Origin of the sequence: Pseudomonas sp. B20 (assembly GCF_020515755.1) — a bacterium.
In the GTDB taxonomy this organism is placed as follows: Bacteria; Pseudomonadota; Gammaproteobacteria; order Pseudomonadales; family Pseudomonadaceae; genus Aquipseudomonas; species Aquipseudomonas syringae.
The window spans coordinates 1-114,718 of the sequence record NZ_JAHPJG010000010.1 but is presented as its reverse complement, the minus strand read 5'-3'; the positions used below and the strand labels follow the sequence as shown (position 1 = coordinate 114,718).

The following is a 114,718-nucleotide window of genomic DNA, read 5'->3' as shown; positions in this document are numbered from 1 at the left end:
GAGCGTCACGAACTGCATTCCCACGCGCAGCGCTCAGCGTTATACGCAAGTTCTAGAATGCCCGGAATAAAGGACTTACAGGCTTCTGCCCGAAGGGCGTGGAAGTGAGCCGGGTGACGCTTCGCTTGTTCGCGAAGACGGTGTTTCAGTCGATGTATTCTCGGCGAATATGCAGCTCCCTTCGCGAACAAGTTCGCTCCCACGGCCTTCGGCCAGAATCAAAAGCAGACTTGTGTATAACGATGAGTACGGACGATGAGGAACGAGAGGTGCCTCGGTCAAACATAACCAGGCAGTTAAAGCACCGCTCATTGAGAGTCAGGTGACTGCCCCCGAACCTGATCGAGCCCAGGCCGCTCGGCTGCCGCCTCACCCAGCAACCGCTCGATCTGCGCATGCTCCCAGCCGCTGAGCAAACTCACCGGATCAGTGCGCAGCCAGCTTTCGAACGAGCCTTCCCGACCCAGCGGACAGCGACATGCCCGACAGCGAGTCGGGCTGCCCTCAGTGACTTCCAGCGTCAGCAGCCAGCCGTCAATCTCGACCTGCTGCAGCCCGGAACCGGAGGGTGTGCCAAGAAGCATCAGCGACCGTGTACCCATCGCAGCATCCCGCAGTTGCTGATACACCTCACGAGTCGTCAAAGCTTTCACAGGCATCACCCAATTCCATTTTGCTGAGTAAAGCACGATTCCGAATCGTGCCGGTTAAAGCAGACATGCGGAGCAGATACATCAAAAAGTCGACGGCGCACCAAACAGGCTTTCGATCTCGGGCCGGGTCTGGTTGATCGCGCCCAACTGCCGGATCAGCTCGGCCTGCCTGCTGCCGCGTACGCCAGCAGTGGTCATCAGCGCATCGCGCACATAGGTATAGACACCGCTGACACCGAACGGCGTGATGTAACGAACATGCTCGCTGATGCCTTGGGTGATCGTCTTGAACTGCTCGCTGGCGTAATAGGTCCGGCGCGTCCAGGCTGATTCGAACACCAACTCCATCATGACGATATTCAGGCGCGACGCTTCGACCTCATGATTAACATCCGGCGCAGGCGGTGCAGGCTTGGCGTTGTCGTAAGGTTGTGCGAGGTGCAGGCGCAGTTTCAGCACAGCATCGGAACCCGCCATGTCGCGAGCGAGCTGCTCAATGGCTTTTCGGGCTGCAGGCAGGTCAGCGCTGGCGAGATGAAAGTGCAGATGCATCTTGTCCAGTGTGGCGGTTTCGTTGGGGATCGGATCAGGCAGGCGATCCACCAGCGTGCTGGAGCCATCCGGTACGTCGTAGGCGATGGTTTCCTCGAACATGTTCTGCTCGTCGGAGAACAGCAGGGCGCTGGCATCCTTGAATTGTTTCTGCGCTTCGGCGGACAGAAAGCCGATCTCTACGCCACCATCCAGCACGTAGCCCGGCAAGGCCTTAACGCCTTCGATGATCGGCCAAAGGTGGCCGTCCTTTTCCCGCGTCAGGTGATGCTGGACATACCAGCCCAGGCCTTCAAGCCTGGCGCACAGCGGGCCATGAACGTCGCGCCAGTAGGTCGCGAACAGCTCATGGGGAACGCCCGTCTTGCGCAGCACGGTGGTGTAGGAGTTGATGACGATGTTTTCATCGCGAGCGGCGTGGTTGCCGGAAAAGTGGCTGGCGGAAAAGGCTGAGTTGGGCATGGAGGCTCTCTGTCATGAAGATATTCCTCTCAGGCGCCTCGCCGCCGAGGTAAGTTCAAGGAAACTTACCGGCGGACACCTCCTTGTGCTGCGATGCAGGGCGAGACGAACAGGTAACCCCGGTAGGCGCCGGCCAGAGTCCGTACCGACACGACCGACCACATCAGCGCCAGCAGCGCAACGAGCCACGTGCCAAAGACATCGAAGAAGCCCAGATGCAGGGTAGCGCCGAGTTTGAGCGTCGCCACTGCATACACGCCAAGCGGGAAGGTGAACGCCCACCAGCCCAGGTTGAAGCCGATGCCCTGTTTCACGTAGCGCGCCGTAATCAGCACGGCCAGCGCCATCCACCACAGACCCAGCCCCCAGAACAGCATACCGACCACCACACCGATGCCTGCTGCCACTGTGCCGATGGATGCGAGGCCGTGGGCGGCGAAGATGGCCGGGGCGTCGCTGCCCATCACCAGCATGCCCAGGGCGCCCGTACCGATGGGGCCGAGTGCCAGCCAGCTGGACGCGGCCATGCTTTCGTGGGGCAGTTTGTGCAACGCCAGGCGCAACAGCAGAATCACCAGAATGCTCAACGCCACGGGCACCGAGTAGGCCCAGAGTACGTAGCTGGTGATCAGCACGGTGAACTGCGAATCAGCGGCCGCAAGATGTGTCGTCAGCGATCCCCCACAGGCCGCTGCAACTTCGGCGGCCACCACCGGTAACAGCCAGACCGCGGTCATCTTCTCGATGCTGTGCTCCTGACGGGTGAACATCATGAAAGGGATCAGCACCCCACACGCCAGGGCCATCGCCACGTCCAGCCACCACAAGGCTTCAGCAACCGGGACAATGGCACTGCCCCAGCGCGCCGGCCCGAACACCAGCAGGCCGTTGATGATGGTCGCCAGGCCCATGGGAATGGTGCCGAAGAACATCGACACGGTGGAGTGCCCGAAGATCTGACGTGCCTCATCGAAAAACAGCAACCAGCGGCTGGCGTACATCACGCTGAACAGCGTGAACAGGACGATGTTCAGGAACCACAACGCTTCGCCCAGCGCGCGCAGCGGGGCAGGGCTACCCGGCAGTTGAGCCAGCGCCAGCGACAGAATGCCGGTGCCCATGGTCACGGCGAACCAGTTGGGGGTGAATTGCCGGATCGCCTCCAGCGGGCTGGTCAGTGCTGCGAAGGGGGCGTTGCCCTTGATGAGGATTGCGAGCCTGCTCATGACAGTCTCCTGCGGGTGATTTCGGGACGTGCCATCAGTCTACGGATCGACAGTCAATCTTCTAAACGGGTAATCTCTCTCATCGTTACCTGTTTTTCAGGTAGGTGCCCGGCGAGAGAACACGGCCTTGAGAATCAACCTGCGGCAATTACAGATTTTTTGCGCGATCACCCGCTGTGGCAGCACCACCAGCGCAGGTAGCGCTCTGGCACTGTCCCAGTCAGCCACCAGCGCGGCATTGAACGAGCTGGAAAGCGCACTGGGTACGCGTTTGTTCGACCGGGTGGGCAAGCGTCTGCTGCTCAATGACAGCGGGCAGGCACTGCTGCCGCGAGCCATGAAAATGCTGGAAAATGCCCAGCAGATCGAGAACAGCTTTCTGTTGCCCGACGCGGCGTTGAATGCTCGCCTGCGCATCGGCAGTAGCAGCACCATCGGCAATTACGTTGTGCCACAGATCGTCGGGGCACTGCGCGGCTCGACGCCTCAGCTGCGAATCGATGTGGACATCGGCAACAGTGCACTGATCGCGCGCAAGGTCGCGCAGTTTGAAATCGACATGGGTCTGATCGAGGCACCCTGTCATCTGCCTGAGCTGATCGCCGAGCCATGGCTGGTCGATGAAATGCTCATCGTCGCCGGCAGCGCTCATCCGCTGGCCGGGCAGGAACACGTGTCGCTGGGCGAACTGCAGAGCGCCGGGTGGCTGCTGCGTGAGCAGGGTTCGGGGACGCGCGAAGAGGTCGAACACTTGCTGCTCAGGCATTTGCATGACCTGCAGGACATGCGTCAGGTAGGCAGCTCGGAAGCGATCATGCGCACCCTCGCGCAAGGCATTGGCATCAGCTGCCTGTCCGGTCGTGTGGTCGCCGACCTGCTGGCCAGCGGGCAGTTGCGCACGCTCGCCAGCCCGCTGCCGCCGCTCAATCGCCGGTTCTTCATGATCAGGCACCGCGACAAGTTCATCTCGCCGAGCCTGGAGCGTTTCAGGGAAGCCTGCCGTCAGGCCGCCGATCAGGCTGACACGTTGCGCCACGGCTTGAGCCACAGCGCCAGCCCGACCAGCAGTAGCGCGCCATAAACACAGCTCAGGCCCAGTTGCAGCCAGGTGTCGTGCAGCGGATGCAGCAACAGGGCGGCGATAGCCATCAGCAGGCTGGCCAGCAACCAGTGGCTGCGCCACGGCAAGACATTCAGCAAAGACTGGCGGCGCATCAGCAGCACGCCGGTGACCAGCGCGCCGCCCAGCGCGGCAAGGGCAATGCCGGTCAGGCCGAAGGCGAAGGGCAGTGCGCCGAGCAGCAGCGCATTGCACAGACTGCCGACTAGCTCGCAATTGAGCGGCAGACGCGTGTCACCGGCGGCGTAGGCATAGCGCGCCAGCAAGGCATTCCAGGCGCCGAACATCAGCGGCACGGCAAACCAGGCCAGCAGTTCCGGCAGCGGCCCGCCCTGGGTCTGATTGGGCAGCAACAGGGTTACCAGCGCCCCGGCCGCGCCGATCAGCCCGGCCACCGCCGGCAGGGTCAGCAAGGTCGCGCTGCCCAGCCCGCGTTTCAGCAGCGACAGGCGCTGATCGCCGGCACTGCCGCTCATCAGGCCGAGCAGTACCTGATTCAGGCTCATCAACGCAATCAGCGGCAGGTTGATCAGTTTGCGCGCCAGGTTGACCCAGGTCACCGCGCCTTCGCCGAGCAGCGAAGCCACCATACGCTCCAGCAGGGCAAGCCCCTGGCTGGCCAGGTTGCTGCTCAGCAGCGGGCCGATACGCTGCAACAGCTCGCGCATTGCGCCAGCTTCCGATTGCCACTGCCAGGGCCGCCAGCCCGAGCGATACAGGGCTGGCAACAACACACCCGGCATCAGCACGCTACCCAGCACGCACGCGCTGGCCAGCCCGGTCGACGTCGAGGCATGGCTGAACGTGGCGAGGTAGATGACTGGCGGCAGGTTGAACAGCAGCGAGCCGAGCCCGGCCAGCACGAAGCGCGAGCGAGCCTGTAGCGGTACGCAAAACAGCGCATGCAGCATGAACCCCGGCGCGCACCAGGCCAGCCAGCGCAGGCCGCTGGCAGCCTGCGCGTAGCCGTCGGCGTCCAGCCCCGGGCCGATCAAGCGCACCAGCCCCCCGGCGCTCAACAGCAGAATGACACTCACGGCCAGCCCGGTCAGCAACAGACGCGGTGCCATGCCTCCCAGCCAGCGCTGTTGCCGTTCAGCGGTACGCTGCTGATAAAGGGGCAGGGCAGCAGCGCTGAGCAAGCCCGCGGCCAGTGACATGCGCAGCGCCTCGGGGAGGAACATCGAAACCAGAAACGCGTCGCTCTGGCTTCCGGCACCCCAGGCCGCCACCAATAGCCATTCGCGGGCAAATCCGGCAGCCAGACCGGTGAGGGTGGCCAGTGTCAGCCAAAGTGTCGATCCCAGCATCGCCTGCGCTTCTGATCAGTGAAACAAGGTGAACAGGCCTTTGCCGCCCACCTTGTACTTGAGGCCGCGAGCGCGCTCGCCCTTGATCTCCGCGTTCGGGCCACTGACGATGGCGTAGGGCGGAACCGGTTTGGAGACCACGCTGTTACCGCCCACCACGGCACCTTCGCCGATGTCGGCGCCGAACGAGAGCAGCGCGCGGCTGCAGATCCAGGCGTAGTCGCCGATGAACACCGGCCCGCCTACCGCCCAGAATTCAGGCTCGTTGAGATCGTGTCCGCCGGCGATGATTAGCACATGTGAAGCGATGGTGACGTGATCGCCGATCACCAGGCCGCCGCGTGCGTCCAGCTGGCAGTGCCAGCCCACCGTACTGTCATCGCCGATGCGCAGGCTATCGACGCCCAGCACCTCGGTATTGCGCCAGACCGTCGAGCCCTTGCCGATCTTCGCGCCGCCGATGCGCAACCACAGCAGGCGCAGGGTGTGGCTGGGGATCTTGCAGATGAGGATGTTGTAAGCCTGCTCCCAGGTCCGCAACATGCGGTCGCGCAGGGTCGGCCAGTTGATCCCGTACAGCGGAATAAGTGCGCCCTTGGTTTCGCTGGCCAGCAGCTTGTAGAAGCGTCGCGCCAGCGGGTGTTCGATTCTTGGCTCGATATTGAGGTAGCAGATGAACGACAGGGTGCGTTCCTTGATCCGCGTTTCAAAGCACACTTCGTTGTCCAGCATCCACTGGTAGGCGGCATCCAGCTCGTCGAGCGGCACCGCCATCTTGCGCGCGTAATCGGGCAGTGCCTCTCTGAGATTATGAGAATGCAGCATGCGGTGTTTCATGAGGAGGCTCCCGGCCCGGGTGAGGCGTCAAGGTGTCTGGATGTGTTGTCGGGCATGGCGCGCAGGCGTCGGGTTTCGTGCAGGCTGATGCCGAGCAAGAGCCAGAACACTGCAACCAGCACACTGGTGAAGCTGAAGTAATGGTCGAACAGACCGCTGAACAACGCAGCCAGCACACCGCTGGTGCAGCCCAGCGCAATACCGTTGTCGCGAGTCAGCACGACCCGGCCGCTTCCGGGGCGCACTTCCTTCCACCAACTGAGGGTGATGGCGATGAACAGCAGCATGCCGGGTATGCCGATCTTGTAGATGAAGTTCAGCCACAGGTTGGAAATGCCGAACTCTGTGTAGCCCAAGACCGGCGGGTCGGTCTTGAAACCGATGCCGAACGGGAAGGTGGCCACTGCGTCGGGGAAATGGCTGTATTCCAGAAAGCGAATCGCGGTACTGGCATCGTCGTCGCTGAACAGCCCCATCAGTCGGTCTTGCAGAGGCGGGTAGAACATCAGCAGAAGAATGCCGGCCACCATGCCACCCATCAGCAGCCGTCCCAAGTGCGGAATGCGTCGCCGGGCCATCAGCAGCATTACTGCGATCAGGCTCAACAGCGCACCGCGTGAGCCGGTCAGCAACAGGCCGACCGTACCCAGTGCCGCCACCGCCAGGCCCAGCTTGCGAGCCGTGCCGCTGCGCGTCATGCCGAAGCAGAAGGCCAGCGGCAGCAGCATCGCCAGCGCACCCCCGGCCACGTTGGGGTGCATCCACGGCGAGCCCATGCGGCTGGCGAACGAAAGCAGGCTCTCGCTCAACACGTCGGCACCGCTGTAGCCCAGGCTGCCGAGAATCGGAATGATTGCAGTGGCCGAGCCTTTGGTGACGTAGACCCCGATCGACAGCACCAGCAGCAACAGCGTCCCGCCGAGCAGCGCGATGACTGCGTTTTCCAGCGTCTTGAGGTCGGTCAGCAGACGTGGCACCAGAAACAGGATCGACAGGTTGAATAACCAGCGGACCCAGTTGATCGGGCCGTTGCCCTCGGCGACGACGGTCAATTGGCCGACCAGAAACGGAAACGCACTGAACAGCATCAATGCCACCAGCAGCCGTTCGGGGCGCAGCATGTGGGGCACACGGTGGCGCTCCTGAAAGACTGCATGCAGCAGATAGCTGGCCCAGGTCAGCATGATCAGCGCTTCGGACACCGTGGTGCGAATGCCGATCTGAACCGTCGAGTAGGGCAGGAAGGTTCCGATCAGGCAGAACAGCAGCAGCCCGCGTACCGGCCGGCGGATGATCGTGGCAACCGCCACGATACCGATCGCTGCCGCCACCACGAAGGGCGCCGGCAGCATCCAGATCATCACGCCGAACAGCAGGCTGAACAGCAGCCCCAAGGGTAAGGCCATTGGCATCAGCGCAATTCCTCCAGCGCCGCGTGCACGCGTTCGCAAAAGGCTTTCAACTGGTAGCGCTGCGTCCAGGCTGTGGCGATCGCCGGATCCTCTTCGGCGGCCTGCGACAGGGTGCCCATCAACCTGATCAGATTACCGCTGTCGACCGGCGAAAAGCGCGGGCTGTGGGGCGGGGCGACTTCGTCCAGCGAGGACCCCGAGGCCACTGCAACCGGTGTGCCGGTGTTCAGTGCTTCAATCACCGGCAGCCCGAAACCTTCGCTTTTGGAGGGTTGCCAGAGCCGTTCGGCATGTTTGTAGACGGCGTGCAGTTCGGCGTCGCTCAGGCCGCTGAGCACATGCAGACCCGGTAACTGGCGCTGGGCCTCGGTCAGCGGATCATCGCCACCGACCAGTACCAGCTCCGGGGTATCGACGAATTGCATGCGCGCGGTCTGCCAGGCGTCCACAAACCATTTGATGTTCTTGCGCGGTTCGCGCGTGCCCACGCACAGCCAGTAACGCAGCGGCAGGCGCAGTTGCGCGATGTCGGCCGGCTCACCCTTGAAGTCTTCCACCAGCAGCGGTATGACGCGCAGCTTGGCCTTGATCCTGGGGAACAGGCGCGCCGCTTCGTTTGCAGTGAACTGCGAGGGCACCCAGATCTGATCGGCGACCTTCAGCGACCAGGCAATCGACAGGTAGTCGGTCATCCGGTAGAGCCTGGCTTTCAGTTGCGAACCGTGACTGTTGTGCTGCGTGAGCTGAAACAGATCGTGCAGTTGCAGTACGTAGCGCACACCGGCTGGTTTGCGCCCCAGCGGCAGGCCCATGTTGATATTGGCCACGTAGATCTGAATGCCAGCATCGCGCAGGGCTGCAGGCAGATACTGGCCTTCGAAGCGCAGGCGATCCGGCAGCCGATGCACTGAATTCAATGGGGCGGCCCAGCGCGGGGCATGCATCAGGCGGCGTACCGGATGATCGTAGGGGGCCACGCCGAACAGCTGCAATTGCACGTCCGGATGTTCACGGAATGCCCGTTCCAGTGCCAGGTTCTGGCGTCCGATGCCGCTGGTGGGGTAACCGGCTGCGGCGCGGTAATCGAGTCCTATACGCATGAGCGCAATCCTTGCTTGGAGAACGAAAAGCGGGTGTAGATCACTTCCAGCTGAGCGGCGGAAACGGACCAGTCATGCCGGGCGCGAACATAGACGCGGCCGGCTTCGCCAATCTGCTCGAGCTGCAGTGGTTGGTCGGTGTATTCGGCGATCAGGGTCGCCAGCCCGGAGGCATCCTCGCTGCCCAGGTAATGTTCGCCATTGCGCACCGCCAGCCCGGAAACGCCCTGTGCGGTGGTCACCACCGGCAGGCCGGCGGCCATGGCTTCCAGGGTCTTGAGCTTGGAGCCGCCACCCTGGCGCAGGGGCGCGAAGAACATCGAGGCAGTGGCCTGCAAGGCACGCAGGTCAGGCACAAAACCCAGCCATTCAATGCGCGGGTCAGGCCAACGCTCGCGCCAGGCCGAAGGCATACCGAAGCCGCCGATGGCAAAACGCACATGGGGTGCCAGGGCCCAGACCTTTGGCATGATCTCGTCCAGCGCCCATTCGATGGCGTCGACATTGGGGCCGTATTCATAGTTGCCGATGAACAGCAGGCGATGGCTGTGACGGTCCGCATGGACGCTGGCGTAATAATCGCAGTCGACACTGTTGACCACATAGGACGTAGCCCTGCCGCTCAGACGCGAAAGCGCCTTGGCATCGTCCTCGGTGACCGCGATCAACTCGCCGGTCTGGCGAAACACGCGGGTTTCCCAGCGCCGGTAGCGCCAGCGGTCATAGACCGCAAAGGCATTGGCCCAGCGCGGCAGACGGTCGTAGCTGGCGGCACCCAGGTCCGATTCGACATTGTGCTCGGTCAGCACAAAGGGTTTGCCGGAGCGCTTGAGCGCACGTTCGAAGGGCTGAAAGGCATAAGTGTGCTGCAACTGAATAATGTCCCAGTCCTCCTCCAGCAACTGTTCGAAGGTCTTTTCCAGTTGCGGCGCGTAGCCGTTCACGCTGGCCAGCATCGGTGGCGGTGCAAAAGCCACGGCCAGCACGGTACGCAGGCTGAGCAGCGGGCGGCGATCGATCACGATCAGGCGTTCCAGCCACGGCTCCAGTGCTGCGCGCGCGTCGTCGTCCAGCGGGTTCTTGGACTGCACCAGCAGCGTGATGCGATGACCGCGCGCTGCCAGGTTGCGCAGCAAATGGTATTCCCGGGTCTTGCCGCCACTGGTGGTGGGCCAGGGCAGGTAGGGGAGCGTCCACAGGATTCGCATGGCTCAGGGCTTCCATTCCAGAATTTGCAGAGTCGGCTTCAGCAGCAGGGTGACGCCCTGGCTGCCGGACAGCGGGGTGCGGCTACCGGTCAATGGGTCGTGAACCACCGCATCGGTGATAGCCGGAAAAGTCAGCGACGTGCCCGCGGCACTCCAGAACATCAGCAGATGCGTGCCGTCTGCACGCGTCCACGGAACGGCATACAGGTCGTCTGGCACACTGCTCACGGCGGGTGGCTCGGCGGGTAGCAGGCGCGGGCCGGTGATTTTCAAGAAGTTCTGCAGCGCGGTGTAGGCCGGTTTGGGACTGGCTTGCAGGTCAAGCAGCCCGTAACCCTGATCGCGGGCCGAGGCGCGCTCGTCCAGATCGCTGAGGTTGAACAGGAAGATGCGCTGGAAATCCATGGCGCTCATCAGCGCCAGACGTCGCAGGGTGTAGTCAGCCTGGCCGGAGGTGCCAATCAGGTGCTGCATTTCCACCGGGCCTGCATAGCTCGACCAGCCCCATTCAGTGGCCCACACCTGCTTGACGCCATTGCTGTGCAACAACTGGTTCATGGCATTGGCGCGCACCAGAAAATCGCGATCCGGTGTGGAATCGCCTTCCGGGTACTCGGAGTAGGGGTGATAGGCCGCGACGATATTCTGCTGGCCCAGGCCGTTATCGAGCAGGGTCTGCAGCATGTAGCCGGAGGTGCTGTGCATCTGACTGTAGTAAGCCATGCCCGCAGTGACGATCGTCTTGTCCGGCAGGGCGGCGCGTATTGCGTTGGCAGTGGTGGTCAGCAAACGGCCATAGCCAGCCGGATCTTCTTTGGGCAGCCAGACGATGTTCGGCTCGTTCCAGACCTGCCAGTTATTGACCTGCGGATAGCGCTGGGCCAGGGCGGTCATGCGTGCGGCGAACACGTTGAAATCCGTCGGGGGATATTGATCGCGGCTCTTTGCATCGGCCGGCGCGCTGCTGGCGAAAGGCGCTGACCCGACCAGGTACGCCAGGGTGTTGTAATTATGCGCCTTGATCGCGACCATGGCGGCGTCCAGCTCGGTCAGGGCGTAACGATCCTTTTGCGGCTCGATCACTGGCCAGTGAATGGTCAGTCGCACCCAGTTCAGGCCCAGTTCGTCCAGACGGCTCATCTGCTGTTGATAGATGTCCGGGGCAAAATACTGAAACTGTACGTTGACGCCCAGAAAGTCCGCCCAGACCACTTCGCGGGGAGCCTTGAGGACCGTTGCCGCCTGCGCGGTGCAGCTCAGCGCTGCGCCGAGCAGTACGCCGGTGACAAGTTGCCCGAATCTGGGTGGACGCTGCATGTCACTTCTCCTGGCAAGCCTGACGAAATACATCGTGAAAATGTTCTGCGGTATGGCTCCAGACCCGGGCCTTGCCCATCAGCGCGGCATTCTCGGCCCATTGTCTGACCAGCTCTGGTGTAGCGCAGGCGCGGGCCAGTGCTTGCGCCAGCTCGTCGACGTCGCCTTGCGGGTAGATCATGCCGTTGCCGTGCGAGACTTCTTCAGCAAACGAGCGTGCATCCGAGGTGATCACGCCTCGGCCACAGGCCACCGCCCACGACAGCGCGCCGCTGGTGCCGCGCAGCTTGCCGAGAATCTTCAGTTTGCTCGATTCGCGATAGGGCAGAACCATGACGTGGTGGGCCTGTATCACCTGCGGAATCTGTTCGGCAGGCAGGTCCAGCTGCCAGTCGATCAGATCGACAAGGCCCAGTTGGCGGATGCGCAGTCGCAGTTGTTCCAGATAACTGCCGGACGGGCCAAAGGCCATTTCCGGCTCGCTGCCACCGGCCAGGGTCAGGCGCACGGTCGAGCGCAGCGCAGGCTGGGCAGTGAATACGCTGGACAGCGCATCGAGCAGGTCCTCGATACCCTTGCCGCGATAAATGAAACCGAAATACAGCAGGCGCAGCGGATTCAATGGCGGCAACGGCGCGGGGGCGATGTCGAGGTTGCCGTGATTGATGACCGCCATCTGCGCGGCTGTCAGACCCATGCGCTGGCGCAGGCTCTGACTGCCCGCCTGGGTCAGGGTCACCAGGCGGGTCATGTGTCGCGCCAGTTGCCGTTCTTCGCGCAGGCACAGCGGATCGGCCAGTACCGTGGCGATTTCCGGCAGCGGCGAGCGCATGCCGCTGACCATCGACAGCGGCCAGGGCAGTTTTTCGCGCCGCCAGACCAGCCGCTCGGGATCGTGCACGGTCGCGGTCAACGGCAGCTTGGGGAAACGCCGACGCAGTGCGCGCAGGGCTTGAAACTCCGCCAGTCGCCCGCCGCCCAGTTCGGCGTGGACCAGATCAATGCCGCTCCAGTCGGTTTCGGCCACTCGCTGCTCTGCAGCGCGCGGATCGTTGCCGACGCCCTGCAGCGGTGTACTGACCTGCAGACCCAGGCCTTCAAGCGCATGCCGCAGATGTCCTGCGTAATCGGCGATGCCGTTCTGCTCGGGTGGCAGCGGCGCAAGCAGAGCTATCCGCATCAGCCTCGGCTCCCGATCCGCTTGAGGAAATTCAGGACCTTTTCAGGCACTTCGAAACGCCGACGATTGATGATGATGCCGTCGACTTTCTTGAACGCGGTGTTGAGGTTGTTCAGCGTGTCTTCCAGCATCGGTACGGTGGTGTCCTGGGCGCGAACCACCAGCACGATCAGGTCAGCCTTGCGCAGCAGCACGAAGGCGTCCTGATTCGCTGAAAGCGCCGAGGCATTGATCAGCACAATTTCGCCCGGAATGGCCGGACCGCGGCCCTCGGTGCGTACCCGATGGCCCTGTTCGGCCAGCAATGCGCTCAGCCGCGCGATCACGAACGACACGCCGGCGCCGTATTTGACCGAGGTGAAACCGATGGTCAAGCCGCGCTCGTCTACCTGGTCCAGCGGCAGAATGCCGTAGACCCGATGCAGATTGGAGGTGAATGCCGCACTGCGTTCCTGAGCACGTTCCAGATCGGGGAGACTGGTCCAGACCGGAACACCAAAACTGCTCTCGATCTTGTCGCCGTCATGAATGCGCTGGTCCAGCAGGTAGAAGAAGTACAGCGCCACGGCACCGACCACAATACTCAGTGGGAATGCCAGAAACAGCATCAGCAGGCTTTTCGGGAATACCCGGCTGGGGTTGAAGGTCGCGTCCTCGACGGTCGCGATATTGCTGATCTGGCTGTTGTCGAGCTCACGGTCGATACGCGATTTTTCCAGGCTGTCCTTGTACAGCGCGTAGCTTTTCTCTGCCGCATCGAGCTCGTTTTGCAGGCGCGACAGTTCCGGTTCCAGATTCAATGCCTGTTGGCGGTCGCTTTCCAGCTGCGCGATCTGCGCATTTTGCTGAAGAAGCTGGGTTTGCAGGCGTGCGTAGCTGGTCTGCTGATCGGCGTAGACGTTCTGCATGCGGTTGTAGATAGGGTTGGGCGTGATGCTTTCGGAACGCTGTACGGTGGCGTCCTGTTCCTTGAGCAGCTTTTTGAGGTTATTGATTTCTTCGTTGATGGCCCGAATCGGCGGCGCCTCTTCCTTGAACGAGCGAAGCATTTCCTGGCGTTCCACTTCCTTGCCGTTGATGCGGTTCTGCAAGTCCTGGCGATTGGGGTTGAGGGCCAGTTCGCGGCCTGCCGAGACGGTCTTGGGCTGCGCTGCCAGTTGTTTTTTCAGCAGGTCCAGACCTGCCTTGGTCGAGGCAATCGAGCGGGTGGTGTTGTTGCGCTCGGTGCGCAGATCGTTTAGCCCCTGCGAGGTGTCGGCCAGACGCTGGGAAATACTGACCGCGCTCAACTGGTTCAGGTAGTTCTGGATCTGCTTCTTGTACTCGATGATGTTCGCGCCAGTGGCCTTCACTTCCCCTTCGTAGAACGCATACAAGCTGACCCGGCCCAGCGTTTTGGTGCGCTGCGTCTGATACTCGGTGATCCAGGTCTTGAGCACGGTCTGCGCGATTTCCGGGTCGTTCCAGGTAAATCTCAGTTCCATCACCGACGAGCCGGGCTCATGGCTGACCTTGAAGTTTTTCTCCAGATCCTCGGCCAGACGTTCGGCCTGGGAGCGATGTTCTACCAGCCCGATGAATTGCAGAACGTTGCGCACGCCGTTGACCAGCGCTCCGACGACAGTCTTGATGCCGTTCTTCACCGAGGCCAGAACGCCGGTTTCAGGCGGCACCATGGACAACTCGGCGAGGTATTTCTCGGACACGGCACGCATGATCGGCCGCCCACTCAGCATGCGCTCCTCGTCAAGCAGCGGATCGCGCAGGCCGCTCGGTATCACGATGGCCTGACGATCCGACAACTCGATCGGCACCGTGCTGCTGTCGCGCCCCGGCTTGACCAGCAGCAGGGCGGTGGACTCATAGCGGTTGGGGAGCAGAAACGCGCCCAGAAGAATGATGACGAACGTCGCCAGCACGGTAATCCTGACTTCGCGCTGGAAGATGAACAGCAGGCGCAGCAAGTCGCGGAATGAGCGGATGTTGATCATGTCTGTTTCCCTGACAATTAATTGTTGTTGCGCAGCTCGTAATTCATGCCCAGGCCGATCGACTTCGCGAAGGGGATCAACTGGTTGAAATACAGGGACACGCCGTCAACCTTGTTGCCGACCGATGATTTGGGAACGAACACGATATCGCCGCGTTTCAACAGGACCGGTGCGCTAGGGCCACCGGCGCCGCCGGCCCAGAGAAACTTGCTGTAATCGAAGAAGTAAGTCTTGTAGAGGCCGTTTTCTTCCTGACGCAGCAGCGCGACCTGACCGGCATCGGCGTCGAGCGCCACGCCGCCCGCGCCGACAATCGCCTGGTCAAGGTTGGTGGCGACGTTGACCGGCAAAGTGACCGAGTTGCGCACCGCGCCGCCGACGAACACCGTGTTGCCCGGTGACTGGGAAATGTTGATGGTCAGCGCGGTCTCGCGGTAGACGTTCTGCAGCTTGCTTTCCAGCAGGTCGTTCAGTTGCTGGAGGGTCAGGCCTGCGGCCTTGACGGTGCCGATATAAGGATAGGAAAAGGTGCCGTCGTTGAGCACCTGAAACAGGGTCAGTTCATAGATGGAGTTGGCGGTAAACGCCGAAATCGACGGCGCCTCTCCGCTGTTGCGCACGATGCGCAGCGTATCGCCTGGGCGGATTCGCTCCGGCGGCAGTGGCTTGCCTGCCAGCGCGCGGCCCGCAGCCTGGCCGGCCTCTATTTGCGCACGGTCATCGGGCAGGCCCACCCTGGAAGGGGTATTGCACGCACTCAACAGCAATAAGCTGGCAATCAGCATCATGCTTTTCATTGGTCCTGAACTCCTGTCATGCACAAATACGGCTCCCTTGCGGGTAATAAATTCATGTTGGCGGGTCATGCCTGTTCCGGGTGCTGTCAATTGCGTGCCGTGTGGATCAAGCGGCGCGTGTTGCTGCGCCGATCAGCTATTAACGGCCTTGTCGGGTACACGTCCATAAATGTCGGTAAAACGCACAATGTCGTCTTCGCCCAGGTACTCGCCGCTCTGCACTTCGATCATCACCAGATCGATGACGCCAGGGTTGACCAGACGATGCGTGTGGCCCGGCTTGATGAAGGTCGACTCGTTGGTATCGAGCATGAACTCACGCTCGCCATTGGTGACACGGGCCATGCCGCTGACCACGATCCAGTGTTCGCTGCGGTGATGGTGCATCTGCAGCGACAGGGACGCCTGCGGACGAACCACGATGCGCTTGATCTTGAAACGCTTGCCCTCTTCGAGAACGGTGTAGGTACCCCATGGGCGTGTGACTGTGCGGTGCAGGCGGTAGGCATCATGGCCCTGGCGCTTGAGCTCCTGAGCGATGATCTTGACGTCCTGACTGCGGCGACCGTCGGCGATCAGCAAGGCGTCGGGGGTGTCGATGATGATCAGATTGTCCAGGCCGATAGCGCCCACCAGACGCTTGGGTGAGTCGATGTAGCAGTTGCTGACGTCGTGCAGCACGGTTTCGCCATTGCAGTAGTTGCCTTGAGCATCGCCGGGAGACAGTTCACGCACCGCCTGCCACGAGCCGATATCACTCCAGCCAAGCTGGCAGGGCACGACGGCGACTTTTTCGGAGCGTTCCATCAGCGCGTAGTCGATGGAAATGTCCGGTGTCAGGGCAAACGACTCACTGTCCAGCTCGACTTGCAGCTCACGGTTGCCTTCCTTGCGCGGGCTCGATTCCAGGCAGGCGCTGACCGCGCTCAGGACGTCCGGCGCATGCGTGCGCAGCTCGCGCAGCACGGCATCGGCGCGCATGCAGAACATGCCGGCATTCCAGAAATGCTCACCGCTGTCCAGATAGCCCTGTGCAGTGATCGCGTCGGGTTTTTCGACAAAACGGGCGACCTGACAGGCGTCGGCATTGAGTGCCGGGCCTTTCTCGATGTAGCCGAAACCGGTTTCCGGTGCGGTCGGCAGAATGCCGAACGTCACCAGCCAGCCCTCTGCAGCCAGCCTCTGTGCGGCGCTCACCGCTCTGGAGAATTCCGCCACGTCGGTGATCAGGTGATCGGCAGGCAACACCAGCAGTTGCGCCTCGTCGCCATACAGCTGGCTGACATGCAGGGCTGCAGCGGCGACGGCAGCTGCCGTATTGCGGCCGAAGGGTTCGAGGATGAAATCCAGGCGTGCATTGCCTTTGTTCAACTGGCGGTAGTCGTCCACCGTACGGAAGTAAACTTCCCTGTTGGTCACCGTCAGCAGACGCTCGACGCCGGGCAGACCGACCGCACGCAGAAAGGTCTTCTGCAGCAGGCTCTGGCCATCGGGCAGGCGCATGAACGGCTTGGGCATGGCTTCACGCGAAACCGGCCACAGGCGAGTGCCGGAGCCGCCGGCAATAATGCAGGGAATGAGAGTGCTCATCAGTAAGCCTCACGGGTGAATAGCACTGCAGGCACAGTGCGCATAAGGATGTAGAGGTCGAACCAGACGGACCAGTTTTCTATGTACTCAAGGTCGAACTCGACGCGTTTTTCGATTTTTTCAACAGTGTCGGTTTCGCCCCGATAGCCGTTGATCTGCGCCAGTCCGGTAATGCCTGGTTTGACGCGATGCCGCGAGGTGTATTCCTTCACCGCCTGCTCGAACAGAATCCCGGCAGCCTTGGTCGCCGTGGCATGCGGGCGCGGCCCGACCATCGACATGCTGCCCGCCACCACGTTGAACAGCTGGGGCAGTTCATCCAGGCTGGTCTTGCGAATGAAGCGTCCGACCCGGGTGATTCTGGCGTCGCCGCGGGTGGTTTGCCGCTCGGCGGTCGCATCGGCCTGGTGCTGATGCATGGAGCGGAACTTGAACACTTCGATCAGGCGATTGTTGTAACCGTAACGCTTCTGACGGAAAAACACCGGGCCTGGGGAATCGAGCTTGATCGCCAGCGCGACCAGCAGCATCAAGGGTGACAGCGCCAGCAATGCCAGCGATGACAGCACGATGTCTTCAGCACGTTTGATGAACGGTGACCAGCCACTGAGCGGCAGATCCGAGGCATTGAACATCGGCAGTCGGGCGACTTCGGTGATGCGGTTGTGGGTGTGCCGGAAGGCAATCATGTCCGGCACCAGCAGCACGTTGACCGGTAGCCTGCGCAGTTCGCGGATGATGTAGTCCATGCGGTTTTCTGCCGTCCACGGCAGGGCGACCAGCACTTGAGTGACTTTCTCTTCGCGGATCAGTCGTTCCAGATCGTTGGTGTTGCCCAGCAACGGCAGGTTGGCCACGGTCTTGGGCATGCGGCCGATACGGTCGTCGATAAAACCGGTCACGCCCGAACGAATGTCCTGATGTTCAAGCAGGTATTCGGCCAGGCGCTGGCCATTCTCCGTGGCGCCCAGAATCACCGCGTGCTGCAGGAAGACGCCCTTGCGCATCTGATGCTTGAACAGCGTCAGCAGCAGCAGGCGAATGATGCCGAACAGCGCAAGGCTGGTCAGGTACCAGATCAGCAGTTCTTCGGGTGGCAGGTAGCCGAACAGGCCCATTGCCTGCTGCATGAACAGCAGCAGTCCGAACGCGGCGGTCCAGGCCAGCGCCATCGCGCCCATGCGCAGATCGTTGCTGAACAGTGCTTCGGAATAGACGCCCATGGCCTGAAATACCAGCACCCCGACAAAACCGAAAAACAGCAGCATGGTCAGGTAACTCTGCTGTGTTTCCGCGCCGCCATCCTTGATCAGCAGCATGATCACCAGGCCCGGCAGTATGCAGGCGATGCCGTGAGCCAGGCGGATGCCGAAAAGAAAGTATTCGACCAGGCTGGTGCGGGTCAGCGAAAGACTGTCGACGGGCTGCAACCTCATAGAAATCCCTTACTCCCTGTATGCGCCTGAATTCTGCTGATTCAGGACGTCTTTCTATTGTCTGCCTGCAACACCCGAAAGGTGTTTCTACGTGGACTGAGTCCAAGCGTAGCCAGTTACGCATCGTGCTGATGAGGGATCCAGATCGTCTTTTGTGAATATCACTTTATATATGTCGTCCCTGACCGGATTTTATTTAAGCCTTTTCAATCATTTGTGAAGGAAATTTCCCTCAGTTGAGGGTAATGCTGTCAGTAAAGCTCATGAAACGAATAGCGACAGTACAAAAGTGCTTCATTCATGACGCAGGCGTTGATCCGGACCGCCCGTTAAGTGGCTCTCGCCAGTGCCTGCGGGGCAAAACGAGCGGTTGCCAGGGTGAAAAAAATTTCCGCATCGGATGGGCTTTTTCCGACCGTCCGGGGTCACAGTCATGCGTCGTGCGAAATGTAAGCGGGCGCCGATAACAGAAAAGAGCGTCGCTCGCAGGTTTCAATTCGTAGGGTTCGGCAGAGGAGGTGTCATGACACAACGCAGGGCAATGCTCATTCTTCACGGTAAACAGGCGCTCAATGAAGACGTGCGTGACGCAGTGGCAGACAAGCGCAAGCAGGGCTGGGAACTGGACGTGCGACTCACCTGGGAGGCGGGCGATGCCCAGCGCCTGGTCAGCGAAGCCCTGGCGGCCGGGCATCGGCACATTGTCGCAGGTGGTGGCGACGGCACCTTGCGCGATATCGCCGAAGCCCTGGCACTGGCCGAAACCAAGGCCAGCCTGACTATTCTGCCGTTGGGGACTGCGAACGATTTCGCCCGTGCGGCCGGCGTGCCTCTCGAGGTCTCCAAAGCCCTGCAACTGATGGACGTGGCGCCACGTGCGGTCGATCTGGGTGAGGTCGGCGGCAAGCTGTTCCTCAATATGGCGACCGGCGGGTTTGGCAGCCAGGTCACGGCGAACACGTCCGAGGACCTGAAGAAGGTGCTGGGTGGTGCTGCCTATCTGTTTACCGGCCTGACCCGGTTCAGCGAGCTGCATGCGGCGCATGGCGAGCTCAACGGGCCGGACTTTCATTGGCGCGGTGACCTGCTTGCACTGGGTATCGGCAATGGTCGGCAGGCGGGCGGTGGACACGAGCTGTGCCCGACCGCGATGGCCGATGATGGTCTTCTCGACATCAGCATCCTGCCAGCGCCTCAGGAAGTGGTCGGCACGCTGAGGAGCCTTCTGGAGGGCGGGCTGGGTATCGACAATATGTTCATTCGCGCGCGTTTGCCTTGGGTAGAGCTCAAGTCCGCCCAAGGCCTGGATATCAATCTGGACGGTGAGCCGCTGTCGGGCGAGGACCTGCGTTTCGAGGCCCGGCCGGGCGCGCTTCAGGTGCACCTGCCAGCGGACTCGCCGTTACTGGGCGGCGCACCGCAGCTCAGTCGTCCAGACTGATAATCCGTTCGCGAACGCAAAACAGCACCAACCCGGCCACGTCGAATATCTGCAGGCGTTTCATGACCTGGGCGCGGTGAGTCTCGATGGTCTTGACACTCAGCCCCAGGCCATCGGCGATCTCGCGTGTGGACTTGCCGCGCACGATCAGGCGCAGGATTTCAAGTTGCCGAGCGGTCAGTCGAAAGCGCTCTTTCGCCGCATGGGCCCGGTCCGAGGGTGTACCGCGCAGTGCGCACTCGATGACCATCTGAGCAATGGCCGGGCTCAGATAGCGCTCGTTGCCACGTAGCGCCTCCAATGCCTGTTCGAGTTCCGCAGCCGTCGTGTCCTTGAGCAGATAACCCTGCGCGCCGATGTCGAGCGCACGCATGATCATGTCCGGATCATTCTGCGCCGACAGGATCAACACCTTGCAGTGCGGTTGCACCTTCAGCAGGTGCTTGAGTGCATCCAGGCCGTCGATGCTTTTCATGCAGATGTCGAGCAGGATGATGTCGGGCTTGAGGCGCTGCGCGAGACTCGCCAGTTGCGAGCCGTCAGCCGTTTCGCCCAGGATGGTGTATCCAGGCATGTCTGCAACCAGCGCTCGCACGCCGGCTCTGATAAGGGAGTGGTCGTCGACCAATAACAGATTGCAGGTCATTGTGATTTCTTGTGCAAATGAGACCGCTCAAACGTGTGTGCAGCCTCGGGTCATACTTGAATAGGATGTTAGCTGCAATAAAGACAATGAACGGAAAATGCTGACGTGACAACGCTGCCTCAATGACATCGCGATGTGACTCTCAACGGCCGGATGTGATCGAGTGTTATTGGCGGGTTGCATCTTTCGGCGAAGCCGATTGCGCGGAGACGCTGGCCAGTTTTTCCAGCAGTTCAAGCTGTTCGTGGTCGTCCATCGTCAGCTCGCCGGTATGCGGATCGAGAAGCTCGACTTGCCAGTACATCAGTGTCAGGCAGTTCTTGACGGCGAGCAGGGCTTCCTGAGAAAGCTCGTTGGCCTGGCCGCCGGTTTTCAACAGCTGGCACAGCTGACGGGAAAAATCGGCAATGCACGGCACTGGAACGGCTTCTGCCTCTTGCGCGAGCTTGCGCAGGGTGGTCAACAGGCAGCCGGTAGCGTCCTCATCGTTGGGGATCAGCTCCAGATGCGAAAGACATTCTTCCGACTTGTGCAGAAGTGCCTGAGACAGGCTCAGGAACTGGTCGTGCTTGTGCTGCCAATCGTTGTGGCTCAGCATCCTTTGTCTCCACTGATCATGGATAGCGAACTTCCGCCCGCGGCGAATGGCTGACAGTTAATGTCGATTTCAAACAAAAGTATGTAGGGCGTTTCTGAATGTTGCCAGCGCCACTCGATTGCAAGGATTGGGACGCGGACACAAATCAAACGCCATTCATGTAGTGAGAATGCCGTCACAATAGTGGCAATTAGATGTCGATCATATCAGGTTATCCCTGATTGACTTTTTGCGGATATTGGATCTGATTTTGGTCGCAGAGAGGCACCGAGGCATTTTCGGTGCTGGTTTGGAGCTGCATTTGCATGTCTTGAAAGCGACATCAGTAAAGCATGATGGTAAAATGACATCAATGCTTGAGAGTGGCCGTTCATCGCCATTAAGGTCCGGCTGATTTCAGCCGATACAGGCTCAACAGAATCAATGTGACCATCGCTTCAGGAGCTAATAATGGCAGGCATTCTCGACACAGTAGATCAGCGCACACAACTGGTGGGCGAGAATCGCCTGGAAATCCTCATGTTTCGCCTTGCCGGTCGGCAGTTGTTTGCGATCAACGTGTTCAAGGTCCAGGAAGTATTGCAGCTACCCAAGCTGACCCTCATGCCGCAACGCCACTCGTTTGTGTGCGGCGTGGTCAACCTGCGCGGCCAGACCCTTCCGGTGATCGACCTCTCCCAGGCCATCGGCATGCGTCCGCTGGTCCCGGGCCCAGGCAGCACGATCATCGTCACCGAATACAACCGATCGGTTCAGGCCTTTCTGGTTGGCGGTGTCGACCGCATCGTCAACATGAACTGGGACGCCATCATGCCGCCGCCGGTCAGCGCCGGTCGTCAGCATTACCTGACCGCGATCAGCAAGGTCGATGATCAACTCGTAGAGATCATCGACGTTGAAAAAGTACTCGCCGAGATCGTCCCTTACAACGCCAAGGTGTCCCGCGAAAAGCTCGAAGACCCGGTGCTGGAAAACGCCCGTGGCCGCGAAGTGTTGCTGGTCGACGACTCCAAGGTTGCGCTGGCGCAGTTGCGCGACACGCTGTCTCAGTTGGGCCTCAAGCTGCACGTCGCCAGCGATGGTCTCAAGGCGCTGAACATGCTCAAGGCCTGGGCGGATGCAGGCGAGAACGTGCATGAGAAGCTGCTTATGGTGTTCACCGATGCGGAAATGCCGGAAATGGACGGCTACCGCCTGACCACCGAGATTCGTAACGATGCACGCCTGCGCGGTCTGTACATCGTCCTGCATACCTCGTTGTCCGGCAGCTTCAACGAATCGATGGTCAAGAAGGTCGGCTGTGACAACTTCCTTTCCAAGTTCCAGCCCGACAAGCTGGTCGAGGTCGTGCGCGAACGTCTTTTGATGATTGTCTGACGCCGCGCGCGATTCTTCATCGCGAGTGCCGCCGGCTCCGGCATCGGATAAGCTTTGCTGTCTGCAGCAAAGCTTATCCAGCCCTCAAAGGAATCGGCGCCCATGTTACGTCTCAGCTCGCTCTATCGTTTCCCGCTCAAATCCTGCAAGGCCGAGTCGATGCAGCGCGCATCGTTCGATGCGTTGGGGTTGGCGGGTGATCGACGCTGGATGCTGGTCGACGCCAGCAATGGCCGGTTCTTCACTCAGCGTGCGCTGCCGCACATGTCCCAACTGTCGGTATTGTGGAACGCCAGTGGCGGCGTGACGCTTTCGGCACCTGGCTTCGAACCCCTGGACGTAGCGGTTCCGCTGAATATCGACCTGAATCTGCGTGGCGTCACCGTCTGGCGTGACTCGCTGCAAGTGCCGGATGCGGGCGATGAGGCCGCCGAATGGGTCAGCCGGTTTATCGGCAAGCCCACGCGTATGGTCTATCTGCCGGCAGAGCGTGCACGCTGGATCCCTGGCGGCTATCAGACGGTCAACGACCGGGTGAGCTTTGCCGATGGTTTTCCATTGCTGCTGATCGGCCAGGGATCGCTCGATGACCTGTCAGCGCGCATGGGCAGGCCGATGGAAATGCTGCGCTTCAGACCCAATCTGGTGATCGAAGGGGCCGAGGCCTTTGCCGAGGATGGCTGGAAACGCATCCGCATCGGCGACATCGAGTTCCAGCTGCTCACGCCTTGCGCACGCTGCATCCTGACCACTGTCGACCCGGCAACCGGTGAGCGCAGTGCAGATCGCGAACCGTTCGCCACGCTCAAGACTTATCGGGAAGTGGAAGGCAACGTGCTGTTCGGTCAGAACGTGGCCAACGAGGGGTTGGGCGAGCTTGAAGTGGGCATGTCCGTCGAAGTGCTGGAGTAGGGGCGGGGACTGCCGTTGTCCGGCAGGAGTGCTGAGCGCAGCACTCCTGCCGACCGGTCACTGGTCGTCGAAGAACCGCTCGTGCCAGTCGACCAGAGGCTGAGGCGAGTTGAGCTTCTGGCCGTAGATCACCGAGTACGACAATACGTTTTGCACGTACTGACGGGTTTCATCGAACGGAATGCTCTCTACCCAGACATCGAAGGCCAGATGGTTGGCACCTTTAAGCCATTGGCGCACACGGCCCGGGCCGGCGTTGTAGGCCGCTGAGGCGAGCACCCGATTACCGTTGAACTGCGCATGCACCGAGCTCAGGTAGGCGGCACCCAGCTGGATATTGGTGTCCGGGTCCAGCACCTGCTGAGGCGAGGCCAGCGGGATGCTGTACTTGCGCGCGGTCTCCTTGGCAGTGGCAGGCATCAGTTGCATCAGCCCGCTGGCACCGACGCCCGAGCGAGCATCGTCCATGAAGGCGCTTTCCTGACGCGTGATGGCGAACACCCAGCTCGAATGCAGGCCACGCACCTTGGCTTCGCGTACCAGCGTGTCGCGGTGCGCCATCGGGAAGCGAATATCCAGATCGTCCCAGTATTGCGCCTGGCTGATGGTACGGATTGCCGGGAAATACCATTGCATGTCGTAGGCCAGCTTGGCCTGGGCAACCATCTCGTCACGATTGAACAGGCGGCTCACGTGATACCACTCGCGTCGACCGTTGACGATCTCGCCGCGATCGTGAAACTCCAGTGCGCGACGCACGCCCGGCGTGTTGCGTACCTTGTTGATCAGCGCCTGGCTCAGCACCAGGGGCTTGTTGTTGAGCTGGTACGGGCTCTGGGTGCGGTCGGCAGCCAGAAAGCCGTAGAAGTCACGCTCCTTGGCGACATCCTTGTACAGTGCGGCAATCAGCGGGCTGTTGGGTTGCGCCAGTTCCAGAGAGCGGGCTTCCCAGTAACGCCAGCGATTGGTCGCTGCCAGATCCTTGGGCAGTCGACGCGCGAGCTCATAGGCATCTTCCCAGCGACCCAGACGCAGCAGCAGGCGCAGGCGCCACTCGGTCACGGTGTCGTCACGCAATTCGGGGTCGTATTTGGTCATGACCTCCAGCGCGCGGTCGTCATAACGACGTGCCAGGGTCAGGCCGATTTCCTTGGCAATCTCGACCTGCTCTTCGCGGGAGAAATGCATGGTCGCGGCATAGCCATCGAGCATCGACAGGGCTTTCTGCGGGTCCTGCTTGGCGAGCCGGCGCAGGCCGAGACCGACCACGTCGGACATCGCTTCGTCTACCGGGGCAAATTGCGCCGGGTTGTTGACCATCTCCGGTTTCTGCGCGACAGCCAGCAGCAGGCGTCCTTGCGGTGCCAGCGAGTTGAGGCTGTCCACCAGCGTGCTGGCCAGGCTGTAATTGCGCGTCTGCGCCGCCAGCTTGGCGCGCTGCCAGCGCTTCTGTTCGGTCAACTGGCCGGCCGCCGCCCATTGGGCAAAGAAACCGTCACAGGCCGCGGGTAATGTCTTGCCGGTCATCCAGAGCTTTTCGGCACTGGCGAAACCTTCGGCGCGCTTGTTGCTGTTCAACTGATACTGCCCGTACAGGCAGTCCAGTTCGACGAACTTCATCTTCGGGTCGTAATACTTGACGAAGGTTTGCCAGTCGCCACGCTCGGCCAGCCAGCGCAACCAGCGCAGCTTCATCCAATTGGCTTGCGGCAGGTCGCCGTGCTCGGCAAGAAACTTCTCGATTTCGGGATTGCTTGCCGTTTTCAGGCGCGCCGTCAGTTCGTCGTATTCGAGGTAAGGCTCCAGCGGATAGTCGGCCAGGGCCGTGGCGTACATCTGGTAGGGGCCGGAATCGCCCTTGGCCAGTGCGCGCTTTGCTTCGTCGTAATACTTGCGTTGTTGGTTGAGGTCTACCGCATGAGCAGTCTGGACGGCGGTGGCGGAGAGGAGCAGGCACGATAAAAAGCTGAACAAACGACTGCGCATGAGACTTCCGAGCAGATGAGTCGGTGAAAAGTATTGCTAGCTTAGCCTTTTGCCAGCTCTTGGTGAAAGCATTGCCGACGAGCTTGTCTCATATGGAAATAATTGGCGGTCATAAAGTCTTGTCGAGGCGCGGGGCGGTGCCACGAATGCCGACATCTGCCTGCTATCTCAGGTAGAATGCGCGCCCGGTTTTTGGAGAAGCTCATGACCCTGCTCAAATTCAGCGATGTGTCCCTTGCTTTCGGCGCCATGCCGTTATTGGACAAGGTGTCCTGGCAGATCGCCCGTGGCGAGCGGGTGTGCATCATCGGCCGTAACGGCACAGGCAAATCCAGCATGTTGAAGCTGGTAAGAGGCGTTCAGAAGCCTGATGAAGGAGCCGTCTGGCGCGCGCCAGGGCTCAAGATCGGCGAATTGCCCCAGGAATTGCCGGTAGCCGACGGACGGACGGTGTTCGACGTGGTTGCCGAAGGTCTGGATGGCGTCGGTGCCTTGCTGGCCGAGTACCACCACTTGGCGCAGAACTGCGTCACCGAGGAAGACCTGAACAAGCTGATGCATGTTCAGCAGGACCTTGAAGCCCGTGATGGGTGGCGCCTGCAGCAGTTGGTCGACAGCACGCTCAGCCGCTTGCAGCTGCCTGCCGACAAGACCCTGGCCGAATTGTCCGGTGGCTGGCGTCGCCGTGTTCTGCTGGCCCAGGCGCTGGTGTCCGAGCCGGACCTGCTGTTGCTCGACGAGCCGACCAACCACCTGGATATCGGCGCCATCGCCTGGCTTGAAGAAGCCCTCAAGGATTTCCAGGGTGCAGTGCTGTTTATCACGCACGACCGGGCATTCCTGCAAAACCTTGCGACCCGCATCCTTGAGCTGGACCGCGGCGGCCTGATCGACTGGGATGGCGACTACGCCAGTTTCCTGGTCCACAAGGAAGCCGCGCTGGCTGCCGAAGAGACCGCCAACGCACTGTTCGATAAGCGTCTGGCTCAGGAAGAAGTCTGGATCCGCCAGGGCATCAAGGCGCGTCGTACCCGTAACGAAGGTCGCGTGCGTGCGCTCAAGGAGCTGCGTGTAGAGCGCAGCGAGCGCCGTGAGCGTACCGGCAAGGCCAACATTCAGCTCGACACTGCCGAGAAATCCGGCAAGCAGGTCATGGTGCTCGATAACGTCAGCTTCGCCCACCCGGGCGGGCCGACCCTGATCAAGGATTTCTCCATGGTCCTGCAGCGCGAGGACCGTATCGGTCTGCTCGGCGCCAACGGTACCGGCAAGACCACGCTGCTCAAGCTGATGCTCGACAACCTGCAGCCGACCGGCGGCAAGGTTGAAGTCGGCACTCGTCTGGATGTGGCCTATTTCGATCAGTTGCGTCACCAGCTCGATCTGGAAAAGACCGTAATCGACAACGTTGCCGAGGGACGTGATTTCATCGACATCGACGGCCAGAGCCGTCATGTGTTGAGCTATCTCGGCGACTTCCTGTTCAGCCCGCAGCGTGCCCGCACGCCGGTCAAGGCGCTGTCCGGTGGCGAGCGTGCCCGTCTGTTGCTGGCCAAGCTGTTCAGCAAGCCAGCCAACCTGCTGGTGCTCGACGAACCGACCAACGACCTGGACGTCGAAACTCTGGAGCTGCTCGAAGAGGTTCTGCTGACCTTCAAGGGCACCGTGCTGATGGTCAGTCACGACCGGGCATTCCTCGACAACGTCGTCACCAGCACCCTGGTGTTCGAAGGCGAGGGCAAGGTTCGCGAATACGTGGGGGGTTATCAGGACTGGCTGCGTCAGGGCGGTTCGCCGCGTCTGCTGGGCGTCGCCGACACCAAGTCGGGCAAGGCCGAGCTGGCCAGCGCTGTGGTGCAGGCCGCACCGGTCGCCGCTCAGGACATGCCGGTGGCTAAGAAGAAGCTCAGCTACAAGCTTCAGCGCGAACTGGAGGCGTTGCCTGCGCAGATCGATGAAGTCGAAGGCAAGATGGCCGCGCTGAACGCGGAAATGGCCGAGCCGGGCTTCTACCAGCGCTCGGCGGAGCAGACTGCAGCCGTGCTGGCGCAGCTGGAAAACCTGCAGGCCGAGCTGGACAAGCTGCTGGAGCGTTGGGCCGAACTGGACGAGTGATAGTCCGGCGCGTTCCTGACATGCAGAAAAGCCCGGGTTGACCGGGCTTTTCGCTGTAGCGGGTCAGCTTACTCGGGTTTCTTGAGGCTCACCGCCAGCACATCGCACGGTGCGCCGTGCAGAACGTCGTTGGCTGTCGAGCCGAGCAGCAGGGCCAGGCCGTGACGGCCATGGCTGCCGACAACGATCAGATCGCACGCTTCGCTCTTGGCCAGCTTGTGGATTTCCTGGCGTGGCTGGCCGAACACCATGTGGCTTTTGCTGTTCTCCAGTTCCGGATACTTGTCCTCCAGCTTTGCTAGCTTCTGCCTGGCCTGATCGATCTGTTGCTGTTGCAACTGTGAAAGGTCCATCGGCACGTCGCCGCCGAACGCCATGGCGATCGGTTCGACGATGTGCACGACCGACAGTTTTGCCCCGCTGGCCTTGGCCAGCCCGCTGGCGCGACGTATGACCGGGTCACACTCATCGGTGAGGTCGATGGCAACCAGAATGTGTTTGTATGGCATGAGGGTGTCCTCCGGGAGAATTGCAATGATGGGAGTATGGCTCTTTCGTTCGCATCTGGGCAGACCCATGTGCAAGTCATTGTTTTCTAGAATGTTGTAAAGAGCCTGAAATCGGCTGGGGGCAAGAAATATGACGGTCTGGATAGTCCTGTCAATCATTGGTGTGATGTTGAGTCCACTGGTGTGGTTACGTCCCTCGCGCCAGCAGAGCGGCAGGATGGCGTTGCGCATGCAGGCGCGGCGCCTGGGCATGGGCATGCAACTGACCCCGCAGGAATGGCCGCACTGGCTGAGCAAGGAGCCGCCCAGCCCTTGCGCGCAGTACCATCGCCCGCGTCTGGGCTCGCATGCAGATGCCTGGATGTACTGGCAAAGCGAGCCGGGCGTGTGGCGCAACCGCTGGCGCGAGCCTTGTGAAGACGCGAAGCTGCTGCCTCATCTGGAAACGCTGCCCGTGGATGCCTACAAGGTCGAGGCTGACGGGCAGCTGATTGCGGTGTACTGGGCGGAGCGGGGCGAGGCAGAAGTGTTACAGCGTATTGATGCGCTGCTCAAGGCGCTGGCCTGACCCTGAATCGCAGGCATTAAAAAGCCCGATAACAACATCGGGCCGGGGTTGGCCAGGCAGGCCGATAATTCGTCGCGTGCCGACAGGCTTTCGCCGCCATGTCGGCTTTCGCTGTTGCGCACCCGCAAATCAGCTGCATTGCGAGCCTCTTGTGGCGCAGTGCTGCGACTCTAGACCTTTTGCTCCTTTTTGTCGCGATTTCTGCAAATATTTTTTGCGCGTGCCCTCGTGCGGTGCGTTCCTGGCTGATTGTTCGCGGCGCCTATCGAATGTCACGTGTCGCGGCTATCGTCATGCAGAAGCACGCCAGGCCTTGCGTGGCGGCGTATTACGGCGTGCGCGATGCAGTAGCTGCAGGCCATTCGAATGGCCACTATCATTACTGCGAATGATGGAGGATCGCAGGTCTTCGTGGGCATTATGAAGCCTGCGCGTGCTCCTGTTAAAACGTGGATTTTCAGGCGTTTTGTCGAATTGACAATCGTGTGGTTATGCCTGATGGTGTGCGTACCCAAATCAAACGGGCGTATGAAATGAGCGTTTGGTCGTCAGAGGGCTCTGACAGAATCCCGACTACCACGTCGCGGCGGTAAGCGTGTGATTTGGCGTGTTCATCGACGGCGACGTCGTAGCCCCATCGGACATTGAGGTCCGGCGGGTATTGTTCAGCTTCCATATTGTGGAGATCAGTTGATGATTTACGAAGGTAAAGCCATCACGGTTAAGGCTCTTGAAAGTGGCATCGTCGAATTGAATTTCGACCTCAAGGGTGAGTCCGTCAACAAGTTCAACCGTCTCACTCTCAATGAGTTCCGTCAGGCAGTCGATGCGGTCAAGGCCGACGCATCGATCAAGGGCGTGATCGTCACCAGTGGCAAAGATTCATTCATTGTCGGCGCCGATATCACCGAGTTCGTCGACAACTTCAAGTTGCCGGAAGCTGAGCTGGTCGCCGGCAATCTGGAAGCGAACAGAATTTTCAGTGATTTCGAAGACCTGAACGTGCCGACTGTCGTGGCAATCAACGGTATCGCGTTGGGCGGCGGTCTGGAAATGTGCCTGGCCGCAGACTATCGAGTCATGGCCAGCAGCGCTCGCGTCGGTCTGCCCGAGGTCAAGCTGGGCCTGTACCCGGGTTTCGGCGGCACCGTGCGTCTGCCACGCATCATTGGTGCCGACAACGCAATCGAGTGGATTGCCTCGGGTAAGGAAAACGCTGCGGAAGACGCTCTCAAGGTCGGTGCCGTGGACGCAGTGGTAGCGCCCGACAAGCTGCAGGCCGCCGCCCTTGATTTGATCCAGCGCGCCATTTCCGGCGAGTTCGATTACAAGGCCAAGCGTCAGCCGAAGCTGGACAAGCTCAAGCTCAATGCCATCGAACAGATGATGGCATTCGAAACCGCCAAGGGCTTCGTCGCAGGTCAGGCCGGCCCGAACTATCCGGCCCCGGTCGAAGCCATCAAGACCATCCAGAAAGCCGCCAACTTCGGTCGTGACAAGGCGCTGGAGATCGAAGCCGCCGGTTTCGTGAAAATGGCCAAGACTGCTGCCGCGCAGAGTCTGATCGGCCTGTTCCTGAACGATCAGGAACTGAAAAAGAAAGCCAAGGGCTACGACAAGATTGCCAAGGACGTGAAGCAGGCGGCCGTGCTGGGCGCCGGGATCATGGGCGGCGGCATCGCCTATCAGTCGGCAGTCAAAGGCACGCCGATCCTGATGAAGGATATCCGCGAAGAAGCCATTCAACTGGGTCTGAACGAAGCGTCCAAACTGCTTGGCGGTCGCCTGGAGAAAGGTCGTCTGACCGCAGCGAAGATGGCCGAAGCGCTTAACGCCATTCGTCCTACGCTGTCCTACGGCGATTTCGGCAATGTCGATCTGGTCGTCGAAGCAGTCGTCGAGAACCCCAAGGTCAAGCAGGCGGTACTGGCCGAAGTCGAAGCCAACGTGGGTGAAAACACCATTCTGGCGTCCAACACCTCGACCATCTCGATCAGCCTGCTGGCCCAGGCCCTCAAGCGCCCGGAAAATTTCGTCGGCATGCACTTCTTCAACCCGGTGCACATGATGCCGCTGGTGGAAGTGATCCGTGGCGAGAAATCCAGTGAAGAAGCGGTCGCCACGACCGTTGCCTACGCCAAGAAAATGGGCAAGAACCCGATCGTGGTCAACGACTGCCCGGGCTTTCTGGTCAACCGCGTGCTGTTCCCGTATTTCGGTGGTTTCGCCAGACTGGTCAGTGCGGGCGTGGATTTTGTGCGCATCGACAAGGTCATGGAGAAATTCGGCTGGCCGATGGGCCCTGCCTACCTGATGGACGTGGTCGGTATCGACACCGGCCACCACGGTCGTGACGTCATGGCCGAAGGTTTCCCTGATCGCATGAAAGATGATCGTCGCTCTGCGATCGATGCTCTGTACGACGCCAAGCGCCTCGGGCAGAAGAACGGCAAGGGTTTCTACGCGTACGAGACCGACAAGAAGGGCAAGCCCAAGAAGGTCAATGACCCGGCAGTGCTGGATGTGCTCAAGCCGATTGTCTACGAGCAGCGCGAAGTCAGCGATGAAGACATCGTTAACTGGATGATGATCCCGCTGTGCCTGGAAACGGTCCGCTGCCTGGAAGACGGCATTGTCGAAACCGCTGCCGAGGCTGACATGGGCCTGATCTACGGTATCGGTTTCCCTCCGTTCCGTGGCGGCGCGCTGCGCTACATCGATTCCATCGGTGTTGCCGAATTCGTTGCCCTGGCTGACCAATACGCCGAACTGGGTGCCCTGTATCAACCGACCGCGAAGCTGCGTGAGATGGCCGCCAATGGCCAGAGCTTCTTCGGTCAAGCGTCTTCCGAGGAATGAACCAATGAGCCTTAATCCAAGAGACGTCGTGATTGTCGACTTCGGTCGCACCCCGATGGGCCGCTCCAAGGGCGGCATGCACCGCAACACCCGCGCCGAAGATATGTCCGCGCACCTGATCAGCAAATTGCTCGAGCGCAACAACAAGGTCGACCCGGCTGAAGTCGAGGACGTGATCTGGGGTTGCGTCAACCAGACCCTGGAGCAGGGCTGGAACATCGCGCGCATGGCGTCATTGCTGACCCAGATCCCGCACACCTCGGCCGCCCAGACGGTAAGCCGTCTTTGTGGTTCGTCCATGAGCGCGCTGCACACGGCTGCTCAGGCAATCATGACCAACAACGGTGATGTGTTCGTCATCGGCGGCGTCGAGCACATGGGCCATGTCAGCATGATGCATGGTGTTGACCCGAACCCGCACATGTCCCTGCACGCTGCCAAGGCCTCCGGCATGATGGGCCTGACCGCCGAAATGCTCGGAAAAATGCACGGCATCACCCGCGAGCAGCAGGACGCGTTCGGTCTGCGTTCCCACCAGTTGGCGCACAAGGCGACGCTGGAAGGCAAGTTCAAGGACGAAATCATCCCGATGCAGGGCTATGACGAGAACGGTTTCCTCAAGGTCTTCGACTACGATGAAACCATCCGTCCGGACACCACCCTGGAAAGTCTGGCGGCACTCAAGCCTGCGTTCAATCCAAAAGGTGGCACCGTGACTGCCGGTACGTCCTCGCAGATCACTGACGGTGCGTCGTGCATGATCGTCATGTCGGCCCAGCGTGCCCAGGACCTCGGCATCCAGCCGCTGGCGGTGATCCGTTCGATGGCGGTGGCCGGCGTCGACCCCGCAATCATGGGCTATGGTCCGGTTCCAGCCACCCAGAAAGCGCTCAAGCGCGCCGGCCTGAGTATTGCCGATATCGACTTCTTCGAGCTCAACGAAGCCTTCGCTGCACAGGCCTTGCCGGTGTTGAAAGATTTGAAAGTGCTCGACAAGATGAACGAGAAGGTTAACCTGCACGGCGGCGCCATCGCTCTTGGGCATCCTTTCGGGTGTTCCGGTGCACGCATCTCCGGCACTTTGCTCAATGTCATGAAGCAAAATGGCGGCACCTTCGGTGTGTCGACCATGTGTATTGGTCTGGGTCAGGGCATCGCGACCGTTTTCGAACGCGTCTGATTCCCGAGTGTGATGCGAGCCGGGGCTTGGTGCCCCGGCTTTTGTTTTTTGAAAAAATGGTTTCAGGCAAATTTTTTGGACGTGTTACAAGGGGACCGCAACATGCAACTGCAACCAGGGCTCTATCGCCATTACAAGGGGCCGCACTACCGGGTTTTCAGCGTTGCAAAACATTCCGAAACCGAAGAGGAAGTCGTGTTTTATCAGGCTTTGTACGGCGATTTCGGCATGTGGGTACGTCCCTTGAGCATGTTTCTGGAGTCGGTCGAGGTTGACGGCGAGCACGTCCCGCGCTTTGCTCTGGTTGAGGCTGAACCCAGCCTGTTTTCCCGAACGTGAGAGGCGATTGCACAACAGGCTGTGCTTGACCTCACCTTGTAGCCACTATATATAGCGTGGCCTTTACAAGCTCCTCACTGTCTTTCATCTAGTATTCAGGAATTTTCTGATCCATGGGCAAATCGCTGGTCATCGTGGAATCCCCGGCTAAGGCCAAGACCATCAACAAGTATTTGGGCAACCAGTACGTGGTGAAGTCGAGTATCGGCCATATCCGAGACCTGCCCACCAGCGGTTCGGCGAGTGCCGCCAAAGATCCTGCCGCCAAGCGTGGCAAGGCTGCTGCGGGCGAAGGCCCGGTACTGACGCCGAAAGAAAAGGCGCAACGCCAGCTGGTCTCGCGCATGGGAGTCGATCCGGAACACGGCTGGAAAGCCAAGTACGAGATCCTCCCCGGCAAGGAAAAGGTCATTGAAGAGCTGCGCAAGCTCGCCAAGGATGCCGACATCATCTATCTCGCGACGGACTTGGACCGCGAAGGGGAAGCCATTGCCTGGCACCTGCGCGAAGCCATCGGTGGGGATGACAGCCGTTACAAGCGCGTGGTGTTCAACGAAATCACCAAGAAAGCCATTCAGGAAGCGTTTTCCAAGCCAGGCGAACTGGATATTGCCCGGGTCAACGCACAGCAGGCGCGTCGCTTCCTCGACCGCGTCGTCGGCTACATGGTCTCGCCACTGCTCTGGCAGAAGGTCGCCCGCGGCTTGTCCGCCGGACGTGTGCAGTCGGTCGCAGTAAAACTGGTGGTCGAACGCGAACGTGAAATCCGTGCGTTCAACCCTGAGGAATACTGGGAGATCCATGCCGATCTGGGCACCGCCAAGGGCGCCAATGTGCGTTTCGAAGTGGCGCGTGAAAACGGCGAAGCGTTCAAGCCGCTGAATGAAACCCAGGCCATGGCCGCCCTTGAAAAGCTCAAGGCGTCCAGCTACAGCATCGTCAAGCGTGAAGACAAGCCGACCAGCAGCAAGCCATCGGCGCCGTTCATCACCTCGACCCTGCAGCAGGCGGCGAGCAATCGTCTGGGCTTCGGCGTGAAGAAGACCATGATGATGGCTCAGCGCTTGTACGAAGCGGGCTACATCACTTACATGCGTACCGACTCGACCAACCTGTCGGCTGATGCCGTCAGCATGGCGCGTGACTACATCGAAACCGAATTCGGCAAGAAGTACCTGCCGGAGTCGCCTAACGTCTACAGCAGCAAGGAAGGCGCGCAAGAAGCGCACGAAGCGATTCGTCCTTCCGACGTCAACACTCATCCGAGCAAACTGACCGGGATGGAGCGTGACGCCGAGCGGCTTTACGAGTTGATCTGGCGTCAGTTCGTGGCCTGCCAGATGCTGCCTGCGCAATACCTGTCGACCACCGTCACGGTCGCCGCGAGCGATTTCGAGCTGCGTGCCAAGGGCCGCATCCTGAAATTCGACGGTTATACCCGCGCGCTGCCGCAGATGGCCAAGCCGGGCGATGACGATGTTCTGCCGGACATGGCGCAGGGCGAGACCCTGAAACTGAACAAGATCGACCCGAGCCAGCACTTCACCAAGCCGCCTGCGCGTTACTCGGAAGCGAGCCTGGTCAAGGAGATGGAAAAACGTGGCATCGGCCGTCCGTCGACTTATGCAGCGATCATTTCGACCATCCAGGACCGTGGCTACGTGGCGTTGCATAACCGCCGCTTCTACTCGGAAAAGATGGGCGACATCGTCACCGGACGTCTGTCCGAAAGCTTTTCCAATCTGATGGACTATGGCTTTACCGCGGGGATGGAAGAGAACCTCGACGACGTGGCCCAGGGTGAGCGCGACTGGAAAAACGTGCTGGACGAGTTCTACGGCGATTTCCGCAAAAAGCTCGACGTGGCCGAGGCTGCCGATGGCGGCATGCGCGCCAACCAGCCGGTGATGACCGATATCCCGTGCAAGGTGTGCGGTCGTCCAATGCAGATCCGTACCGCCTCGACGGGCGTTTTCCTGGGTTGCTCCGGTTACAGCCTGCCACCCAAGGAACGCTGCAAGGCGACCGTCAATCTGACTCCTGGCGACGAAATTGCCGACGATGATGAGGGTGAGTCCGAGTCGCGGGTTCTGCGCGGCAAGCATCGCTGCCCGATCTGCAGCACGGCGATGGACGCCTACCTGCTGGACGAGAAGCACAAGCTGCATATCTGCGGCAATAACCCTGATTGCACGGGTTACGAGATCGAGGAAGGCACTTACCGCATCAAAGGCTATGAAGGTCCGAGCCTGGAATGTGACAAGTGTGGCAGCGAGATGCAGCTCAAGACCGGCCGTTTCGGCAAGTTCTTCGGCTGCACCAATCCGGATTGCAAGAACACCCGCAAACTGCTGAAAAGCGGTGACGCGGCGCCGCCGAAGATGGACCCGGTAAAAATGCCGGAGCTCAAGTGCGACAAGGTTGACGATACCTACATCCTGCGTGATGGGGCTTCGGGCCTGTTCCTGGCCGCCAGCCAGTTCCCGAAGAATCGCGAAACCCGCGCACCGCTGGTCATCGAAATCGCTCCGCACAAGGACGAAATCGATCCCAAGTATCACTTCCTTTGCGAAGCGCCGAAGAAGGATCCGGACGGTCGTCCAGCAGTGATCCGCTACAGCCGCAAGACCAAAGAGCAATATGTCCAGACCGAAGTAGAAGGCAAGCCTACCGGCTGGCGTGCGTTCTACGACGGCAGCGCATGGAAGGTTGAAGACAAGCGTTGATCGCAAGCGCCTGGCTCACGTGAGCCGGGCGCTGTTTTCGATAGGCGTTCGCCTGTTTCGCCGTACTGTCCAGGCGCCGCAGGCTATGCTGTTCTCTATCCCATCGTTATGGAGAGTGTCGCCATGGCTCATGAGCTCTATACCCGTACCAACCAGAAAATCTATTTCGCAGGGCTCTCGCTCGAAGCGTTGGGCAGGGCGGAGAAGGGGCAGGCGGTGAACTCTCCTGCGTTGTTGCAGGCAGAGCGCGAGTCAGCACTGTTTCATCTGTATGGTGCGCTGTTGGGCCTGTGTCACGAGATCGCCGGCTATTACCGTCTGCCGCAAGCCGGTGCGCGCCGTGCGGAAGAATTGTTGACGCAGGAAGTGCTGAACGCCATCGCCATTCCCGAAATGGCCGAGCTGGTAGAACTCGCCCAGAGTCGCCAGACGTGGCTTGCGCAATTACTGGCGGCCTATAACGCGTTGTATGAGCCACCGCGTGCGCCGAAAAAGCTCAAGGGTGATGTTACGCAGCCGATGATACAGGCAGTGAACCTGGACGCCGAGCTGGAGTCTGAACTCTCACGTGAAGAGCTCGAAAATTGGCGTCAACAACTCAAAGGGTTGGCCATCCGTTTTCGTGAAGGCCTGAGCGAGTGCTGAAAACCAATGAAGTAAGGGCTGGCAGGCTGTTACAATGCCGGCTTATCGCGGAGTAACTGTACCAATGCCTACCTCTTTCCTGGAAATTGTCGAACTACCTGACGGACGTATCGAGCTGCGTCGTGCCGATGACGAGGGTTCTTTGGTAACGCTTGATTTTTCTGCGGATGCCAAAGCGTTCATGCAAGGTCAGCATGTCGAAGTCGCCAAAGCCATGTTGAGTGTGGGTGTGCAGATGGCTGGCCGCCTGGCTGAAGGCGAAGTCGAAAAGGATGATGTGCCTCACGTTCTTCACTGATCGAGGGCTGGGTCTCAGCCCAGCCGGATGTTCAGGCTTTGCGCTTCCCCGATTTTTGCTGCACTGATCAATTGCTGACGCGCTATGGCGCCCAGCGGGTTGATCCAGCTCACCACCGTATGGCTACGGCCCAGTCGAAGTGCTTCGCGAGTCAGCTCCAGTACGCTTTGCGTGCCGCGTGGCTGCAGAAGAAGAATCCGCTCCCTGTTCAGCCCGGCATCGCGTAGCCATGTCTGCGTCAGGCTGGATGGCGGTGCGATCAGTGTCAGCCAGCGCGCATCCAGTTCCTCGCTCAGTTCCCGAAGGATGGGCGCCAGAAGGTTGAGGCAGTTCCCAGCGGCACCTCGCAATGACAGTTCACTGAAGGGCTCTGGTTCACCGCCCCATGGCGTTTCGACTGCATCTGTGAGCAGCGGGGCGATGGGCTGAGCCAGAAACGCCTCGAACAGCGGCAATTGCGATTGCGGTGCTTGATGGAACTGCATAACGTCTCCTTAGCGGCGAATGACGCCGACGCTCAAACCTTCGATCACCAGTTCCTGATCCTTGAGATCGACCTCGATGGGTGCGAAATCAGGGTTTTCCGCCAGCAGCCAGACCTTGCTGCCTTCACGCTTGAAACGCTTGACGGTCACTTCATCGCCTATCCGGGCAACCACGATCTGGCCGTTGCGGGCCTCGCGCGTGGTGTGCACGGCAAGCAGATCGCCATCCAGAATACCGACGTCCTTCATGCTCATGCCATGAACGCGCAACAGGTAATTGGCGCTGGGGTGGAAGAAGGACGGGTTGATGTTGCAGGACTCTTCGATGTGTTGCTGAGCCAGGATCGGTGCACCTGCTGCAACGCGGCCGATGACTGGCAGGCTGCTGTCATCCGGCCGCGCTTCGAAGCCGGGGATGCGAATGCCGCGTGAAGCACCTGGAGTCATTTCGATGGCGCCTTTACGCGCCAGGGCTTTCAAGTGCTCTTCCGCCGCGTTGGGCGATTTGAAGCCCAGCTCCTGAGCGATTTCCGCACGTGTCGGCGGGAACCCGTTGTCTTCCAGGCAGCGTTTGATGAAACCCAGGATTTCAGCCTGGCGTGGCGTCAGTTTGATCATGAGGGGCGCTCTGGCTTTTTATACAGTGACTGGGATTATATACAGTGAAGGCGCGTTGGCAATCATCCATTTCATTTTCGCTGCCGAGCGGTGGCCAACCCACGCAGCACCTCCCGTCAAAAACCTCGGCAATACCTGAGGTTTGTCATTTAACATCCATCATCGTGACTGTTCGGCCACAAAATGAACGGGCCGACTTGACAACCGAGGCGTTTGATACGTATGTTTCAAACGTTCGTTTGTTAGGCAGAGAGCCATGGCCCAGTCGGAAACCGTTGAACGCATTCTTGATGCTGCAGAGCAGTTGTTTGCAGAGAAAGGCTTTGCCGAAACGTCCTTGCGTCTTATCACCAGCAAGGCGTCGGTCAATCTGGCTGCAGTGAATTATCACTTCGGCTCGAAGAAGGCGTTGATTCAGGCCGTGTTCTCGCGTTTTCTGGGACCGTTCTGCATCAGTCTCGATCGCGAACTGGAACGCCGCCAGGCAAAACCCGAACACAAGCCAAGCCTTGAGGAACTGCTGGAGATTCTCGTCGAGCAGGCGCTTGTGGTGCAGCCGCGCAGCGGTAACGACCTGTCGATCTTCATGCGCCTGCTGGGGCTTGCCTTCAGTCAGAGCCAGGGCCACCTGCGCCGCTACCTCGAAGACATGTACGGCAAGGTGTTCCGTCGCTACATGACGCTGGTCAACGAAGCCGCGCCGCGCATTCCGCCCATCGAGCTGTTCTGGCGCGTGCACTTCATGCTCGGCGCTGCGGCGTTCAGCATGTCCGGCATCAAGGCGTTGCGCGCCATTGCCGAGACCGATTTCGGCGTCAATACTTCCATCGAGCAGGTCATGCGCCTGATGGTGCCGTTCCTGGCCGCCGGCATGCGCGCCGACACCGGGGTCAGCGACCCTGCGATGATCGCCGCCCAGCTAAGGCCGCGGACCAAGAGCAGCACCAGCACACCTGCGGTCGCCAAGGCCTGAAGCCTCTTCCCTGGATCACGCTGTACCGGCGTGTCGGATTGCGTCGGGCTTCAGGATCAAGCACCATGCCCGGATTGTGAACGAGCACTGGTGTGTAAGGGTTTTTCTATGAGTTCTGGCCTGCAAGGCTCCCTGATGGTCGATGTCGCCGGCACCTGGCTGACCAGCGAAGACCGTCAGTTTTTGCGTCAGCCCGAAGTGGGCGGTTTGATCATCTTTGCCCGAAACATCGAGCATCCCCGTCAGGTTCGTGAGTTGAGCGCCGCGATTCGTGCCGTGCGCCCGGACCTGCTGCTGGCCGTCGATCAGGAGGGCGGCAGGGTGCAGCGCCTGCGTGAGGGCTTCGTGCGCCTGCCGCCGATGCGCGCCATCGCCGACAAGCCTGACGCCGAGCTTCTGGCTGAACACTGTGGCTGGCTGATGGCGACCGAAGTGCTGGCGGTCGGACTGGACCTGAGCTTCGCTCCGGTGCTGGACCTCGACTATCAGCGCAGCGCTGTGGTCGGCACGCGTTCGTTCGAAGGCGATCCGCAGCGTGCGGCGTTGCTGGCGGGGGCGTTCATTCGTGGGATGAACGCTGCAGGCATGGCTGCCACCGGCAAGCATTTCCCAGGCCATGGCTGGGCTGAAGCCGATTCTCATGTGGCTATCCCGAATGACGAGCGTAGCCTGGAAGAGATTCGCGCCAGTGATCTGGTGCCGTTTGCTCGTCTGAGTCAGCAGCTGGCTGCAGTGATGCCGGCGCATGTCATCTACCCGAAGGTCGATTCGCAGCCTGCCGGTTTTTCAAGGCGCTGGCTGCAGGACATTCTGCGCGACGAACTGCAATTTGACGGTGTTATTTTCAGCGACGACCTGTCTATGGCCGGCGCTCATGTCGTCGGTGATGCAGCCAGCCGTATCGAGGCGGCGCTGACAGCCGGATGCGACATGGGCCTGGTGTGCAACGACCGGGCGGCCGCAGAGCTTGCGCTGGGCGCTGCGCAGCGTCTGAAGGTCAAGCCTTCGCCACGTATCGTGCGTATGCGCGGTCAGGCGTCGGCCAGCACCGACTACCGGCAACACCCGCGCTGGCAGGCCGCGCTCCAGGCTCTGCGCGCTGCTCAACTGATCGATTAAGGATTTGCGATGACTGTTTACGCGATTATTGGCGGTACTGGCCTGACCCAGCTCGAGGGCCTGAATATTCGGCAATCCCTGCCGATGAACACCCCTTATGGCGCACCGTCCGGCGAAATCCAGATCGGCGACTATGCCGGTCGTGAAGTGATGTTTCTGGCGCGCCACGGCCACCCGCACCGCTTGCCGCCGCATCAGGTTAACTACCGGGCCAATATCTGGGCGCTCAAGCAGGCGGGTGCCGAAGCGATTCTTGCGGTCAACGCAGTCGGTGGCATTCATCCGGCCATGGGCACCGGGCATTTCTGTGTGCCGCATGATCTGGTCGACTACACCAGCGGTCGTCAGCACACGTTTTTTGCCGATGACCTGGAAGCGGTCACGCACATCGACTTCAGCTATCCGTACAGCGAAGCGCTGCGTGCCCGGCTGATTGCGGCATTGGCGGCCGAGGGATGCGCGTTCTCCGATCGGGGCGTCTATGCCTGCACCCAGGGACCGCGTCTGGAGACTGTTGCCGAAATCATTCGCCTGGAACGTGATGGTTGCGACATCGTCGGCATGACTGGCATGCCAGAAGCCGCGCTGGCGCGTGAACTGGAGCTTGAATACGCCTGCCTGGCGCTGGTGGTCAATCCGGCAGCGGGCAAATCGACGACCGTCATTACCATGGCGGAAATCGAACAGGCCCTGCACGACGGGATGGGCAAGGTGAAAGCCACGCTTGCCCGGGTCCTGTCAGCGTCCTGAGTTACAGCATGCGCTTTAGGGTATTGTCCTTGCGCACCAGGTGATGCCAGAGCGCAGCGATCACATGCAGGCCGATGACATAGTAGAAGATCGAGCCCAGCAACTTGTGCACGTCTTCGAACGTTTCGGCCAGGTGGTCCGAGGTGGCCAGCGGCCAGGGAATCTGCAGGTCGGTGAGGGGGATGGGCAGTGCGCCTTTTTCAACCATCACCGTCAGCAGGCCCAGTAAAGGCTGGGCAAACAGGAACGCATACAGCGCGTAATGGGTCAGGGTTGCGACGATGCGCAACGCCCCTTCAAGCGGCGGTGTAATGCCGGGTGGACTATGACGTCGACGCTCGGCGGCACGGAAGAACGCCATGATCAGAATCACAATGCCGACCCAGTAGTGGCTCTGCACGACCAGCAAGCGGTATTCCGAGCCCTTGCTGAACTGAGTGCGGCTCAGAATCAGGGTGTAGGCCAGCACGATCAGAATGGCCATGACCCAGTGCAGCCATCTGGCCCGGGCGGTGTAGCGTTGAGAAGTCGATGTATCCACGGTTGGATTCCTTGTCTCTTTTTTTGCAGGGCTGGTAGACAGCTTAGGCTGTCGATCGGGCGCCTGCGTTTCATGTTGGCCTGATTTTTTTCACGTGCCTCTCCGGCCACTAAATATGGCAAATACACAGCACGTGAAATACGCGACGGAACCTGTGCCCACGGGTGGCTTCATATGCCGTGAATATTCACCCGGGAGCAAGTCTTGACCAGTGCCAATCCGCCTGTCGGCCCAGCGACACCAGTGTCCGCCAGTGTTTCATTGAATGTACTGACCATGAACATGCACATGGGCTTTGGCATTTTCAATCGCCGCTTCATTCTGCCGGAGTTGCGTGAAGCTGTGCGCACGGTATCGGCTGATATCGTGTTTCTTCAGGAAGTGCACGGGGAGCATCAGAGCCACGCGCGCAGAGTCAAGGACTGGCCGACGATTTCGCAGTACGAGTTTCTGGCCGACAGCATGTGGAGTGATTTTGCCTACGGCCGCAACGCGGTGTACCCGGATGGCGATCATGGCAATGCGTTGCTGTCCAAGTACCCGATCATCCAGCATGAAAACCTCGATATTTCCATTCATGGCACCGAGCAGCGCGGCTTGTTGCACTGCATTCTCGAGGTGCCACACGCGGGCCGGGTGCATGCGGTCTGTGTGCACCTGGGGCTGCGTGAAAGCCATCGGCGTCAGCAGCTCAAACTGCTTAACGAGCTGATGGCACGTATTCCCGAGGGCGAGCCTGTCATCGTTGCCGGTGACTTCAATGACTGGCGCCAGCGCGCCGATGCATCGCTGCAGGGCAGTGGGCTGCACGAGGTTTTCGTCGAGCGCTTCGGCGCACCGGCCAAAAGCTTTCCGGCCCGTTGGCCCTTGCTCTGCCTGGACCGGATCTATGTTCGCAATGCAACGTCGCACCGGCCGAAAGTGTTGTCTAGCCGACCGTGGTCCCACCTTTCCGATCATGCACCGTTGGCGGTGGAGTTGACCTTATGAGCAATGCGACAGGGCAGTGGCGTGACGGCAACTCGGTAGAGTTGCTGATCAATGGCGAGGATTTCTACGCCCGGGTATTCGAGTGCATACGTGCCGCGCGCAAAGAGGTGCTGATCGAAACCTTCATCATTTTTGAAGACCGGATCGGCGAGAGTCTGCAACAGGCGTTGCTCGAAGCCGCCGCGAATGGCGCTAAGGTGGTCGTCACAGTGGATGACTATGGCACTTCGGACCTGAGTTCGACGTTTGTCAAAACCATGATCGACGCCGGTATCCAGATCCAGCTGTTCGATCCGCGCCCGCGGTTCATGGGCATGCGCACCAACCTGTTTCGCCGTCTGCACCGCAAGGTGGTGGTGATCGACGGCGAACTGGGCTTCATCGGCGGCATCAACTACAGCGTCGATCATATGACCGACACCGGGGTGACGGCCAAACAGGACTACGCCGTTCTGGTCCGCGGACCGATTGTTGGCGATATTCACCACAGCGCGTTGAATATGCTCAGCAAGGTCGTTCGTGAAAAGTTGCCGCCCGTTGCACTCAAGCTGGACCGCGCCGGTGACGCCAGCATGCTGCTCGCCGAGCGTGACAATGACGAGCACAGCACCGATATCGAAGAGCAGTACCTGGAGGCGATTCGTGCTGCGAAGCAACGCATCACCCTGGCCAATGCGTATTTTTACCCCAGCTACCGCTTTCTGCGTGAACTGCGCAATGCCTCACGGCGGGGCGTCAAGGTCACCCTGATTCTGCAAGGTCAGCCTGACATGCCGTTCGTGCGGGTCTGCTCGCGACTGACCTACACCTACCTGCTGCGCGATGGCGTGGCGATTCACGAATACAAGCAACGTGCATTGCACGGCAAGGTCGCGCTGATCGACCAGGACTGGTCCACCGTGGGCTCCAGCAATCTCGACCCGCTGAGCCTCGCGCTGAACCTGGAAGCCAACCTGTTCATTCGTGATCGCGCGCTCAATGAGCATCTGCAGAACCATCTGATGGAGCTTGCCGCTGCGCACAGCAAGCAGATGAGCCCCAAGGGGGCGGCGCGTGGCCAGTGGTGGCGTGCGCCGATGATCGTATTGAGTTTCTTTTTCCTGCGCCGTTTCCCGGCCATTGCCGGTTTGTTCCCGGTTCACGGAGTGCGCCTCAAGCCCCTGCGTGCCGGTGATGTAGTGCCCGAAGCGAAAGTGATCGAACAGCAGCAGAACAACCATCCGATGGACCAGGAGAAAACCCTATGACCCAAGCCACGCAGGCAGCGCCGCACAGTGCGCAGGGAACCAAGTGGAAGTGGGCAAAGCGGGCGTTCAATCTGTTTTTCTTCATCGCCGTCCCGGTTCTGCTGTTTATGCTGGTCAAGAAGCTTGACTGGCAAGAGGTGAAACAGGCGTTGGCGTCCTACAAGGCCAGCACCTTGGCCATCGCGGCGGCGGTGGCTTTTGCCAGCTACGCGACCTACTGTGGCTTTGACGTGTTGGCGCGTTATTACACCCGGCACACGTTGTCGATCAAGCAGATCGTGCCGGTGACGTTTGTCTGCTATGCGTTCAACCTCAACCTCAGTTCCTGGGTCGGCGGCATCGCCTTGCGTTACCGCCTGTATTCGCGACTCGGGCTGGACGTTTCGACCATCACGCGGATTCTCAGCCTGAGCCTGATTACCAACTGGCTGGGCTACATGCTGCTGGCCGGTTTTGTGTTTTCGATGCGCTTTCTGGAGTTGCCCAAAGAGTGGTCGATCGGCACCACGACCCTGCAACTGATCGGCTTCGGACTGTTGGCGGTGTGTTTTGCCTATCTGTTGGCCTGCCGGTTTTCGAAGAAACGCTCATGGACCATCCGTGATCAGGAATTCAATCTGCCGTCGATGAAGCAGGCCCTGATGCAGGCCAGTCTGGGCGCGCTGAACTGGTCGTTGATGGCCGCGGTGATTTACACCCTGCTGCCGGACAAGGCGTTTTATCCGGCGATTCTCGGTGTGTTGCTGATCAGCAGCATCGCCGGAGTGATCACTCACATTCCAGCAGGCCTCGGCGTGCTCGAGACCGTGTTCATCACCTTGCTGGCGCACCAGTTCTCCAAGGGCAGCCTGCTCGCAGCGTTGATCGGCTACCGCGCGATCTACTTCCTGCTGCCGTTGCTGCTGGCACTGGTGGTGTATCTGGTCCTGGAAAAACGCGCGAAGAAGATGGGCGAGAAGAACCAGCAGCGCATGGGCGAGGAAGCCAAATCCTGAGGGCTCAGCCCTCAGTCATCAAAGCCGACCTGCTCGTGTATTTCGTCGACCTTGAGTTCCAGACGATACGCCACGGCAATGAACAGCGCCTGGCACAGGCATAGCGTGGCGCTCAGCGAGCGGAAGGCGAACGAGCTGCCCTCGTTGACCAGCAACACCGAGTTGGCGCGCTTGGCCAGCGGCGACAGGTTGCTGTCGGTGATAATCAGCGTCTTGGCCTGATGGTGCTGGGCGATGCGCAAGCAGTGCTGGGTCTCCTTGCCATAGGGCGTGAAGCTGATGGCAATCACCAGGTCATTGGCGCGCACACTGCGCATTTGCTCGCGATAGCTGCCCCCCAGGCCGGAGATCAGATGAATGCGCTTGTTGGTGTGTTGCAGGTTGTAGACCAGATAATCAGCCACCGCGAACGAGCGGCGCACGCCCACCACATAGATGTTGTCGGCGTTGACCACCAGGTCCACGGCTTTTTCGAATTCATCGTCATCCAGCTCGACACTCAGGCGTTCCAGGCCGGAGAGGGTGGCGCTGACGCATTCGCGTGCCAGATCGCCTGCATTGGCCTTCTGTGACTTGTTGGCGATCAGGCTGCGGATACGCTGCTGGTAATTCTGCACCGGCGTGGTCTTGTGCGTATAAGCCTCGCGAAACAACGCCTGCATCTCGCTGAAACCGCTGAACCCGAAACGCTGGGAAAATCGCACGATGGCCGAAGGGTGGACTTCGCACTCGCGGGCGATGTCACTGATCCGGTCAACCATGATCCGGTCGCTCTGCTGGCTCATATAGCTGGCAATCCGTTTGAGCTGGCGCGGCAGTCCTTCATATTCATCAGTGATCAGCCGCAACAAGCCTTCGGCACTGTTCGGTGGCATGTCGACGCTCGTCCCGGGCAGAGTGGGCTGATCGGCGCTGGTCATATTCAAATCCTTTCTGCTTGTTCTTTTTCAGGGCAACGGCGTGCACAGCACGATCGTTGTGGGCCTGACGGTGGAGGCTGCCTTGGGGCAGGAACGACGACTATATCCTACCCGCCTGCGCAGTGTGCCAGCACTTGAGTGGCTGTATGGAAAAAATATTCCACTAAAAATAATTATAGAAAAAATATTGATTGATGTGTCTTGACGTTTTACGCTGCATTCACAAAGCAGCGTGTACACATGATGCAAGCGCTGCAGGCTGATAAAAATAACAGGAGCCACCATGGGCCAGACACGCTTTGCCACTGGGCGTCAGTTGGATCTGATTTGCCTCGGACGCCTGGGCGTCGACCTTTATGCGCAACAAGTGGGGGCGCGACTCGAAGACGTTTCCAGTTTCGCCAAGTACCTGGGCGGCTCGTCGGCCAATATTGCCTTCGGCACGGCCAGGCTCGGGCTCAGGTCAGCCATGCTCAGCAGGGTCGGCGATGATCACATGGGCCGCTTTCTGGTCGAGTCCCTGGCTCGCGAAGGCTGTGATGTCAGCGCCATCAAGCGCGACCCCGAGCGCCTGACGGCGATGGTGCTGCTAGGGCTGAAGGATCGCGAAACCTTCCCCCTGGTGTTCTACCGTGAGAACTGCGCTGACATGGCCCTGCGCGCCGAGGACATCGACGAGCAGCAGATTGCCTCGAGCAAGGCGCTGCTGATCACCGGCACGCATTTCTCCACTGATCAGGTGTTCAAGGCCAGCAGCCAGGCGCTCGACTATGCCGAGAAGCATGACGTCAAACGCGTGCTGGATATCGACTACCGCCCGGTGCTCTGGGGGCTGGCAGGCAAGGCCGATGGCGAGACCCGGTTCGTTGCCGATCAGAAGGTCAGCCAGCATGTGCAGCGCATCCTGCCGCGTTTCGACCTGATCGTCGGCACTGAAGAAGAATTTCAGATTGCCGGCGGTTCGACCGATTTGCTCGCGGCCCTGCGCAAGGTGCGTGAACTGACGGCCGCAACGCTGGTGGTCAAGCTCGGCCCGCAAGGCTGCACGGTGATTCACGGGGCCATTCCTGCGCGGCTGGAAGAGGGCGCCATCTACCCCGGCGTGCAGGTCGAAGTGCTCAACGTGCTCGGTGCGGGCGATGCGTTCATGTCCGGTTTTCTCAGCGGCTGGCTCAAGGAGGCCAGCGACGAACGCTGCTGCCAGCTGGCCAATGCCTGTGGCGGGCTGGTGGTGTCGCGGCACGCCTGTGCGCCCGCCATGCCGACCCCGGCCGAACTCGATTACCTGTTCAACAGCCCTGAACCCATTACTCGCCCTGATCAGGATGTCGCTCTGCAACGGCTGCATCAGGTCAGCGTGCCGCGCAAGCAGTGGCGGCAGTTGTTCATCTTTGCCTTCGATCATCGCGGCCAGTTGGTCGAACTGGCGCAACAGGCCGGGCGTGATCTTCGCAGCATCAGCCAGCTCAAGCAGCTGTTCGTGCAGGCGGTCGAGCGGGTCGAAGCCGACCTGCGCAAGCGCGGCATCGAAGCCGATGTCGGACTGCTTGCCGACCAGCGCTTCGGTCAGGATTCACTCAACGCCGCGACCGGTCGCGGCTGGTGGGTGGCGCGTCCGGTGGAAGTGCAGGGTTCAAGGCCGCTGGCCTTCGAGCACGGTCGCTCCATCGGCAGCAATCTGCTCGCCTGGCCGCAAGAGCAGATCATCAAGTGCCTGGTGCAATATCACCCCGATGACGAGCCGATGTTGCGCCTGGAGCAGGAAGCGCAGATCAAGGCGCTCTACGACGCTTCGAAAGTCAGCGGCCATGAGTTGCTGCTGGAAATCATCCCGCCCAAGGATCATCCGTCGCCTCATCCGGACGTGATGCTTCGCTCGCTGAAGCGTTTGTACAATCTGGGCATCTACCCGGCGTGGTGGAAGATCGAGGCGCAGAGCGCGCAGGTCTGGCAGCAACTGGACGAACTGATCCGACAACGCGATCCGTATTGCCGCGGCGTGGTGCTGCTCGGGCTCAATGCGCCTGTCGAAGAGCTCGCCGCCGGCTTTGCTGAAGCACGCCACAGCCGCGTCTGCCAGGGCTTTGCCGTCGGCCGGACAATATTCCGTGAGCCAAGCCGGGCCTGGATGGCCGGCGAAATAGACGATGCGACGCTGATCAGTCGGGTGCAGAGCACCTTCAACTGGTTGATCGAATCCTGGCGCGAAAGCCGCGCCTGATCGGTTCCGGGTTTCGACGTCACGACAACAACGTCGCGATAACAACAAAAAAGGTGCAGCCATGCCCGTTTCGACTTCCACACCCAGGATCCGCATCGGCATCAATCCGATCTCCTGGAGCAACGATGATTTGCCGGCCCTTGGCGGAGAAACCCCTCTGAGCACGGCGCTGAGCGAAGGCAAAGCCATTGGCTACGAGGGCTTCGAGCTCAACGGCAAGTTTCCGAAAGATGCCAAGGGCGTCGGTGATGTATTGCGGCCCCATGATCTGGCGCTGGTGTCCGGCTGGTACTCCAGCCGCCTGGCGCGGCGTTCTGTGGCCGAGGAGATCGAAGCCATCACTGCGCATGTGCAACTGCTCGCCGAAAATGGCGCTTCGGTGCTGGTGTATGGCGAGGTGGCCGACTCGATTCAGGGGCAGCGTATTCCGCTGGTCGAACGACCACGTTTTCACACCGATGCCGCCTGGCATGAGTACGCAGAAAAATTGACCGAGCTGGCGCGTTTTACCCTGTCTCGAGGCGTGCGCCTGGCGTATCACCACCACATGGGCGCCTACGTCGAGTCGCCGCAGGATATAGACCGGCTGATGGCGCTGACCGGTGAAGAAGTCGGGCTGCTGTTCGATTCCGGGCATTGCTACATGGGCGGTGGCGACCCTCTTCAGGTGTTGAGCAAGCACATCCAGCGTATCTGTCATGTGCATTTCAAGGATGTGCGCAAGCCGGTGGTGCAACTGGCGCGCAACAATCTGTGGAGCTTTCCGGACTGCATCATCAACGGCACTTTCACGGTGCCGGGCGATGGCGACATCGACTTCTCGGCGCTGCTCAAGGTGTTACTGCAGGCCGATTACAGCGGCTGGCTGGTGGTCGAGGCCGAACAGGACCCCGCCGTAGCGCCGAGCTATGTGTACGCCCAAAAGGGCTATGACACGTTGCGCCAGCTGCTGGCCGATGCACGATAAGGAGGAATGAATCATGAATCTGCTGACCAAGAGTAAATCCACTGGCCGCGACGTCGTAGCGCTGGCCCCCGGTTCACTGGAATACGTGAGCTTCGCCGCCTACCGCCTGGAGTCCGGAGAAAGCCTGCCGCTGAGCGCAGGAGAAAACGAGCTGTGCGTGGTCCTGCTGACCGGGCACGCCAGCGTCAGTGGTGAAGCGCCGGGGCAGGGCGTTTTCAACTGGGAAAACATCGGCGACCGGCAAACGGTGTTCGAAGAGAAATCGCCATTCGCGGTCTACCTGCCGCCGCATAGCCAGGCGCAGTTTGTCGCACGCGGCGCGGTACAGCTTGCCGTATGCACGGCGCCGGGCGATGCCGGCAAACATTTTCCGGCACGCCTGATCATGCCGGGCAGCATGAAGCGCAGCGTACGCGGCAAGGGCGCCAATACCCGTTATGTGTGCGACATATTGCCGGACAGCGAAGCGGCGCATTCGCTGCTGGTGGTCGAGGTGCGTACACCTTCCGGGCATTCCTCCAGTTACCCGCCGCACAAGCACGACCGGGACAACCTGCCGCACGAGAGCTTCCTCGAAGAAACCTACTATCACCAGGTCAACCCGCCGCAGGGTTTCGTTTTTCAGCGGGTGTACACCGACGATCGCAGCATCGATCAGGCCATGGCCGTGGAAAACAATGACCTGGTGACCGTGCCCAAGGGCTACCACCCGGTCTCCGTGCCCTATGGCTACGAATCCTGGTACCTGAACGTAATGGCCGGCCCGACGCGCGCCTGGCAGTTCCACAACGATCCGCAGCACAGCTGGCTGCTGGATCTCTGATTTCCCATTTTTGTTCTGGAGGCATGAGATGAACGAGTCACCGGTGATCGGCCACTACATCAACGGACACCTGAGCAATGGCGAAGGTGAACGTTACAGCGAGGTCTTCAACCCGGCAATCGGCACGGTTCAGGCGCGCGTTGCGCTGGCCAGCGTCAAGACTGTGGATGAAGCGGTTGCGGCGGCCATGTCGGCGTTTCCGGCCTGGTCCGAGCAGTCCTCGTTGCGCCGTGCGCGGGTGATGTTCAAGTTCAAGGAGCTGCTGGACCAGCACCACGATGAACTGGCGCAGATCATTTGCCGCGAGCACGGCAAGGTGTTGTCCGACGCACGCGGCGAGGTGGTGCGCGGTATCGAGATCGTCGAATTTGCCTGCGGTGCCCCCAGCCTGCTGAAAAGCGATTTCAGCGACAACATCGGCGGCGGTATCGATAACTGGAACCTGCGTCAGCCACTGGGCGTCTGCGCCGGGGTCACGCCGTTCAACTTTCCGGTCATGGTGCCCTTGTGGATGATTCCCATGGCGCTGGTGACCGGCAACTGCTTCATCCTCAAACCTTCCGAACGCGATCCGTCGGCCAGCCTGCTGATGGCGCGTCTGCTCAAGGAAGCCGGTCTGCCCGACGGCGTCTTCAATGTGGTACAGGGTGACAAGGTAGCGGTCGATGCATTGCTGCAGCACCCTGACATCGAGGCCATTTCCTTTGTCGGCTCGACCCCGATCGCTGAATACATCCATCAGCAAGGCACTGCCCACGGCAAGCGTGTGCAGGCGCTGGGCGGGGCCAAGAACCATATGATCGTGATGCCCGACGCTGATCTGGATCAGGCCGCCGACGCCCTGATCGGGGCGGCTTATGGCTCGGCAGGGGAGCGCTGCATGGCGATCTCGATTGCCGTGGTGGTTGGCGATGTCGGCCAGCGCCTCATCGACAAGCTGCTGCCGCGCATCGACCAGCTCAAGGTCGGCAACGGCATGCAGGCCGATTCGGACATGGGGCCGCTGGTCACCGCCGTGCACAAGGCCAAGGTCGAGGGCTTCATCGATCAGGGCGTCAAAGAGGGCGCCAGGCTGCTCGTCGATGGGCGCAACTTCAAGGTGCCGGGTGCCGAGCAGGGCTTTTTCGTCGGCGCGACGCTGTTCGACCACGTCACGCCGCAGATGCAGATCTATAAGGAGGAAATCTTCGGTCCGGTGCTGGGCATCGTCCACGTCGCGGATTTTTCCAGCGCCGTGGCGCTGATCAACGCCCACGAGTTTGGCAATGGCGTGTCGTGCTTCACCAGCGATGGCGGCGTGGCGCGTGCATTCGCTCGCAGCATCAAGGTCGGCATGGTCGGCATCAACGTGCCGATCCCGGTGCCCATGGCCTGGCATTCGTTTGGTGGCTGGAAGCGTTCGCTGTTTGGCGATCACCATGCCTATGGCGAAGAAGGCCTGCGTTTTTACAGCCGCTACAAAAGCGTCATGCAGCGCTGGCCGGACAGCATCGCCAAAGGCCCCGAGTTCAGTATGCCGACTGCCAAATAACTTTTATCAATGGAATGTTGCGGAGAACAAAAACAATGAACCACCCTCTGCGTTTCGCCCTTAATCGAATGGTCGCGCCGCGCCTGTCTCTGGAAAGTTTCGTCGACCTGGCGGTCAAGCTGGGTGCCGATGCCATCGAGATTCGCAACGACCTCAAGGGCATCGAGATCGAAGACGGCACTGCCCCCGAGGTCGTCCGTGATCTTTGTGCTGCCAGGGGGGTAGAGGTGTTGTCCATCAACGCCCTGTACCCGTTCGATGTCTGGAACCAGGAGCGCGCTGCCCAGGCGACGAAGCTGGCGCAGTACGCCCGCGACTGCGGTGCCCGCGGTCTGGTGCTGTGCCCGCTCAATGACCGTGCCGACCCGCGCAACAGCGCGCAGCGCGCTGCGGGATTACGCACCGCATTGACGGCCTTGGCCCCGATTCTTCGCGAGCACGGAATTCTCGGCTTCGTCGAACCGCTGGGTTTCGAGGAGTGCTCGCTGCGACTCAAGCGTCAAGCGGTGGATGCGATCAAAGCTGTGGGCGGGCTGGATGTCTACCGACTGGTTCACGACACCTTTCATCACCATCTGGCCGGCGAGGTCGAGCTGTTCCCGGAGCTGACCGGGCTGGTACATATCTCCGGTGTCGAGGATGCGCAGACACCGCTCAACAGCATTCGCGATGGTCATCGCGTGCTGATCGGCGAAGGCGACATTCTGGGCAATGCGTCGCAGGTCGAGCGCTTGCTGGACAGTGGCTATCAGGGGCATCTGTCGTTCGAACCGTTTGCCGAAAGCGTTCACGCGCTGGATGACATTCCTCAGGCAATAGCGGCAAGCATGACGCATTTGTCACGAGCCGTTTCGCAGCGTCACTGACTTCAGCCGTCAGGCCGGCTCAAACCCTGGCCACCTCAAACAAGAACAAGGTGCGAACATGAGTACAACCCGACTGACCATGGCCCAGGCCCTGGTGAAGTTTCTCGATAACCAGTACGTCGAAGTCGACGGCGTACAGAGCAAATTCGTCGCCGGCATTTTCACCATTTTCGGGCATGGCAACGTGCTGGGGCTTGGGCAGGCGCTGGAGCAGGACAGCGGCGACCTGGTGGTCCATCAGGGCCGTAACGAGCAGGGCATGTGCCACGCCGCCATCGGTTTTGCCAAGCAGCACCTGCGTCGCAAGATCTACGCATGCAGTTCATCGGTCGGCCCTGGCGCGGCGAACATGGTCACCGCTGCGGCAACGGCCTCGGCCAACCGCATCCCGTTGCTGCTGTTGCCGGGCGATGTCTACGCCAGCCGCCAGCCCGATCCGGTGCTGCAGCAGATCGAGCAGTTTCACGACCTGAGTATCAGCACCAACGACGCGTTCAAGGCGGTGAGCAAATACTGGGACCGCATCAACCGGCCCGAGCAGTTGATGAGCGCAGCGCTCAATGCCATGCGCGTACTGACCGACCCGGCCGACACGGGCGCCGTTACCTTGGCGCTGCCTCAGGATGTGCAGGCTGAAGCCTACGACTACCCGGACAGCTTCCTGCAAAAGCGTGTGCACCGTATCGACCGGCGTCCGCCAAGCAAGGCCATGCTTGACGACGCGTTGCAACTACTTGTCGGCAAGCGCAAGCCGTTGCTGATCTGCGGCGGCGGGGTGCGTTACTCCGGTGCGGCGGATGCCTTGCAGGCCTTTGCCGAGCGCTTCGATATCCCGTTCGCCGAAACTCAGGCCGGCAAAAGTGCCATCGTTTCGGCGCACCCGTTGAACATGTGCGGCATCGGCGAAACCGGCACGCTGGCGGCCAATCGGCTGGCCAAAGAGGCTGACCTGATCATCGGCGTAGGCACCCGTTACAGCGATTTCACCACCGCGTCGAAATGGCTGTTTCAGAACCCGGATGTGCAGTTTCTCAACCTCAATGTCGGTGCCTTTGATGTGCAGAAACTGGACGGCGTGCAGGTCCTGGCCGATGCGCAGATGGCATTGCAGGCGCTGACCGAAAGCCTCCAGGCTTGCGGTTATCGTGCGGCCTGGGGCGATGCACCGCGATCGGCACGTGCCGAGCTGGATGCCGAGGTGGATCGCCTGTACGCGGTCGAGTACCAGCGTGAGGATTTTGTCCCGGAAATCAACGATCACCTGGACCCTGCCGTGCTGCGCGATTTCATCGAGCTGACGGGTTCGTGTCTGACTCAGAGTGGTGTATTGGGCATCCTCAACCAGAGCCTGCCTGCCGATGCGGTGATCGTTGCAGCAGCGGGCAGCTTGCCGGGTGATCTGCAGCGCGCCTGGCGCAGTACCGGAGTCGACACCTATCACGTCGAATACGGTTATTCGTGCATGGGTTATGAGGTCAACGCCGCACTGGGCGTGAAGCTCGCAGCGCCGCACCGCGAAGTCTTTGCGCTGGTCGGCGATGGCTCTTACATGATGCTCCATTCGGAACTGGTCACCTCGATCCAGGAGCGGCGCAAGATCAACGTGGTGTTGCTGGACAACATGACTTTCGGCTGCATCAACAATCTGCAGATGGAGCACGGCATGAACAGCTTCGGCACCGAGTTCCGCTTCCGCAATCCGGAAACCGGCAAGCTCGACGGTGACTTTGTGCCAGTGGATTTCGCCATGAGTGCTGCCGCCTATGGCTGCAAGACCTACAAGGTGAGTACTGCCGAACAACTGCGCCAGGCGCTCGTCGATGCGCAACGTCAGACCGTGTCGACGCTGATCGACATCAAGGTCCTGCCCAAGACGATGATCCACAAATACCTGTCGTGGTGGCGTGTCGGGGTTGCCGAAGTGTCGACCACCGGCACCACCGCTCAAGTGTATGAAAAGCTCAGCCGCGAGCTGCTCAAGGCTCGTCAGTACTGATCACTTTTATCGTTCAGCGCTCGTGATCCGTTCACGGGTACATCCAATAACAAAAAAGGAACATGAAAATGGCATTGAAACTCGGCGTGATCGGTACAGGCGCAATCGGTCAGGATCATATCCGGCGTTGCAGCAAAACGCTGGTCGGCAGTCAGGTGGTGGCCGTCACCGACATCAATCTCGAACAGGCAGCGAAGGTGGTGCGCGATCTGGACCTCGGCGCCGAAGTGTATGCCGACGGGCACGCATTGATCGCCGCGCCGGATGTCGAGGCGGTCCTGGTCTGCTCCTGGGGGCCCAGTCACGAAGAATATGTGCTGGCAGCCATCGCTGCGGGCAAGCCGGTGTTCTGCGAAAAGCCGCTGGCAGTCACTGCCGAAGGCTGCCGGCACATTGTCGAAGCCGAGATCGCCAGTGGCAGGCGTCTGGTACAAGTGGGGTTCATGCGCCCTTATGACCAGGGCTATCGCGCGCTCAAGGCAGTGATCGACAGCGGCCGGATCGGCGAGCCGCTGATGCTCCACTGCGCGCACCGCAACCCGAGTGTGGGCGAGAATTACAAGACCGACATGGCCATCACCGATACGCTCATTCACGAACTCAACGTACTGCGCTGGCTGCTCGACGATGACTACGTGTCGGTGCAGGTGGTATTCCCGCGCAAGACCAGCAAGGCCCTGGCGCACCTGAAGGACCCGCAGATCGTGATGCTGGAAACGGTCAAGGGCACGCGCATCGACGTCGAAGTATTCGTCAATTGCCAGTATGGCTACGACATCCAGTGTGAAGTCGTCGGCGAGACGGGCATTGCCAGACTGCCGGAGCCCTCTCAGGTCCAGTTGCGCAGCGAGGCGAAGCTGTCCAACGCGATTCTGATGGACTGGAAAGACCGCTTCATCGCTGCTTACGACGTCGAGTTGCAGGACTTCATCGACGGCGTCAAAGCGGGGACCCTCTACGGCCCTTCGGCCTGGGACGGCTATGCCGCCGCTGTGGCCGCCGATGCTTGCGTGCTGGCGCAGAACACGGGTGCAGTCGTGCCGATCACGCTCGCCATGCGTCCGGTGTTCTATAGCTGACCATCCTGCGTTTAACCAGTACATCTCTTGAAAGGAATAAAAGGAGGCATCATGCGTATTGCACTGGACCCTTACATGTATCGCCATCTGTCTCTGGGGGCGATGGTCGATAAAACCGCGGAGCTGGGTTATGACTATATCGAGCTGTCGCCGCGTGAAGATTTCATGCCGTTTTACAAATACCCACGGGTGGATCGGGCGCGGATCAGGGAGTTTCGCAAGGCGCTGAGCGATGCCGGGGTGAAACTCTCCTCGCTGCTGCCGCTGTACCACTGGGCTGCGCCAGATGAAGACCTGCGTATTGCAGCGGTTCGCAACTGGAAACGTGCCATTCAGGTCGCCGTTGAAATGGACTGCGACCTGATGAATACCGAGTTCAGCGGGCAATCCGACCATGCGCTGGTCTGTGAAAACCAGTTCATGAAATCCATGGATGAATTGATGCCGCATTTCGAGCGCGAAGGCATAAAGCTCGATATTCAGGCGCACCCCTACGATTTCTGCGAGCGCAACAACGAGTCGGTGGATATCATTCGCGGGCTCGATCGCGACTGGATCAACTACCTGTACGCGGCACCACACACTTTCTTCTACGACGATGGCGTTGGCGATATCGCTTCGATGCTGCGCTATGCCGGCGACAAGCTCACGCATCTGATCATTGCCGACACCTATAATCACCGTGCTTCTTCCAACCTGCGCTACATCGTCAACCCGCCCGGCGTGACGGCAACGGTGCATCAGCACCTGGATATCGGCCAGGGCGAGGTGAACTGGGAGGCGTTCTTCTCGACGTTGCGGGACATCAAGTTCGACGGTATTGCCACAGTGGCGGTATTTGCCTGGGAGGAACGCGCAGACGAATCGAGCCGATTCATGCTGGAGCGGGTAAAAAGCGAGCTGCTCCGTTGAAACGGCGGCATCAACTACACAACCGACGGCTGCGGCCATGAGGTTCATGGACTACAGGAGACATGCATGCGAGCAGGGCTGGTGGGCTATGGCAAAGGCGGGCGTTACTTTCATGCGACGCTGATTTCAAGTTTGCCGGGTGCCACGTTTGTGGGTGTGGTGACCCGTTCACCCGAGCGCAAACAGGAAGTGGCCAAAGACCATCCCGGCGTGGCGACCTTCGACACGCTGGCCGAGCTGGTCGCTGCCGGGGTTGATGTGGTGGTGATTTCCACACCGCTGGCCTCGCGCCGAGCGTTGATCCTCGAAGCGATAGAACTGGGTGTCGGAGTGGTCAGCGACAAGCCCTTCGCCAGTGATGCAGCGCAGGCACGCGAGCTGGTGGACGCGGCCGAGCGCCGTGGCGTACTGCTCAGCGTTTATCAGAACCGCCGCTGGGATTCGGACTTCCTCACCGTGCGCAAATTGCTCGACAGTGAGGCGCTGGGCGCGGTTAGCCGGTTCGAGTCCAGCATCGAGCGTTATTCGCCACGGTCTGTCGGCAAAGCCAGCGGCGGTGGCGTGCTGCGTGATCTGGGCAGTCATCTGGTGGATCAGGCGCTGGTGCTGTTCGGGCCGGTCGAACGGGTGTATGCCGAATTGCAATTCGCTGCGCCGCAAGACGAACTGGACCACACGTTCTTCGTTTCCCTGAGCCATGCCAGCGGCGTGACCTCACACCTGTCCGGCAGTTGCCTGCAAAACAGTGCCAAACCGCGTTTCAGGGTCAGTGGGACGAAGGGCTGTTACAGCGTCGGTGGGCTGGACGGCCAGGAAGAGGCCGCCTTTGCCGGGCTCACGCCAAAGTCCGAGGGCGAGCGCTGGGGTGTCGAGGAGCATCGGCGCTGGGGCTGGTTCGAGCAGGGTGAGCATCGCGAGCGTGTACCGTCGGAGCGCGGTTGCTGGCTTGAGTTCTACCGCCAGCTGCAAAGCGCCGTCGACGAGCAGGGCAGTAATCCGGTCAATCCACACGATGCGATAGCCTCTGCGCAGGTCATGGATGCCGCGCGCCTGAGCGCTAGAGAGGGGCGGGTCGTAGTGCTGTAGCCATCGCGCACTGCAGCGCATCCAGCAGTCCGTTATCGAAAAGAGCCTGACGCTTGCCATGCGTCGGGCTCTGTCGTTTCTGCAACCGAATAAAATGAAATGGAATAAAATTCTAAAATTAGTTGAATTGGAAAATATTTTCCAATAGAGTCGTTTTCAGGTTACCGACGATCGAATCACTCGCGTTTTGAAGGTTTTTCAGATCACGAGAAGCAAGCCCGACAAAAACAAAACAAAAGATAGGTACTGTCGATGAAAACCCCTACCTCTGGCGTCACCGCCAAGCGTTCTGCCACCCCGTCATTCTGGATCCGGACCCTGGAGCGATTTCTCACCGTCGTCGCCCGGGGCCTGTGCGTGCGCCACAAGGATGCGCAACTGTTCTGCATCCCCGGTGCTACCGGGATCCGCCTGTCACGCTGATTTGCTGCATCCACACAACAACAAGAATTTGGAGACAGATCCTCATGAAGACCAAGATTGCTTTGACCTCGTTGGCGATGGCGCTGATGCTGGGCAGCGGTGCAGCGTTGGCCGATATCAAGATCGGTGTGTCCATGTCGCAGTTCGATGACACCTGGCTGACCTACCTGCGTGACGATATGAGTGCCAAGGCCAAGGTCATGTCCACGACCGAGAAAGTGGACCTGCAGTTCGTCGATGCCCGCGCGGACGTCAACAAGCAGCTCGATCAGGTCAAGGACCTGATCAACAAGAAAGTCGACGCGCTGATCATCAACCCGGTCGACACTGCCGCCACTGCGCGGATCACCAAGGAAGCGGTCGCCGCCGGTATCCCGCTGGTCTACGTCAACCGCCGCCCGGACGATCTGAATCTGCCAGCAGGCGTCGCCACCGTGACGTCGGATGACGTGGAAGCCGGTCGACTTCAGGCGCAATACATCGCCGACAAAATGAAAGACAAGGGCGATGTCATGATTCTCCTGGGTGACCTGGCCAACAACTCCACGCAAAACCGCACCAAGGGCGTCAAGGAGGTCTTGGACAAGTACCCGGACATCAAGATAGAAGAGGAGCAGACGGGTACCTACCTGCGCCAGAAGGGCATGGACCTGACCAATGACTGGCTCACTCAAGGGCGCAAATTCAATGCGGTGCTGGCCAACAACGATGAAATGGCCATTGGCGCGGCGATGGCGCTGAAGCAGGCAGGTGTGGAGAAAGGCAGCATTTTGATCGCCGGTGTCGACGGTACCCCGGACGGGCTCAACGCCGTGACCAAAGGTGATCTGGCCGTATCGGTCTATCAGGACGCGAAAGGGCAGGCCGACGGGGCGATTGATGCCGCGGTGAAACTGGCCAGGAAGGAAAAGGTCGAGCCCCAGGCGATCATCATTCCCTATCGCCTGATCACCCCTGAAAACGTCGCCACTTTCAAATAACAACGATCGTCAGGCCCAGGAGGGCATGCAAATGCTCTCCCTCAGCCTGCCGCTTGAGGAGTTATGATCATGTTCGGTTCTGCTACTGCCAATCCGCCCGCGCAACACAATCTGTCGTCCGGCGACGGGGATGGCGGCGCGTCTGATGCCCAGGCCCCGTACCTGCTGGAAATAAGCCATGTCACCAAGGGCTTTCCTGGCGTGGTTGCGCTCAATGATGTGCAACTGCGTGTTCGCCCTGGCAGCGTGCTGGCGCTGATGGGTGAGAACGGAGCCGGAAAATCCACCCTGATGAAAATCATTGCGGGCATCTATCAGCCGGACGCGGGCGAAATCCGTCTGCGGGGCAAGCCGGTCCGCTTCGAGACGCCTCTTTCAGCGTTGCAGGCAGGCATCGCCATGATCCATCAGGAACTGAACCTGATGCCGTTCATGAGCATTGCCGAGAACATCTGGATCGGTCGCGAGCAGCTCAACGGCCTGCACATGGTTGATCACCGCGAGATGCACCGCTGCACTGCCGAGCTGCTGGAGCGCCTGCGCATCAAGCTCGATCCCGAGGAACTGGTCGGCACGCTGAGCATCGCCGAGCGGCAGATGGTGGAGATCGCCAAGGCCGTGTCATACAACTCGGACGTGCTGATCATGGACGAACCGACCTCGGCCATCACCGAAACCGAAGTCGCTCACCTGTTCTCGATCATCAGCGACCTGCGTGCCCAGGGCAAAGGCATCATTTACATCACCCACAAGATGAACGAAGTCTTCGAAATCGCCGACGAAGTGGCGGTGTTCCGCGACGGTGCCTACATCGGTCTGCAGCGCGCTGAAAGCATGGATGGCGACAGTCTGATCACCATGATGGTGGGCCGGGAACTGACCCAGTTGTTCCCCGAACGGGAGAAACCGGCAGGCGATGTGTTGCTGTCCGTCAACCGGCTGAGCCTGAACGGCATTTTCAAGGATGTGAGCTTCGACCTGCGTGCCGGGGAGGTACTTGGCATTGCCGGGCTGATGGGTTCCGGGCGCACCAATGTAGCCGAGACGCTGTTTGGCATAACCCCCAGCGACAGCGGCGAGGTGCGCTTCGATGGCAAGACGGTGCACATCGGCGATCCACATCAGGCCATCGAACTGGGTTTTGCGCTACTCACGGAGGACCGCAAATTGACTGGTCTGTTTCCATGCCTGTCGGTGATGGAAAACATGGAGATGGCCGTGCTGGACAACTATGCCGGCAACGGTTTCGTGCAACAGAAGGCCTTGCGCGCCCTGTGCGAAGACATGTGCAAAAAGCTTCGGGTCAAGACGCCGTCACTGGAGCAGTGCATCGACACATTATCCGGAGGTAACCAGCAGAAGGCACTGCTCGCGCGCTGGCTGATGACCAACCCCAGGGTGCTGATTCTGGATGAACCCACACGCGGTATCGACGTGGGGGCCAAGGTGGAAATCTACCGCCTGATCTCCCTGCTGGCCAGTGAAGGCATGGCGGTCATCATGATTTCCTCGGAGCTGCCGGAAGTGCTTGGCATGAGTGACCGGGTCATGGTCATGCACGAAGGCGAAATGATGGGCATCCTCGACCGTGGCGAAGCGACCCAGGAAAAAGTCATGCATCTGGCCTCTGGCCACAAGGTTCATTGAGTTCGCACTACAGGGCTCGGTAGAAGAAGAACAAGAGGAAAACGAACATGAGCGACGCGATTCTGCAAAATAAACCGGCCATGACGCCGACCAGAAGCAAACGGCGGCTGCCCACCGAACTGAGCATCTTTCTGGTGCTGATCGGCATCGGCCTGATCTTTGAACTGTTCGGCTGGATCGTCCGTGATCAGAGCTTCCTGCTCAATTCCCAGCGTCTGGTATTGATGATCCTGCAAGTGTCGATCATCGGCTTGCTGGCCATCGGCGTGACTCAGGTGATCATTACTACAGGCATCGATCTCTCGTCCGGCTCGGTACTTGCGCTTTCAGCGATGATTGCCGCGAGCCTGGCACAAACCTCCGACTTCTCCCGGGCGGTGTTCCCGTCGCTGACCGACCTGCCGGTGTGGATTCCGGTCGTCGTCGGGCTCGGGGTCGGGCTGCTGGCAGGCGCCATTAACGGCAGCATCATTGCCATAACCGGCATTCCACCGTTCATTGCCACGCTGGGCATGATGGTCTCTGCGCGCGGTCTGGCACGCTTCTACACTGAAGGTCAGCCGGTGAGCATGCTCTCCGACTCGTACACGGCCATCGGCCAGGGCGCGATGCCGGTGATCATCTTTCTGGTGGTGGCGGTCATCTTTCACATCGCCCTGCGTTACACCAAGTACGGCAAATACACCTACGCCATTGGCGGCAACATGCAGGCGGCACGTACTTCGGGCATCAACGTCAAGCGTCATCTGGTGATTGTCTACAGCATCGCAGGGCTGCTGGCCGGGCTGGCAGGGGTTGTTGCCTCGGCGCGTGCGGCAACCGGGCAGGCCGGGATGGGCATGTCCTACGAGCTGGACGCCATCGCCGCTGCGGTCATCGGTGGCACCAGCCTTTCCGGAGGCGTTGGGCGGATCACCGGGACGGTGATCGGTGCGCTGATCCTCGGCGTGATGGCCAGCGGCTTCACCTTTGTCGGGGTGGACGCCTATGTCCAGGACATTATCAAAGGCTTGATCATTGTCGTGGCCGTGGTAATCGATCAATATCGCAACAAGCGCAAGACCAAGCGCTGATTCAATCACCTGCAGCAAAGGGCCTTTCAAGGCCCTTTTGTGCGTTGGAGTTTGCAGGAACCGATTGGTTGTCAGTGGGTCAGAGCCTCATCAAGCAACCTGCTGGCCAGGTCTTTCGCCCGCATTTCAAGGGTTTTACGGTAATTGCTGTACAAAAATCCTTCAATTGTGTTGCCGAGCCCGCTAGCCGGCCTTAGACTGCCGCCCCTCGTAAATTGAGTGCCAGGTGGCGCTTGGAGATTATTGGTTTGAACGGCAACGTCAGGCCGCTCCTCAATGCACGTTTTTTTATAGAGAAATAAATGACAAAGGAAAAGTTGCTGGCCATGCCGGCCGATGACTACATGAACGCCGAGCAGCACGCTTTCTTCGTCGAGCTGTTGCAGGGCATGAAGGTCGAGATCCATGAGCGTATCGAGCAGAGCCGCATTGCGATCGAGAGCCTGGACACGCCTGCCGACCCGGCTGACGCCGCTTCGGTCGAAGAAGAGCGTCACTGGCTGGTCAATGTGATTGATCGCGACCAGCGCATGCTGCCACAGTTGGAAATGGCCCTTTCGCGTATTGCCGACGACACCTTCGGCTGGTGCGACGACAGCGGCGAGCCAATCGGCCTCAAGCGCCTGCTGATCAGCCCGACCACCAAGTATTGCATCGAAGCGCAAGAGCGCCACGAGCAGATCGACAAGCACCAGCGCCAGGCCTGATACGCAGGCAACCGCGACTGAGTGACCAGACCGGGAGGCAAGCAATTGCCTCCCGGTTTTGTTGTGCCCGGAGTTTGTCGAAAACGCGTTGATCGCCATCGCTCGGGCGCTACGACCAACAGCGCATGGCACAAGGCCGTTATCTGGCGTTTAATAGCGCCATAACGACAATGACAGACGGGGTGACGCAACATGGCCGATAACCTATCCATGGCAGCCGGATTGCCGCTGGCCGATACGCCCGACGCTGCATCGAGGTGGTGGGTGCCGGCGGTGCAAAGCGTTGCTCTGTGCTTGCTGTTCGCCGCCATGAGTGTTGCGGGCCTGTCGCTGTATGTCGTCATTCCTCTGGCGTTGCTGGTGGTCTGGTTGCCGCGCATGGTGCGCAGCAGGCAAGCGCTGCCAGGCAGTGCGGTGGGCGACAGCGATATCGCCTTGCTGGCTCGCGACCTGTCGCGCACCACCAGTCATAACGCGCTGTCCGCGGCCCAGGTGGCCTTTTCCGTTGGTCAACTGGCTGGCAAGGTGCAGTCGCAACTGGGGGCTGCCGAACAGATTGTCAGCAGTGCCGAACAGATGATCGCCACCGAGCAACAGACAGCCCAGTTGAGCCAGCAGGCATTGGTTGCTGCCAGCGAGGCGCGGCAGCGCAGCGAATCGGGCAGTGGCGTGCTGAATGAGTCCATCGAACGCATGCACCGCCTGAGCAAGCGTGCCGTCGGCAGCCGTGAGCTGATCGAGGCACTCAGCCAGCGCAGTGAGGAGATCCAGCGTGTGACGCTGGTCATTCAGTCGATTGCCAGCCAGACCAACCTGCTGGCGCTCAACGCCGCCATCGAAGCGGCGCGGGCTGGCGAGCACGGACGCGGTTTTGCGGTGGTTGCCGACGAAGTCCGTGGTCTCGCCGGCCGCACTGCCAGTGCCACGGGCGAGGTCGGGCAGATGGTGGCGGATATCCAGCAGCGCACCGCACAAGTCGTGGAGCAGATTCGCGAGTTGTCGTCCGATCTGGATGTGGGGGTCGAGCAGGTCGAGCTGACCGGCGAGCACCTGGGCAATATCGCCCGGCTTGCGGTCGAGCTGGAAAGCCAGGTCGGCGAAATCGCGCAGGGCGCGAGGAGCAATCAGGATCAGTTGGCGAGCCTGTTCGACGCTGTCGAGCACATGCGCAGTGATCTTGCCGTCAGCGATGAGCAGACCCGGCAACTGGCCAAGTCCGCAGTGCAGATGGAGGGGCAGGCCGAGACTATCAGCCAGCGCCTGGCGCAGGTCGGTCTGGATGAATACCACCAGCGCATTTACGACCTGGCTCGTGAAGGCGCGCGAATGATCAGCGAAAAGTTCGAGGCCGATATCGAACAGGGCCGGGTCAGCCTTGATGACCTGTTCGACCGCAATTACAAATCCGTCGCCAATACGTCGCCCACCCGCTTTACGACGCGTTTCGACCGTTACACCGATCAGGTACTGCCAGCACTGCAGGAACCGCTGCTGTCGCGTCATGAAGGTCTGGTATTTGCCATCGCCTGTACGCAACAGGGCTATGTGCCGACGCACAACAATGCCTTCAGCCAGCCCTTGACCGGCGATGCCACGCTGGATAACGCGCGCAATCGAAGCAAGCGCAAGTTCGATGACCGTACCGGCATTCGCTGTGGCAGCCACCAACAGCCGGTCCTGCTGCAAACCTACACGCGAGACACCGGCGAACTGATGCACGACCTGTCCGTGCCGATCATGATCAACGGCCGACACTGGGGTGGTCTGCGCCTGGGGTACAGGCCGCAAGGCCGTTGATACGGGTAAACGCTCATTCAGGTCGGCAAGAGGGCTGGCCTGTTAGTTGGTTTTTCAATGAAAGAGTGCATCAGAAAAGTTATCGGTGCGTGTGTGTAGGGTTTTATTTATAAGTAATAAAGTCATGACTATAGAAGTCGTAGGAACGGTCTGAAAAGGCGCAACATGGCTTGACTGCTCACTGTCTTTAAGCAAGCTGTTTAAATCAACGTTATTTACGTTTTGATTTAAGTGCGGCCTTTTCTTGGCTTGCCTCTAGGGACGGAAAAGTTATGAGCGATAAATGGAGTTTCCAACAGTCAGCAGTCCTTTCAGATGTGGTGACCCGCCGCGTCACGGCGCGGGTAGGCATTTTCTTCGATGGGACGGGAAATAACCGCGTCAACAGTCAGATCGGTGCCGACTGCCAGGCATTGATCGATATCAATGCGGGGCAGCACATTAAAGCGTGTGCGGGTCGTCATGTTCAGCCTGGCAGTAGTTACAGTAATGATCCGAGCAATATAGCCAGACTGGTCGATATCTACCGCCTGCAACCTGTTGCCGAAAATGACGGTGAAGGCCTGAAGGTGTATTACCCGATCTATGTAAGCGGTGCCGGCACTACTTCCGGTGGCCGTGATTCGGTATGGCCGGGGCAGAGTTTTGGCCGCGGGGCCACCGGCGTGATATCCAAGGTGGAAAACGCATTCAAAAAGCTGAAGTCGGTATTGAAGGCGTTCCCCCGCGACAACCCCGATTGTGTGCTGGATGCGCTGGAATTGGACGTGTTCGGCTTCAGCCGAGGTGCAGCGTCGGCCAGGCATCTGGTCAATGAAATCCTAAAGCAGCGTTCGGGCATGCTCGAGCCGATACTCGAAAGCCGCAAGGTCAGGTTGAGCGACAGTTTCAGCTGGAGCAACGGCAGCGTACGGCTCAAGGTTATCGGTCTGTTCGACACCGTGGCGGCCATAGGCAGCTTCAAGGACATGGGCAATACCCGCGATGCGAGCAACAGGAGGGTCAATCTGTACCTGCCTCCGGGGTGCGCGCAGCAGGTGCTGCATCTGGTGGCTCGCGATGAATCACGGCGCAACTTTGCGTTGAATAGCGTCCTGCCCGTGTGGCCCAGGGAAATCGTTCTGCCTGGTGCCCATTCCGATATCGGCGGGGGATATCCTCCGCAAATGGAAGAAAGCGTACTGCTCACGCGCCCCCGCGGCAGTGTGGTCAGCCGTGGCAGCCCGTACGAGGCGGCATCGAGCTGGAAGGAGGCACAGGCTGAGTTAAACCGGATGAACCGCGATTACTGGATCGACCCGCTCGATAGCCAGGCCTGGCTTCGGGTTCAGGCATGCGAGAGCAAATGTTATCGGTGCAGGAAAAGCTTGAATGGCATGAGTACGGTCGTTGCCGCGGTGGGCATGAGCCGCCAGGTATTTGGCCACTTGTCGAGGGTATCGTTGCTGGTCATGCACACACTGGCGTGTGATGAGGGCGTGCCTTTCAATCCGGTGCCACTGACACCTGAATTCCAGCTGCCTCCCGAACTCGAGAATATCTCTACCCGGTTGATCGACTATGCGCGAGGCGGGCCTTACCTGCTGGACAGTCATGAAGAGGCCTTACTGCGCTGGCGCTACATTCATCAGTCCGCGCACTGGAATGCAGTGGTCGGCAGAGTGGGTACATTAGGCGACGCCGTTTTCGTCCACGCGCCACAACCAGGCGGCCGGATATTGCATCCCAATATCGGCCAGCCCGGTTATCCGCAATAGGCCTCAACGCCCGAGTGGCTCACTCGGGCTTTTTGTGAAGACGCACGTTCAGTTCGTCGACCACCAACGCCCAATCGGCATCACCGCGCAGCTGTTCCTTGAGAAATTCAGCCTGACTCGGCGTCCAGAACTCTGCATCAATCAGTTTGACGTCATCGGGCAGAGGATGGCTGGCGATAAACTTTTCGATGCTCTCATCATCGGAGTCCAGCCCCAATTGGGCGAACAGGTCGTTTATGGTAGTTGCAGTCTGTTCCATGTCATCTCCTCGCCGGGGGTTATCCCCGTATTCATCAGTTCTTATGGGAGTGGTGGGCACAGGCAAGAGTTCGATGCATTTGGCTGTGCAGGAAAAGATGGCTTTTTCTACAGCGGCTATAAATGATATGTTTCCGCTATCGCAAGATGCACCCATCGCAGGCTGGAACCCGTCCAGCCTTTGCGCCGTGCCCGGGCTGAGCGCTATTTTCGTGGCGCCAGCGCTTGCGCGACACTGCTGTGTACAAAAGGTATATATCCCGTAGCGGCCATGAGCCGGTAGAATCCGCCACCCGCCTGCACAAGGTTTGCGGCGGCGCTGTCTGCGCTTCTGCGTGCAGCATGCCGGAGAATTTCCGGCCACATGAAGCGGTCTATGGATGAATCATTTTCTCGACTGCCCTGACATCAGGCAGCCTCATTTCATGTTTGAGGGTTTGTACTTTGGCTGTAAGTAATCTGGATACCCATGCCTTGTTCGTGCTCGGCGATCTCCGCGCACAATTGGTCAAGCAGTTCCAATCCCGTTTTGTCTACATCACCGAGCAATCAGCCGAAGGCATTTATATCGCTGAAATCGACACCGAAAGCGCATTGGTCGTCGACGACAAACCTCGCCTTGAACTCAAGGTGGGCGACCATTTCCGCGCGTCTGTTCTGCCCAGCCGCGAGGGCGGCAAGCTCGAATTGAAGTTCCGTGAAATCAAGACCACCGTGTATGGCCTGGGCGAATATGCCTTCGTCGACGTCCCCGAAGGTCACGGCATCGTGTTCAAGGAAGGTCAGACCGTGTTCATGGTCTTCGCTGCGAAAGAGCAATTGCAGATCGGCATGAGCAAGCTTCTCAAAGGCGCCGTCGGCAAGGCCGCCAAATGGCGCAAGGGCGAGTTGACGTTCAAGGCCAGCGAGTAACACTGGCCAGACGTTGATTCAGCCGCCTGCCGATTCTCCGTTGCCGGTACCGCTGCTGACCTCCGCGGGCACGTCGTCACCGGCCATGCGCTTGCGGAACAGCGCCGTTCGCGCCAGCAGCAGCGTAGTCACCGGAACCGTGATCGCCAGCAATACCGGGATCAGCCAGGCGTGGATCACCGGCTCCGCCTTCAGTGCCGAAAAGTAGATGATCGACGCCAGCGCAACGCACCAGGCGCCCAGCGTCGACGCGAGGGCGGGCGGGTGCATGCGCTGGAAAAAGTCCTTGAGGCGCAGCAGCCCCAGAGCGCCGGTCAAGGCGAACAGGCTGCTGGCGATCAGCAGTCCGGCGGTCAGTATTTCTACCCAGAAAGGCACTGTATTCGGCAGTCCGGTCATTCGATCACTTCTCCGCGCAGCAGGAACTTGGCCAGAGCGAACGAGCCGACGAAGCCGAACAGGGCAATCAGCATGGCCGCTTCGAAATACGTGTCACTGGCGTAGCGAATGCCAAGCACCAGCATCATCAGCATGGCAATGATGTACAGATAATCCAGCGCCAATACCCGGTCCTGGGCCGAAGGCCCCTTGAGCAGGCGCAGCAGGGTGATCACCATCGCCAGTGCGAAGATCAGCAGGCTGATCAGGATGGCGTTGTCGAGCAGTGCACTCACTGAAAGATCTCCATCAACGGTCGCTCATAGGTGGTTTTGAAGTGCTCGATGAATTGCGCTTCGTCCTCCAGATCGAAGACATGCATCAGCAGCACGCTGCGATCCAGTGCCAGCTCCGACCACACCGTTCCGGGGACTACCGTGGTGACCATCGCCAGCGCGGCGAGGCCGTGGGCGTTGTGCAGGTCCAGTGGAATGCGCACGAAGGCCGAGCGTGGCGGACGGCTTTCGAGCCGCCAGACGCTCAGGCCGACCTGCACATTGGAGACCACCACGTCGCATCCCACCCGGCATAGGAATTTCAGGATCGTGCCGGGCTTGCGAATACGTACCGGCAGCGGGCGCAACGGAGCCATCAACACGGGTGCGAGAAAACCCAGCACCGCGCCCAGCAGCAGGTGACCGGGGCTGATCGACAGGTTCAATACCAGCCACAGCAGCCAGAGTGCCAACGAGAGGAGAGGGGCGGGAAACAGGCGTTTCATGGCTGTCCCTCCGCATCGACTTCCCGACTGGTGGGGCCGGGTATCGGGCGTGTGGCGAGCACTGACTGCACATACTGTTTGGGCTCATGCAGCGCTGCAGCGGTGTCCTGGGTGTAGCGCAACAAGGGTTCGGCCTTGAAGGTCAGCGCGATGCACAGACCCAGAAGAATGATGATCGGCAGGCATTCGTTGCGACGCAGCATCGGCGAAGGACGCTCGTGTGGCGTCCAGAAACGTTGCGTGCCGAGCCTTGAAAAAGCGATCAGCGACGCCAGTCCGGAAAAGATCAGCAGGCCGATCAGCATCCACGCCTGAGTGGAAAGCGCCTCATCCTTCGCGACGTCCAGGCCCAGCGGGTTCATCAGGGCGCTGATCAAGGTGAGCTTGCCGATGAACCCCGAGAGCGGCGGCATGCCGATGATCAGCAAGGCGCAGGCAATGAAACTCAGACCCAGAAAAGCCATGGTTATGGGAATGACCTGACCGACCACGACCTTCTGTTCATCGTCCAGGTTGGCGCCGGGCGGCGGATGCAGAGACTCCAGGGTACGAGGCAATTGATCCACGTCGTATTCCAGAGGGATCTCGTTGGCCGAGCGGGAGCGTTCGATCAGTTCGCCCAGCAGGAACATGGCGCTCAATGCCAGCGTCGAGCTGACCATGTAGAACAGCGCGCCCGAGGTCAGGCTCGGTTGGGCGAAGCCAACGGCGGACAGCAGAATGCCCGCTGACACCAATATGCTCAGGCTGGCGAGGCGTTCCAGGCGCTGGGCGGCGATGATGGCGATGGCCGCGGTGAAAATCGTCGCCATGCCGCCGTAGATCAGCCAGTCGCCGCCGAAGAAGGCCGAGGCACCGGCCTGGCCGGAAAACAGCAGGGTCCACAGGCGCAGCAGGGTGTAGACCCCGACTTTGGTCATGATCGCAAACATCGCCGCCACCGGCGCGCTGGCTGCCGAGTAGGCGGGGACCAGCCAGAAGTTCAGCGGCCACATGCCAGCCTTGGCCAGGAACGCCGTGGCCAGAATTGCAGCCCCCGCATGCAGCAGGCCCAGATCGGACTCCGCCACCTGCGGGATCTTGATAGCCAGGTCGGCGAAGTTCAGCGTGCCGGTCACCCCGTAAATCAACGCTGCACCGATCAGAAACAGCGACGACGCCAGCAGGTTGATCGAGATGTAATGCAGGCCCGTCGACACCCGTGCCCGGCCAGAGCCGTGCAACATCAAGCCGTAGGACGCTGCGAGCAGTACTTCGAAGAACACGAACAGGTTGAACAGATCCGCAGTCAGGAACGCGCCGTACAGCCCCATGAGCTGGATCTGGAACAGCGCGTGGAAGCTGGCACCGGCCCTGTCCCAGCGAGCCAGCGCGAACAGCAGAGCGCAGACCCCGACAATCCCGGTCAGCACCAGCATCATCGCTGACAGGTGATCCACCACCAGCACGATGCCGAACGGCACGCCCCAGTTGCCCGGCAGATAGACACCGATCGAGCCGCTGCTGCCGCTGTGTTGCACCCAGAGAAACAGCGCTACGGAAATGCCCAGCCCGAGGATGCTGGAAAAAAGATTGATACGGCCCTTGAGCGGCCGGTGCTTTTCGCCCAGCCAGAGCATCAGCCCGGCGGTCAGCAGCGGCAGCAGGATGGGCGCGATGATCAGTTGGTTCATCCAGCTCATGCCTTGGGCTCCCGGCCATCTACGTGGTCGGTACCGGTCAGGCCTCTGGAGGCGAGCAAGACCACCAGAAACAGCGCGGTCATGGCGAAGCTGATGACAATCGCGGTCAGCACCAGCGCCTGTGGCAACGGGTCAGTGTAATTGAGCAGGTCCTGAGGAATGCCGTTCTTGATGATCGGTTCTCTGCCAATGAACAGGCTGCCCATGCTGAAGATGAACAGGTTGACCCCGTACGACAGCAGGCACAGCCCCATGACCACCTGAAAGGTACGTGGCCGCAGGATCAGCCAGACGCCCGAGGCGGCCAGTACACCGATGGCGATTGCAATGACTTCTTCCATCAGAGGATTCCTTGCGGGTTGGCGACAGGCTTGGGCAACTGCGTCGGCCGATGGCTGCGCACCGACTGGTGCGCCAGTGCGGTGAGAATCAACAGCGTCGAGCCGACCACCACGGCGTACACGCCGACATCGAAGAACAGCGCGCTGGCAATGTGAATATCACCCAAGATCGGCAAATCGACATGGGCGGTGTGGGTGGTCATGAACGGATAACCCAGCAGCATCGAGCCCGCGCCGGTCAGCACTGCGCATAACAGGCCTGTGCCCATCCAGCGTAGCGGGCGCAGGCTCATTTGCGCCTCGACCCATTGGGTGCCCGCCACCATGTATTGCAGGATGAACGCCACCGACATCACCAGCCCGGCAACAAACCCGCCGCCAGGCTGATTGTGGCCGCGAACGAACAGGTACATCGAGATGATGAAGGCAATCGGCAGCAGCAATCGAACCAGCGCTGCCGGCACCATCATGAAGCCGAGCGCGGTATCACTGGCGCTGCGCGGGTTGACCAGGTCCGTTACCACGTCACGGGCCAGCAGGCGCTGTTGTGCGGGCAGCAGAATGCTTTCCTTCGGTGGGCGGAAGCGTCGCAACAGGGCGAACACTGTCATGGCGACCGCCGCCAGCACGGTGATCTCGCCAAACGTGTCGAAGCCGCGGAAATCCACCAGCATCACGTTGACCACGTTGGTGCCGCCGCCCTGGGGCAGCGCACGACTCAGGTAGAAGGACGAGATGGCGTTGGGCGTCTGGCGGGTCAGCATGGCGTAGGAGAGTATCGCCATGCCCAGCCCTACGAGCACCGCCAGGCCGAAGTCGCGGATGCGTCGGGTGCGGGCACGCAGGCGTGCGCTGAGCGGGGCGACGTCTTCATTGCGTCGCGGCAGCCAGCGCAAACCGAGCAGGATCAGCACGGTGGTCACCACTTCCACGACCAGTTGCGTCAGTGCCAGATCAGGCGCCGAGAACCAGACGAAGGTGATGCAGGTCATCAGACCGCAGACGCTGACCATGACCAGTGCCGCCAGCCGGTGATATTTACCCTGCCAGGCCGCGCCTATGGCGCAGGCAATCGCGATCAGCCACAGCGTGACAAACACCCCGGAACCCGGAATCTTCGGTCTGTCGCCCCAGGTCAGGCCGCTGAAATACATCGGAATGAAACCGCCCAGTACCGCCGCGAGCACCAGCAGAAACAGTTGTGGCTGCAGGCGGCGAGTGCTGACCTTGCGTTCGAAACGACGCGCCCAGTGCATCATCACCACCTGACTGCGCTCGAAAAAGCGCTTGCCATTGAGACGTCCTACCAGCGGAGGGGCGGTGATGCGCTCGTGCTTGAGCGGCTTGCGCAGCAACAGATACAGAATGATACCGCCCGCCATCGCCACCAGGCTCATGACCATGGGCAGGTTCCAGCCGTGCCAGATCGCCAGGCTGTATTCAGGCAGTGTGCCGCCGACCACCGGACGCGCAGCGGCGGCGAGCAGGGGCGCGACCGATTGCGCCGGGAAAATCCCCACCACCAGACACGTCAGCACCAGCAGTTCGACCGGTGCACGCATCCAGCGTGGTGGCTCATGGGGCAAGTGCGGCAGATCCTTGGCTGCCGGACCGAAAAACACATCGACGGTGAAGCGCAGCGAATAGGCAACGCTGAAGATCCCGGCAATGGTCGCGATCACCGGCAAGGCAATCTCGACCCAGGCAGTGGCGGAAATGAACACGGTTTCGGCAAAGAACATTTCCTTGGACAGAAAACCGTTGAGCAGCGGCACGCCGGCCATCGACGCGCTGGCGACCATCGCCAGTGTCGCGGTGTAGGGCAGCAGCCTTACCAGACCACTGAGACGCCGGATATCGCGGGTTCCGCTCTCGTGGTCGATGATACCGGCGGCCATGAACAGCGACGCCTTGAAGGTCGCGTGGTTGAGAATATGGAACACCGCAGCCACCGCAGCCAGCGGGCTGTTGAGGCCGAGCAGCAGGGTGATCAGGCCCAGATGGCTGATGGTCGAATAGGCCAGCAGGCCCTTGAGATCATTCTGGAAGATGGCCGCGTAGGCGCCGAGAATCAGTGTGCAAGCCCCCGCGCCACTGACGATCCAGAACCATTGCTCGGTGCCGGACAGCGCCGGCCACATCCGCGCCATGAGAAACACCCCGGCCTTGACCATGGTCGCCGAGTGCAGATACGCCGACACCGGCGTGGGCGCGGCCATCGCATGCGGCAGCCAGAAATGGAACGGGAACTGGGCGCTTTTTGTCAATGCGCCGATCAGGATCAGGGTCAGTAACACCGGGTACAGGGCGTGCGCACGAATCGCGTCACCGGAGGCCAGAACACGGTCCAGGTCGTAACTGCCGGCCACATGGCCGAGGATCATCATGCCGGCCAGCAGCGCCAGACCGCCCGCACCGGTGACCATCAGCGCCATGTAAGCGCCGCGTCGGGCATCGGCCCGATGGTGCCAGTAGCCGATCAGCAGGAACGAGAACAGGCTGGTCAGCTCCCAGAAAAACACGATCTGAATCAGATTGCCGGACATCACCAGTCCGAGCATGGCGCCCATGAAGGCCAGGAAAAACGCAAAGAAGCGCGGCACCGGATCGTCCGGCGACATGTAATAACGCGCGTACAGCGAGACCAGCGCACCGATGCCCAGCACCAGCATCGAGAACAGCCAGGCGAAACCGTCGATGCGCAGAACGAAGTTCATGCCCAGGCTTGGCAGCCAGAAATACTCTTCACGAATCACGCCGCCGTCGGCGATCTGCGGGAACCACAAGGCCATCTGCACTGCGCCGATGAGGGCGATCAGACCGGCCAGAAACGATTCCGCGTTACGCGCGTTGTGCGGCAAAAAGGCCGCCAGACAGCTGCCGATGAAAGGCAGAAGCAGTAGAACTATCAGGGACATAGGCTTCTAATCTGCAGGGGAATGTCAAGCATCATACGTGCCAGACACTCCGATACCAAAGGGACGGTTTCCGAAATTTCCTACAAAAAGTGTCTGCTTTTTTAATTCGGTAAATAATGGCTTCTGATGCAGCGATATGTATTTGAAATAGCTTTGAAGAAGCAAGGTGTTTCATGGCCGGCAAAGCCCGCTGTTCATTCGGCTTTGCGCACGCCCTGTTCATTTTCCTCTTCGTCGACAATGGTCTGTTCATCAGACGCCGAACGCCGCTTCATTTCGCTGACGATCACCCCGGCCACAATCAGTGCCGCGCCCAGCAGGGCGATGCCCGGCAAACGCTCGCCGGCGAGTCTTCCGACAATGCCGGCCCAGACCGGTTCACCGGCATAAATCACCGTGGCGCGGGTCGGCGAAACACTTTTCTGTGCCCAGTTCATGGCGATCTGGATCGCCGCACTCATGGTCCCAAGGCCCACAGCACTGAACACCAGCAACCAGGAAAAATCCGGCAGGTGTTCCTGGGTCGGGACGATCATCAGAAATGCCAGCGCCGATGCGGTCGCCAGTTGCACCACGGTGACTCGACGCACATCGACTTCACCGGCATAGGCACTGATCATGATGATCTCGGCGGCGATGGCCACTGTGCTGATCAGCGTCACGATCTCGCCGGAACTGAGTTGCAGGGAAGCGCCCTGCGGCCCAGCTACCAGCATCAGCCCGGTGAAGGCGAGGATGATGCCCAGTGTCGGCATCAACCCTGGTCGCCGGCCCAGTACCAGCCATTGCAACAATGGTACGCAGGGTACGTAGAGCGCCGTGATGAACGCGGACTGGCTGCTGGGGATGGTCTGCAGTCCGATCGTCTGCAGGCCATAACCGAGCATGATCGCGATGCCGATGAAGACGCCGGCCTTGAGTTCAAGAAAGGTAAGACCGCGCAGCACCTTCATTGAAAACAGCGCTACGATAAGCGCTGCGGCGGCAAAGCGCAGGCCGACGAAGAACATCGGCCCGCTGACGGTCATCGCATGCTGGACCAGCAGAAAGGTGCCTCCCCAGAGCATGGTGATCAGAATCAGTACGGCTTCTGCCTTGTTGATACGGGGTATGCGGCTGATAGACTTCATGTCAGCTCCGGATTCCTGTTAATTGCCATGCGCGCGGTGTGAGGCTGAACACCCTGACAGTGTCCCTGGGCTGGGCAGTATAATGCGCAACGGTTTGATGTGAGCACCTGCATGCACAAAGAAAATTCCCAGCGCCCTCCGGTGCTGCAGCACGTCAGCCAGAACGTACGGCGTCTGCGCAACAGTGCGGACCTCAGCCAGACGGCGCTGGCGGAAAAGTCCGGCGTTAGCCGACGTATGCTGGTCGCTATCGAGGCCGGCGAGAAAAACGTCAGCCTGGCGACTCTGGACCGCGTGGCCGAAGCCCTGGAAGTGGCTTTCAGCGACCTGATCCAGGCGCCCGAAAATCGCGATTACAGCCGCATCAACGAGCTGGCTTGGGCCGGTACGATCGCGGGCAGCAAGGCGGTGCTGCTGGCCAGGGCTGTTGCCCGGCGCGAGGTGGAGTTGTGGGAGTTCTGTCTGCAGCCCGGGGACGCCTATGTCTCGGAGGCCGATCCCGATGGCTGGAGTGAACAGGTCTACGTCGTCGAAGGGCATCTGACGCTGCGCTTTGCCGACCCTGCGGCCATCCAGCAGATAGGGGCGGGCGAGTTCTTCATGTTCCCCAGCAATCAGCCGCACCGCTATTGCAACGATGCCGATGTGCCCCTGCGCTTCGTTCGTAACGTTGTGCTCTGACCTTCCGATTCTTTATCGCAACCCGACCGAGGCACTGTTCGATGACCGAAGATTCCCATCAGACGGCTGACATACTGATCATCGGCGGCGGTCTGAGCGGGACCATGCTGGCGGTGCAACTGCTGCGCAGACCGGGCCGGCGCCGAATCCTGATCATCGAAACCCGCAGCGAACTCGGCAGGGGCGAGGCCTACAGTGCGACGGAGCCGGGCCATACGCTCAATGGCAACGCTGCGCGGATGAGCGTCGATCCGGATAACCCGGATGACCTTACCCAATGGCTGACTGATTATCTGGCCGCTGGTGGCTGGCCTGAAGCCGCTGAGCAGAGGGTCCCGGTCGCCGAACTGTTTCCGCCGCGCGGGGTGTTCGGGCTTTACGTCCAGCAGCGGCTGCGTGAAGCCCGAAGCGCTGGCGAAGCCTTTGGCTCGACCGCCGTGCATGTGCCCGGCGAGGCAGTGGACCTGCAGGTCCATGAAGGTGGCGTCAGTGTCTCGCTGGCTGACGGTCGCATGCTGCGCGGCAGCCGCGCCGTGCTGGCGACCGGTATGTACGCGGCGTCACGCACCCCGCGACGTGATTCGAACGAGCTGAACACGGCAGCCCTGGACCCCTGGGATGTGGCGGTGATGAGAAAGCTCGATCCGCAGTCGAGGGTGCTGATCATCGGCTCGGGGCTGACCATGGTCGATGCGCTGGTCTCGCTGGAAACGGCCGGGCATCGTGGGCCCATCCAGATCTTTTCCCGGCACGGTCTGCTGCCGCATGTCCGGCGTCAGCCGCCGGAATGGTCTGATTTTCTCGCTCAGGACCCGAGTATCCGCAGCACTCGGCAACTGGTGCGCAAAGTGCGTGAACAGTGCGAGCTGGCCATCGAGAGCGGTATTGACTGGCAGGCACCGCTGGACACCGTGCGCGCCAATGTGGGCAGGCTGTGGAATCAGGCCAGCGATCAGCAGCGCCGCCAGTTCGTCCGTCATGTACGGCCTTGGTGGGAGAGTCACCACCATCGCTCCCCGCCACCCAGCGCTGCGCTGCTGGCGCGGCTGATCAGGCAAGGGCGGTTGAGTATTGACGCGGCCTCGTTGCAGGGCGTGGCCAGTCTGCCGTCAGGTCAGGTACAGATCAGTGTGCGCCGGCGCGGTGAGAGTCAGCCGACGCAGATTACCGGTGATGCGTTAATCAACTCTACCGGCATCGAATACGACTGGCGACGCGTGGATCGCCCGTTGCCCCGGCAGTTGCTGGCTCGCGGTCTGATACAGCCCGGCCCGCTGGCACTCGGCATCGCCGCCGACGCCGCTGGCGCAGTGCTCGACGCACACGGTCAGTACTCGGCACGCCTGTTCGCCATGGGCCCTCCATTGCGCGGCATGTGGTGGGAAAGCACTGCAGTGACCGACGTGGCGATCCAGGCCAAGGCGCTGGCGATGCGTTTGTCGTAAGGCGCCGCGTGCTCAGAAGAGGACGCAGAGCGTCCGGAAACGCATACCCACGCGGAGCATGGGCACGATAGTGTTCTCCCGGACAGCGATCGTTCCTCACGCTCCAGCGTGGGAATGCCGTTCGTGACGCTCTGCGTCATCGGTCTGAGTCTTCACACCGACAGGTGCAGCATGCGGTCGCCCTGGACGTTTTCACCCGGTCTGCGCTTGTTGACCGCCAGTTCGCCAATCTTGATCAGGCGTGTGCGCGTGACGTTGCGGGTCAGGCCCAGCAGGCTGGCTGTGTGCACCTGGTTGTGGTGGCAGAAGCGATAGGCGGTTCTGAGCAACGTGTCCTCGACCTTCTCGTGCAAGGCTCCGGCCTGTTCTTCAAAGAGCTTTTGAAACGCTCGGTTGAGCAGTTGCTCGGCTGATTCGTCAGGCGGGTTCTGTTCATCCTGGCGCTCGATTCCAAGGTTGGACATGCGCAGGTCATCACGCTGAATGACGCCTTCACGGCACACCAGCAGGGTGTGATGGATGACGTTTTCCAGCTCGCGAATATTCCCCGGCCAGCTGTAGGTCTTGAGCTTGTGCTCGGCTTCTGGGCTGATCCGTACCGGACCATGCCGCAGCCGCTGGCTGTAGACCTCTATGAAATGCCGGGCCAGGGGCAGGATGTCGCCCGGCCGGTCGCGCAGCGGGCTCAATTCCAGATTGACCACGTCGAGCCGGTAATAAAGGTCTTCGCGAAAATGCCCGGCGTTGATGGCCTTTTCCAGCTGCACGTTGGTAGCTGCGAGGACCCTCACATCAATGGGCACGCTTTTGCGCGAGCCCAGACGCACCACTTCACGCTCCTGAAGCACGCGCAACAATTTGACCTGCAGCGACATGGGCAGGTCGCCGATCTCATCGAGAAACAGCGTGCCGCCATTGGCCTCTTCGAACCAGCCCGCCTTGGCGCTGATCGCTCCGGTAAACGCGCCTTTTTCGTGGCCGAACAACTCGGCCTCGATCAGGTTCTCGGAGAACGCGCCGCAGTTGACCGCCACGAACGGTTTGTCGCGGCGGGCGCTCAGTTCGTGGACGTGACGAGCAACCAGTTCCTTGCCGGTACCGGTCTCGCCAATGATCAGCACGCTGGCATCGCTGGGCGCAACCTGGCGTACGTGAGCGAGCAGGGCTCGCGACTTGGGGTCTTCGAACACCTGCGCAGTGGCCCTGATCGAGGTGGCCAGCGCAGGCGAGTGGGGTAAGGTCAGCAGTTGTCCGGACATCACTTGGCCTGCGGGGGCAGATCGTTGGCGATCATTTCGCCGAACGGGCCCGTCAGGTTGGTGATGCCACGCCCGGCGAGGCTGGCGTAAGGCTCAGGCAGCAGCGGGAAGACCAGTTCGGCGAAGCGGTAAGCTTCTTCAAGATGCGGGTAACCCGAGAAAATGAAGCTCTCGATGCCCAGGTCGGCGTATTCCTTGATGCGTGCCGCGACTTCTTCGGGATTGCCGACCAGCGCCGTGCCTGCACCGCCGCGTACCAGTCCGACACCGGCCCACAGGTTGGGCGCGATCTCCAGGTTGTCGCGGCGCCCGTCATGCAGTGCTGCCATGCGCCGCTGGCCTTCGGAATCAAAGCGCGAAAAGGACTTCTGCGCCGCAGCAATGGTGTCATCACTGATGTGTTCGATCAGCGTGCTGGCGGCTTTCCAGGCTTCTTCGCTGGTTTCGCGCACGATCACGTGCAGGCGAATGCCGAACTTCACGGTACGTCCCTTGCGCGCGGCCCGTTCACGTACATCGGCGAGCTTTTGCGCCACGGCTGCCGGAGGCTCGCCCCAGGTCAGGTACACGTCCACCTGATCGGCCGCAAGGTCATGCGCCGCATCGGAGGAACCACCGAAGTACAGCGGCGGGTAGGGTTTTTGAATCGGCGGGTAAAGCGCTTTGGCGTTTTGCACGCGCAAGTGCTTGCCTTCGAAGTCGACCGCTTCGCCCTGCAGGACGCGACGCCAGATTTTCAGAAATTCGTCGGTGACCTCATAACGCTCGCTGTGGTCGAGAAAGCTGCCATCGCCACGGTTTTCGTCCGGGTCGCCACCGGTCACCACGTTGATCAGCAGCCGGCCGCCGGACAGGCGATCCAGTGTGGCTGCCATGCGTGCCGAGACGGTCGGCGAGATAATCCCCGGGCGGATCGCTACCAGATACCTCAGGCGCTCGGTCAGCGGCACCAGCGCCGAGGCGATGACCCACGAGTCTTCGCAGGAGCGACCGGTAGGGATCAATACGCCGTAATAACCCAAGTCATCGGCGGCCTGCGCCACCTGTTTCAAATAGTTGAGGGTGACGGGACGTGCGCCCTTTGTCGTCCCCAGATAATGGCCGTCGCCGTGAGTCGGAAGAAACCAGAAAACGTTCATGACAAATCCTTGGAAGTAATCAGCCGGGTGAAAGCTGACGGGACCCGCTGTCGGTTGGCAGACACCTCACCAACAGCGTTCGGGGTGGGGCCATTTATAGAACGTCTTTTTTATTCCGCAAAAGAACGTTAAACCATATTTTTAGATTCTAAATGCATATAGCTCTCGCGACCCCGTGAACACCTCTGCGCCAGGCCTTTGAATACAAGGCTTTTGACGGTGGCAGAGACCCCATCAATAAAGTGCCTGCTAAGCGCCGACGCGCTGAAAGTCTGCTGTCGAGCTAAAAAACGTTTCCAGCGCGGCAGGTTTCCCGGCGCTCGTCAGGCTGCCGAAACTTTTCTCCGACCGGTCCGGTCACCTTTCCAGGACCAACAGGAGTCAGACCATGGCAAGGGCAATCTGGAAGGGCGCAATCAGCTTCGGGCTGGTGCATATACCGGTCGCGCTGGTTTCGGCGACAACGTCGACCAGTGTCGACTTCGACTGGCTCGACAAACGCAGCATGGACCCGGTCGGCTACAAGCGAATCAACAAGGTCACCGGCAAGGAAGTCACCAGCGAAAACATCGTCAAGGGCGTGGCGTACGAGAAGGATCGCTACGTGGTGCTCAGCGAGGAGGAAATTCGTTCTGCGCACCCCAAATCGACGCAGACCATCGACATATTCGCCTTCGTCGACAGCCAGCAGATCCCCTTGCAGAACATCGACACGCCTTATTTCCTGACCCCCGACAAGCGCGGCGAGAAAGTCTATGCGTTGTTGCGCGAAACCCTGGTCGACACCAAAAAGGTCGCGCTGGCCAATGTCGTGCTGCATACCCGCGAGCACCTGGCAGCGGTCATGCCACTGGAATCGGCGCTGGTGATGGTGATCCTGCGCTGGCCTGCCGACGTGCGTGAGCTGGATGCACTGGAACTGAGCGATGCGGTGACCGACGCCAAGTTGAACAAGAGCGAACGTGACATGGCCAAGCGCCTGGTCAAGGACATGAGCGCTGACTGGCAGCCTGAGCTGTATCGCGACACCTTTCAGGACAAGATCATGCACCTGGTCAAGACCAAGGCAGACGAAGGCGAAATCGAGGATGTCGAGACCGATCCGGCCGATGAAGAGCGCAAGAGTGCCGATGTCATCGACCTCACCGACCTGCTGCGGCGCAGTCTGGCGGGCAAGGGCGGGGCCAGTAAAGGCAAGGCGAGCAAGCCTGCGGCGAAGGAAAAACCGGCCGACAAGGACAGCCCCAGGCCCAAGCGGCCCGCCGCGCGCAAGAAAACCAGCAAAGCCTCTTGAGCCCTACGGAGTGACCGGTGATGGCCAAGCCCGCCAGTGAATACACCCGCAAGCGCAATTTCGCCATCACCTCCGAGCCTGCGGAAAGCAAACGCAAGGGCAAAGGCAAATCGCAACCCGGTGCGCTCGGTTTCGTGATCCAGAAGCATGACGCTCGTAACCTGCACTACGACTTTCGACTGGAGCTGGATGGCACGCTCAAGAGCTGGGCCGTGCCCAAAGGCCCGAGCCTGGACCCTACGCAAAAGCGTCTGGCAGTGCATGTCGAAGACCATCCGCTGGACTACGCCGGCTTCGAGGGCAGTATCCCGCAGGGGCAGTACGGTGGCGGTGATGTGATCGTCTGGGACCGCGGTGTCTGGCAGCCGCACGGCGATCCGCAAAAGACCTACGAGGAGGGCAAACTCAAGTTCACCCTGGTCGGCGAGAAACTCAGCGGTGACTGGGCACTGGTGCGTACCCGGCTCAAGGGCAGCGGCAGCAAGGAGCAGTGGCTGCTGATCAAGGAAAAGGATGACATCGCGCGACCTGCTGCCGAATACGACATCACCCATGAGCAGCCGCAAAGCGTGATCAGTGGTGCTCATGTGGGCGAAGAGCGCAGTACTCCGAAAAAGTCCACGGGCAGTGCTGCAAACGGAAAAGCCAAGGCCGCCACATCAAAATCAAAAGCGCCGACGCCAGCGGCAAAACCGACGCGCAGGAAAGCGAAATCGGCTTTTCCGGACACGCTTTCGCCGCAACTGGCGACGCTGGTGGAGGCGCCGCCAGCCGGTGACTGGCTGTACGAAATCAAATTCGATGGCTACCGCATGCTGACCCGTATTCAGGGCGACGACGTGCGGCTGTTTACCCGCAACGGGCATGACTGGACCGAGCGGCTGCCGGAGCTGGTCAAGGCGCTCAAGGGCATGAAGCTGCGCGACAGTTGGTTCGACGGCGAAGTGGTGGTTCTCGACGAGCAAGGGCTGCCTGATTTCCAGGGCCTGCAGAATGCTTTTGACGCGGGGAACAGCAAGGACATTCTGTATTACCTGTTCGACATGCCGTTTTTGAGCGCGGAGGACCTGCGTGAAGTGCCGCTTGAGCAGCGTCGTGACGCCTTGAAACAAGTTCTCGACGCGCAAAAAAGCCGCTTGTTGCGTTATTCGGATGCCTTTCAGGCGGGCCACCAGGATATTGTCGCGAGTGCTGCGGCAATGGGCCTGGAAGGGGTGATCGGCAAGCGTGCCGGCAGTGCGTACGTCAGCAAGCGTAATGCCGACTGGATCAAGCTCAAATGCCGCTTGCGGCAGGAATTCGTGGTCGTCGGCTACACGGCGCCGCAGGGCAGTCGATCGGCGTTCGGTGCCCTGTTGCTTGCGGTCAATGCCGGTGAGGACGGGCTGGTCTACGCCGGGCGGGTCGGCACCGGGTTCACTGAAGTGACCCTTGAGCAACTGTATAAAAAGCTGAAGAAGTTGCAGCGCAAGGATTCACCGCTGGCCAAAAAGCTCTCCGCGTCACAGGCCCGTGGCGTGCAGTGGGTGGAACCGCAACTGGTCTGCGAAGCCGAATTCGCCCAGTGGACCCGCGAAGGCATCGTGCGCCAGGCCGCCTTTGTCGGACTGCGCAGCGACAAGCCCGCCAAGGACGTGGTGCGTGAAGACGCACAGCCTGCCAACGTGGCCAGCGACACCCCAACCACAACGGCAGTACCCAAGGCGCGCAAAAAGGCCGCGCAGGGGAAAGTTGATGTGGCGGGCACCGGCATCAGTCATCCGGACCGCGTCATCGACAGCAAGACGGGCACCAGCAAGATCGAACTTGCACAGTTTTACCAGTCCATCGCCGACTGGATTCTGCCCTACCTGAACAAGCGTCCCGTGGCACTGCTGCGCTGTCCGGAGGGCATCGACGGTGAGCAGTTTTTCCAGAAGCATGCCGAGCATCTGGCGATCCCGCACATCAGGCAACTGGACCGTGCCCTGGACCCCGGGCATGCCGCGCTGATGGAAATAGATTCGGTGCAGGCGCTGGTCGGTGCTGCGCAAATGGGCGCCATCGAGCTGCATACCTGGGGCGCGACGCGTGACAGGATCGAAACGCCGGACCATTTCGTGCTGGACCTTGATCCCGATCCGGCACTGCCCTGGCGCAGCATGATCGAGGCCACGCAAATGGTGCTCGCCGTGCTGGAAGAACTGGGTCTGGAGGCTTTCCTCAAGACCAGCGGCGGCAAGGGCATGCACATCATCGTGCCGCTGGCGCGGCAGGCAGACTGGGACACCGTGAAGGCGTTCGCCAAGGCCATCGCCGAGTTTGCCAGCCGTCAGTTGCCGGAACGCTTCACCGCCACCATGGGGCCGAAAAACCGCGTCGGAAAAATCTTCATCGATTACCTGCGCAACAGCCGCGGCGGCAGCACGGTGACCGCCTATTCGGTACGCGCCCGGCCCGGGTTGCCGGTCTCGGTGCCGATTGCGCTGGATGAGCTGGCGGGGCTGAAGTCGTCGGCACAGTGGGACATCACCAACCTTGAGCAGCGCTTGAAGCGGCTCAAGGACGACCCGTGGGCCGGTTACAGCAACCGGCGCAAGATCACGCAGAAGATGTGGAAACAACTGGGTGCGAAACGGCCTTGAAGCAAGGCCACTGTCCGGGTTTTGCAAGGGGATACGTGGCCGGCACGCCAAGCAATAGCTGACATGCCGGCCGCACACTGGGGCTTAGAGAATCCGGTACAACAGTCGCTCGACCCGCACGCGGCTGACACGCTTGAGAAACTTGCGCACGCCTTCAGGGTAGTTGGCGAGGGTGTCGAGTTCGTCATACTGGTTGACGCGCTGCGTGTTGCGCATCAAATGCGCGATTTCCGCTTCCCGTGGCTCGCTCCACTGACCCTTCGGATCGTCGATCAGCAAGGCGTTTTCCAGGTCCAGATTGAAGGCACGAGGGTTCAGGTTGTTGCCGGTCAGCAGGGTATAGCGCTGGTCGACCCAGATGCCCTTGAGGTGGAAGGTGTTATCGCCGTGTTTCCACAGGTGCACATTGAGGCGGTGCTGGGCAATTGCCTTCTGATGCTTGTGGGCAAAGCGGCGCAGGCTGATTTCATAGAGATAGGGCAGGGCCGAGATCACCTTGAACGGCTCATCCGGATCGATGAAGAAGTCGTTGGCGGTCTTGTCGCCAATGATGATGTCGACCTGCACGCCGCGCTTGAGGGCCCGATTGATCTCGCGAGTGACTGCCACCGGCAGGTTGAAATACGGCGTGCAGATGGTCAGCTGGATCTTGCTCGACGCGATCAGATCGCAGATGGCGCGGTTGAGATTGTTGCGCGGGCCGACGCCGAGCAGCGGAATCACGCGCATCTCGCCGTTTTCCTTTTCGCCCGCCGAGGTGTCGTAAGCAGCGCGTTTCAGGTCGCCACGAAACGCGCGGATCTCGCTGCGTAAACTGCGCGAGCTGGGCGGCGATTGCAGATCGAGGCGGTGCACGGCCGGCGAGGAGAGTATTTCCCGCTGCACCAGATTCTGGAAGGCGTCGGCCAGTGCCGCGTTTTCGATCAGGTGATAACGGTCCAGACGGTATTTGTCGAGCTTGTGCAGGTAGACGTTGTTGATGCTCGCGCCGCTGTAGATCACGCAGTCGTCGATCACACTGCCCTTAAGGTGCAGCACGCCGAACAGTTCGCGGGTCTGCACCGGCACGCCGTAGATTGGCACTTCTTCATCGTATTCGAGGTTCTGCGCCTGATACCAGGTCGAGTTGCCGGGCTGGCGTCCGGCACCGATCAGGCCGCGTTGCGCGCGGAACCAGTCGACCAGCACCACCACATCCAGCTCCGGCCTCGCGGATTTGGCGGCGTACAGCGCGTCGAGAATCTCCTGGCCGGCTTCATCCTGTTGCAGGTACAGCGCGATGATATAGATGCGCCGGGTGGCCGAAGCGATCTTTTCCAGCAGGCAGCGTCGATAGTCGGCGGCAGAAGGAACAATGGAGATTGCATCGCTCTGCAAGGCAAAACCACGAAGTGCTGCCAGGGTCGAGCGTCGGAAAGTGGACGGCATAGGCCTCTCGATGGGAAAACCAATAGCCTGTGAGCTTACACGACAGTCGCCCTCCTGTGGCTGTCGCCAACCTGTTTCAAAGCATTGCGGAACGCCACGGGCCGCCATGCGCGCTGATTTTCATGCCGGGCACGGAAACGAACCGCGTGGAGTTACGCGATTGTCATTTTTCCTACGTAAACAAATGATAAGCATTACCAGTAACATCTGATATCCTTTCGCATCCGCCCGATCGGTGATGTCCAGGACGGTTGCTTCCGATCTCGTTCAACTTGTCTTCAGGACCTATTGATGAACTCCCCATCGTTCCCGATGCGCCTTACGTTGCTCGCGTTTTGCTGTTCCATTGGATCTCCGGCCTGGGCCGCTGCAGAGGCTGCCGCCCGGCAGGACGGCCCTGTGGTGCTGGGCGAGACCGACATCAGTGCCGACAAGGCCGATCCTCACGCGCTGCCGCCGGTTTATGCCGGTGGGCAGGTGGCGCGCGGCGGGCAACTGGGGGTTCTGGGTAATGCCGACATCATGGACGTGCCGTTCACCATGAGCAGTTACACCGAACAGTTGATCGAGGACCAGCAGGCCGAAACCGTCGGCGACGTATTGCTCAATGATGCATCGGTGCGTCAGTCGAGTGGTTATGCCAACGCTTCGCACATCTTCGTCATTCGCGGCCTCAAGCTGACCACCGATGATATTTCCTACAACGGCCTTTACGGCGTACTGCCACGCCAGATCATATCGACCGATGCGCTGGAGCGCGTTGAGGTGTTCAAGGGCCCCAACGCCTTCATCAACGGCGTGACCCCAACCGGTTCCGGGATTGGCGGCGGCGTGAACCTGCAGCCCAAGCGCGCGCAGGATACGCCGACGCGTCGTTTTACCACCGACATCAGCAGCGACGGCCGGGTCGGCGAGCATCTCGACCTGGGGCAGCGCTTTGGCGAGGGCAATCGCTTCGGCGCGCGTCTCAACCTGTCGCAGCGCGAAGGCGAGACCGGTGTCGAGGACGAAGAGCATCGCAGCAAGCTGTTCGCGCTGGGGCTTGATTACCGAGGTGACAACTTCCGTCTTTCCGGTGATTTTGCCTACCAGAAGCAGCGCATCAACCAGAGCCGCAACACGGTGTTTGTCGACAGCGCTCTGACCAGCGTGCCGCATGCCCCGGACTCGGATACCAATTACGCGCCGAACTGGACCTGGACCGAAACGGAAGACACTTTCGGCATGAGCCGTGCCGAGTACGACCTCAACGAAGACTGGACGCTGTACGCCGCAGTGGGCGCCAAGCACACCCGCGAGGTCGGCGTATATGGCTCGCCAACCGTCCACGACGCCGCAGGCAATACCACGGCCGCACCGTCTTTCATCCCGCATGACGAAGATAACAAGACGGCCATGGCCGGCCTCAATGGCAAGCTGCAGACCGGCGCGGTCAGTCACAAGGTCAACTTCGGGCTGTCCGGTATCTGGACCGAACAGCGCAGTGCGTATCTGTTCGGCGGCACCTCCAGCAACAACCTTTACGACCCTGTCTCTCAAGAGCGCCCGGCACTCGACAGTTTCACCGCAGGCGATCTGAATGATCCCGGCATTGTCGGCAAGAGCCGCATGCGCAGCGTCGCGTTCTCCGACACGCTGGGCTTTTTCGATGATCGACTGCTGCTGACCGCAGGCCTGCGTCGCCAGCAACTGCGTGTTCAGGGGTATGAATACGGCAGCGGCCCGCGCAATGCGCTGTACGACGAAGCGATCACCACGCCGGTCTACGGGGTGGTATTCAAGCCCTGGCAATATGTGTCGTTCTACGCCAACCGCATCGAAGGTCTGGCGCAAGGTCCAACGGCTCCGGATAGCGTCACCATCAACCCTGGCGAAGTTTTTGCGCCGTCGCGCTCGAAACAGGTGGAAGCGGGCGTCAAGCTGGACATGGGCACGTTCGGCGCGAGCCTTGGCGTGTACCGCATCGAGCAACCGGCTGACGGCTACCAGGTTCTGGAAGGCACAGAGTCGCGTTATGTCCGTGATGGTCAGCAGCGCAACCGCGGCGTGGAGATGAACGTCTTTGGCCAGCCTGTCAGCGGCTTGCGTCTGCTGGCCGGTCTGACCCTGATGGATACCGAGGTGAGCGGCACGTCCGGCGGCAGCAACGACGGCAATCGCGCCGTGGGTGTGCCGACCTTCCAGTTCAATGCGGGTGCCGATTGGGATATTCCGGGGATCGAAGGCGCGGCCATCAATGCGCGCATGCTGCGCACCGGCGGGCAATATGTCGATGCTGCCAACGACCTGAGCATCCCGACCTGGAACCGCTTCGACCTGGGCGCACGCTACACCTTCAACGTTGCGCAGAAGGACGTGACCCTGCGTGCCAACGTCGAGAACCTGATGGACAAGGATTATTGGGCATCAGCCAATGGCGGTTACCTGACTCAGGGCGAGCCACGTACCCTCAAGCTGTCGGGCACTATCGACTTCTGATTGACTGGCCGCATCGCAGGATGCGGCCAGCCGCTGGATCAGTAGCCGTTACGCTTCAGAATCGTTTCAATGCTTTCTTTTGCCGGCCGCCCGTAGAACTTCAACAGTTCGGCGGTGCGGTTGGTGAAGAAGCCGTCCGCGCCATCATGGCTGATCCGCTTGAAGTCCTCTGCGTCGTCTACCGTGTACGGGTGGATGACCATGCCTTTTTCGTGGGTCAGGTTGTTCATCCAGGGTTTGACCAGGTCCATGTAGCTCTGGTCGCCGCCCTTGGCCAGTTGCGACGAAGGGCCGGTACCGATGGCGCCGTGGTCCTTGGCCCAGTTAATCCACTGCTGGAACTCTTGCGCTGATTTGACTTCCTGGGTCGCGTAATAGCTGGCCTTGTCCTTGGCCCCGGAGTCCTTGAACGCGACGCTGGATTTGGGCTCTATCGAGCCTTCGCCAATCCACAGCAGCATGACCTTGGGCACTTTCGGCATTTCTTTCTGCAACAGTTCCAGGCTTTGCTTCTCGAACGTCTGCAGGACCACGCGTCCTGGCATGTGCGCGACATTGACATGGCCGGGCGCTGCCGCAGGGCGCTGTTCGAGCCAGCCGCGTTTGGCCAGCAGTTTCTTCAGGTCGGCTTCGACACCGGGAAACTTGTTCGGCACCTTGGTCTCGATGTACAGCCCCGGCTTGTTGGCGCCGCCCTCGGCGATGTTAATGACCTCATCCAGCGTCAGGATCTGCAACCCGTTGTAACTGTCGCGGGCCCTGTCCGGGTAAGCCTTGTTAAACCACGAACCGGCGTCCAGTTGCTTGAGCTCCGCCAGAGTGAAGGTGTTGACCGGGTCTTTCACCCGTGTCGGGAACACTTGAGCAATGTTGGTGGTGCGTTCCAGCACGTCATCGTGCAGCGCTATCAGCACGTTGTCCTTGGTTCGCTGGATGTCCATTTCCAGGTAGTCCGCGCCCAGGTCCCGCGCCAGGGTGTAGGCCGGGATGGTTTCTTCCGGTGCGTCGAACGAAGCACCGCGATGGGCGATCACGGCTGGCCAGGGCAGGCCGTATTTCTCGCTCAGCACCTTGCCTGGGGCGTCCGCCGCCGCTGCCATGCCTGACGACAGCATCAGGCCCGACATGACAGCCGCAGCCAATAGGGTCTTTTTCAACAGGGTGGTGGGAAGTCCTTGCATGGGCGGGTGTTTCCTTGTTTTTTGAGAAAGCCTGTTTTTATGAGCAGCCTGCGCGCCAGATCATAGCGGCGCTGGGCGCGTCACTGCACGCAACGATAGCGCACCAGGGTGATTGCCGGGTCAGCTTGCGCATTAGTCTGTCCGGCAAATGCGTCCACTTTATGAACGCCCGGCGTATTCGGGAAGGCTTTTTTCAGTTCCGGCGTCAGCGACGCTGCACAAGCGCGTCGAGTCGCGTTAAGGTCAGCGTTTTGCTGATCGAACGGGAGCGCGCATGACAACGGTATTGGTGCTGGTGGAAAACCTGGACACGTATTTGCCGATTCTTGAAAGCAGCGGTTATCAGTTGATTCGCGCCCCGACGGCCGAACTGCGCGCCGAGGCGATTGCCACGCACGGGCCGAGCATCAGCGCAGTGGTGACACGCGGGCCGCTGGGATTTTTCGCCGAGGAAATGGATGCACTGCCGCAGCTGCGCATCATTTGCGTAAGCGGCGCCGGGTACGAGAAGGTCGATCTGCCTGCCGCGCAGGCACGGGGCATCGTCGTGACCAATGGTGCAGGCGTCAACGCCGCCACGGTGGCCGATCATACGCTGGCGTTGCTGCTGTCTTTGGTACGCGACATTCCACAGGCCGATGCCTCGGTGCGACGCAGCGAATGGCGCAAGGTGGTGCGCCCGTCGCTGGCAGGCAAGCGTCTGGGGATCGTCGGGCTGGGTGCGGTAGGGCTGGCGATTGCCAAGCGTGCTGCCGCCTTCGATATCGCCATCGGTTACCACAACCGCAAGCCACGCAGCGACTGCGATTACACCTGGCATGCGACAGCACAGGCGCTGGCGGCCGCATCGGATTTTCTGGTCATCGCCACGCCCGGTGGCAGCGGCACGCAGCATCTGATCGACGCTCGGGTGCTTGAAGCGCTGGGCCCTGACGGGTTTCTGGTCAACATTGCCCGCGCCAGCGTGGTGGACACCCAGGCGTTGGTCAGTGCGCTGCAGCATGAGCAGATTGCCGGAGCTGCGCTGGACGTATTCGACGATGAACCGACTGTGCCGGACGTGCTCAAGACCCTCGGCAATGTGGTGCTGACACCGCACGTGGCAGGCCTGTCACCCGAGGCGTCGAGAGACAGCGTACAGAGGGTCAACGATAACCTGCTGGCGTTTTTTGCCGGGCAACCGGTGCTGACGCCTGTAACTGAATGAGCAACCGTGCACGCTTGCACGCGAGGCATTGCTGTAACGCCCATTCTGCTGGTTTTGCTGCCTGTTTATAGTCCGCCCGGGCTGTACGACATCAAACAGGGAGCAGGGCATGGGCAAAGCAGATAATACGCGCAACGGGATACGGATCGGTCTGGTAGGGGACTTCAGTGCGGATGTCCCTGCGCATCAGGCCATTCCATTGGCCTTGCAGAGAGCCGCGGAGGTCGCGCAGGTGCCGGTCGGTTTCGAATGGTTGCCGACGCCGCGGATCGGCAGCGGCGCGCAACTCTCTGAATTTGACGGCCTGTGGTGCGTTCCGGCCAGCCCGTATCGGGACATGCAGGGCGCATTGACGGCCATTCGTTTCGCTCGCGAGCATCGGGTGCCGTTTCTGGGGACGTGCGGCGGCTTTCAGCACGCGTTGGTCGAGTACGCCCGCAACCAGCTGGGATGGGCAGACGCCGAGCATGGCGAAACGGCGCCGGACGCGGCAAACGTGATTATCGAGCCACTCAGTTGCTCGCTGGTTGAATCGGTGGCAGCGATTCAGTTGCAACCCGACACGCTGATTGCCCACGCCTATGGCCGGCTCGACATCGACGAGCGCTATCACTGCCGCTACGGCCTGCGCCGCGAGCTGGAGTCGGCGCTGTTCGGCGAGCATCTGAAGGTCAGTGGGCGCGGTCCCGAGGGCGAAGTGCGCTGTATGGAGTTGCAGGGGCACCCGTTCTACGTCGCCACACTGTTCCAGCCCGAGCGCGCTGCGTTGCAGGGCCAGACGCCTCCTCTGGTGGCCGCGTTCGTCCGCGCCTGCCTGAGCAACCCGGCATGATGGCCGCCCGGTTTGCCAAGCCTTACTTCGCTGTGGTGTTCACCTCGCTGCGTACGCCTGACGATGATCAGGCGTACGCCGAGGCGGCGCAGCGCATGGTGAGCCTGGCCCGACAACAGCCCGGCTTTCTGGGCGTGGAGTCGGCGCGCGGTGACGACGGCCTGGGCATCACCGTGTCCTACTGGAGCGATGAAGCCGCGATTCTGGCCTGGAAACAGCAGGCCGATCATGCCCAGGTCCGCGAGCAGGGACGTGCGCACTGGTATCAGGCGTTTACCACGCGAATCTGCCGGGTCGAGCGTGACTACGCGTTCGACGCGTAAGCATTCAGGGCATTACCGGCGGCACATAGGCCAGCGTGGTGCCCAGTGCCCAGAGCAGAAACAGCACCAGCGGCGTGTGCACCAGCAGTTGCACGAACGAGAAGCCGATCAGGTCACGCGCCTTCAGGCCCAGCACACCCAGCAGCGGCAGCATGTAGAACGGGTTTATCAGATTGGGCAAGGCTTCGGCTGCGTTGTAGATCTGTACTGCCCAGCCGAGGTGATACTGCAGGTCGTTGGCAACTTGCATCACGTAGGGTGCTTCGATGATCCACTTGCCGCCGCCTGACGGAATGAAAAAGCCCAATATGGCCGAATAGACCCCCATCAGAATTGCGTAAGTGTCGTGGGAGGCAATGCTGGTGAAGAACGTCGAGATGTAATGCGCCAGGGTTTGCGCATCGCCGCCTTTGACCGTGGTCAGTAGCGCGGCGATCGAACCGTACAGAGGGAATTGAATCAGCACGCCAGTGGTGGTGGGCACCGCCCGCGCGACGGCGTCGAGAAAACTGCGCGGTCGCCAGTGCAGCAGGGCACCGAGCATGATGAACAGGAAGTTGTAGGTGTTGAGCCCGGAAATCGCCGTGATCGCCGGTTTGCTCGAAAACTCGTTGAACAGCCAGCCAACCCCCAGCAGCACCATGAGGATGATCAGCAGCGGGCTGTATTCCAGCCATTCCCCGGGCCGTGTGCGGGGCGGCAGTGGCGGCAGGTTGAAGGCCGGGTCGACACCGCAGGCCTTGGCGTCGCGGGCGCTGTTTGGGCCGGGCGCGGTGGCATAGGCAACGATCAATGATATGACTACCAGCGCGGCGAGCATGACCCCGGATTGCCAGAGAAAGATGGTTTCGGTGAACGGGATCACGCCGGTAATCGCCAGGATCGACGGCGGCAGACTGGCCGGGTTGGCCTGCAATTGCGCGGCCGAAGACGACAGCCCCAGCGCCCAGACTGCACCCAGGCCCAGATAGGCGGCGGCGCCGGCTGCGCGGTAATCCATGCGCAGGTCAGTGCGGCGGGCGAGGGCACGCACCAACAGGCCGCCGAACACCAGCGACAGGCCCCAGTTGAGCAGCGAGGCGAGCATGGAAATCAGCGCCACCCAGGCCACCGCCGAACGGCCGTTGCGCGGCACCCTTGCCAGGCGGTCGATCAGGCGCACCGCAGGCGGTGAACTGGCGACCACGTAACCGCCGATGACTACGAAGGCCATCTGCATGGTGAACGGAATCAGGCTCCAGAACCCGTCACCGAACGCCTTGGCAGCCTCGGCCGGGCGCGCGCCGATCGCCAGTGTCGCCAGCGTGACGATGACCACTGCCAGTGCGGCAAATACCCATGAATCGGGAAACCAGCGTTCAGCCCACGCGGCGCAGCGCAAGGCAAATCGGGCGGAGCGGCTTTCTTCTATGTTGGCGGCCATCTGGGGCACCTCTTTTTGTAATTATTATCGGGGAGTTACTTGAACAGCCGACTATTGCGGACGCATAGCGTCCAGAACGGCGTTCCCACGCTGGAGCGTGGGAACGAGCGTGGCTGGCAATGAGTATCGTGCGAATGCTCCGCGTTGGCCTGCACTCAGAAGCTCATCTCGATCACGTCATCCGGCACGATCAGCTTGCCTGCGGTTTTGGCCACGATTTCTTCCACGCTGACCCCCGGCGCGCGTTCGCGGAGGATGAACGCGCCGTTTTCGATTTCCAGGTAGGCCAGATCAGTCAGCACCTTGCGGATGCAGCCTGCGCCGGTCAGTGGCAGGCTGCAACGGGTGAGCAGTTTGGATTCGCCGTCCTTCGACGCATGGGTCATGGTGACGATGATGTTGTCAGCGCCCGCCACCAGGTCCATCGCGCCACCCATGCCCTTGATCAGCTTGCCGGGGATCATCCACGAAGCGATGTTGCCCTCGATATCCACCTCGAAAGCGCCGAGCACCGTCAGGTCGACATGGCCGCCGCGGATCATGGCAAAGGATTCGGCCGACGAAAAAATGGAGGCGCCGATGCGCGCGGTGACCGTCTGCTTGCCGGCATTGATCATGTCCGCGTCGATGGTGTCTTCGGTGGGGAAGGCGCCCATGCCCAGCAGGCCGTTTTCCGACTGGAGCATGACGTCGATGTCATCGGGCACGTAGTTGGCCACCAGGGTCGGAATACCGATGCCAAGATTCACGTAGTAACCGTCCTTGAGCTCACGGGCGACACGTTGAGCCATTTGTTCGCGGGAAAGTGCCATCGTCTGAAGCCTCTTTATTGTTGTAGGGCCAAGGCTGCGCTATCAGGATTTTCTGACGGTGCGCTGTTCGATGCGTTTTTCGAAAGTGCCCTGAATGACCCGGTCGACGTAGATGCCGGGGGTATGGATCTGGGTAGGCAGCAGCACGCCGGGCTCGACGATTTCTTCGACCTCGACCACGGTGATCCGTCCGGCGGTGGCCACCACCGGGTTGAAGTTCTGTGCGGTATGACGATAGATGACGTTGCCGAAGTGGTCGGCTTTCCAGCCCTTGATCAGGGCGAAGTCACCGGTGATGGCTTCTTCCAGAATCACGTTGCGGCCGTTGAACTGGCGGGTTTCCTTGCCTTCGGCGACCGGCGTTCCGTAACCGGTCGCGGTGTAGAACGCCGGAATGCCCGCGCCACCGGCACGCAGTTTTTCCGCCAGGGTGCCTTGCGGCGTGAGTTCGACTTCCAGCTCGCCGCTGAGCAGCTGCTTTTCGAACAAGGCATTCTCGCCGACGTAGGACGAAATCATTTTGCGGATCTGCCGGTCTTCCAGCAGGATGCCGAGTCCGAAGCCGTCAACGCCGCAGTTGTTGGAGACCACGGTCAGGCCCTTGATGCCCATGCGCTTGATCTGCGCGATCAGGTTTTCCGGGATGCCGCACAGGCCGAAGCCGCCGCAGAGTACCGTCATGTCATCGGTCAGCCCGGCGAGGGCTTCTTCGTAGGTCGCTACTCGTTTATCGAGTCCAGCCATGATGATCCGCCTTTTATAGTTGTTGACCGACAGTCGCGCTGCCGGAGGATCGGGTGACCTGCATCTTCTCTCGACGGGACTGATTTGTTAATTTTGTTTTTCTGATCAATTCATAAGAAAAGCAAATATATGAACGTCAAGCAGCTTCGCGCTTTTCTGGCCGTTGCGCAGTACCTGAGCTTCGCTCAGGCCGGCGAGCGACTCAACGTGTCGCAACCAGCCTTGAGCCTGACGATCAAGAGCCTCGAAGAGGACCTTGGCGGACAGCTGTTGACGCGCACCACACGCAACGTCGGTCTGACGCCCGAAGGCGAGACCCTGTTGCCGCTGGCGCGCCAGTTGCTGGCCGACTGGGACAACACCGAAGAACTGCTGCGTCAGCGTTTTACTTTGCAAATGGGCAGGGTGTCGGTCGCCGCCATGCCGTCATTTGCCGGTAATCTGCTGCCAGCGGCCTTGAAGGTGTTTCGCGGGCGCTACCCGCGCGTCAACGTGGCGGTGCATGACGTGATCAACGAGCAAGTGTTGGAGATGGTCCGCCATCGCCGTGTCGAACTGGGTATCGGCTTTGAGCCTGAGTCGAACAGTGCCCTGTCGTTCACCCCGTTCTATATGGACCGCTTCGTCGCCGTGGTGCCCCGTGAGTCGCCGCTGGCCGGGCGGCATGAGGTCGCCTGGGAAGAACTGCTGCGTGAAGACTTCATCGCCCTGCAACGCCCGTCGGCGGTGCGTTTGCTCTTGGAACAGGCCATCGAGCCGCGCCACGGCAAGCTGGCGGTCGCGTTCGAGAGCCATCAGTTGTCGACCATCGGGCGCATGGTTGCCAATGGCCTGGGCGTCAGCGCGGTGCCGTCACTGTGCATCGGGCAGATGCAGGAACTGGGGGCCTGCTGCGTGGCGCTGGTGGAGCCGCTGATCGAGCGGCGTATCGGCCTGATGATGCTCGCCGATCACAAGCTTTCAGCGGCGGCTCAGGCGTTGCGCGAGGTGTTGATCGAGAATGCTCGCAACAGTCGATAGCGACTATCACGGCGGATGATTTTTGCTGCGTCAGGGGCAGGCGTAACCTTGCTTCATTCCTGAAATGAAGCCCGACCGGAGGCCCCCGATGAACCGTATGCTTGCCCTTGCGCTGGTCCTGACATTCACTGTTGCGCTGGTTTCCGGCTGCTCCACTCACCACGCTGTCGAGCAGCGGGCGTTCAGCGCTGAAGAAAGCCATCAGTTGGCCCTTGAAGACCTTAACCGTCGCGGCCTGTCATTTGATGAGTATCAGGCACGCAAGGCGCAGTTGATGGCGGATCCGCAGATCCAGCAGGCGCGGGACTTCGATGAAAAAGGCGAAACAAGCGTCGATCTGGGTGTCACCGGTCAGCAGCCACAAGGTTAACAGTCGGCCTGAAAAGTGCATTGTGCAAGAACTGTACTGCTTTAATTGGCCGGCAACTGTCCGTGTGTTTCCTGCACCGCGTTCGATAGGGTGAGTACCTGACTCACTGATCCGGACAGGCAGCATGTTTCTCTCTTTCGATTTGCTTCTGGCATTCACACTCTTCGCGTTCGTCACCTCCATTACTCCCGGCCCCAACAACATGATGCTGCTGGCCTCGGGTGTGAACTTCGGTTTCAGTCGCACCCTGCCGCACATGCTGGGTATCAGTGTCGGTTTTTTCGTTCTGGTACTGGCCGTAGGCTTCGGTCTGGGCAGTGTGTTCAAGGCCTGGCCGGTTCTCTATACGATCCTGCGCTACGTGGGGGCTGCCTATCTGCTGTACCTGGCCTGGAAAATCGCCACGTCGGGGCCGGCCTCCGATAGCGTCGACAGCGAGGGCAAGCCGCTGAGTTTCATGAGCGCCGCGCTTTTTCAATGGGTCAATCCCAAGGCCTGGATCATGGCGATCGGTGCGATCAGCACCTACACCCCCATGCAGGGCTACTTCTACAACGTTGTGGTGATTTCCGCAGTGTTTGCGTTGATCAACCTGCCCAGCGTGGGCGTCTGGGCAGGCTTTGGCAGTTTGCTGCGTAACGTTCTGCGCGATCCGCTTGGGTTACGTATTTTCAACGGCGTCATGGCAGCGCTGTTGGTGGCCTCGTTGTATCCGCTGTTCATCGAGCATTGATGCCTTTGCTATTCCGGCACTACAACGCCAGTTGCAAGTGCCCGCCAGCCTGCTTGTGACGTGCCTGCAGGCGACGTTGCAGGCCTTGGTGGAAGTGTTCCAGCCCTTCATGCAGGCGCTCGGTGAGGATTTCGTCCAGCGTACCGCCTTGTTCGTTGTCGTCGTAGCTGACCTGGGTATCGATAGCGAAGATGCCGTGCAGCACTTCCTGAGACTTGAGCGCCGACAGCACCGGTTTGAGCGCGTAATCCACGGCCAGCATGTGCGCGATACTGCCGCCGGTGGCCAGCGGCAAGACTACTTTGCCATGCAGCGCGCGCTCGGGCAGCAAGTCGAGCAGGGTTTTCAGCGCGCCGGAAAATGACGCCTTGTACACCGGCGTACCGATCAGCAGGCCATCGGCCTGGCTGACCGCTTCGATCAATTCCAGCACCTGCGGGCTGTCGAAACGGGCGAAAAGCAGGTCCTCCGCATTGAAGTCGCGTATGCGCAATGTGGTGACTTCAACGCCGTGACTCTGCAGCCAGCGGCCGGCGTGGGCCAGCACAACGCCGGAACGGGATTTGGGGGAGGGACTGCCTGAAAGTGAAACGACGCGCATGTGGGATGTCCTTGCGATAAGCGTAACCCTGCAAAGCAGCTTATGTGCCAGCCTTCTTGTGTGTCTGGCTATGGCCCGCAGTCGTTGGGTCTGCGTCTGTTGCATGCCGCAGGAGAGGGTTCGCCGCGCTGATGCAAAAGCCGTCAACTGTTGAACCGCTGTTGCTCTGGCAACAGTCTGGCACGGTGCGGCGGGCAAAAAAAATCCCCGCACAACCGCGTGCAGGGAGATTGGTGAACGGCCGCCTGGGTCAGTTGCGAAAGGCCGCACCGGTCTGTATCACGCTGGCCGAGCCGAGCAACTGGCTGATGAAGCGGCTCCAGCGGGTGATATCGGCAGGGCCGACGAACACCACGTCCTGTGCCTTGAGCTCGAACTGCCCCGCCAGCAGGTAGGCGGTGGGCTTTTTCGCATTGAGGTGGTAGACGGTGGAGGGCGCCTGGGCGAAGTTTTCCGCACCGCGTATGACGTACACCGCATCGCCGTCTGCGCTGTCGGGGCTGAGGCCACCGGAGTTTCCCAACGCCTCGAGCAGCGTCAGGCGGGTGGTGCCGAACGAGATTACCTGAGGGTTACGGACCTCGCCCAGCACATAGATCTTGTTTCGCGAGTTGCTGTTGAGGTGCAGGTAATCGCCGTCCTTCAGGAAGATCCGGCTCAGTTGCGAGTCCCGGCGGTTCAGCGAGTCGATGTCGATCAGGTAGTCCTTGCCCTCCCGGCGCAGGGTCAGCCCGGCCAGGTTGGCATCGGTCAGGTCGACACCGGCGACACTCACCGCCTGCACCAGGCTCAACGGAATATTGGTGATCGGTTGCGGACCGGGGACCTTGAAAGAACCGGACAGCAGTATTCGCTGGCTGTTGTAGCGCAGCACTTTGACGTCGACCTTGACCTCGGTGTACTGCGGCGCCAGGCCCATGCGCAACTGCTCACGAACCTCGCTGACCGTTCTGCCACTCGCGCGGATTCTGCCTACATAGGGGAAGTAGAGCGTGCCGTCGTTGAGCACTTCCCGGGTGTTGGCATCCAGTTGGTCTTGTGAGCCCGGCGCGGTCAGTTCCGGGTGTTCGAACACGGTGACCAGCAAGGTATCGCCAGCACCGATCACGTATTCCGGAGTCCTGTAGTCCAGCAGCACCTGCGGCAGGGCCTTGGCCTCTGCAGTGGCGCGCAGTTGCTGTTGCTGCAGGGTCTTCGGGGTGACCTCGATCAACTGTGCCCGGGGCTCGTCCGGCTTGTCGAGGGTGACGTCATCCGGCGTCATATGTTGCCCCGGCGCGAATGCACAGCCTTGCAGCGCCAGGCTGACCAGCAGTAACGCAGTAAAGCTTCGATTCATGACGTTTTTCCTTTCATGGCATTGCTCCGTTCTTGTTGCGTACCGAGGGTGTTCGGTGGGTGCTCGGGTCAGCGCTGGCATCAGAAGGCGTTCTTGTTGACGAACCCCTTGAGCAGCGTCAGCAGAATGATTTTCAGGTCCAGCCAGATCGACCAGTGCTCGATGTATTCCAGGTCGAATTCGACGCGCATGCGCATCTTGTCCAGCGTGTCGGTTTCGCCGCGCCAGCCGTTGATCTGCGCCCAGCCGGTGATGCCGGGCTTGACCTTGTGGCGCAACATGTAACCGCTGACCTGCCTGCGGTATTGCTCGTTGTGGGCAATGGCGTGGGGGCGTGGGCCGACGATGGACATGTCGCCGTGCAACACGTTGAAGAACTGCGGCAGCTCATCCAGCGACGTCCGGCGCAAAAAGCGGCCCAGTGGTGTTACCCGCGCGTCGTTGCGCGTCGCCTGAAGCACCACATCGGTGTTTTCCTGGACGCTCATGCTGCGAAATTTCCAGACCATGATCGAGCGGCCGTCCAGCCCGTAGCGGCGCTGGCGGAACAGCACCGGGCCGGCCGAGGTGAGCTTGATGGCTGCCGCGATGGTCAGCAGCGGCACGGCGATCAGCAACAGAATCAGGCTCGACAGCACGATGTCTTCGGCACGTTTGGCCAGGCTCCAGGCACCGTCCATGGGCGAGTCGAAAATGCTGATGCTGGCCAGGCCATTTATGCTTTCACTGCGCGCATGCAGCAGATCGAACATGAACACATCCGGAATCAGGTATACCGAGGCGGTGGTGTCGCTCAGGCCGGTAATCAACTCGCGCAGTTGCGGTTCTGCGCTGAAGGCGAGGGTGATGTACACCTTATCGATCCGGCCAGCGCGGGCATCTTCGATCAACTGCTGCAGGTCACCCAGTACGGGCGGGCGGCGCTTGTGCGCCTGCAGATTCATCTGCTGCGGGTGCGCGTCGTAAAAACCGAGCAGGATCAGGCCCATCCAGGGCGCCAGGGCGATGGACCGGGCCAGCCGCTCGCCGACCTGCCCGGTGCCGACGATGGCCACCCGACGCGTGTTGAAGCCACGCCGACGCAGGGTGTGCAGGGCCAGACGAATCAGCAGCCGGTAGCCGCACAGCACGGCGAGGGCTAGCGCGAACCAGCTCATCTGGCCGTTATCGGGCAATTGCGTCTGGTTGAGCAGCAGGCTGTTCAGCGACAGCAGGGTGATGAAGGTCATCGCCCAGTAACTGAAGACCTTGGTCAGCTCGCGCAGGATGCGCTCGCCGCGCCATGAGCCATACAACTGGTGGTACTCGCTGACCCAGTGAAAGACCAGCACCGCGAGGAAAATGTGCGACCAGGCTTCTGTGCTGTCGGTGACTGTCAGCCCGGTTTGCCAGTAACCGATCAGCACGATGACGGTCAGGTCCAGCAAGCGATGGGCGAGCGAAAGCGCTGACTGGTGGGCACGCAGAATGCCGCGGACTGAAGTACGCATGGGAAGGGCTCGCTCAGACGATTTTCAGAGGGACGACACGGTTCGGCAGTTCGCTGCCCAGGCCGGACGATGCCTGGGCGACCCATTGCGACTGAGGCAGGCGCGCCAGATGAACCCTGCTTGAGAGGGCCAGACGGTCCTCGACGAAGGCTTTGATCTCCTGCTCGAAACGCGCGACCGAAAACCGCTCGGCATTGGCCCGGCAAGCCTCGGGAGAGAGGCGTGATTGTGCCGCTTCGAATTCGCCGATGGCGGCGATCAGTGATGCGACTGTTTGCTGTCCGTAGAACACGCCGGTCGGCTGCGGGTGATCCAGACCGCGCACGGTTTCCATGACGCCGCCCTTGGCGAAGGCGATGACCGGCGTGCCGCAGGCCTGGGCCTCGACCGGGCTGATGCCGAAATCCTCCTCGGCGGCGAAGACAAACGCCCTGGCACTGCGCATGTGCTCAAGCAGCACGTTACTCGGTTGGAAACCCAGCAGCGTCACGTTGCTCACCTGGCTGGCAATGGCCTGCGCCTTGGCCAGATCCGGTCCGTCACCGATCATGATCAGGCGTTTGTCAGGCATCGCGGCGAAGGCCTCGACGATCATCGGCATGCGTTTGTAAGGCACCATCCGCGAGGCGCAGAGGTAGAAGTCCCCACGCGTGCCCTGGGCAGTGAAGCCGAGTGTGTCCACCGGCGGGTAGATAACGGTGGAGTCGCGTCGATAGGCCTTGCTGATGCGCGCACCGATAAACCCGGAATTGGCAATGAAGGCATCCACGCCGGTCGACGTGCGCTGGTCCCACAAGCGAATGTAATGCAGGATCAGGCGCGCCAGGCCACCCTTGATTCCCTTGCTCAGCCCGGACTCCTGAAGGTACTGGTGCTGCAAGTCCCAGGCATAGCGGATCGGTGAGTGCACATAACTGATGTGCAATTGGTCCGGGCCGCACAGCACGCCCTTGGCCACCGCGTGGCTGCTGCTGATGATCAGGTCATAACCGGACAGATCCAGTTGCTCGATGGCCAGCGGCATCAGTGGCAGGTAGCGCGAATAGTGTTTGCGGGCACCGGGCAGCTTCTGGATGAACGTCGTTCTGGCGACCTTGCCATGCAGGTGCGCGCGGTCCTGATCGCTGAGGAAGTCGATGACCGCAAACAGGTCCGCAGCAGGCCAGACGTTGATCAATGACGCGAGCACGCGCTCGGCACCGGCGTAGCTCACCAGCCAGTCGTGGACGATAGCGATTCTCATGGGCGTTCCTTGCTGTAATGGCCCGCGCTACTGCGGACGCGGCGGCGCGCATCCTGGCGTTGCTGTTGTGGATTCAGGGTTTGCCGGTGGACGATTCGGCGGCGACGTGCAGCTTGCTTTGCTGCGCAGGGTCGGCCGCCAGCAACGTATCGATGCGCTGGGAAAGGCGCTGCGCGGAAAGCTCCCAGGAAAAACGCTGCACGTTTTGCAGGCCTTGCACACGCAGCGCCTTGCGCAAGGGCGCATCCAGCAGAATGCGCTGCATGGCTGCGGCCATGTGGCTGACGTCCAGCGGGTCGAAATACAGCGCACTGGCCTGCAGAACTTCCGGGATCGACGCAGCATTGGCCGCCAGCACCGGACAGCCGCAGGCCTGGGCTTCGAGCGGCGGGATGCCGAAGCCCTCGTAAAGCGAAGGGAAGACGAACGCAGTCGCGCCCTGGTACTGCGCGATCAGCTCGGCATCACTGAGGCGCCCCAGAAAACGGATGCGCGGGTCACGGCAGGCGAGGTGCTGCAGGTTCGGGTCGGCGAACAACGCGCTGGCTGCGCCGACAATATGCAACTGCAGATCCGTATGGCCGCGCAGGCTGAGAAAGGCCTGAATCATCCGTCTGAAATTCTTGTGCACGGCCGGCGAGGACACCGCCAGCAGGTATTTCGGATGATTCACCGCGGTCGAACCCGGTATGAAATCGTCGCTGACCGCAGCCGGTACGACGAGCACCTTGTCTTCTGCGTAGCCATAGAACGAGGATATTTCTTTGCGCGAGAAGTGGCTGCCGGTGATCAGGGTTCTGGCGCGCGACAGCAGGATCGGGGTGATGGTCCGATAGGCCAGCCGGAACAGCCGGGTGTAACTTTGCGGGTAGCGCACATAGTTGATGTCGTGGTGAGTCGCAATCTGGTTGCCATACAGCATGGGCCCGGTGTTGCTGATCGAGATCAGCAGCGGACTGCTACGACGTTTCAGGTACAGCGGCAGGTCGATCTGCTCCCACGCATGCCCGGTGGAGCGCCCGATGCAGTGCGCCTCTAATGCGCTGGCGCAGTCATGCAGTCTGATGTTATTCGGGGCAACGAATACCAGATCGTCGCGCAGTCGCTTCAGCGCTCGGCACATCTGCTCTGCGTAGCGCTGTACACCACTGATGTCCTGGGTAAGAAACCGTGCATTGATGAAAATCATCTTGAGCGTCCTGCTGATGAAAGTGGGCTGGCGGGTGCCACACCGTGTCCTTGATGTCGTCAAAGGGGGCGATTGCGCCCGTGCTACGTGCTGCGGTCCTGCAAGGTCTGGGCAAAAATGCTTTCGTACTGGTCCAGCATCAGGTCCAGATTCATCAACGACGCGACGCTGCTGCGTGCCTGGCTGCCGAGGCGTGCCAGCAGTTCGGGCTGCTGATGCAGCCTGAGCATCGCCAGCCCCAGTGAATCGGGGTCATCGGGGCTGCACAGCAAGCCATTGAGCGGTTCCTGAATGATTTCCGTGAGCCCGCCCATGCGGCTGGCGATGACCGGCAGCGAGTGCGCGCACGCCTCGACCGCGACCATGCCGAATGGCTCATTCCACAGGGAAGGCACAACCGCCACGTCGATCTGGCGATAGAAATGCTCAGGCCTCTGAAAACCGACGAAGCTGATGTCCGGGGACGTGACCATGGCCCTGAAGCGCTTTTCGTCGGATGGCTGTCCGCGCCCGGCGATCTGCAGGGTGGCTTTGAACGGCAGGCGCTGGAACTGCTCGATCAGCCACTCCAGCCCCTTGTTGGTCGACAGGGTGCCCAGGTAACCGAAACGCAACGGTGTGTTATCGACAAGTGCTTTGGGCTGCTCGCGAAGCGCTGGCGTAAACGGGCTGGCGTTATGCACCACATAGCCTCTGGCATGCTTGAAGTAATCCTGCGCCCGCAGCGTGTCGAGCATGAAGCGGCTGACGCCGACCACCGCGCTGACCTGTTCCGACTGGTGTGCATGATGGCTGCGCAACCGTGTACACGTCGTGCACTGGCGCTGACAGCTTTTGCCTTTTCTGAACATCGTGCTTGCCGGGCACAGCAGGTAGAAATCATGCAGCACCTGCACGATCGGGCAATTGGCCTGGGTGATCTGGTCCCATGCCGAGACCGACCAGCCCGTCAGGTTATGGCACACCACCAGTTCTGGCTGCTCCAGCTCCATAACGCGCTCCACGTACTCACGCATGCCTGCGTTGTAGCGGTCGCGCCAGTGCCAGGCAAAGCGCGCCAGACGGCCCGGACGCTGGGCGATGAAGTGCCAATAGTGGTTAAGCAGGCCGACCCGATAGACCTTGACCCGGTTGACCTCCGCCAGTTGCAAGCCAGGCCGGTCAGTGGTGGCCAATACCGCGACGCCGTGCCCGCGCTGCTGCAAGCCCTCGACCGTACGCTGCAGAATGATTTCTGCGCCGCCGCCGATATCGGGCGCGTAGAGGCTGTTGATGAAAAGGATTTTCATAGTGGGTAGGCCCTGTTCAGGCCCAGCCTGCCGGCTTCGCCTTCGCGAATGGCGTCGTTGAGCAGGTCCAGACGCTGGGCCGCGTCATGGCGCCAGGCATACAGGCTCAGCAGGCAGAGAAACACCCGGCGATTGAGCCGATAGCTGAGCGTGGAAGCCGCCCAGACATGTTTGTCGAACCAGGCCTGATTGCGCGCTGCGTAGTAGGCGCGCAGATCCGAGCCGCCCAGCAGGTAGCTTTCATAGACATTGCGGGTCCGTGCCTTGATGTTCCAGGAGTCTTCCAGATCATCCAGCCGCGCATCGGGCACCAGAAACAGCTTTCCGCCACCGTCGGTGATGCGCCAGGTGTATTCGCTGTCATCGCTGTACAGTTTGAGAGCATCCAGTGGCAGGCCGATCTTTTGGTAAAGGCTGCGATGGGCAAGCAGCCCGCCGTAAGTGGCAAAAGGCAGTTGCACGCGTTCCGGCATCAGCCGGGTCGCATCGGGCTTTCCCCACGGCAGGCGTCGCCAGATCTTGTAAGGCAACTGTGCGATGTGAAAGCCGAAGAAGCTTGAGCGCCGCTGGATCGCATATTGCAGCGGCACACCTGCGGCGATGTCGGCTTGATGCGTGGGGCGAAAGCCGAGCACCGCGCAGTTGTCCTGACCGTCGATGAGTTGCCGTTCACGCAAGGATCGATGCAATGCCTCGATGGCATGCGCGGTCGGTGCGTTATCGTCGTCCATCAGCCAGATGCAGTCGTCTCCGGTTTGCAGCGCGGCGTTGATGCCCACCGAGTAGCCATTGGCCGAGCCGGTGTTGTGCGGCAGCCAGATCACCTGAACCCGATCGGGCCACTCATCGCACAGCACTTGCAGCGGCGCGGTGGAAGCATTGCTGACAACGATCACACGGCCGATCAGTGGGCTTTCCAGCGAGCGGCTGATCAGGGTGTGCAAATAGCTGAAACGGTCACCATAGGTGAGCGTCACCAGGGTGGTCTGGCGCGGCATGGTGCGATTCCGAGGCTGGTGGAACAGGCGTGCGACGTATGCTTTCAGGACACGTCGTGCGGCAGGTTGCGGCGGGTTCGAGCGCTAGGCGCTCGCCTCGATTCGCGACAGGCTGCTGATTGGCAGCACCACTTTTTGCTGGCGTTGCAGCATATTGAGCAGGATCACCGCGCGCTGCGCGCCGTCTTCGCTCAGAAAGATGGCCTCGACGTCACCCCAGCTGGCATGGGTGATCAGCACTGCGTCGCCCTGGGTAAACTGTGTTTTCGGCGCGGGTGTGGCGAGTCGTTGGCGGATCTGCTCGATCAGATGATCCCGAACCGGCACCGGATGACCACCGAAGGTCACGATGCGCGAGACGCCGCGGGTGGAGCGAATCGGGTACCAGTTGTCCTGCACCTGATCCATGTGAATGAACAGATAGCCGGGGAACAAGGGCTCGCCGGCCTGAGCCTTCGCGCCGGTTTTTTTTGCATCGGCCTGTAACGGTCGATAGCACTCGAACTGCTGACGCCGCAAATGTTCTTCGGCGCGGGCTTCCTGCCGGGGTTTGGTCTGGATCAGGTACCAGCGGACATCCTGGTCGGAGTGGGACATGGTTAATTCCTTTTAAATGAAACAGCTCGGTCAGCGGCAAGCAGCACCCCGGTTATCGGGGCGCGGGGCGGTAGTTGTAGCCGTAGGCGGCGCAGTCGTAGTCGGAGGTCGTGGCCTTGCGCACCACCGCGTTGAAAATGGCGCCCTTGATCAGAATTCCGTTCTGACCCAAACGTCGTTTGCTGGCTTCGATTTCCTGAACGGTGGTCATGCCGAAGCGCGCCACCAGCAGGCAAGTGCCCGCCTGACGGCCAACCAGCGTCGCATCGGTCACGGCGAGGATGGGCGGGGTGTCGATCAGAATCAGGTCGTACAGCGGCGACAGTTCGGCAAGCATCTTGTGGAAGTTGTCATGCATCAGCAGCTCCGAGGGGTTGGGCGCGGCGAAACCACAGGAGATGAAATCCAGATGCCGGACACGGGTGGTGTTGATGACCTCGGTACAGCGCAGACGCGCCGCCATTGTGTCGGACAGCCCGTGTTTGGGTTGCAGACCGAAGAGGCGATGCAGGTAGCCTTTGCGCATGTCGGCATCGATCAGCAGGACCCGTTTGCCGGTCTGGGCAATGATGGTCGCCAGATTGCTCGACACAAAAGACTTGCCGGCACCCGGTGTCGGGCTGGATATCATCAGCACGTTGTTGCGCGCTTCAAGCATGGCGAAGTGCAGGCTTGTGCGCAGGCTGCGCAATGACTCGATCGCCAGCTCGGCAGGGGCGGCAATGCTCAGCAACTTCGACTCCTTGCCAGCATGGTCGCGCTTGTCCAGATGCTCCTGTTGACGCGAGTAGGGCAGCGACGCGTAGACCGGCATGCCCAGATTTTCAATGATCTCGGCGCTTTCGACGCCGCGATAGAACGCCTGGCGCACGAAAACCATGGTCATCGCCACCAGTGCGCCGAGCAGCGTGGCAATCAGCACAATCAGCGTTTTCATCGGTTTGACGGGTCTTTCGACATTGGTGTCGGCGTTGTCGATGACCCTCACGTTGCCGATGTTGCCAGCGCGCAGAATGTCCTGCTCCTGGCTTTTGTTGAGCATCAGCGTGTAGGTCTGGCTGATGACCTGCATATCGCGGGTCAGACGCAACAACTCTTGCTGGGTCATGGGCAGCGCGTCGATTTTTTTCAGCAGGCCCTGGCGTTGTTGTTCCAGCTGGCTCATCTGGCTCATCAGGCTGCGATAGGTCGGGTGCTCGCGGGTATACAGCCGTTCCAGTTCGACGCGTTTGAGTTTCAGTTCGGACAGCATCGAGTCAAGACTGACCACCTGGTCAAGCACCCCCTTGGTTTCGATACTCAGGTCCACCGATCGGGCGCTGGTCTGGAAGGTGTTCAGCGCGGTTTCCGATTCCTCGAGCTGCTTGCGTACGGCAGGTAACTGCGAGCGCAAGAACTGCAGCCGCTGGGCGGCCTCGGCCGAACTGCGCTCGACGTTTTGACGTACATACAGATGGCTGACCTCATCGAGAATCCGGTTGGCCCGTTGTGCGTCCTGGTCCTCGATCGACAGGTAGATGATGCCCGAGTCCCTGCCGGCCTCGGCGATCTTCAGACGGTTCTGATAGATCAGTGCGGTGCTGAGCGTGCGCTGTCTGGAGACAGTGAAATCGGTACCGGGCCGGGCCTGCAACGTAGCGACCTGGATCTTGATTCCGTGGCCTTCGACCACGCGATTGATCGCACCCCCGAGCAGCAGATTGTGTTCGCTATCGTAGAGCGAGAACTGGCCGGGTTTGCCTGCGGTCAGGGTGAGTTTTTCACCCAGCAGGTGCTCAGGCACTTCCAGTTGGAACACCTCTATTTTTTCGCCGCCCCACGCATATTGGGTCAGGCCGAATAAAGGCTGCGCCAGTTCACCATCGCGTGCGGGCTTGAAGGTGCGATACAGATACGGACCGATCACAGGAAACAAATCTGGTGTCTGGAGCCTATTGAGCTGCAGATCGTCGACGACCTTGCCCAGCAGTGCGCGGGACTTGATCAGCTCGATCTCGGTGGTCGCCTGCGACACCGAGAGTGGCTTGGCACTGACTTCCGGCGTGCCCTCGATGCCTATTTTTCGAGGCTCTATCTGAATCATGGCGGTGGCCTGATACACCGGCGTGGCCAGAATGGCATAGCCCAGGCCGATCAGAAAAAACACGCCGACGGTCCACAGGATCAGGGTCTTGTGATCGAACAGCATCCGCAGGACCGTTGCCAGATCAATCCGGGAGTCCGGTTGGAAATTCAGGGAAGGATGGTTCATGACGGTCATTTATCCTGTTGCTCCTGACTGAAAATGGGGAAGCCAGTCGTCGATGCAGCGCGAGAGCTGCGCGTAGGTCTGCTCGAAGGCTGACGCGGGGCGCCGGTAAGGGTCGGTGATGTCGAGCGGGTCCTGCCATTTCCCCATCAGAAAGGCTTTGCCGCGCACTTCGGGGGCCAGTTCGAGGACGTCGGAAAAATGCGCCTGCTCCATCAGCAGGATCAGGTCGGCCTGGCGCAGCAGCTCGCGACTCATCTGGCGAGCGGCATGCCGCCGAGGCTGCACCCGGTGCGACTGCAGTACCGCATGTGCCGTCGGGTCGATCGACGAACCCGATAACGCGGCGATGCCTGCCGACTGAATACGCACCTGCGTGGCCTGCAGGCGTTCATGCAGCATCGCGACGGCCATCGGACTGCGGCAGACGTTGCCGACGCACAACACCAGCACACTACTGAACATGAGCTTTGCCAATGGCCGGCAGCAGGCGCCTGCGCAGATTGCCGATCACGTTGCCTGCCACTTTCCACAGTGTCTGCAGTTTGTGGCGAGGGGCGAGTGCAGCCAGCGACAGGCACACCGTCTGCATCAGGAAATACTGGTACAGCGGCTGATTGCCCAGGCGGTTGTAATAGTTGGCCAGGCTTGAGCAGGTTTGCAGGTTCATGTGCAACTTGCGTTTGTCACTGCGCATCGAGAACACCCCGCCAGGGTGCATGCGATAGGCGGCCGGCTTGATCCCGGCCATGAACTTGCCCTTGCCGTAGGCCCCCAGCAGCGACCACCAGCACATATCGTTCAGCGGCGCGTTGCACAGGCTCAGTTCGGGCGGCATCTGGCTGAACACATTGCGAAAGCAGACGGTCAGGGTCGACAGGCGTCTTGCCTGCTGCAACTCCAGCGCCGAGGCATCAGCGCGCAGATGACCTTGCAGCTGCACGCCATACTGGCCGTGCTCATCGAAGACGAACGCGTCGTGATAAGTGATGACGTAATCTGGATGAGCTTCGAGAAAGTCCACTTGCAGTTGCAGTTTTTGCGGATCGGTCCAGTAATCGTCGGCTTCGCAGTAGGCGATGTAACGACCGCGCGCTTCGCCAAACAGGCCGGGGACGCAAGCTCTGCCCTGACTGTACTGATTGATCTGCTGATAGAAGGGCCGAATGATCGTCGGATGCCGCTCGGCGTAGTGCGCAATGATGCGCGCGGTAGCGTCTGTGGAGGCGTCGTCGTTGATCAGGATTTCGTACCTGAAATCGGTCTGCTGTGACAAAAGCCCGTCCAGCGTCTGGGCGATGAAGCCCTCCTGATTGTAGGCGGGGCATACGATGCTCAGCAGCGGTGGCGCCAGGCAGGTTTCGTCGGTATTTCTTACAGTGTCGTCCATGGCTCAAGTACTCGGTTTACTGAACAGAACATAGAGTTTCGATGCCAGCGGCCGGTGACTCGTCGCCACCAGCGTCAGGGTGACAAGCCCGCTGAGCGCAAGTGCCAGAAGCACGCTGCTACGGCTTTCACCGGCAATCAGATTGAAAACGGGGGCGCTGACCACCAGGCCGGCAGCGGTCATCGCGCTGATACGCAGGATGTCGCTCAGCCACTGGCGGTGCAGGCCGGGGGCCAGGTGTCGATGCACGATGGCTGGCCATATCGCGAAGGACGTCGCTCGCAGAAAAAACCACGCCAACGCCGCGCCGTACACGCCCTGATAATGGATCGCCAGCACCATCACCGGCACGCTGACCAGCGTCGAAATCAGGCTGTACCACAGGTGCAAGTGCATCCGGCCATAGGTGTATTGCAGATAGAACTGAAAGGCACTGGCGGCCATGATGGCGCTGCCCAGTGCGTACCAGCCCAGCACCGGACGACTCCAGTGCGCGGCGACCGGATCGCCGGTCCAGGCGAGAATCAACGGTTCTGCATACAGGGCAATGACCGCCGCCAGAGGAAACAGAAAGGTGCAGGCGAAGCGATTGGCGGCCAGAAACAAGGCGTGCATCTCGTCGCGCCGCCCCTCGGCCATCAACACTGTCAGGCGCGGCAGCAGTGTCTGGACCAGCGGGTTGGTCAGCATCACGATGCCGGTGGCGATCAACGCCACCAGTGAGAAGTAGCCGTACTGGTCCAGCGGCAGCAGATTCGACAGAAGTGCTTTGTCCACCTGGGTCAGCACGATCCACAGCACAGCGCTCAGCGACAGGCTGGCGGCGAAGGGCAGGATCGGCTTGATTAATGGCCAGTCCAGGCCGGTCAGCCAATGCGGTGCAGGCATCTGCCTGCGGGCCTTGCCGGCAAACAGCAGGGTTTCGATCAGCCCCACTGCGAGTTGAAATTCAAAGAAGTCTCGTGGGTCCCGGGAAAACTGACTGACCAACACCAGGCCACCGAAGTAGCGCAACGTGGCGATCGACACATTGGCGATGTTGAGCCAGCCATGCTGTTCAAGGCCCTGAATCGCGCTTTTGTACAGCGTCGAATACAGGCGCAGGGCAATGATGATGCCCATCAAGGTGATGCAATGGGTCAGCGTGTCGGGTTGTAGCGTATCTGCGTTCAGCCAGTGCGCGGCGATCCACGGGCTGGCGACACAGACCAGCAAGGCGCTGAACATGGCCATCGGCAGAAAGATCAGTTCGAACGAGCGCAGCAGACGACCCAGGTATTGTTGGCTTGCAGGGGTGTCTCGCTGGTGCGCCACCGCCCGCACCAGGCTGGGCGACAGGCCGGCATCCAGCAATTGCAGCCAGGCCTGCAGCAGGGTGAAGAAACCGATCAGGCCGTACGCTTCGGCACCCAGATGGCCCAGATAAAACGGCATGATCAGAATCCCGACCAGCAGCACGTAAGCCTGCCCGCCGTAATTCAGCAGGGTGTTGCGAATGAGGGAATGTTTGCCGGGCATGATCGTCAGCAGACCCGCGCAACGGTGCAGGCCCGGTAGTCAGTTTCAGTCCCGCTGCAGGCTTCGATCAGGGTGCGGATCACCAGGTCCTGCTCGCTTCTCAGCAGACCGGGATAGATCGGCAGGCACAGCACTCGTTCGCTCAACGCTCTGGAGACCGGCTGGGCGGGTTGCGGCTGCAGGTATTCAAGGGTGTCCAGTGAGGGGTAGAAGTAGCGGCGAGGGTTGATCTTGTGCTGGTTGAGTGCCGTGCGCACGCTCAGCAATTGTTGTTCGTCGCGCAGGGCCACAGGGTAATAACTGTGATTCAACTGGCTGTCGGCCTGCGGTGTCTGCAGATCCAGATAGTCCTGCAGCGACGAGGTGTAGTGATCGGCTATCTCTGCGCGCTCTTCGAGAATGTTGCTGATGTTGTCGAGAATGCACAGCCCCATGGCGGCGGAGAATTCATTGAGCTTGGCGTTGATGCCGATGCCATCGATCCGGTCGACGCCGGAAATGCCGAAGTTGCACATCAGATGGGCTTGTCTGGCCAGATCGTCATCGTTGGTGATGATCGCGCCACCTTCAATGGTGTGAAACAGCTTGGTGGCATGGAAACTCAAGGTGCTGATGTCGCCATGATTGAGCACCGACTGGCCTGCGTGACGCACGGCGAATGCATGTGCGCCGTCATAGACGACCTTGAGCTTATGCTCGCGGGCTATTTGCTCGATGGCTTGCACGTCACACGGATTGCCGAACACGTGGGTGGCGACGATCGCAGTGGTGTCTTCGGCAATACTGTTTTCGATGTGTTTCGGCGAGATGTTCCAGGTGTGCGCATCGATGTCGGCAAAGATCGGCCGGATGCCTTCCCATTGCAGCGAGCTGCTGGTCGCGACAAAACTGAATGGCGTAGTCACTGCGCTGCCACTCAGCCCCAGCGCCCGATAGGCCACTTGCAGGGCCAGGGTGCCGTTGTTGGTCAGAATAATGTGCCTGACGCCCAGGTAGTCCTTGAGCCGATCCGTCAGCTCCCTGGCCAGCGGACCGTGATTGGTCAGCCAGCCACGTGCGTAGATGCCTTCGACATAGCGTTTGAACTGGTCGATATCACCCAGATATGTCTTGGTCACGTTAATCATCGAAGCCTCCATGTTTCTTTGAATCAGCGCGTTGCCAAGCGGGTGACCGGGCATCTTTCGCAGACGTGCGTTGACTGCCGGGCACGCTACCGCCGAATCGTGTCGATCCAGTCAGGGCGCTGCTTACACAGAACCAACGCGTAAGCGTCGAGTGGGTCGCATTGCAACAGGCAAAGCTACCGCCACACCGAACGCATTCAGCACTTTAAAAAGGAAGTGAGAGTCAACAGACATCCGCCAGCGCCGGGTAAGCGCCGTGGAAATAACTGACAGGGTGAGACGGGACAGCAGTCAACTTCGGCGGATGATTCCAACGCTATGCTCTGCGGCATGTGCGTAAAACCGGAATGTGCCTGACGGTCCTATATATCGGTGGCGGCAGGGTATCTGTCAAATTATTTCGTCAGGTTTCTGTTAGATTTTTGATAAATGGTAGAGCGAAGAATCTAACGTACTGATTTATAAGTGTGTCAAAAAAATATCATCCGTCGATGTCTTTTTAACGACACAGCTCACGGCCTCTGTCCGGCGTCGAGAGATCAACGGATTTTACGACAGCAGCTTTTTATATATTCTATTTTGATCTATATAAATATTAATTGATAATTTTTGGTTCTATTTGATTTCGTGCATGATCTTCCTCATGGTCTGTAAACGAGGAACGTGCATGAACGAGCCAGTGCTGTATTTCGATTACGCTGCCACCACGCCTGTGGACGAGCGCGTCATCAGGGTGATGGTCGATTGCCTGGGGGCGTCAGGCAATTTCGGTAATCCGGCCTCCAGCTCCCATTCGTTCGGCCAGAAGGCCCGCCTTGCGGTGGAACTTGCTCGCGGGCAGGTTGCGCATCTGGTGGGTGCGCAAGCCTCGCAGATCATCTGGACTTCCGGCGCCACCGAGTCCAGCAATCTGGCACTCAAGGGGGTGGCTCAGGAACGTGCCAGGCGCCAGGCAGCCGTCGCCGGAGGCAGACCCGGTCATATCATCACCAGCCTGATTGAGCACAAGGCGACCCTCGACACCGCCCGTCAGCTTGAGGAAGAGGGCGTCGACGTTACCTGGCTGGCGCCGGACAGCGAGGGCCTGATCAGTGCCGATGCGGTCAGTGCAGCCTTGCGTGACGATACATTTCTGGTCTCGCTGATGCTGGTCAATAACGAACTGGGTACCGTCAACGACATTGCCGAGATCGGCAGGCGCGTACGTGGGCACGGGGCGCTGTTGCATGTCGACGCTGCTCAGGGCGCCGGCAAGCTGCCGATCGACCTCAGCCAGCTCGCGGTAGATTTGATGTCGCTCTCGGCACACAAGATCTATGGGCCCAAGGGCATTGGCGCCTTGTATGTCGGTCCGCGCGCGCAGCAGCGTGTTCTCGCCCAGATTCATGGAGGAGGGCACGAATGTGGCTTGCGCTCCGGGACACTGGCGACGCATCAGATCGCCGGAATGGGCGCGGCCTTTGCCCTGGCGGCAGAGGTGCTCGAAGAAGAGGTGGTTGAAATACAGCGGCTGAGCGATCGTCTTTGTGAGCGCCTGGCCAAGATTCCCGGGGTGTATATCAACGGCAGTCCCACGCAGCGGATTGCCCACACGCTCAGTTTTACCTTCACCCATAACGATCTGGATGTCGCCGCGCTGGGTGAGAGTCTGGCCTTTTCGTCCACCTCCGCCTGCAACTCGGCGAAAAACCTGCCGTCGCATGTCCTGCTCGCCCTTGGGCTGAGCCCGCAGGCCGCCAGCCAGACGATACGCCTGAGCCTGGGGCGCTTCACCCGCGAGCAGGACATAGAGCGTGCGGTCGACTCGATTCGCGCCTCTCTTGTTCAGCCTGCGTTCTGGGCGGTTGCTCAGGCTCGATGAGTGCTCCATTATCTGAGCCAGTGAAAGCAGTCAATTTCCGGGTCAGCAGGAGAGTCAATGAGCACGCAATCCAATGCCAGTTCAGGCGTGGCAGAACGTTTGGCGCAAACCCGCGCCTTGATGAGCAGGGAGCGCATCGATGCCTATCTGGTGCCGTCAGCGGATCCGCACCTCTCCGAATACCTGCCCGGCTATTGGCAGGGGCGCCAGTGGTTGTCGGGTTTTCACGGCTCGGTCGGTACACTGATCATCACCCAGGATTTTGCTGGCATATGGGCTGATAGCCGCTACTGGGAACAGGCTACCAAGGAGCTGGCCGGCAGCGGCATCGAGCTGGTGAAACTGATGCCTGGCCAGCAAGGTCCACTCGAATGGCTGGCAGATGAAGCCAAGGCCGAAAGCGTGGTTGCTGTTGATGGCGCGGTTCTGGCCGTTGCTTCTTCGCGAACCCTGGCAAGCAAGCTCTACGAACGCGGTGCGCGGCTGCGAACCGATATCGACCTGCTCACCGAGCTATGGCAGGACCGGCCCGCGTTGCCGTCCCACCCGATTTACGAGCATTTGCCTCCCCAGGCGTCACTGGACCGTAGTGAAAAACTCGCGCGGGTTCGTCAGATCATCGTCGAGCGAAAAGCTGACTGGCATTTCATTGCAACGCTGGACGACATCGCCTGGCTGTTCAATCTGCGTGGCGCAGACGTTTCCTACAACCCGGTGTTCATCGCGTTCGCCTTGATCGGTCCGCAAAGCGTCACGCTGTTCGTGGATTCGAAGAAAGTGCCGGACTCGGTGCGCGCGCGCCTGGAGCGCGACGCTATCAACCTCATGGAGTACACGCAGATTGGCGCCGCCTTGCGTGAACTGCCGAAGGACGCGCGACTGCTGGTCGATCCGGCGCGGGTTACCTGCGGGCTGCTCGATTACCTGGACAGTGAGGTCACGCTGGTTGAAGGGCTTAACCCGAGCACGTTACTGAAGTCGCAAAAAACCGAAGCCGATACGGCCCACATCCGCCAGGCAATGGAGCAGGACGGCGCAGCGCTCTGCGAGTTCTTCGCCTGGCTGGACAGTGCGCTGGGGCGAGAGCCTGTCAGCGAGCTGACCATTGATGAAAAGCTCACGCAGGCACGCGAGCGACGTCCGGGCTACGTCTCGCCCAGCTTTGCCACCATCGCGGGTTTCAACGCCAATGGCGCGATGCCACATTACCGTGCTACCGAGGCGGAACATGCGCGGATAGAAGGTGATGGTCTGCTGCTGATCGATTCGGGCGGCCAGTACCTTGGCGGTACCACCGACATCACGCGTATGGTGGCGATCGGAACACCGAGCGCCGAACAGAAGCAGGACTGTACGCGCGTCCTCAAGGGTGTGATCGCACTGTCGCGAGCTCAGTTTCCCAAAGGCATTCAGTCGCCGCTGCTGGACGCAATTGCCCGAGCGCCGATCTGGAGTGAGGGTGTCAATTATGGCCACGGCACCGGGCATGGTGTGGGGTATTTCCTGAATGTGCACGAGGGGCCGCAGGTCATTGCCTATCAGGCGCCTGCAACGCCGCAGACGGCCATGCTGCCGGGCATGATCACGTCCATCGAGCCCGGTACGTACCGGCCTGGACGCTGGGGTGTGCGTATCGAAAACCTGGTGATCAACCAGGAAGCCGGCAAAACCGAATTCGGCGAGTTTCTGCGCTTCGAAACCCTGACGCTGTGCCCGATCGACACCCGTTGCCTCGAGGTGTCGATGTTGAGCGCAGAAGAGCGCGCCTGGCTGAACGACTACCATGTGCAGGTTCTGACGCGCTTGAGCCCGCTGCTGCAGGGCACTGCGCTGTTGTGGCTGCAGGCCCGCACGATCCCTGTCTGATCAAGCCTTCACGTTGCCGCGGGCTCAGTCCTGCGGCGACGGATTCGCCAGTGGTGCAGCTTTCCTGCACACGATGATCATGCTGCGGCTGGTGTAACCGGCCGGGTTCAGGCCGAACGGATAGTCTTCGGGCTCCTCGGTGGCATCGCCTGACTTCGCGATCACCTTGAATGTTCTCGAAGCGCAGGAGTTGGTAGCCAGTTCGTAGCATTTTGCCCAGGACGACGTGAGGCCTGAGCAATTGATGTGGATGCCTCGCTTGCTTTGCGTGACGGGTTTGGATGTGGCTGCACAACCTGCCACAGCCAATATGGCCAATACGACAAAAATGTATTTCATTCCTTTCCTTAGCGGGCCATTACTGATCGCGATCCATCCGATTGACTGGACCATGAGTCTTTTGAACTGTAACGCATAGCCACCGACTATAAATCGGTCAGGTACAAACATGGCGCATGCGCGTAACAAATGCTAGTGCCATATGGCTTCTTGATGCGTGGTAAGTTCAGTCGGCCGGCACCAGTTGAGGTTTGCTGTTTGCAGAACCAAGGGTTGCGCCAATGGACGCGAAGATGATCGCGCCGATCGCCAGCCACTGAGTCAATGAAAGGCTTTCATGAAGAAACACCAGGCCGGAAAGCGCGGCGAAGACCGGTTCCAGGCTTGCCAGCGTGCCAAATGTACGCGCCGACATTCGCGTCAGGGCGATCATCTCCAGGCTGTAGGGCAGGGCAGTCGAGAGGATTGCGACACCCAGTGCTGCGGGTATCAGTGAAATATCCAGTAACGCAGAGCCTGCGTGTATTACGCCTATCGGGCCTATGAACAGCGCGGCAATCACGACACCAAGCGCTGCTGTCTGCACACCGTTGTCGGCGCCTGCCTTGTGACCGAATACGATGTATGCGGCCCAGCACACTCCGGCGCCCAAGGCGTAGCCCGCACCGAGCAGATCAATCGCGGCAGCTGAGGTCCCCAAAGGGATCAACAGCAGCAGGCCGATGACTGCCAGAGTTACCCAGAGGAAATCAATGGGCTTGCGGGAGGACAGCAAAGCCACCGCCAGCGGGCCGGTGAACTCCAGGGCTACTGCAATTCCCAAGGGGACTGTCTGCAGCGACATATAGAAGAGAAGGTTCATGCAGCCCAGCGCAATGCCGTAGATCACCACAGTGCGTAACGACTTTGCAGTCAGATTTGCCCGCCACGGACGCAGGACGGCAACCAGGATAAGGCTGGCGAATACCAGCCTGAGTGTTGTGGTGCCTTGCGCGCCCACGACAGGGAAAAGACTCTTTGCCAGCGACGCGCCGCTTTGAATGGAGATCATGGCGATCATCAGCAGTCCCAGAGGGAACAGGGCAGAGGCTATGTTGCGGGATTTCTCAGACATTTCAGATGTACATCCTGGGTGTGATCCGGGCACAGGTAACGGCGCATGATGCGGAATAATCAATGAATGGGCAATATATTGCGCAAAGGGTGCGTGCTCTTCTTATATAGGTAACCACGAAACGGTCAATTTCGGTGATTTTGAAATTAACGGTTGACGCCCTCTGTGAGGTGTCTATAATTCGCCCCACTTCCGGCGCAGACGGAAACGAAAAAGCCTTGCAGATCAATAGCTTGCAAGGTTTTAAGTGAGGAGTCAGCGAGGAAGGAGGTCGGGTCTGGAT

101 protein-coding genes are annotated in these 114,718 nt (G+C 60.4%); 49 read left to right on the top strand and 52 right to left on the bottom strand.

Annotation, left to right across the window (positions count from 1 at the left end; all coding sequences use genetic code 11):
- Window positions 1–308: 308 nt before the first annotated feature.
- The 3 genes from LIX91_RS13110 to LIX91_RS13100 form a co-directional block, all read right to left on the bottom strand.
- Window positions 309–659, bottom strand: a complete 351-nt coding sequence (locus tag LIX91_RS13110; protein WP_003412204.1) for a hypothetical protein — start codon at window positions 657–659, stop codon at window positions 309–311.
- A gap of 75 nt (window positions 660–734) precedes the next feature.
- Complete coding sequence (locus tag LIX91_RS13105) at window positions 735–1,667, bottom strand: hypothetical protein (protein ID WP_003417693.1); 933 nt, start codon at window positions 1,665–1,667, stop codon at window positions 735–737.
- Between the two features lie 65 nt (window positions 1,668–1,732).
- A complete protein-coding gene (locus tag LIX91_RS13100; protein WP_103695729.1) occupies window positions 1,733–2,893 on the bottom strand; it encodes a TDT family transporter in 1,161 nt (386 codons plus the stop codon).
- A gap of 127 nt (window positions 2,894–3,020) precedes the next feature.
- Between LIX91_RS13100 and LIX91_RS13095 the strand changes: the two genes are divergently transcribed.
- Window positions 3,021–3,974, top strand: coding sequence for a LysR family transcriptional regulator (locus tag LIX91_RS13095; RefSeq protein WP_226488583.1), 954 nt, complete (start codon window positions 3,021–3,023; stop codon window positions 3,972–3,974).
- Here LIX91_RS13095 and LIX91_RS13090 read toward each other — a convergent pair.
- The 11 genes from LIX91_RS13090 to LIX91_RS13040 form a co-directional block, all read right to left on the bottom strand.
- Window positions 3,908–5,323 carry a lipid II flippase MurJ gene (locus LIX91_RS13090; RefSeq protein ID WP_100073218.1) on the bottom strand — a complete coding sequence of 472 codons (1,416 nt, stop codon included), beginning with the start codon at window positions 5,321–5,323 and terminating at the stop codon, window positions 3,908–3,910. The genes LIX91_RS13095 and LIX91_RS13090 overlap by 67 nt on opposite strands.
- A gap of 15 nt (window positions 5,324–5,338) precedes the next feature.
- Entirely contained in the window at window positions 5,339–6,160 is an 822-nt protein-coding gene (locus tag LIX91_RS13085) for an acyltransferase (RefSeq protein WP_100073217.1), read from the bottom strand.
- The gene (locus LIX91_RS13080) at window positions 6,157–7,572 is read right to left on the bottom strand and encodes an O-antigen ligase family protein (protein ID WP_226488582.1); all 1,416 of its coding nucleotides are present in this window, start codon (window positions 7,570–7,572) and stop codon (window positions 6,157–6,159) included. The genes LIX91_RS13085 and LIX91_RS13080 overlap by 4 nt, the downstream gene beginning before the upstream one ends.
- Window positions 7,572–8,672, bottom strand: coding sequence for a glycosyltransferase family 4 protein (locus LIX91_RS13075; RefSeq protein WP_226488581.1), 1,101 nt, complete (start codon window positions 8,670–8,672; stop codon window positions 7,572–7,574). Before LIX91_RS13075 ends, LIX91_RS13080 begins: the two co-directional genes overlap by 1 nt.
- Window positions 8,663–9,880 (bottom strand): glycosyltransferase family 4 protein, encoded by a 1,218-nt coding sequence (locus LIX91_RS13070; RefSeq protein WP_226488580.1) that lies wholly within the window; start codon window positions 9,878–9,880, stop codon window positions 8,663–8,665. Before LIX91_RS13070 ends, LIX91_RS13075 begins: the two co-directional genes overlap by 10 nt.
- 3 nt (window positions 9,881–9,883) lie before the next feature.
- Window positions 9,884–11,197, bottom strand: coding sequence for a cellulase family glycosylhydrolase (locus LIX91_RS13065; protein ID WP_226488579.1), 1,314 nt, complete (start codon window positions 11,195–11,197; stop codon window positions 9,884–9,886).
- A 1-nt stretch (window position 11,198) separates the two neighbouring features.
- Window positions 11,199–12,377: a glycosyltransferase gene (locus LIX91_RS13060; RefSeq protein WP_003417684.1), complete on the bottom strand. Its 1,179-nt coding sequence runs from the start codon at window positions 12,375–12,377 to the stop codon at window positions 11,199–11,201.
- Entirely contained in the window at window positions 12,377–14,368 is a 1,992-nt protein-coding gene (locus tag LIX91_RS13055) for a GumC family protein (protein WP_226488578.1), read from the bottom strand. Before LIX91_RS13055 ends, LIX91_RS13060 begins: the two co-directional genes overlap by 1 nt.
- 17 nt (window positions 14,369–14,385) lie before the next feature.
- Complete coding sequence (locus LIX91_RS13050; protein WP_003370469.1) at window positions 14,386–15,165, bottom strand: polysaccharide biosynthesis/export family protein; 780 nt, start codon at window positions 15,163–15,165, stop codon at window positions 14,386–14,388.
- A 132-nt stretch (window positions 15,166–15,297) separates the two neighbouring features.
- A complete protein-coding gene (locus LIX91_RS13045; protein ID WP_103695735.1) occupies window positions 15,298–16,755 on the bottom strand; it encodes a mannose-1-phosphate guanylyltransferase/mannose-6-phosphate isomerase in 1,458 nt (485 codons plus the stop codon).
- A complete protein-coding gene (locus tag LIX91_RS13040; RefSeq protein ID WP_003417681.1) occupies window positions 16,755–18,191 on the bottom strand; it encodes an undecaprenyl-phosphate glucose phosphotransferase in 1,437 nt (478 codons plus the stop codon). The genes LIX91_RS13045 and LIX91_RS13040 overlap by 1 nt, the downstream gene beginning before the upstream one ends.
- 523 nt (window positions 18,192–18,714) lie before the next feature.
- Between LIX91_RS13040 and yegS the strand changes: the two genes are divergently transcribed.
- Window positions 18,715–19,632 (top strand): lipid kinase YegS, encoded by a 918-nt coding sequence (gene yegS / locus LIX91_RS13035; RefSeq protein WP_003417680.1) that lies wholly within the window; start codon window positions 18,715–18,717, stop codon window positions 19,630–19,632.
- On the opposite strand, the gene LIX91_RS13030 is transcribed toward yegS, so the two are convergent.
- Window positions 19,616–20,278, bottom strand: coding sequence for a response regulator (locus LIX91_RS13030; protein ID WP_003417679.1), 663 nt, complete (start codon window positions 20,276–20,278; stop codon window positions 19,616–19,618). The two genes, yegS and LIX91_RS13030, sit on opposite strands and share 17 nt — an antisense overlap.
- Before the next feature lie 166 nt (window positions 20,279–20,444).
- Complete coding sequence (locus LIX91_RS13025; RefSeq protein ID WP_003412175.1) at window positions 20,445–20,876, bottom strand: hypothetical protein; 432 nt, start codon at window positions 20,874–20,876, stop codon at window positions 20,445–20,447.
- A 450-nt stretch (window positions 20,877–21,326) separates the two neighbouring features.
- Here LIX91_RS13025 and LIX91_RS13020 point away from each other — a divergent pair, with 450 nt between their 5' ends.
- Entirely contained in the window at window positions 21,327–22,253 is a 927-nt protein-coding gene (locus LIX91_RS13020; protein ID WP_003315817.1) for a chemotaxis protein CheV, read from the top strand.
- Between the two features lie 102 nt (window positions 22,254–22,355).
- Window positions 22,356–23,165, top strand: a complete 810-nt coding sequence (locus LIX91_RS13015) for an MOSC domain-containing protein (protein ID WP_003412173.1) — start codon at window positions 22,356–22,358, stop codon at window positions 23,163–23,165.
- Window positions 23,166–23,222: 57 nt separating this feature from the next.
- Here the strand turns inward: LIX91_RS13015 and LIX91_RS13010 are convergent, their stop codons facing one another.
- The gene (locus tag LIX91_RS13010) at window positions 23,223–25,151 is read right to left on the bottom strand and encodes a transglycosylase SLT domain-containing protein (RefSeq protein WP_003417678.1); all 1,929 of its coding nucleotides are present in this window, start codon (window positions 25,149–25,151) and stop codon (window positions 23,223–23,225) included.
- 204 nt (window positions 25,152–25,355) lie between these two features.
- Here LIX91_RS13010 and LIX91_RS13005 point away from each other — a divergent pair, with 204 nt between their 5' ends.
- Entirely contained in the window at window positions 25,356–27,266 is a 1,911-nt protein-coding gene (locus LIX91_RS13005; RefSeq protein WP_003417677.1) for an ATP-binding cassette domain-containing protein, read from the top strand.
- A 68-nt stretch (window positions 27,267–27,334) separates the two neighbouring features.
- Here LIX91_RS13005 and LIX91_RS13000 read toward each other — a convergent pair whose 3' ends face one another.
- Window positions 27,335–27,775, bottom strand: a complete 441-nt coding sequence (locus LIX91_RS13000; protein WP_226488577.1) for a universal stress protein — start codon at window positions 27,773–27,775, stop codon at window positions 27,335–27,337.
- 130 nt (window positions 27,776–27,905) lie between these two features.
- On the opposite strand from LIX91_RS13000, the gene LIX91_RS12995 reads away from it, so the two are divergent.
- The 7 genes from LIX91_RS12995 (at window position 27,906) to LIX91_RS12965 (ending at window position 36,390) form a co-directional block, all read left to right on the top strand.
- Window positions 27,906–28,343, top strand: a complete 438-nt coding sequence (locus LIX91_RS12995; RefSeq protein ID WP_032703029.1) for a hypothetical protein — start codon at window positions 27,906–27,908, stop codon at window positions 28,341–28,343.
- 693 nt (window positions 28,344–29,036) lie between these two features.
- The gene (fadB, locus tag LIX91_RS12990; protein ID WP_003417675.1) at window positions 29,037–31,202 is read left to right on the top strand and encodes a fatty acid oxidation complex subunit alpha FadB; all 2,166 of its coding nucleotides are present in this window, start codon (window positions 29,037–29,039) and stop codon (window positions 31,200–31,202) included.
- 4 nt (window positions 31,203–31,206) lie between these two features.
- Window positions 31,207–32,382 (top strand): acetyl-CoA C-acyltransferase FadA, encoded by a 1,176-nt coding sequence (gene fadA / locus LIX91_RS12985; RefSeq protein WP_003417674.1) that lies wholly within the window; start codon window positions 31,207–31,209, stop codon window positions 32,380–32,382.
- A 102-nt stretch (window positions 32,383–32,484) separates the two neighbouring features.
- Window positions 32,485–32,721 carry a DUF1653 domain-containing protein gene (locus tag LIX91_RS12980; RefSeq protein ID WP_003315802.1) on the top strand — a complete coding sequence of 79 codons (237 nt, stop codon included), beginning with the start codon at window positions 32,485–32,487 and terminating at the stop codon, window positions 32,719–32,721.
- A 113-nt stretch (window positions 32,722–32,834) separates the two neighbouring features.
- Complete coding sequence (gene topA, locus LIX91_RS12975) at window positions 32,835–35,447, top strand: type I DNA topoisomerase (protein WP_003417673.1); 2,613 nt, start codon at window positions 32,835–32,837, stop codon at window positions 35,445–35,447.
- A 123-nt stretch (window positions 35,448–35,570) separates the two neighbouring features.
- Entirely contained in the window at window positions 35,571–36,092 is a 522-nt protein-coding gene (locus LIX91_RS12970; RefSeq protein WP_226488576.1) for a DUF6586 family protein, read from the top strand.
- A gap of 64 nt (window positions 36,093–36,156) precedes the next feature.
- Complete coding sequence (locus tag LIX91_RS12965; protein ID WP_002554102.1) at window positions 36,157–36,390, top strand: hypothetical protein; 234 nt, start codon at window positions 36,157–36,159, stop codon at window positions 36,388–36,390.
- Between the two features lie 14 nt (window positions 36,391–36,404).
- Here the strand turns inward: LIX91_RS12965 and sulA are convergent, their stop codons facing one another.
- The gene (sulA, locus tag LIX91_RS12960) at window positions 36,405–36,875 is read right to left on the bottom strand and encodes an SOS-induced cell division inhibitor SulA (RefSeq protein ID WP_153222053.1); all 471 of its coding nucleotides are present in this window, start codon (window positions 36,873–36,875) and stop codon (window positions 36,405–36,407) included.
- A 9-nt stretch (window positions 36,876–36,884) separates the two neighbouring features.
- Window positions 36,885–37,493, bottom strand: coding sequence for a transcriptional repressor LexA (gene lexA, locus LIX91_RS12955; protein WP_003315796.1), 609 nt, complete (start codon window positions 37,491–37,493; stop codon window positions 36,885–36,887).
- 256 nt (window positions 37,494–37,749) lie between these two features.
- On the opposite strand from lexA, the gene psrA reads away from it, so the two are divergent.
- From psrA to LIX91_RS12940, 3 genes are all read left to right on the top strand, one after another.
- Window positions 37,750–38,466: a transcriptional regulator PsrA gene (gene psrA / locus LIX91_RS12950; RefSeq protein ID WP_003403692.1), complete on the top strand. Its 717-nt coding sequence runs from the start codon at window positions 37,750–37,752 to the stop codon at window positions 38,464–38,466.
- 120 nt (window positions 38,467–38,586) lie between these two features.
- The gene (nagZ, locus tag LIX91_RS12945; protein WP_226488634.1) at window positions 38,587–39,585 is read left to right on the top strand and encodes a beta-N-acetylhexosaminidase; all 999 of its coding nucleotides are present in this window, start codon (window positions 38,587–38,589) and stop codon (window positions 39,583–39,585) included.
- A 9-nt stretch (window positions 39,586–39,594) separates the two neighbouring features.
- On the top strand, window positions 39,595–40,335 hold the full coding sequence (locus LIX91_RS12940; protein WP_003417670.1) for an S-methyl-5'-thioinosine phosphorylase: 741 nt from the start codon (window positions 39,595–39,597) through the stop codon (window positions 40,333–40,335).
- A 1-nt stretch (window position 40,336) separates the two neighbouring features.
- Here LIX91_RS12940 and LIX91_RS12935 read toward each other — a convergent pair whose 3' ends face one another.
- Complete coding sequence (locus LIX91_RS12935; RefSeq protein ID WP_003417669.1) at window positions 40,337–40,876, bottom strand: cytochrome b; 540 nt, start codon at window positions 40,874–40,876, stop codon at window positions 40,337–40,339.
- A 204-nt stretch (window positions 40,877–41,080) separates the two neighbouring features.
- Between LIX91_RS12935 and LIX91_RS12930 the strand changes: the two genes are divergently transcribed.
- The 3 genes from LIX91_RS12930 to LIX91_RS12920 are packed head-to-tail and all read left to right on the top strand — an operon-like array spanning window position 41,081 to window position 44,108.
- Complete coding sequence (locus LIX91_RS12930) at window positions 41,081–41,866, top strand: endonuclease/exonuclease/phosphatase family protein (RefSeq protein ID WP_003412144.1); 786 nt, start codon at window positions 41,081–41,083, stop codon at window positions 41,864–41,866.
- The gene (gene clsB, locus LIX91_RS12925) at window positions 41,863–43,113 is read left to right on the top strand and encodes a cardiolipin synthase ClsB (protein ID WP_226488575.1); all 1,251 of its coding nucleotides are present in this window, start codon (window positions 41,863–41,865) and stop codon (window positions 43,111–43,113) included. The genes LIX91_RS12930 and clsB overlap by 4 nt, the downstream gene beginning before the upstream one ends.
- Complete coding sequence (locus tag LIX91_RS12920) at window positions 43,110–44,108, top strand: lysylphosphatidylglycerol synthase domain-containing protein (RefSeq protein WP_046237184.1); 999 nt, start codon at window positions 43,110–43,112, stop codon at window positions 44,106–44,108. Before clsB ends, LIX91_RS12920 begins: the two co-directional genes overlap by 4 nt.
- A gap of 11 nt (window positions 44,109–44,119) precedes the next feature.
- Here LIX91_RS12920 and LIX91_RS12915 read toward each other — a convergent pair whose 3' ends face one another.
- Window positions 44,120–45,028 carry a MurR/RpiR family transcriptional regulator gene (locus tag LIX91_RS12915; RefSeq protein ID WP_003315787.1) on the bottom strand — a complete coding sequence of 303 codons (909 nt, stop codon included), beginning with the start codon at window positions 45,026–45,028 and terminating at the stop codon, window positions 44,120–44,122.
- A gap of 40 nt (window positions 45,029–45,068) precedes the next feature.
- Here LIX91_RS12915 and LIX91_RS12910 point away from each other — a divergent pair, with 40 nt between their 5' ends.
- From LIX91_RS12910 to LIX91_RS12830, 17 genes are all read left to right on the top strand, one after another.
- Window positions 45,069–45,233, top strand: coding sequence for a hypothetical protein (locus tag LIX91_RS12910; RefSeq protein ID WP_181017055.1), 165 nt, complete (start codon window positions 45,069–45,071; stop codon window positions 45,231–45,233).
- 78 nt (window positions 45,234–45,311) lie between these two features.
- Window positions 45,312–47,249, top strand: a complete 1,938-nt coding sequence (locus tag LIX91_RS12905; RefSeq protein WP_226488574.1) for a bifunctional 5-dehydro-2-deoxygluconokinase/5-dehydro-2-deoxyphosphogluconate aldolase — start codon at window positions 45,312–45,314, stop codon at window positions 47,247–47,249.
- A 61-nt stretch (window positions 47,250–47,310) separates the two neighbouring features.
- On the top strand, window positions 47,311–48,216 hold the full coding sequence (iolE, locus tag LIX91_RS12900; RefSeq protein ID WP_226488573.1) for a myo-inosose-2 dehydratase: 906 nt from the start codon (window positions 47,311–47,313) through the stop codon (window positions 48,214–48,216).
- Between the two features lie 13 nt (window positions 48,217–48,229).
- Window positions 48,230–49,039: a 5-deoxy-glucuronate isomerase gene (gene iolB / locus LIX91_RS12895; RefSeq protein WP_103695741.1), complete on the top strand. Its 810-nt coding sequence runs from the start codon at window positions 48,230–48,232 to the stop codon at window positions 49,037–49,039.
- 28 nt (window positions 49,040–49,067) lie between these two features.
- Window positions 49,068–50,570: a CoA-acylating methylmalonate-semialdehyde dehydrogenase gene (locus LIX91_RS12890; RefSeq protein WP_226488572.1), complete on the top strand. Its 1,503-nt coding sequence runs from the start codon at window positions 49,068–49,070 to the stop codon at window positions 50,568–50,570.
- A 35-nt stretch (window positions 50,571–50,605) separates the two neighbouring features.
- Window positions 50,606–51,436, top strand: coding sequence for a TIM barrel protein (locus tag LIX91_RS12885; protein WP_226488571.1), 831 nt, complete (start codon window positions 50,606–50,608; stop codon window positions 51,434–51,436).
- Between the two features lie 58 nt (window positions 51,437–51,494).
- Window positions 51,495–53,432, top strand: a complete 1,938-nt coding sequence (gene iolD, locus LIX91_RS12880) for a 3D-(3,5/4)-trihydroxycyclohexane-1,2-dione acylhydrolase (decyclizing) (RefSeq protein WP_226488570.1) — start codon at window positions 51,495–51,497, stop codon at window positions 53,430–53,432.
- Between the two features lie 68 nt (window positions 53,433–53,500).
- The gene (locus tag LIX91_RS12875) at window positions 53,501–54,511 is read left to right on the top strand and encodes a Gfo/Idh/MocA family protein (RefSeq protein ID WP_003391656.1); all 1,011 of its coding nucleotides are present in this window, start codon (window positions 53,501–53,503) and stop codon (window positions 54,509–54,511) included.
- Between the two features lie 51 nt (window positions 54,512–54,562).
- A complete protein-coding gene (locus LIX91_RS12870) occupies window positions 54,563–55,423 on the top strand; it encodes a sugar phosphate isomerase/epimerase family protein (protein ID WP_003349149.1) in 861 nt (286 codons plus the stop codon).
- 66 nt (window positions 55,424–55,489) lie between these two features.
- Entirely contained in the window at window positions 55,490–56,509 is a 1,020-nt protein-coding gene (locus LIX91_RS12865; RefSeq protein WP_226488569.1) for a Gfo/Idh/MocA family protein, read from the top strand.
- A gap of 252 nt (window positions 56,510–56,761) precedes the next feature.
- Entirely contained in the window at window positions 56,762–56,932 is a 171-nt protein-coding gene (locus tag LIX91_RS12860; protein WP_154219789.1) for a hypothetical protein, read from the top strand.
- Window positions 56,933–56,976: 44 nt separating this feature from the next.
- Window positions 56,977–57,912, top strand: coding sequence for a sugar ABC transporter substrate-binding protein (locus LIX91_RS12855; RefSeq protein ID WP_226488568.1), 936 nt, complete (start codon window positions 56,977–56,979; stop codon window positions 57,910–57,912).
- A 69-nt stretch (window positions 57,913–57,981) separates the two neighbouring features.
- On the top strand, window positions 57,982–59,559 hold the full coding sequence (locus LIX91_RS12850) for a sugar ABC transporter ATP-binding protein (protein ID WP_103695770.1): 1,578 nt from the start codon (window positions 57,982–57,984) through the stop codon (window positions 59,557–59,559).
- 47 nt (window positions 59,560–59,606) lie between these two features.
- Entirely contained in the window at window positions 59,607–60,632 is a 1,026-nt protein-coding gene (locus LIX91_RS12845) for an ABC transporter permease (protein WP_003370536.1), read from the top strand.
- Between the two features lie 302 nt (window positions 60,633–60,934).
- Window positions 60,935–61,339, top strand: a complete 405-nt coding sequence (locus LIX91_RS12840; RefSeq protein WP_002554078.1) for a TraR/DksA family transcriptional regulator — start codon at window positions 60,935–60,937, stop codon at window positions 61,337–61,339.
- Between the two features lie 192 nt (window positions 61,340–61,531).
- Window positions 61,532–63,136, top strand: coding sequence for a methyl-accepting chemotaxis protein (locus LIX91_RS12835; protein WP_226488567.1), 1,605 nt, complete (start codon window positions 61,532–61,534; stop codon window positions 63,134–63,136).
- Between the two features lie 272 nt (window positions 63,137–63,408).
- Complete coding sequence (locus LIX91_RS12830; RefSeq protein WP_046270631.1) at window positions 63,409–64,893, top strand: T6SS phospholipase effector Tle1-like catalytic domain-containing protein; 1,485 nt, start codon at window positions 63,409–63,411, stop codon at window positions 64,891–64,893.
- 19 nt (window positions 64,894–64,912) lie between these two features.
- On the opposite strand, the gene LIX91_RS12825 is transcribed toward LIX91_RS12830, so the two are convergent.
- Window positions 64,913–65,152, bottom strand: coding sequence for a DUF2789 domain-containing protein (locus tag LIX91_RS12825; protein ID WP_226488566.1), 240 nt, complete (start codon window positions 65,150–65,152; stop codon window positions 64,913–64,915).
- Between the two features lie 443 nt (window positions 65,153–65,595).
- Between LIX91_RS12825 and LIX91_RS12820 the strand changes: the two genes are divergently transcribed.
- On the top strand, window positions 65,596–66,063 hold the full coding sequence (locus tag LIX91_RS12820; RefSeq protein WP_003349255.1) for a hypothetical protein: 468 nt from the start codon (window positions 65,596–65,598) through the stop codon (window positions 66,061–66,063).
- An 18-nt stretch (window positions 66,064–66,081) separates the two neighbouring features.
- Here LIX91_RS12820 and LIX91_RS12815 read toward each other — a convergent pair whose 3' ends face one another.
- The 7 genes from LIX91_RS12815 to LIX91_RS12785 all read right to left on the bottom strand — a co-directional run bounded on the left by LIX91_RS12815 (window position 66,082) and on the right by LIX91_RS12785 (window position 73,293).
- Entirely contained in the window at window positions 66,082–66,462 is a 381-nt protein-coding gene (locus tag LIX91_RS12815; protein ID WP_003391671.1) for a Na+/H+ antiporter subunit G, read from the bottom strand.
- Complete coding sequence (locus LIX91_RS12810; RefSeq protein ID WP_002554071.1) at window positions 66,459–66,737, bottom strand: K+/H+ antiporter subunit F; 279 nt, start codon at window positions 66,735–66,737, stop codon at window positions 66,459–66,461. Before LIX91_RS12810 ends, LIX91_RS12815 begins: the two co-directional genes overlap by 4 nt.
- Window positions 66,734–67,222 carry a Na+/H+ antiporter subunit E gene (locus LIX91_RS12805; protein WP_226488565.1) on the bottom strand — a complete coding sequence of 163 codons (489 nt, stop codon included), beginning with the start codon at window positions 67,220–67,222 and terminating at the stop codon, window positions 66,734–66,736. The genes LIX91_RS12810 and LIX91_RS12805 overlap by 4 nt, the downstream gene beginning before the upstream one ends.
- Window positions 67,219–68,904 (bottom strand): monovalent cation/H+ antiporter subunit D, encoded by a 1,686-nt coding sequence (locus LIX91_RS12800; RefSeq protein WP_226488564.1) that lies wholly within the window; start codon window positions 68,902–68,904, stop codon window positions 67,219–67,221. Before LIX91_RS12800 ends, LIX91_RS12805 begins: the two co-directional genes overlap by 4 nt.
- The gene (locus LIX91_RS12795) at window positions 68,901–69,245 is read right to left on the bottom strand and encodes a Na+/H+ antiporter subunit C (RefSeq protein ID WP_226488563.1); all 345 of its coding nucleotides are present in this window, start codon (window positions 69,243–69,245) and stop codon (window positions 68,901–68,903) included. The genes LIX91_RS12800 and LIX91_RS12795 overlap by 4 nt, the downstream gene beginning before the upstream one ends.
- On the bottom strand, window positions 69,245–72,163 hold the full coding sequence (locus LIX91_RS12790) for a monovalent cation/H+ antiporter subunit A (protein ID WP_103695748.1): 2,919 nt from the start codon (window positions 72,161–72,163) through the stop codon (window positions 69,245–69,247). The genes LIX91_RS12795 and LIX91_RS12790 overlap by 1 nt, the downstream gene beginning before the upstream one ends.
- 194 nt (window positions 72,164–72,357) lie before the next feature.
- Entirely contained in the window at window positions 72,358–73,293 is a 936-nt protein-coding gene (locus LIX91_RS12785) for a DMT family transporter (RefSeq protein ID WP_226488562.1), read from the bottom strand.
- 111 nt (window positions 73,294–73,404) lie between these two features.
- Here LIX91_RS12785 and LIX91_RS12780 point away from each other — a divergent pair, with 111 nt between their 5' ends.
- Both LIX91_RS12780 and LIX91_RS12775 read left to right on the top strand, forming a co-directional pair.
- On the top strand, window positions 73,405–73,974 hold the full coding sequence (locus LIX91_RS12780) for a helix-turn-helix domain-containing protein (protein ID WP_003412105.1): 570 nt from the start codon (window positions 73,405–73,407) through the stop codon (window positions 73,972–73,974).
- 41 nt (window positions 73,975–74,015) lie between these two features.
- Window positions 74,016–75,419, top strand: coding sequence for an FAD/NAD(P)-binding protein (locus LIX91_RS12775; protein ID WP_103689027.1), 1,404 nt, complete (start codon window positions 74,016–74,018; stop codon window positions 75,417–75,419).
- A 152-nt stretch (window positions 75,420–75,571) separates the two neighbouring features.
- Here LIX91_RS12775 and LIX91_RS12770 read toward each other — a convergent pair whose 3' ends face one another.
- Both LIX91_RS12770 and ssuD read right to left on the bottom strand, forming a co-directional pair.
- Window positions 75,572–76,678: a sigma-54 interaction domain-containing protein gene (locus LIX91_RS12770; RefSeq protein WP_226488561.1), complete on the bottom strand. Its 1,107-nt coding sequence runs from the start codon at window positions 76,676–76,678 to the stop codon at window positions 75,572–75,574.
- Window positions 76,678–77,817, bottom strand: coding sequence for an FMNH2-dependent alkanesulfonate monooxygenase (gene ssuD / locus LIX91_RS12765; RefSeq protein ID WP_003407645.1), 1,140 nt, complete (start codon window positions 77,815–77,817; stop codon window positions 76,678–76,680). Before ssuD ends, LIX91_RS12770 begins: the two co-directional genes overlap by 1 nt.
- 388 nt (window positions 77,818–78,205) lie before the next feature.
- On the opposite strand from ssuD, the gene LIX91_RS12760 reads away from it, so the two are divergent.
- Both LIX91_RS12760 and ligD read left to right on the top strand, forming a co-directional pair.
- Window positions 78,206–79,111, top strand: coding sequence for a Ku protein (locus tag LIX91_RS12760; RefSeq protein WP_003412100.1), 906 nt, complete (start codon window positions 78,206–78,208; stop codon window positions 79,109–79,111).
- A 20-nt stretch (window positions 79,112–79,131) separates the two neighbouring features.
- Window positions 79,132–81,735: a DNA ligase D gene (gene ligD, locus LIX91_RS12755; RefSeq protein ID WP_226488560.1), complete on the top strand. Its 2,604-nt coding sequence runs from the start codon at window positions 79,132–79,134 to the stop codon at window positions 81,733–81,735.
- A gap of 84 nt (window positions 81,736–81,819) precedes the next feature.
- Here the strand turns inward: ligD and pssA are convergent, their stop codons facing one another.
- The gene (gene pssA / locus LIX91_RS12750; RefSeq protein ID WP_100073198.1) at window positions 81,820–83,163 is read right to left on the bottom strand and encodes a CDP-diacylglycerol--serine O-phosphatidyltransferase; all 1,344 of its coding nucleotides are present in this window, start codon (window positions 83,161–83,163) and stop codon (window positions 81,820–81,822) included.
- 291 nt (window positions 83,164–83,454) lie between these two features.
- Here pssA and LIX91_RS12745 point away from each other — a divergent pair, with 291 nt between their 5' ends.
- Entirely contained in the window at window positions 83,455–85,641 is a 2,187-nt protein-coding gene (locus LIX91_RS12745; RefSeq protein WP_226488559.1) for a TonB-dependent receptor, read from the top strand.
- Between the two features lie 38 nt (window positions 85,642–85,679).
- Here LIX91_RS12745 and LIX91_RS12740 read toward each other — a convergent pair whose 3' ends face one another.
- Window positions 85,680–86,822 carry a glycerophosphodiester phosphodiesterase gene (locus tag LIX91_RS12740; RefSeq protein ID WP_226488558.1) on the bottom strand — a complete coding sequence of 381 codons (1,143 nt, stop codon included), beginning with the start codon at window positions 86,820–86,822 and terminating at the stop codon, window positions 85,680–85,682.
- A 274-nt stretch (window positions 86,823–87,096) separates the two neighbouring features.
- Between LIX91_RS12740 and LIX91_RS12735 the strand changes: the two genes are divergently transcribed.
- From LIX91_RS12735 to LIX91_RS12725, 3 genes are all read left to right on the top strand, one after another.
- A complete protein-coding gene (locus tag LIX91_RS12735) occupies window positions 87,097–88,029 on the top strand; it encodes a 2-hydroxyacid dehydrogenase (RefSeq protein ID WP_003417648.1) in 933 nt (310 codons plus the stop codon).
- A 109-nt stretch (window positions 88,030–88,138) separates the two neighbouring features.
- The gene (locus LIX91_RS12730) at window positions 88,139–88,861 is read left to right on the top strand and encodes a CTP synthase (protein WP_226488557.1); all 723 of its coding nucleotides are present in this window, start codon (window positions 88,139–88,141) and stop codon (window positions 88,859–88,861) included.
- The gene (locus LIX91_RS12725; RefSeq protein WP_024649402.1) at window positions 88,858–89,184 is read left to right on the top strand and encodes an antibiotic biosynthesis monooxygenase family protein; all 327 of its coding nucleotides are present in this window, start codon (window positions 88,858–88,860) and stop codon (window positions 89,182–89,184) included. The genes LIX91_RS12730 and LIX91_RS12725 overlap by 4 nt, the downstream gene beginning before the upstream one ends.
- A gap of 4 nt (window positions 89,185–89,188) precedes the next feature.
- Here the strand turns inward: LIX91_RS12725 and LIX91_RS12720 are convergent, their stop codons facing one another.
- The 3 genes from LIX91_RS12720 to LIX91_RS12710 form a co-directional block, all read right to left on the bottom strand.
- On the bottom strand, window positions 89,189–90,607 hold the full coding sequence (locus tag LIX91_RS12720) for a short-chain fatty acid transporter (protein ID WP_003412089.1): 1,419 nt from the start codon (window positions 90,605–90,607) through the stop codon (window positions 89,189–89,191).
- 155 nt (window positions 90,608–90,762) lie between these two features.
- The gene (locus LIX91_RS12715; protein WP_003315741.1) at window positions 90,763–91,419 is read right to left on the bottom strand and encodes a CoA transferase subunit B; all 657 of its coding nucleotides are present in this window, start codon (window positions 91,417–91,419) and stop codon (window positions 90,763–90,765) included.
- Window positions 91,420–91,461: 42 nt separating this feature from the next.
- Window positions 91,462–92,163 carry a CoA transferase subunit A gene (locus tag LIX91_RS12710; RefSeq protein WP_003391701.1) on the bottom strand — a complete coding sequence of 234 codons (702 nt, stop codon included), beginning with the start codon at window positions 92,161–92,163 and terminating at the stop codon, window positions 91,462–91,464.
- Window positions 92,164–92,292: 129 nt separating this feature from the next.
- Between LIX91_RS12710 and LIX91_RS12705 the strand changes: the two genes are divergently transcribed.
- The 3 genes from LIX91_RS12705 (at window position 92,293) to LIX91_RS12695 (ending at window position 94,286) form a co-directional block, all read left to right on the top strand.
- Window positions 92,293–93,183 (top strand): LysR family transcriptional regulator, encoded by an 891-nt coding sequence (locus LIX91_RS12705; protein ID WP_003417645.1) that lies wholly within the window; start codon window positions 92,293–92,295, stop codon window positions 93,181–93,183.
- Between the two features lie 88 nt (window positions 93,184–93,271).
- Window positions 93,272–93,553: a lipoprotein gene (locus tag LIX91_RS12700; protein ID WP_003348622.1), complete on the top strand. Its 282-nt coding sequence runs from the start codon at window positions 93,272–93,274 to the stop codon at window positions 93,551–93,553.
- Window positions 93,554–93,677: 124 nt separating this feature from the next.
- Entirely contained in the window at window positions 93,678–94,286 is a 609-nt protein-coding gene (locus tag LIX91_RS12695; RefSeq protein ID WP_046270057.1) for a LysE family translocator, read from the top strand.
- Window positions 94,287–94,305: 19 nt separating this feature from the next.
- Here the strand turns inward: LIX91_RS12695 and ssuE are convergent, their stop codons facing one another.
- The 13 genes from ssuE to LIX91_RS12630 form a co-directional block, all read right to left on the bottom strand.
- Window positions 94,306–94,887 carry an NADPH-dependent FMN reductase gene (ssuE, locus tag LIX91_RS12690; RefSeq protein ID WP_003417643.1) on the bottom strand — a complete coding sequence of 194 codons (582 nt, stop codon included), beginning with the start codon at window positions 94,885–94,887 and terminating at the stop codon, window positions 94,306–94,308.
- Window positions 94,888–95,137: 250 nt separating this feature from the next.
- Window positions 95,138–96,226 (bottom strand): polysaccharide biosynthesis/export family protein, encoded by a 1,089-nt coding sequence (locus LIX91_RS12685; RefSeq protein ID WP_003417642.1) that lies wholly within the window; start codon window positions 96,224–96,226, stop codon window positions 95,138–95,140.
- A gap of 80 nt (window positions 96,227–96,306) precedes the next feature.
- Window positions 96,307–97,716 (bottom strand): undecaprenyl-phosphate glucose phosphotransferase, encoded by a 1,410-nt coding sequence (locus tag LIX91_RS12680; protein WP_003348546.1) that lies wholly within the window; start codon window positions 97,714–97,716, stop codon window positions 96,307–96,309.
- 13 nt (window positions 97,717–97,729) lie between these two features.
- Window positions 97,730–98,959: a glycosyltransferase family 4 protein gene (locus LIX91_RS12675; RefSeq protein ID WP_226488556.1), complete on the bottom strand. Its 1,230-nt coding sequence runs from the start codon at window positions 98,957–98,959 to the stop codon at window positions 97,730–97,732.
- A gap of 73 nt (window positions 98,960–99,032) precedes the next feature.
- Window positions 99,033–100,148, bottom strand: a complete 1,116-nt coding sequence (locus LIX91_RS12670) for a glycosyltransferase family 4 protein (RefSeq protein WP_046237809.1) — start codon at window positions 100,146–100,148, stop codon at window positions 99,033–99,035.
- Between the two features lie 83 nt (window positions 100,149–100,231).
- Window positions 100,232–101,437 carry a glycosyltransferase family 4 protein gene (locus LIX91_RS12665; protein ID WP_226488555.1) on the bottom strand — a complete coding sequence of 402 codons (1,206 nt, stop codon included), beginning with the start codon at window positions 101,435–101,437 and terminating at the stop codon, window positions 100,232–100,234.
- A complete protein-coding gene (locus LIX91_RS12660; RefSeq protein WP_100073188.1) occupies window positions 101,434–102,435 on the bottom strand; it encodes a glycosyltransferase in 1,002 nt (333 codons plus the stop codon). The genes LIX91_RS12665 and LIX91_RS12660 overlap by 4 nt, the downstream gene beginning before the upstream one ends.
- A gap of 84 nt (window positions 102,436–102,519) precedes the next feature.
- Window positions 102,520–103,032: a transcription/translation regulatory transformer protein RfaH gene (rfaH, locus tag LIX91_RS12655; protein WP_103695761.1), complete on the bottom strand. Its 513-nt coding sequence runs from the start codon at window positions 103,030–103,032 to the stop codon at window positions 102,520–102,522.
- Between the two features lie 52 nt (window positions 103,033–103,084).
- A complete protein-coding gene (locus LIX91_RS12650; protein WP_226488554.1) occupies window positions 103,085–105,292 on the bottom strand; it encodes a polysaccharide biosynthesis tyrosine autokinase in 2,208 nt (735 codons plus the stop codon).
- Window positions 105,293–105,745: a low molecular weight protein-tyrosine-phosphatase gene (locus LIX91_RS12645; protein ID WP_003412064.1), complete on the bottom strand. Its 453-nt coding sequence runs from the start codon at window positions 105,743–105,745 to the stop codon at window positions 105,293–105,295.
- Window positions 105,735–106,670, bottom strand: a complete 936-nt coding sequence (locus LIX91_RS12640; RefSeq protein ID WP_100073186.1) for a glycosyltransferase family 2 protein — start codon at window positions 106,668–106,670, stop codon at window positions 105,735–105,737. The genes LIX91_RS12645 and LIX91_RS12640 overlap by 11 nt, the downstream gene beginning before the upstream one ends.
- 3 nt (window positions 106,671–106,673) lie before the next feature.
- A complete protein-coding gene (locus tag LIX91_RS12635) occupies window positions 106,674–108,188 on the bottom strand; it encodes a lipopolysaccharide biosynthesis protein (RefSeq protein WP_003417630.1) in 1,515 nt (504 codons plus the stop codon).
- A 5-nt stretch (window positions 108,189–108,193) separates the two neighbouring features.
- Entirely contained in the window at window positions 108,194–109,315 is a 1,122-nt protein-coding gene (locus LIX91_RS12630) for a DegT/DnrJ/EryC1/StrS family aminotransferase (protein WP_103690113.1), read from the bottom strand.
- Between the two features lie 667 nt (window positions 109,316–109,982).
- Here LIX91_RS12630 and LIX91_RS12625 point away from each other — a divergent pair.
- The gene (locus LIX91_RS12625; RefSeq protein WP_226488553.1) at window positions 109,983–111,176 is read left to right on the top strand and encodes a cysteine desulfurase family protein; all 1,194 of its coding nucleotides are present in this window, start codon (window positions 109,983–109,985) and stop codon (window positions 111,174–111,176) included.
- A 57-nt stretch (window positions 111,177–111,233) separates the two neighbouring features.
- Window positions 111,234–113,042 (top strand): aminopeptidase P family protein, encoded by a 1,809-nt coding sequence (locus tag LIX91_RS12620; RefSeq protein WP_046237818.1) that lies wholly within the window; start codon window positions 111,234–111,236, stop codon window positions 113,040–113,042.
- Window positions 113,043–113,066: 24 nt separating this feature from the next.
- On the opposite strand, the gene LIX91_RS12615 is transcribed toward LIX91_RS12620, so the two are convergent.
- Together LIX91_RS12615 and rhtA are read right to left on the bottom strand one after the other, a co-directional pair.
- Window positions 113,067–113,381 (bottom strand): hypothetical protein, encoded by a 315-nt coding sequence (locus LIX91_RS12615; protein ID WP_003417622.1) that lies wholly within the window; start codon window positions 113,379–113,381, stop codon window positions 113,067–113,069.
- Window positions 113,382–113,547: 166 nt separating this feature from the next.
- A complete protein-coding gene (gene rhtA / locus LIX91_RS12610; protein WP_003370628.1) occupies window positions 113,548–114,435 on the bottom strand; it encodes a threonine/homoserine exporter RhtA in 888 nt (295 codons plus the stop codon).
- Window positions 114,436–114,718: the final 283 nt, after the last annotated feature.

Coding starts and splice junctions, on each gene's coding strand:
- LIX91_RS12745 (WP_226488559.1), top strand. CDS start 83,455: ATGAACTCCCCATCGTTCCCGATGCGCCTTACGTTGCTCGCGTTTTGC.
- LIX91_RS12740 (WP_226488558.1), bottom strand. CDS start 86,822: ATGCAAGGACTTCCCACCACCCTGTTGAAAAAGACCCTATTGGCTGCG.
- LIX91_RS12890 (WP_226488572.1), top strand. CDS start 49,068: ATGAACGAGTCACCGGTGATCGGCCACTACATCAACGGACACCTGAGC.
- LIX91_RS12835 (WP_226488567.1), top strand. CDS start 61,532: ATGGCCGATAACCTATCCATGGCAGCCGGATTGCCGCTGGCCGATACG.
- LIX91_RS12680 (WP_003348546.1), bottom strand. CDS start 97,716: ATGCGTACTTCAGTCCGCGGCATTCTGCGTGCCCACCAGTCAGCGCTT.
- LIX91_RS12695 (WP_046270057.1), top strand. CDS start 93,678: ATGTTTCTCTCTTTCGATTTGCTTCTGGCATTCACACTCTTCGCGTTC.
- LIX91_RS12720 (WP_003412089.1), bottom strand. CDS start 90,607: ATGGCCGCCAACATAGAAGAAAGCCGCTCCGCCCGATTTGCCTTGCGC.
- clsB (WP_226488575.1), top strand. CDS start 41,863: ATGAGCAATGCGACAGGGCAGTGGCGTGACGGCAACTCGGTAGAGTTG.
- LIX91_RS12905 (WP_226488574.1), top strand. CDS start 45,312: ATGGGCCAGACACGCTTTGCCACTGGGCGTCAGTTGGATCTGATTTGC.
- LIX91_RS13060 (WP_003417684.1), bottom strand. CDS start 12,377: ATGCGGATAGCTCTGCTTGCGCCGCTGCCACCCGAGCAGAACGGCATC.
- LIX91_RS12685 (WP_003417642.1), bottom strand. CDS start 96,226: ATGAATCGAAGCTTTACTGCGTTACTGCTGGTCAGCCTGGCGCTGCAA.
- LIX91_RS12840 (WP_002554078.1), top strand. CDS start 60,935: ATGACAAAGGAAAAGTTGCTGGCCATGCCGGCCGATGACTACATGAAC.
- LIX91_RS12845 (WP_003370536.1), top strand. CDS start 59,607: ATGAGCGACGCGATTCTGCAAAATAAACCGGCCATGACGCCGACCAGA.
- LIX91_RS12625 (WP_226488553.1), top strand. CDS start 109,983: ATGAACGAGCCAGTGCTGTATTTCGATTACGCTGCCACCACGCCTGTG.
- pssA (WP_100073198.1), bottom strand. CDS start 83,163: ATGCCGTCCACTTTCCGACGCTCGACCCTGGCAGCACTTCGTGGTTTT.
- LIX91_RS12650 (WP_226488554.1), bottom strand. CDS start 105,292: ATGACCGTCATGAACCATCCTTCCCTGAATTTCCAACCGGACTCCCGG.
- topA (WP_003417673.1), top strand. CDS start 32,835: ATGGGCAAATCGCTGGTCATCGTGGAATCCCCGGCTAAGGCCAAGACC.
- LIX91_RS12630 (WP_103690113.1), bottom strand. CDS start 109,315: ATGATTAACGTGACCAAGACATATCTGGGTGATATCGACCAGTTCAAA.
- LIX91_RS12870 (WP_003349149.1), top strand. CDS start 54,563: ATGCGTATTGCACTGGACCCTTACATGTATCGCCATCTGTCTCTGGGG.
- LIX91_RS12760 (WP_003412100.1), top strand. CDS start 78,206: ATGGCAAGGGCAATCTGGAAGGGCGCAATCAGCTTCGGGCTGGTGCAT.
- LIX91_RS12705 (WP_003417645.1), top strand. CDS start 92,293: ATGAACGTCAAGCAGCTTCGCGCTTTTCTGGCCGTTGCGCAGTACCTG.
- LIX91_RS12785 (WP_226488562.1), bottom strand. CDS start 73,293: ATGAAGTCTATCAGCCGCATACCCCGTATCAACAAGGCAGAAGCCGTA.
- LIX91_RS12710 (WP_003391701.1), bottom strand. CDS start 92,163: ATGGCTGGACTCGATAAACGAGTAGCGACCTACGAAGAAGCCCTCGCC.
- LIX91_RS12635 (WP_003417630.1), bottom strand. CDS start 108,188: ATGCCCGGCAAACATTCCCTCATTCGCAACACCCTGCTGAATTACGGC.
- fadA (WP_003417674.1), top strand. CDS start 31,207: ATGAGCCTTAATCCAAGAGACGTCGTGATTGTCGACTTCGGTCGCACC.
- psrA (WP_003403692.1), top strand. CDS start 37,750: ATGGCCCAGTCGGAAACCGTTGAACGCATTCTTGATGCTGCAGAGCAG.
- LIX91_RS12645 (WP_003412064.1), bottom strand. CDS start 105,745: ATGTTCAGTAGTGTGCTGGTGTTGTGCGTCGGCAACGTCTGCCGCAGT.
- LIX91_RS12640 (WP_100073186.1), bottom strand. CDS start 106,670: ATGGACGACACTGTAAGAAATACCGACGAAACCTGCCTGGCGCCACCG.
- ssuD (WP_003407645.1), bottom strand. CDS start 77,817: ATGAACGTTTTCTGGTTTCTTCCGACTCACGGCGACGGCCATTATCTG.
- LIX91_RS12725 (WP_024649402.1), top strand. CDS start 88,858: ATGATGGCCGCCCGGTTTGCCAAGCCTTACTTCGCTGTGGTGTTCACC.
- LIX91_RS13030 (WP_003417679.1), bottom strand. CDS start 20,278: ATGACCTGCAATCTGTTATTGGTCGACGACCACTCCCTTATCAGAGCC.
- LIX91_RS12920 (WP_046237184.1), top strand. CDS start 43,110: ATGACCCAAGCCACGCAGGCAGCGCCGCACAGTGCGCAGGGAACCAAG.
- lexA (WP_003315796.1), bottom strand. CDS start 37,493: ATGATCAAACTGACGCCACGCCAGGCTGAAATCCTGGGTTTCATCAAA.
- LIX91_RS13080 (WP_226488582.1), bottom strand. CDS start 7,572: ATGCCAATGGCCTTACCCTTGGGGCTGCTGTTCAGCCTGCTGTTCGGC.
- LIX91_RS13020 (WP_003315817.1), top strand. CDS start 21,327: ATGGCAGGCATTCTCGACACAGTAGATCAGCGCACACAACTGGTGGGC.
- LIX91_RS13090 (WP_100073218.1), bottom strand. CDS start 5,323: ATGCTGGGATCGACACTTTGGCTGACACTGGCCACCCTCACCGGTCTG.
- LIX91_RS13010 (WP_003417678.1), bottom strand. CDS start 25,151: ATGCGCAGTCGTTTGTTCAGCTTTTTATCGTGCCTGCTCCTCTCCGCC.
- LIX91_RS12885 (WP_226488571.1), top strand. CDS start 50,606: ATGAACCACCCTCTGCGTTTCGCCCTTAATCGAATGGTCGCGCCGCGC.
- LIX91_RS12660 (WP_100073188.1), bottom strand. CDS start 102,435: ATGCCGCGCCAGACCACCCTGGTGACGCTCACCTATGGTGACCGTTTC.
- rhtA (WP_003370628.1), bottom strand. CDS start 114,435: ATGTCTGAGAAATCCCGCAACATAGCCTCTGCCCTGTTCCCTCTGGGA.
- LIX91_RS13105 (WP_003417693.1), bottom strand. CDS start 1,667: ATGCCCAACTCAGCCTTTTCCGCCAGCCACTTTTCCGGCAACCACGCC.
- LIX91_RS12730 (WP_226488557.1), top strand. CDS start 88,139: ATGGGCAAAGCAGATAATACGCGCAACGGGATACGGATCGGTCTGGTA.
- LIX91_RS12980 (WP_003315802.1), top strand. CDS start 32,485: ATGCAACTGCAACCAGGGCTCTATCGCCATTACAAGGGGCCGCACTAC.
- LIX91_RS13015 (WP_003412173.1), top strand. CDS start 22,356: ATGTTACGTCTCAGCTCGCTCTATCGTTTCCCGCTCAAATCCTGCAAG.
- LIX91_RS13040 (WP_003417681.1), bottom strand. CDS start 18,191: ATGAGGTTGCAGCCCGTCGACAGTCTTTCGCTGACCCGCACCAGCCTG.
- ligD (WP_226488560.1), top strand. CDS start 79,132: ATGGCCAAGCCCGCCAGTGAATACACCCGCAAGCGCAATTTCGCCATC.
- LIX91_RS12800 (WP_226488564.1), bottom strand. CDS start 68,904: ATGAGCTGGATGAACCAACTGATCATCGCGCCCATCCTGCTGCCGCTG.
- LIX91_RS12795 (WP_226488563.1), bottom strand. CDS start 69,245: ATGGAAGAAGTCATTGCAATCGCCATCGGTGTACTGGCCGCCTCGGGC.
- LIX91_RS12615 (WP_003417622.1), bottom strand. CDS start 113,381: ATGAAATACATTTTTGTCGTATTGGCCATATTGGCTGTGGCAGGTTGT.
- LIX91_RS13110 (WP_003412204.1), bottom strand. CDS start 659: ATGCCTGTGAAAGCTTTGACGACTCGTGAGGTGTATCAGCAACTGCGG.
- LIX91_RS13050 (WP_003370469.1), bottom strand. CDS start 15,165: ATGAAAAGCATGATGCTGATTGCCAGCTTATTGCTGTTGAGTGCGTGC.
- LIX91_RS13065 (WP_226488579.1), bottom strand. CDS start 11,197: ATGCAGCGTCCACCCAGATTCGGGCAACTTGTCACCGGCGTACTGCTC.
- LIX91_RS13005 (WP_003417677.1), top strand. CDS start 25,356: ATGACCCTGCTCAAATTCAGCGATGTGTCCCTTGCTTTCGGCGCCATG.
- iolD (WP_226488570.1), top strand. CDS start 51,495: ATGAGTACAACCCGACTGACCATGGCCCAGGCCCTGGTGAAGTTTCTC.
- LIX91_RS13000 (WP_226488577.1), bottom strand. CDS start 27,775: ATGCCATACAAACACATTCTGGTTGCCATCGACCTCACCGATGAGTGT.
- LIX91_RS12995 (WP_032703029.1), top strand. CDS start 27,906: ATGACGGTCTGGATAGTCCTGTCAATCATTGGTGTGATGTTGAGTCCA.
- sulA (WP_153222053.1), bottom strand. CDS start 36,875: ATGCAGTTCCATCAAGCACCGCAATCGCAATTGCCGCTGTTCGAGGCG.
- LIX91_RS13025 (WP_003412175.1), bottom strand. CDS start 20,876: ATGCTGAGCCACAACGATTGGCAGCACAAGCACGACCAGTTCCTGAGC.
- LIX91_RS12780 (WP_003412105.1), top strand. CDS start 73,405: ATGCACAAAGAAAATTCCCAGCGCCCTCCGGTGCTGCAGCACGTCAGC.
- LIX91_RS12675 (WP_226488556.1), bottom strand. CDS start 98,959: ATGAGAATCGCTATCGTCCACGACTGGCTGGTGAGCTACGCCGGTGCC.
- LIX91_RS13100 (WP_103695729.1), bottom strand. CDS start 2,893: ATGAGCAGGCTCGCAATCCTCATCAAGGGCAACGCCCCCTTCGCAGCA.
- yegS (WP_003417680.1), top strand. CDS start 18,715: ATGACACAACGCAGGGCAATGCTCATTCTTCACGGTAAACAGGCGCTC.
- LIX91_RS12700 (WP_003348622.1), top strand. CDS start 93,272: ATGAACCGTATGCTTGCCCTTGCGCTGGTCCTGACATTCACTGTTGCG.
- LIX91_RS12665 (WP_226488555.1), bottom strand. CDS start 101,437: ATGAAAATCCTTTTCATCAACAGCCTCTACGCGCCCGATATCGGCGGC.
- LIX91_RS12735 (WP_003417648.1), top strand. CDS start 87,097: ATGACAACGGTATTGGTGCTGGTGGAAAACCTGGACACGTATTTGCCG.
- LIX91_RS12815 (WP_003391671.1), bottom strand. CDS start 66,462: ATGACCGGACTGCCGAATACAGTGCCTTTCTGGGTAGAAATACTGACC.
- rfaH (WP_103695761.1), bottom strand. CDS start 103,032: ATGTCCCACTCCGACCAGGATGTCCGCTGGTACCTGATCCAGACCAAA.
- LIX91_RS12915 (WP_003315787.1), bottom strand. CDS start 45,028: ATGACCAGCGCCGATCAGCCCACTCTGCCCGGGACGAGCGTCGACATG.
- LIX91_RS13045 (WP_103695735.1), bottom strand. CDS start 16,755: ATGAGCACTCTCATTCCCTGCATTATTGCCGGCGGCTCCGGCACTCGC.
- iolE (WP_226488573.1), top strand. CDS start 47,311: ATGCCCGTTTCGACTTCCACACCCAGGATCCGCATCGGCATCAATCCG.
- LIX91_RS13085 (WP_100073217.1), bottom strand. CDS start 6,160: ATGAAACACCGCATGCTGCATTCTCATAATCTCAGAGAGGCACTGCCC.
- LIX91_RS12770 (WP_226488561.1), bottom strand. CDS start 76,678: ATGTCCGGACAACTGCTGACCTTACCCCACTCGCCTGCGCTGGCCACC.
- LIX91_RS12940 (WP_003417670.1), top strand. CDS start 39,595: ATGACTGTTTACGCGATTATTGGCGGTACTGGCCTGACCCAGCTCGAG.
- LIX91_RS12670 (WP_046237809.1), bottom strand. CDS start 100,148: ATGATTTTCATCAATGCACGGTTTCTTACCCAGGACATCAGTGGTGTA.
- LIX91_RS12855 (WP_226488568.1), top strand. CDS start 56,977: ATGAAGACCAAGATTGCTTTGACCTCGTTGGCGATGGCGCTGATGCTG.
- fadB (WP_003417675.1), top strand. CDS start 29,037: ATGATTTACGAAGGTAAAGCCATCACGGTTAAGGCTCTTGAAAGTGGC.
- LIX91_RS12860 (WP_154219789.1), top strand. CDS start 56,762: ATGAAAACCCCTACCTCTGGCGTCACCGCCAAGCGTTCTGCCACCCCG.
- LIX91_RS12805 (WP_226488565.1), bottom strand. CDS start 67,222: ATGAAACGCCTGTTTCCCGCCCCTCTCCTCTCGTTGGCACTCTGGCTG.
- LIX91_RS12790 (WP_103695748.1), bottom strand. CDS start 72,163: ATGTCCCTGATAGTTCTACTGCTTCTGCCTTTCATCGGCAGCTGTCTG.
- LIX91_RS12775 (WP_103689027.1), top strand. CDS start 74,016: ATGACCGAAGATTCCCATCAGACGGCTGACATACTGATCATCGGCGGC.
- LIX91_RS12825 (WP_226488566.1), bottom strand. CDS start 65,152: ATGGAACAGACTGCAACTACCATAAACGACCTGTTCGCCCAATTGGGG.
- LIX91_RS12875 (WP_003391656.1), top strand. CDS start 53,501: ATGGCATTGAAACTCGGCGTGATCGGTACAGGCGCAATCGGTCAGGAT.
- ssuE (WP_003417643.1), bottom strand. CDS start 94,887: ATGCGCGTCGTTTCACTTTCAGGCAGTCCCTCCCCCAAATCCCGTTCC.
- LIX91_RS12970 (WP_226488576.1), top strand. CDS start 35,571: ATGGCTCATGAGCTCTATACCCGTACCAACCAGAAAATCTATTTCGCA.
- LIX91_RS12850 (WP_103695770.1), top strand. CDS start 57,982: ATGTTCGGTTCTGCTACTGCCAATCCGCCCGCGCAACACAATCTGTCG.
- LIX91_RS13070 (WP_226488580.1), bottom strand. CDS start 9,880: ATGCGAATCCTGTGGACGCTCCCCTACCTGCCCTGGCCCACCACCAGT.
- LIX91_RS12865 (WP_226488569.1), top strand. CDS start 55,490: ATGCGAGCAGGGCTGGTGGGCTATGGCAAAGGCGGGCGTTACTTTCAT.
- LIX91_RS13075 (WP_226488581.1), bottom strand. CDS start 8,672: ATGCGTATAGGACTCGATTACCGCGCCGCAGCCGGTTACCCCACCAGC.
- LIX91_RS12965 (WP_002554102.1), top strand. CDS start 36,157: ATGCCTACCTCTTTCCTGGAAATTGTCGAACTACCTGACGGACGTATC.
- LIX91_RS12830 (WP_046270631.1), top strand. CDS start 63,409: ATGAGCGATAAATGGAGTTTCCAACAGTCAGCAGTCCTTTCAGATGTG.
- LIX91_RS13055 (WP_226488578.1), bottom strand. CDS start 14,368: ATGATCAACATCCGCTCATTCCGCGACTTGCTGCGCCTGCTGTTCATC.
- LIX91_RS12620 (WP_046237818.1), top strand. CDS start 111,234: ATGAGCACGCAATCCAATGCCAGTTCAGGCGTGGCAGAACGTTTGGCG.
- iolB (WP_103695741.1), top strand. CDS start 48,230: ATGAATCTGCTGACCAAGAGTAAATCCACTGGCCGCGACGTCGTAGCG.
- LIX91_RS12715 (WP_003315741.1), bottom strand. CDS start 91,419: ATGGCACTTTCCCGCGAACAAATGGCTCAACGTGTCGCCCGTGAGCTC.